The sequence below is a fragment of the Acidobacteriota bacterium genome (genome assembly GCA_033549365.1).
GTDB lineage: Bacteria > Acidobacteriota > Aminicenantia > Aminicenantales > Saccharicenantaceae > JAWSUF01.
On sequence record JAWSUF010000006.1, the window covers coordinates 57,672 to 173,014 of the forward strand.

Below are 115,343 nucleotides of genomic sequence, written 5' to 3' on the forward strand. Positions count from 1 at the left end.
GTCCGGAACCTTGACGGCCGTGAGGATATTCCCCGGTTTCTCCGACAGAAGTTCCAAGCCGAGGGCTTGAATCCCGGCCCGGGTGGCGTCTCCCAAAAGACGGTGATGGGCGAAGAGCTGGTCCAGCCCCATGCCCTTGATGATGTCCAGGGCGTGTTTCTGCTGGATGATCAGGGAAATGGCCGGAGTCCAGGGCGTGGTTTTCTTTTCCAGATTCTTGCGGTATTTCTTAATGTCGAAGTAGAACTTGGGGAGCTTCGAGGTTTCCACAAACTTCCAGGCTTTCTTGCTGAAGGCGATATAGGCCAGCCCGGGCGGAATCATGAAGGACTTCTGGGAGCCGGAAACCATGACATCGACCTTCCACTCGTCCATCGGACAGGGCGTGGCTCCGGTTCCGGAAATACCGTCGACGACAAGGACGGCATCCGTTCCGGACACGACCTCGCCATATCCCTGAATATCGAACACGGCTCCGGAGGAGGTTTCCGATAGAGAGCTGAAAACGGCCTTGACGCCGGGATGAGCTTTGAGTTCGGCGGCAAGCTGATCCTTGGTGAAATCGCTCCCCCATTCGAGGACGATCTCATGGACGTCGACGCCGAAGGCGCGGCAGATGTTGCCCCAGCGCTCGCCGAATTTTCCGCCGCTGATGGAGATGGCTTTGTCTCCGGGACTGAGGAGGTTGATGACCGCCGTTTCCATGGCCCCGGAACCGGAGGATGTCAGAACATAGACGTCCTCTTTCGTGCCGAAGACGTACTGGATGCCCTCGGTCACTTCCATAAAGAGAGCCGAGAATTCCGGCGTTCTGTGGTGGATGATGGGCTCGGCCGCGGCCGATAGGGCGCGGTCCGGAACAGGAGTGGGCCCGGGAGAGAGAAGGTAGTATTTTTTAATCATATGAAGCCTCCTTGGCGAATATTGAAGGACAAATCCATCATAATCGGAAACCCCGTCATTTTCAACAGCCTTCGGGGGAAAACCCCTAAAGTTTAAGAAATAGCTCGGTCAGCAGGGCGGTCCGCTCGACGAGCGAGGACAGAAGCAGGTGTTCGTGTTCGGCATGGATGCCGTCTCCGTCCGGTCCGAGACCGTCCAGAGTGGGAAGGCCGAGCTCGGCGGCGATCGAGGCATCCGAACCGCCTCCCGACTTGCCGGCCTTGAGCGTCAGGCCGATTTCGCCGGCGATCTTTCGTGCCCGCTTGAGAAGAGCGAGGGATCCGGGAGTTTTTTCCATGGGCGGGGTTGTGCTTTCGAAGGAAACCTTGGTTTTCGAACGACGGAGAACGGGGCGGAGGTTTTTCAGGGTCTCGACGATCCGCTCCTTGTCCCGGGTTTTCCAGAATCGGAAATCGAGCACGGCCCAAGCTTCTCCGGCCACGATGTTGGCTTTATCCCCACCACCGGCACAGCCGATGTTCATCGTTGTCCCCTGAGTCCGCAGTTTTCTGAGCCGGAAAAGTTGATGCATCAGCTCTTCGACGGCGTTGATGCCTTTTTCCGGAGATCCGGCGTGGGCGGTTCGCCCCTGGACATCGAGCCGGGCCACAAGACGGCCTTTCCGTTCCATTTTCAATGCGCCGCCGGGAACGGCAGGCTCAAGGCAAAGTACGGCCGAGGCCTTACGGGCCAGTTTTCGAATCACGGCATGGGCGTCGGGGTCCCCGGTTTCCTCGGCGGAGTTGATGAGAATCCAAATGGTTTGGGATGGACTCAGATTGAGATTGCGCAGAGCCCCGAGAGCGGAGACGGCCATGACCAACCCGGCTTTCATGTCCAGAACGCCGGGCCCGTGGATCTTGTCGCCGGAAATATAAAACGGCATGCGGGCGGATTTTCCGACGGGCCAGACCGTGTCGATATGTGTCAGGACGAGGAGAGGTTTCTTGTCCTTCCGGGCCGTCGCGCCCGCAAACTCGATCAGATGGAGGTCGCCGATGTGTTTCTGAGGATAAGAGACGCCGCGCCCGCCGCATCTTTTAAGTTCTTTCACAGCGAAGGCGGAACATGCGTCCACGGCCTTTTTATCGCCGGTGGGGGATTCCAGCGCCACCATTTTTTTCAGGATGTGAACCATGTCTCCCTGGCGGGACTTGAAGTAGAGATGGAAATCCATGAACCTCCTCCTCTCCGTTTTCGATTTCTACTCTAACACAGGACGTTCCGAAAATCATCCCGCCGCCCTGCCGGGTTGCAATCCGACGAACATTTTCTTAATATAAAATTCAATCCCCTCATAAGGGATGAGGAATCATGAAGAAGATCCCGGCGCTATGTGCCGTTGCGGCCGCAATCCTTCTGATCGTCAGGATCGGAGCGCCGGGCGAAGTCTTTTATCCCTGGCAAAGCGTTCGGATCGGAGCCCTGGATCCCGAGGCTTGGGCCGGCCTGGCCTTTGTCACGGACAATGATTCCGGTTTCGCTTTTGGAATCAAACTGGAGAAATCCGGCCGTTCGGTCGAAAAACGGGATCTGTTTTACCTCGTCTCCGAAGTCGGACCTCATTCTCCGGACGGTCAATACAGCCGTATCCGTTTGGACACGGGGCTTCCTTTCGATATGGGCCGGGACACCCCGATCCTTATCAAACCCTCATCTGCGGAAACAGCCCTGATCCTGGAATGGAGCCGGCGGGATGAGAACACCATTGTGGGTCGACTTCGCTGTCCGGCCGGCATCACGGTGTCTCTGGAACATTATTTCCCCTGGCATTTTTCCGGGGAATACGGGATTCTGCCCGACGGGCGGGTGAGAGGCCGAAGCGCCGGACCCACGGAACCGCGAATCTATCAGCTCTGGACCGACAGTTTGGGCCGGGCGGCGGTCGATAAGGACAAGTCGACCCTGTCCCTGTCTTTTCCCATTGAAAAACGGCAGGACATCTATTTCGTGGCGGGAGTCGGCGACAGCGACGACGCCGTATCCAACCGGTCCTATCGCTACAAGAACAGAAGAACGATCGACACGCTTCTGGCCGAAGAGGAGGGCGCTTATGCCCGAAAGCGCGTGACCGTCGAAGGGCTTCACCAGGGAGTCGCGGCCGCCGCGACTCATACGGTTTTCTGGTCCGTTCTCTACCAAACCGAACGGGGAGGCGGTCTTCATGCTCCTTGCGGCAGAGATGGGTTTTGGGACAGGGAACGACTGATGTCGGAAACGGACGGCCTGGCAAATCATGACGGGTTCCTCAACGCTCTGACTCTTTCCGTGGAAAGCTCCCGCCATGCGCTGGACACCGTCCGGAGTTTGCTTGATACCCAATATCCCAACGGTATGATCCCCAGCCGGCAGGACGCCGGCAGCGGCACGCCCGACCGATCTCAACCGCCCCTCGGATCCTTTGTCGTCCTCAAGCTCTTCCAGAAGCTGGGGGACCGGGAGTTTTTGGAATACGCCTATCCCCGGCTCGAAAAATGGCACGCTTTCTGGAAATCACCCCGTCCGGGAGCCCTGGGGCCGCGCCGGGACGGAAACCGGGACGGACTTCTCGAGTGGGGAGCGGATTTGGAAAATGTCCCGCGGACGGCTCCGGATATCGAGAAACAGCTGTCCGGAAAGCGCCGGGCGATGTTGGAATCCGGACAAGACAATCTGGCCAACTGGGATGAGGCGTCTTTCAACGAAAGCACCGGGACACTGACCATGAACAGCCTGGACCTTAATTGTCTCTATGCCCTGGACGCCTGGTGCCTGGCTCAGATCGCCAGTCAACTCGACAAACCCCGGGATTACGAACGTTACCTGGCCGAATATGAAGCCCTCAGGGAGTTGATCAACACGCATATGTGGAACGAAAAAGAGGGTTTTTACTTCGACCGTCATTGGGACGGGCGTTTCTCGGCCGCCCAGGCCGCCTCGAACTTCTATCCTCTCCTGGCCCGCATTCCCGACGAACGCCGGGCCCTGCGTCTTCTCCGTCATCTTCTGGATCCGAAAAAGTTTTGGGGGGATTACGCCCTGCCGACCCTGTCCCGGGACAACCCGGCATTCAAGCCCGACGATCAACAGCCCTGGCGGGGAGCGATTCAACCCATGACCAACTATCTTGTCTATCAAGGTCTCAAAGCTTACGGTTTCGACGCCGTCGCCTCGGAATTCGCCGCAAAAAGCTCGGCCCTCCTGCTCAGGGCCTGGGACAGTTTCCAAATCGCTCCGGAATATTTCGACTCCCTGACCGGAGAAGCGGGCGGCCGGCGTCACCGCAGCGGAGCAGCCCTTCTGGCTCTTATGGCCATCGAGGAATATCTCGACTTCACTCCGTGGGAAGGCTTCCGGTTCGGGATTCTGGAGCCCCAAAAAACCGGACGCCTGACCCGAATCGCGGTCCAGGGACGCCACTATCAGGTGGATGTGTCAAGATCCCGAACCCTTCTTCGTGAGGAGGGCCGGGAAATTCTGAACGCCAACGGCCCGGCGGTTTTTCGAAGATTTCTCTATGATGAGCGGGAAGTCTCTTTTTCCGTCAAATCCCTGAGCGACATCCGCATCCGCCTGTCTCTTCCCGGAAGGGGCAAATACCAGATCCTCGTCGACGGCAGTGAATTGGAGATTTTCCGGGGTCGATCGGTTCGATTCCGGGTTCCCCGCGGAGATCATGCCGTAGACATTCTGCTTCTCGAAAAAGACGAATAGGGTTGCCTTAAGCCATGAAAACGCGCTATATATTCCGGAAGGTGAAATCGCGATAGCCACGAAACGACAAGGAGGTTGATATGGCCCATTATTCCCGGAGGGATTTTTTTAGAACCGGAGCGAAGATCGGAGCCCTTGCGGCAATCGGCGGCCATCCGGTTTTCGGACGGACGTCCGATGCCTTGAGCGGCCCCCGGGTTGTGGCCAGCGGCAACGGCTTGCCTGCGACAGAAAAGGCCATGGAGTTATTGGGCGCCGGCCGAGATGTTCTGGATGCCGTCATCGCAGGTGTCAATATCGTTGAAAACGACCCGGAGGACACATCCGTGGGTTATGGCGGCCTGCCCAATGAAGACGGTGTCGTCGAACTCGATGCCTCGGTCCTGCACGGTCCGACCCACAACGCCGGAGCGGTGGCCGCCCTTCGCAACATCAAGAATCCGTCAATCGTCGCCCGATTGGTCATGGAACGAACCGACCATGCCCTTCTGGTGGGGGAGGGCGCTCTGCGTTTCGCCCGCGCCCACGGCCTTCCGGAGGAAAACCTTCTGACCGAAAGAGCCCGCAAAGCCTGGCTGAGATGGAAGGAAAACCTTTCCGACAGAGACAACTGGTTTCCGCCGAAATCCGAACGCCTGGAGGGAGCGCTGCGGGATTATGTCATGACCTATGGAACCATCAACTGCCTGGCCCTCGATGCCGGAGGCGATCTCGCGGGGGTCACGACAACCAGCGGGCTGTCCTATAAAATTCCGGGAAGAGTCGGGGATTCCCCCATTGTCGGGGCGGGACTCTATGTGGACAACACCATCGGGGCCGCAGGCTCGACGGGAAGAGGGGAAGCCAATATGCTCAACTGCGGAAGCTTCAGCGTCGTCCGGTATATGGGAGAAGGTTTGGCGCCGGAAGCCGCCTGTATGAAAGCCCTGGAGGACATCGTCCGGACGACACAACGGCAGCCTAACCTGTTGGACGAGAAAAAACGGCCGCGATTCGGTCTCAATTTCTACGCGCTGAACAAAAAAGGGGAATTCGGCGCCGCCACGATCTGGAGCGGCGCCCGCTTCGCCGTTCACGATGGAAAAGACAACCGGCTGCGGGAATCGGCCTATCTTTTCAAGCGGTCCTGATTCCGGCCGCACGCCGGCATGACGATGACGGGGTTACCATTCCTCGAGAACCAGGACTGTATAGCCTCCGTCGGCCAGCTTTTGAGACAGCCGGGCCGCATCATTCCTGTCGCGGGCCCGGATCCGAACGCGGTAATAGACCTGAAGGGGCGTTTCATAGCGGCTGATAACGACTCTGCGGTAGGATCGGGACAATTTTTTTCTAACCGCCTCGGCGTTTCTTCGGGATGTGAAAGAGCCGACCTGGACCGAAAACCGGGCGGCCGAGGGGCGCGGGGAAAGATGCCTCAAGACCTCAATCCTGACACGGGCGGTTCCCGGTCCCACCATATCGATGACCTTGGCGGCGGCATAAGACAGGTCGATGATGCGGTTTTTCACAAACGGACCGCGATCGTTGATGCGGACGACACAGGACAGGCCGTTGTCCAGATTTGCGACCATGACGTGGGTGTCGAAAGGAAGGGTCGGGTGGGCGGCGGTCATGTCGTTCATATCATAGATTTCCCGGCTCGAAGTCGGGCGCCCATGGAAATCGGGTCCGTACCAGGAAGCGATCCCCGTTTGAATGTTTCCTCCCGGATAAACTCCGGTCCGCATGCAGGAGACGCCCCAGACGGCCAGAAGGATCAGCAGCCCGAGCGTTGTCTTTCTCATCGAACGTTTTTTCATCTTGCCAGGAAACACCGGAAAATTCAAGGAACACACCCCGCCTCGCCGGAGATCGAGTCTTGAAAAAATTTCTGAAATCCGTTTTTCCGTTCCTGCCCGCCGCCCTGTACTATGGTCTCATTTTCTATGTCTCCTCGAGGAACGTGGAGTTTCCTCTCTCTTTGCCGGGTCGTCACGCCGACAAAGCCCTGCATATTTTGGAGTTTGCCGTACTCGGCTGGCTTCTGGCTTTCGGGTTCTCCCGAATTAAAAGCCTATCTCCCCGAAACCGGGCCGCCGCCGTTTTGTTAACCGGCGCCGTGCTGGGGATTCTCGACGAAGTTCATCAGAGCTTCGTTCCCGGGCGCCATCCCGATCTCTGGGACATCGCGGCCGACATCGTCGGGATCGCTTTTGGGTACTGGGTCTATCGAATCCCGGCCCGGTTTTCCCGGAAACCCTCCTGACCGAAATCAAGACGCACAGGCTTCCGGTTGTCACACGGCCGAGCTTTGTGATATCAATAGAAATCCGAAGGGAGGCCGACATGGACGATTGCGGCAAAATGCTATCCTCTTTCGAATATCCGGGCCGGCTGATCATGATCGGCTCTCCGGCTGAATCCGGAGGCATCACCGTCGTTTACGCGGTGACGGGCCGATCCCCGTCGAGCCGGGCCCGAAAGTTGATCCGGGACGGCGACAGCGTGCTTGTCCGTCCCCTGGATGACGAGATCTTGAAGACCGGCGATCCCGATCTTCTCATCTATCCCGCCGTTCGCGCCATGCCGGGTGCGCTGGCCGTATCCAACGGCAAACACACGGAAGACGCGGCCGACCGCATGCCGGGGAAGACCGATCCCGTCGGCGTTCTCAACACCGCCCTTGAATCTTGGGAATACGAGCCCGATAAACCGACCTTCACCCCCCGAATCGCCGGCTGTGTGCTGCGGGGCGGGAAGGCGGCCTTGAGCCTGATCCGCCGCGGACCGGAAGATCGGGCTCTCAAGATTCATACGGAAATACCGCTTATCAAGGGGACGTGCTGGATTCTTTCCACTTATTCCGGCCGGAATGTCGACCCTCTTCCGTCATTTCGGGGCGAACCGCTCGAGGCGGCGTTTCAGCCGGGAGGCGCCCAAAGCGCGGCGGACCATGTTTACGACGCTCTGGCGCCCCAAGGATCGGGAGCGGATTTCCGGGTGGCCGTCGCCGCGGCGCATTCCCCCGATTTCGGTCTCGATTCTTGGGACATCATGATCATCAATCGATGCGAAAGGACCTGACCCCATGACCGAAAAAAAAGAAAAAGAGAGGACGTCCCGAACCCAGTATCTGACAAAAATCCGGGAAGATTTTCCGGATTCGCTCATGTTTGGAGACACCCGCTTCACGAAAGCGATCGCCATGCGTTACGGCGAAAATCCCGGCACTCCCGCCGCTTTCTATCGGGAGGAGGGCGCCACCGGACCCAACATGGCCGGAATCGAGGTGATCCGGGAAGGCAGCAAAGGCCTGAGCTTCATCAATGTCGGGGATATGGATCTCGGCCAGAGGCTGGCCCGGAGATTGTCGGCCGTTTTTCCAGGAAAATCCGTTGGCGTCCTCATCAAGCACGAAATGCCCAGCGGAGTCGCCCTGGGGGACGATCCCGTCGAAACGTTTGAAAAGGCCTGGGGGTGCGATTCTCTTTCGAACTTCGGCAGTGTCGATGTTTTCAACTTCGCCGTAACCGTGCCGTTGGCCCGGATTCTGGTTGAAAGCCCCCGGAACATCGAAGTCGTCTATGCCCCGGGATTCGATCCGGACGCTCTGGACATCCTTTCGGGAAGAAAAAGCCTTCGCGTGGTCCGGATGGCCGGGGGCGTGGGCGATCCCGCCATGGACAACGGGTTGGAATTCAAGCGCGTCGCCGGAGGGCTGCTGGTGCAACAGCGTTTTGAATCCCGGATCCAATCCCCCCGGGATGTCGATGTCATCTCACGCCGTCAACCCGATCCTGAGGAAATCCAGGCCGCTCTTCTGGCCTGGACGGTCGCCTGTTTCACCCGTTCGAACGCCATTGTCATCGGAAAGGCCGACAAGATTCACGGGATCGGATCGGGGCAGAGAAGCCGCATCGATGCCGCCGAGGACGCCATCCGTCTCTCGCGCCGGGGATTCGGTCCCGAAGGCTCCACCATGGCTTCGGACGCCTTCATGCCTTTCCCTGATGTCGTCGAACTGGCCGCCGCCCACGGCATCCGGTCGATCATTTATCCCTTGGGTTCGCTGCGCGACGCCGACGTGATGGCCCGAGCCGATGAACTCGGCCTGGCCATGATGGCCACACGGCGGCCCGGTGAAGTCGACTGCGAAAGGTGCTTTCTCCATCGATGAGCCCTGCCCGGAAAAAATCGGCGGCCGAGGAAAGCCCGCGCTCATCCGTCGATCGGGGCCTCGACACCTATCGAAAGAAACGCGATTTCGAAAAAACGAATGAGCCGGCATCTTCCCGGGAGCAAGGCCCCGAGGGAAGGCGCGTTTACGCGATTCAGGAGCATCACGCCTCCCGGCTTCACTACGATCTGAGGCTCGAAGACGGCGGTGTTTTGAAGAGCTGGGCCGTACCCAAGACTCCACCCGAAAAAGATGGCGTCCGGCGTTTGGCCGTCCAAACAGAAGACCACCCTCTGGGATATGAAACGTTCGAAGGCGTCATCCCGGAAGGCGAATACGGCGCCGGCCGCGTCAAAATTTGGGATTCGGGAACTTACGAACTCCTCGAAAACGATCCCGGGAAAAAAGTCCTGAGAATCGACGGCCGAAGGCTCCGGGGTCGATTCGCCCTGATCAAGCTCAAGCCCAAGAACGGAGATGACGACAGCTGGCTGTTTTTTAAACTGAAAGACAAGGGTTGAACATGATGAGAAGGCAACGATATCCCGCCTTTATAAGACGGCTGTCCGCGGTCGTGATCCTGCTGCTGATCGCGGCCGGGGGAGCCGGAGCCGGCTCGGAACAGCCGGTCGAGCGTCCGTTTCTCGGAGAAATGGAACGGATCCGTTCCATCGGGTTGTCCGAAGAATACGCCTTCGACATTTTGAAACGGCTGACGGCCTTGGGACCGCGCTTGACCGCTTCGCCTCAGGCCGCCGCCGCCGTCGATCTCATGGCCCGGGAAATGGAAGATCTCGGATTTGAGAACGTGAGCCTTGAACCCGTCACGGTCGGCCGCTGGGTCCGGGGAGACAGGGAAGAGGCCCGGATTGTCCATTCATCCCAAATCGGCATGCAATCCCTGGCCGTCTGTGCATTGGGAGGCAGCGTGCCCACGCCCCCGGGAGGTTTGACGGCCCCCGTCATCGAAGTCCGTTCATTCGATGAGCTTCCGGCCTTGGGCGCCCGGCTTCAAGGAAAAATCGTCTTTTTCAACCGGCCGATGGATCGAACCGTCATGGAGAGTTTCTCCGCCTACGGCACGGCGGCCGAAAACAGGGTCCGCGGCGCCGCGGAGGCGGCCCGCTACGGCGCCGCCGCCGTCCTCGTCCGGTCCCTGACGTTCCGCCTGAACAATCACCCGCATACCGGTCTTCTTCGCTACGATGAGGACGGTCCCCGTATCCCGGCCGCCGCCGTCAGCACCCTCGGCGCGGAAATGCTCAGCGCCCTTCTCAAGAAAGGACCCGATGTCCGCGTTTTTCTTGAATTGACCTGCGAGACTCTTTCTCCTGTCGTGTCCCATAACGTGATCGGCGAAATCCGCGGATCCGAGTTTCCCGACGAAATCATCCTCGTCGGCGGACATCTCGACAGCTGGGATCTCGGAACAGGCGCCCATGACGACGGGGCGGGCTGTGTCCAGTCCATCGAGGCGTTGCGCCTGATCAAAAAAGCCGGCTTGGTCCCCCGAAGAACGATCCGGGCGGTTCTCTTCATGGACGAGGAATTCGGAGGGACGGGCGGGAGGGCTTATGCCGCGGCTCCCGGCCGGAAAGGAGAGCGGCACCTCGCAGCCATGGAATCCGACCGCGGGGGTTTTCTGCCCATCGGGATCGGCGCCGGCGCGGACCCGAGCCTGGTCGAAAAACTCCGAAAACGGGAACACCTCTGGAGTCCCCTCGGCATTCACTGGGTTCGAACAGGCGGCGGTGGAGTGGATATCGCCCCTCTCGGCGAACAGGGCACGCACCTCATGTCCGTCATGCCCGACGCTCATCGCTATTTCGATGTCCACCATTCGGCTCTGGACGTTCTAGAGGCCGTGCATCCCAGAGAACTTGAGCTCGGGGCCGTCGTCATGGCCGTTCTGGCCTTTATTCTGGCCCAGGAAGGAGTCTGATCATGCCGGAAAAGATCCTGACCATGGTTCTCTGCGGCGGCCGGGGAGAGCGGCTCTACCCTTTGACCAAAGACCGGGCCAAACCGGCCGTGCCGTTTCTCGGGAGTTATCGCATCATCGACTTCAGCCTTTCCAACGCCACGAACTCCGGTTTCCGAAGAATCGCTCTGCTCACGCAGTACAAATCCCTTTCGCTCGAACGGCATATTCTGAACGGATGGAACATCTTCAACACCGAAACCGGAGAATTCATCCTGTCGCTTCCCGCTCAGGGCCGGGTCGGAGAACGGTGGTACGAGGGCACGGCCGATGCCGTCTTCCAAAACATCTACACCATTCAGGAGGAAAACCCGTCCCGCGTGCTCGTGCTGTCCGGCGATCATATCTACAAGGCGGATTACCGGAAAGTCCTGAAATTCGCTCTCGACCGGAACGCCGAGACCGTCGTCATGGCCAAACTGGCTCCGGCCGCCCAGGCGTCCCGTTTCGGCATACTCGGCGTCGATGAAAGCGGCCGCATTCTCGATTTTCAAGAAAAGCCGCGGCATCCGGCTCCATCGCCCTGGCATCCGGACATGTCCCTCGTTTCCATGGGCGTATACCTGTTCGAAACCCGGTCTCTCATCAAGGCGCTGATCCGCGATGCCAAGAACAAGGCGAGTGCCCATGATTTCGGAAAAAACGTTCTTCCGGAGATGATCAGCCGGTCCACCGTTTACGCCTATGTTTTCGACGACTACTGGGAGGATATCGGAACCCTCGATGCCTATTGGGAAGCGCACCGGTTGTTTCTCTCGACCGAACCTCCCTTCCTGATGAACGATCCCGCCTGGCCTATTCGAACTTACAAACCCCAGTATCCGGCTTCCATGATCGCAGGGGGAAAGATCGCCGGATCCGTTGTCGCCTCGGGATGCCGGATTTACGGTGGGACCATTCAGGATTCCCTCATTTCGGAGGGGGTGACCATCAAAGACAACGCCGAAATCCGCGATTCCGTCATCCTGGAAGGCGCGACCGTCGGACGAAACGCGCGGATCCGCAAGACCGTGATCGACAAGGGAGCGATCATTCCCGAAGGATTCACCGTGGGATATGACGACGACGCCGACAGACGTTATTTTAAAATCAGCCGTGAAGGACTCCGCGTCATTCCGAAAAACTGGAATCTCGAATGATCCAGAGGCACGACTTTTTTTTCACGGATCTTCAGCGTGAGGCCTCCCGGGAACTGTCTCTCCTTTCCATCGTCGCCCAGAGTTTTTTTCAGCCGTTTTCCATTGTCGACAACCTCCTGGTCATCTTGACGGCCCTCACCTCGGGGGCCGGAATCGGCTTCAATCGGGCCATGCTCTTTTTGAAAAAGGACGACCGCCTGAAAGGGGAAATATGGCTGGGTCCGCGATCGGCGGAGGAGGCCGCAACCATCTGGGAGGTTTTATCCCACCCGGGCATCGGCTATATTGAGATTATCGAACACAATCGCAGCCTTGTCGCCCGAAACGCCGACACCCTGAGCCGCCGGATCCGCGATTTATCCTATTCCCTGGAGGCGGCCGTTCTTCCCGTGCCCGCCCTCCCCGTACGGGACAGGCACATCTACCATGTTCGGGAGGCCGGAAGCGATCCTCTCGTCGACGAGAAATTCCATGCGATCATCGGTCAGGAGGAATTCCTTTGCGTTCCCCTGGTCGCCGGAAACGACTCTTTCGGCGTCATCATTCTGGACAACGCCATCACGGGAAATCCGATCGGCCTCCGAGAGATCGAGCTGGCCGGACTCTGCGGCCTGATCGCCGGAAATTACGTCCATTCCGCCGAACTCCATCAGAAAATCATCGACATGGAACGGATGGCCGCGTTGGGGGAAATGGCCGCCTTTATCACGCACCAACTCCGCAATCCGTTGACCGTGATCGGGGGTTTCGCCGATCAGATCCTGAACGGGCGGGCTTCGGGTGAGAAGCGCGAACGCAACCTGGGGATCATCCGGGACGAAATCCGGCGGCTGGAGGATTTTGTCGAAAAAATCGCCCAGCATTTCAAAACCCGTTCGAAGGAACCCGAATATTTCGATCTCCGGCCCTTTGTGGAGGATGTTCTCCGGAATCCGGCGATCTCGGACAAGAGCGCCGCGATCCGCCTGGTTTTAAAAATGCCCAAAGAGCCCCCCCCGGTCCTCGGCATTCCCGCCGCCATGGCCGAAGTCGTCCGGAATATCATCGACAACGCCCTGGACGCCACGCCACCGGGCGGGGAAGTCGTCATCCGGGGCGCGCGCCGCAACACATCCGGGTTCGTCTTGTCCGTCAAGGATTCTGGGGCCGGAATTCCATCACGAGATCTCGACCGGATGTTCACACCGTTTTTCACGACGAAAGAGAAGGGGATGGGTCTCGGACTCCTGTTTGCCAAGCGCATGGTTGAAGCGAGCGGCGGACGAGTCGAAATCCAGAGCCGCCAGGGCAAGGGAACGCTGATCCGGCTGATTCTCAAATGCCGGGAAAAGGAAGAGACCGCATGAAACGCATCCTGCTCGTCGATGACGAAAAATCCCTGGGCCTGCTTTACGAGGAAGAGTTGACAAAGGAAGGCTATGCCGTCAAGGTCGTTCACGACGCCGAGTCGGCCTTGAAAATCCTTGACCGCCAGGCCTTCGATCTGATCATCACCGACATCCGGATGCCGGGGAAAGACGGCGTGGAGCTCATCACGGAGATCCTGGGCCGCAGGCGGGACATTCCCATCATCATCAACACCGCCTATCAGAGCTACAGGGATGACTTCATGACCTGGGCGGCCGATGCCTATGTCGTCAAGTCCTCGTCCCTCGACGAACTCCTGAAGACGATCCGCGACCTGATCGGCTGATCATGTCCGAGCTCCGCAAAGACCGGGTCAGCGGACGATGGGTCATTATTGCGTCCGAGCGAAGCCGGAGACCTAATGATTTCCGCCGGGACTCACCGGCGTCTTCGGCCGCGCACCCGAATGACTGTCCTTTTTGTGAACATCAGGAGTCGAAAACCCCGCCGGAAATCTTCGCCGTACGGAAAAGGAATTCCCGCCCCGACGGACCCGGATGGCGTGTCCGGGTCGTGCCGAACATGTTCCCGGCCATGGAGCGGAATGTCAAAAGCCCGGCGGGAAAAAAAGACGGCCTTTTCGTTCGCAGGGACGGACACGGCAGCCACGAAGTCGTCATCGAAACTCCGGCCCACAACCGGGAAATGGCCGATCTTCCCGTCGATCATATCGCGGATATCCTCAGGGCCTACCGCGAGCGCTTCCGGAGTCTGGAAGACGAATTCCCGCGCCATTCCATTCAGGTTTTCAAGAACAAGGGCCGTGAAGCCGGCGCATCCCTGGCCCACCCCCATTCCCAGATTCTGGCTGTTCCCGCAGCCCCCCTCAGAGTCATGGAAGAAGTTCAGGGCTCCCGACGCCTGTTCCGAAGCCGCGGGCACTGTGTCTTCTGCCTCATGATTCAGAAGGAAGGCGAAGCCGGGGAGAGAATCGTCACCGAGAACCCCCATTTCCGGGCGATCGCCCCCTTTGCGTCGCGATTTCCCTTCGAAACGGCCGTCTATCCCCTCCGGCATTCCGCTTTTTTCTCGCAGATCGAAGACGACGAGATTCCGGCTTTGGCCGGCGCCCTCAAGCATATTCTGAGAAAACTTCAATCCGCTCTCGGTGATCCGTCATACAACCTTGTGATCCACACAGCGCCCAATCCGATGCGGAAGCACGCCGCCGGCGGGGTTGTCGACCGGTCGTATCACTGGCATGTTGAAATCCTGCCTTTCGGATCGCGGGCGGCGGGTTTCGAGTGGGGGACGGGCCTGATCATCAATCCCGTATCGCCCGAGACGGCAGCCGAAGTCCTGAGAGCGGACTTATAGGCTTTCGTAGAGCTCAAGATAACGGCGGGCCGACTTTTCCCAGGAAAAGTCTTCCGCCATGGCGTTTTGAACCAGCCTCCGCCAGGCCTCTTTGTCTTCGAAGACGGCCGTCGCTCGGGCGACGCAGTCAAGAAGGGCCTCGGGCGAGGCGTCTGTGAATTTGAAACCGTTCCCGGCGCCGGTTTCGGGATCGAATTCTCCAACGGTGTCGTCGAGACCTCCCGTGGCCCGGACAACCGGCGGAGTCCCGTATTTCAAACTGTACATCTGGGTCAGGCCGCAGGGTTCATAGCGCGAGGGAATGAGAAACATGTCGGATCCGGCATAGATGATCCGGGCGGTTTTTTCGTCGAAGGCCAACCGGAGTCCGAACACATCGGGATGATTTTTTCGGGCCTGAGACAGCATATCCTGGATCGCGGCATCGCCGGTGCCGAGGATGACGACGGCCGCTCCCGCTTTCAAAACTTCGTCAAGAGCTTCATACACGATGTCCAAGCCTTTCTGTTCGGCCAGGCGCGTCACCATGCCGGCGATGGGAACCTCCGGAGGCAGCCGGAGAGCAAAGGATTCCAGAAGGGCGGTACGACAGACGGCCTTTCCGGAAAGATCCCGCCGGGAATAGGGCGCGGGAAGATGAGGATCGGTCTCCGGATTCCAATCCGCGTAATCGACGCCGTTCAAAATGCCGGTCAGGCTTTCCGCCCGGGATCGGAGCAAGCCGTCGAAACCGCATCCGAACTCCGGTGTCAGGATCTCCCGGCTGTAGCGCGGACTGACGGTGGTCAGGGCCCGGCTGTAGAGAAGTCCGGCCTTGAGAAAGCTGATCCGGCCGTGGAATTCGAGGTGGTTCATGTCGAACAGCCGGTCAGGCAGGCCGATCCGGCTGAGGACTCCGGGATCGAACAAGCCCTGGTAGGCCAGATTATGGATCGTGAAAAGCGTCTTGGTGTCTTGAAAGAAATCTCCTCCGAGCGGGGAGAACTTCAGGTAAGCCGGAACCAATCCGGTCTGCCAATCATGGAGATGAAGAATATCGGGGGAAAAATCCAGAGCTTTGAGGGCTTCCAGAGATGCGCGCGAAAAAAAACCGAAGCGTTCCCCATTGTCGGCATAATCTCCGGTCGGCGGTCCGTAAAGATGGTCGCGGTCGAAATACTCATCGCAAACGATCAGCCAGACCCTTTGCCGGCCGTCCCGGTGTTCGAGGATGTCGAAGATCCGGACCTTTCCGGCAAATTCCAGTTTCAAGCCGGAGGCGGCGGTTCGAAGAGGGAGACCCTTTGCTGCGGTTTCCCGGTAATACGGAGTCAGGACCCGCACATCGAGGCCCAGTCCGGACAACGCGTCGGGCAGGGATCCGGCCACATCGGCCAACCCTCCCGTTTTGGCGAACGGCGCAACTTCCGAAGACAGATGGACCACCTTCATCGTCTTTTTATTTTACCCGATCTCTTCACAAAAATGCTCCCGTTTTTTTTGGGTTCTTCGGATTCTTGCCAAGCCGTTGTCGAAGATGTAAGATGGCAAGGAATCCGGAAGGAGGTCCTGCATGAAACCCGACGAAGACGATCTCAAACGCCACCATAAGGCCACCGTATGGACCGGGGGATGCATCGCCGCCAGTCTTCTTGTCTATTTCGGCATCGTGGAGGTCATCCGGATGCGTCTCGCGCCATTCTACGGTTTCGCATCCATTAACGACACTCAAACCCTCCGCTTTCTTTTCGCCGGCGGGGCGGTCCTCTCGCTCATTCTTCTGAGAATTCTCCAGCCCGTTTTTCAAAAAAGCGTCCGCAACGCTCTGCCGGACGAAATCCCCGCGAAACTGGCCCGGACTTCCAAAAATTCGCTGTTTCTTGCGGAAATTCCGGCCCTTTTGGGTCTCATTCTCTTTCTGCTCACCGGCATGAACCGGGACTTTTATGCTTTTCTGGTGGTGTCTTTGATTCTGATATTCATGTATTTTCCCCGGCTGAGCTCCTGGCGGGATATCGCCGCCCGGGCCTGAGCGTGCCGCCGGGCCGATCGCGAGGTTGACCATGAGACTTCAATTCCTGGGCGCCGCCCGCCAGGTCACGGGATCCTGTTTTTTTCTTGAAGGCAACGGTCTGAAGATTCTCGTCGACTGCGGGCTTTACCAGGAACGGCCTTTTCTCGGAAGAAACTGGGACCCGTTTCCCGTCTCCCCGGAAACAATCGACGCCGTTGTCCTCACCCATGCCCATCTGGACCATTGCGGATTGCTTCCGCGTCTCGTCGCTCAGGGTTTTTCGGGGCAGGTCTTGGCCACACGGCCCACGGCCGATTTGATCAGCATTGTTCTAGCGGATTCGGCCCACATCCAGGAAGAAGATGCGGCTTATAAAAAGAAAAGGCATGAAAAAGAGGGCCGTCAGGGACCCCATCCCGTGGTTCCTCTCTATGCGGGGAAGGATGTCGCCGCCACTCTGCCCCTGGTCCGGGAAGGGGACTACGGCGAAGAGATGCCTCTCAACGGAACCGTGTCCGTCCGTTTCCATGATGCCGGGCACATCCTCGGTTCGGCCATGGTTGAAATCGCCGCCCAAGAGAACGGAAAAACAAGACGAGTCATCTTTTCCGGCGATATCGGCCAGTGGGACAAACCGCTTGTCCGCGACCCGTCGACTTTTTCGGAAGCGGACGATATTGTTATGGAGACAACCTACGGCGACAGCGGTCACGAGGATCCCCAGGGAGTCCGTGACAGGCTTCGAGATATCATTCTGACCACGTTTCAAAAAGGCGGCAACGTCGTGATTCCGACTTTCGCCCTGGAGAGGGCCCAGGAATTGATGTTTCACCTGAGCCATCTCGTCCGCGACAAATCGCTTCCCGCCGATATCCCCGTCTTCCTGGACAGCCCCATGGCCGTCGACGTCACGGAGGCATTTCTCCGCCATCCCGGGTATCTTGACGAGGAGGCCCTGAAAATGTTTCGGGAGGGGCGAAGCCCATTTCAATTCCCAGGAATGTCCTACACGAGAAAAACCGAGGAGTCCAAGGCCATCAACGACAGGCCCGGAACCTCGATCATCATGGCCGGATCCGGGATGTGTACAGGCGGCCGGGTCAAGCACCACCTTGTTCACAACATCTCACGGCCGGAATCGACCATCCTGTTTGTCGGCTACCAGGCCCGGGGGACATTGGGTCGCCACATCCTGGAGCGCCCGAAGGAAGTCCGCATCCATGGCCATCCGCGACCGGTCCGGGCCCGGCTGGAGCGCATCGACGGATTTTCGGCCCATGCCGATCGGGATGCCCTGGAAAAATGGTTGGGGGCCCTGAAGAAACCTCCGCGGCGGCTCTTCTGCGTCCATGGGGAAAAAGACGTCTCTTTCGGATTCGCCCGCAACATCCGTGAGAAAATGGACTGGAACGTCATCGTTCCCGACTACCTCGACGAATGGCCGCTGTCATGAGATATGGCGGGGGAGGCATGAGATGGACGAAAAAGAGGTCCCAACCCAGACGTTGACGGATTTCTCAACGCCTGCGGAGGTCATCGGGAATTACCGCACCCTCGAAAAGATCGGCGAAGGCGGCATGGGCGAGGTTTTCCGGGCCGAACAGATTGAACCCATCCGCCGGATCGTGGCTCTCAAGCTCGTCAAGCCCGGAATGGATTCCCGGCAGGTCGTCGCCCGCTTTGAATCCGAACGGCAGGTTCTGGCCCTGATGAATCATCCCCATATCGCCAAGGTGTACGATGCCGGAGTCTCGGAGCAGGGGCGGCCGTTTTTCGTCATGGAATACGTCACCGGCGTCCCCGTCACGGAATACTCCGATCGCCAACGCCTCAATACCCGTGAGCGCCTGCTCTTGTTCATCGATATCTGCCGGGGCATCCAGCACGCCCATCAAAAGGGAATTATCCATCGCGATATCAAGGCTTCCAACGTGCTGGTCACCGTTCAGGAGGACAAACCCGTCCCCAAGATCATTGATTTCGGCGTCGCCAAGGCCCTCTCCCGGCAACTCATGGATCAGGCGGTTTTCACCGAGATTGGACAGTTGATCGGAACACCCGAGTATATGAGCCCGGAACAAGCCGACGGAGCCGGTTTGGATATCGACACACGGGCCGATGTCTATTCGCTGGGCGTTCTTCTTTATGAAATGATCGTCGGGATTCTTCCTTGTGATCCGGCCGCTATTCGAAAATCCGGTTACGAAGAGATGCGCCGTCAGGTTCGGGAGAAAGATCCTCCGAAACCCAGCACGCGTTTCACGGCTCCGGGATTCGATCCGAATGCGGCGGCGGACAAACGGAAAACGGACGTCTCAACATTAACACGGGAACTCAAAGGGGATCTGGATTGGATCACGATGAAGGCCATGGCGAGAGATCGTTCGGATCGCTACGCCTCCGTCTCGGAGATGGCCGAGGATATTCAGCGACATCTGCGAAACGAACCCGTTTCGGCCGGTCCACCAAGTCCGGTCTACCGGTTGAAGAAATATATCCGCCGGCACCGAGTGGGTGTCACTGCGGCCGGACTCATCGTTTTGGCCTTGCTGGCCGGAATCATCGGAACCAGCCTCAATCTTCATCGGGCCCTTCAGGCGGAAAAAAACGCCGGCGAGGAAGCCGCGACCGCGCGTCGCGTCTCGGAGTTTCTCGAAAATCTTTTTCTCGTCTCGGACCCGGGCGAATCCCGGGGGAAATCCGTAACGGCCCTGGAAATCCTTGACAGGGGATTGGACACCATCGAAACCGACCTGGCCGGGCAGCCCAAGATCCAATCGCGTCTGATGGAGACCATGGGGCGGGTTTACAGAAACATGGGACTTTATGATAAATCCGATCCGATTTTTCAGAAAGCCCTGACCTTCGCTGAAGAGGCGCATGGCGAAGAGAGTCTTGAAGTCGCCGATATCCTCCACCAGATGGGCATCCTCTACGAAGCCTTGGGAAAATATGATGAAGCGGAATCCGCCGCCCGGAAAGCGATGGACATCCGAATCAAACTCTTTGGAGAACATGACTTGAGCGTGGCCCGGAGCCGGAACAGTCTGGCCATTCTGGCCTTCAATCGCGGCCGCTACACCGAGGGCGAAGACCTCCTGAAAACCTCTCTCCAAGTCAAGGAAAAGCATCTCGGCCCTCTTGATCCCGAAGTCGGGAATACGTTGACCAACCTCGGTATTCTCTATCAGACCCAAAACAGGTTGGCCGAGGCCGAACCCTATTTTGTCCGCGCCCTGGAGATTTCGGAAAAACAGCTCGGAGACGATCATCCCGACCTGGGCTCAAGTCTCAACAACCTCGGTTCGCTTTATGAGACCCTTGGACGATACGACGAGGCGGAGACCTGCTATACCCGAACCCGAACGATCTGGGAAAAAACTCTCGGCCTGGATCATCCCGATGTCGGCATTGTCCTCCACAATCTTGCCAATCTGGCCCGGTCGCGAAAGGACTATGTGGCCGCCGAGCCGCTTTACCTGCAATCATACGCGATCTGGACACAAAGCCTGGGAGAAAACCATGTCTATGTGGCCATCAGCTTGAGAGAGAGGGCGAATCTTTACCGGGAAATGGAAAAATTCAAGGAAGCCGAGGCTCTTTACAGGCAGGCTCTCGCCCTTTTTGAAAATATTTACGGTCCCGTCCATTTGAACATCGCCATCACCCTCGAAAACCAGGCCCAACTTCTTCTAAGGATCGGGCGCATCCCGGAAGCTGTCGAGATGCAAACCCGGGCTCGAACGATCCTCGAAAAAATGGAATAAACAACCCTTCCCTGATTACACTTTGGCCGGCACCCGAGGGACACTCGGGCATTCGATCCGGACCGTCGTCAGGATTCCTGCCGTATTCCAGCGCAAAAATTGATCCGGAAGGAATAAGACTTTCTGGGAACCATCATGAAGCCGTCCGTCAAGCCGACCCCGATGTCTCCGGCCGGGAGCCTGTCGAAAAGCGTTTTCTGACCGGAGACATCCCAGCCTTTATAGCCTGGAGCGTACCTTTTCCCGGGATGGAGACCGAGAGAGCGGCCCCATTCGCCGAGCCTGGCCTCGGCATTTCTGGAAACCGCGCTGACGGCCTCTGTTCCGAGAGCGTCAAGAACAAGCCCCCGGAGAAGGTCGTGTTCGGCCATGAATCGTGCGGCCCGTTGCTCGATGCCCGGTCCGATGGTGCAGATGCAGAGACCGGCGCTGAGGGCGCCGGCGAAAACGCCATGCGGTTCGAGCCCGCCGGACGGGACAACCGCAGCCGCCGCGGCGGGGGCCAGCAGCCGCGAAGCTTCGGCCGTTTCCTCGCGGACGAGATCGATGAGGGAGAGATCCCCTTGCTCCGGCCGCTTCCGCACGCCCAGACGGCGAAGAATCCGCGCCTCGTCGAATACGACGGGAAAATCCCGCCATACCCGCGCACCTGTTTTTTCCGACCCTGCCGGGCTCATTTCCGATCTCAGGCTTCGTCGGGAAGTTGATCGAGACCGCAGGCCCGGGCATAGGCGGTCATGATTTCGCGAACGGCAACGGCTTTCGGCTCCTCGGGCGGAGACGGCGCATACCCGGACAGCCTCCGCTCCACGTCCTCGCGCGCTCGATCGGCCATGGTTTTTCTTCCCGAAGCAACCCAGGCCTCATAGGTTTCCCTGTCGGCCAGACGGGGCATGGTATGTTCGCTCCGGTAAAGCCGCCGCGTGTGTTCGTGGGTGAGGAAAGACATGTCCGGCCCAAGGGTTTTGAAAATATCCAGGGCGAGAGGGGTGTCGCGGCGTGAAATCCCGTCGAGCAAGCGGTAGGCCATTCCGCAGATCTCGTCGTCCACCACAAGCTTTTCGAGACTTTGACAGCTTTCGAAATCCAGCATGCCCGGTCCCGAAACGATATTGACACCGGCCAGCGCGGCCAGCACGGCGCCCAGAGCGGACTCCAGTCCGGCTTGAGTGTCGAGCGTCTTGGCGTCGGAGAGCCCCATATAGGCATGAACCGGCATTCCGAGAGCTTTCCCGACCTGGGCGTATCCGGCGTCGATCATCATGGTCTCGATCGCGCCCATGGGTGTCGTGCCCCGGCGCATGTCGAAGCTCGAGGGCGATCCGCCGAAAATGACGGGCGCGCCGGGCCGGGCCGCCTGGCAAATGGCCATGCCGCAGAGATTTTCGGCCGTGTGCTGAACCAAGGTCCCGGCTATGGTGACGGGAGAGGTCGCCCCGGTCATGCCCATGGAGATGAGTTCGGACGGAATTCCGGCCCGGGCCGCATCGATCAGGCTTTGCGACGTCAAGCGGCTCCACTTCAGGGGAGGGGAGGGGCAGGCATCGAAGACGGCCAGCGGCTTTTCAGCGAGCGCCGCCGCGCTGCCCCGAATCGCCGTCAGCATCTCGCGCATGGGAGCGAAGCTTTCGACGCGGAACGTTCCGGTGATGAAAGGCTTTTTCGCTTCCCGTAGGCCGAGATAAAGTCTGTAGGCATCGGCCATGTCGTGGGGGACGTCGGCGCTGACCAGCGCCGTGCTCTGGAAATGGATATGGGTCAGGGTTTCGGCCAGCCGGAAAAACCGGACCAGGTCCCGGGTGACCGGTTTGCGTTCGGACTGCGTTTCGGGATCGAGGATGGAGACGGCCGCGGAGCCGGGATCGAAGTGGACGTTGTCGCCGCCGATGATGAACGATTTTTCACCCGTTCGGTCATAAAGCCGGATTTCGGAAGGCGTCGTCGCCAGGGCGTTTTCGACCAGACTGCGCCCCAGGCAGGCTTTCTGGGACTTGAGGTCGATTTGTGCTCCCGCGCCGCCGAGAAGCTTGAGGGCGTTTTCGTTTTCGACGAAGATGCCGTGGTTTTCAAGCAAAGAAAAGGCTTCGTCGATGATGGAGCCGACCAAGCCGTCGTCCAGGAGGGTCATACGGGGTCTGATTGCGGCGCTCATCGGATGTCTCTCCCAGCGTGTTCACGGCGTTTTTTCACATCGGTTGCAATGGTTTTTGCCGCGCGCACGGCGTCGGGGGCGTTGGCACCGAATCCGTCGGCACCGATCTGTTCGGCCCAGGCCCGGGTCACGGGCGCTCCGCCGACCAGTACGCCGTAACGGTCGCGGAGGCCTTTGTCCGCAAGAAGGCCGATCAGCCGCTTCTGGTTGAGCATGGTCGTCGTCAACAGGGCGGACAGACAGATGATGTCCGCTTTCTTCTCCTCGGCCTCGGCAATAAAGCGTTCCAGCTTGACATCGGCTCCGAGATCATGGACTTCGAAGCCATTGGCCTGGAGCATCGCGGCGACCAGATTTTTCCCGATATCGTGGATGTCGCCCTCGACGGTGCCGATGACCACGGCGCCCTCGGGCGACGCCGCCCGGCCGCCTTGAAGAAGAGCCGGCCTCAAAACCTCCATGGCCTCCTTCATGCAGGCGGCACTCGTGATGAGTTCGGGCAGGAAATACTCGCCCTCTTCCCAGAGATCGCCGACTTTCTGAATGCCGGGGATATAGCCTTTCTCCATGACCCTCGCGGGATCGATGCCGAGACCCAGGGCCTCCTCGGCCAGAGTCCGAGCCCGGATCTTGTCTCCGGACACGACGGCCTCCCGCATGGCGTCGAACAATTTTTCTTCAGTCATGACAACTCCTCCCTAGAATTTCCGCCATCCTCCGGATGGTGTCCGGATCCGTGCCGCAGCATCCGCCGATGATGTTCGCGCCGGCCGCGGCCATTCGGGGAACGTGGGCGACATAATCTTCGACACTCTGCGCATAGGTGACCCCGGCGTCTCCGATCTGCGGCTGTCCCGAATTCGCTTGGGCAATCAGAGGAAGCGGAGTGGCCGCCCGCATCTCGGCGACAAGAGCGGCCATATCCTTGCTGTCCAACGTGCAGTTGGCGCCGACGGCGGCCGCGCCCGCCTTTTCAAGAGCGGACAAACTCGCCGCGACGGCGTCGCCCATGATTGTGAAATAGCCCCGGGGAAAGCTGTTGAACGTCAAGGTCGTGAACACGGGACATCCGGTCTTCCGGGCCGCCCGGAGAGCGCAGAGAGCCTCCCGGAGATCGTACTGGGTTTCGATGAGCAGAAAATCCACGCCGCCTTCCGCGAGGGCTTGGGCCTGGAGGGCATACGTTTCTTCAAGCTGGGATTCCGTGCACTCGCCTTGAGGGGCCAGAAATCGGCCCGTCGGACCCAGGCTCCCACCGACGAATCGACCGCTGGGACGGACCGAGACGGCGATTTCCGCGGCGGCGCGGTTGAGCTCCTCGGCCCGGTCCTGCAGACCGTGAGAGGCCAGTTTGATCGGCGTGCCGCCGAAGCTGTTGGTCAGGACGGCATCCGCTCCGGCCTCGAAATAGGCGGCGTGAACGCTGCGGATTTCATCGGGACGTTCGGCGTTCCACAGTTCGGGCGGATCGCCGGGCGAAAGCCCTTTCTGAAAAAGCTGGGTGCCCATGGCGCCGTCAAGGAGGACAACTCTTCGGGCGGCAAGTTCGAGAATGGGTGAGGTCATAATTCATCTCCTGTGAAGGGTCGGAAAGCCAGGGATTCCACAAACACATCCTGGAACAGGCCGCCCGAACCCAGGGACAGATGGAGGATTTTTCCGACGGATGACGCGAGGCGCTTTCTTTCGGAGGCTTGGAGAAGGAGTTTTCTTGCCCCTGCAAGAGAGGCGTTTCCGAGAAACATCACCTTTTCAGGATCGATGGACGGCACAAGCCCCAGCGTCATGGCGTTTCGAATGTTCATTGACGCGCCGAAGGCGCCGGCGACGAGAATTCCGTCGAGGTCGTCCAGGACGACACGGGCGCTCCGAAGAAGCAGGCGGATTCCCGTCTTCAAGGCGGCGACGGCCAATTGAAGCTCTCTCACGTCCGTCTGGGTCAGGACCGGGCCCGAACCGAGAGGCAGGATTTTGTCGGCCCGGGCGATCCGGCCGTCCCGGCCGAGGAGTCCGTTTTCGAGGGCGACGGCCAGGGTGTCGATCAAGCCGGTGCCGCACACTCCCGCGGCGGGGCCGTTTCCCAATGTCTCGCAGAGGAAACGACCGTCTTTCCATTCGACCCTGTGGACGGCGCCGGGAACGGCCATCATCCCGCAGGAGATGCTCATGCCCTCGAAAGCGGGCCCGGCAGCGGTGGACGCGGCGAACATGCGGCGGCCTTTTTTCAGGACAATTTCGCCGTTGGTTCCCAGGTCGATAAAAAGCCATGTTCCCGGGCGCCGGTCGAACTCCGACGCGGACAGCCCGGCCGCGACATCGCCTCCGATGAAGCTTTTGATGTTGGGAACAATGAGAACACGGGCGGGAGGACACGAAGTCAATCCGACATCCCCGGCTTCGAGGGGAGGAAGCGATCGGAATACGGCATGGAAGGGTGAGAACCCGAGGGTATCCACCGGAACACCCAGAAGGAGATGGTTCATGGCCGTGTTTCCGGCGATGACGCAATCATAAATCGCCGGGTCGCCCGGAACGGCTCCGACAAGTTCCCGAATCAGCTCGTTCAGGATCTCCAATACGGATCTTCTCAGTCTTTCGCGGTCGGCCGGATCCTCGACGGCCCGCGTAATTCGTGAGAGAAGATCGGCTCCGTAGGCGGCCTGGGGGTTGAGCGCCATTTTCCGCCCAATGATTTTTCCCGTGTTGAGATCGACGAGTTCGACGGCGATGGTCGTCGTACCGACATCCACGGCGATTCCGTAAGTCGAGCCCGTCGTGTCTCCGGGTTCAAGGCCGATGACATCGTCCGGACCGTAGAAAACGGCCGTCAGCCCCTTCGCGTCTTTTAGGGATTTTCCCGGGAGATCACGCAGGGTTCGGAGGGCGATCCGCAGGTTTTTGCGCCCTATTGCCGCAGCCAGGATTTCCTGGAGCGAGAGGGGAGAGGAGAGCGAGGAATCCGGAGCCTCGATCCGGATCTTTGACACCGCGGGAGCGATATCCGAGACGGACCCTGTTTCGGTCACAGCGGCCCCCGCAGGCCGTTCCGTCCGGGATGTCTCGGGAACCTGGATCTCGACATCTCCCGCCGGCCGAAAGATGCAGGCCAGGCGGCGGCCGGGTTCGTCCCCATGACGGGCGAGAAGACGGGCCTCGCCTTCGCTCGGATGCCCGGGATCGCCCGAGATCACCCGAATCCGGCACTGCCCGCAGGTTCCTTTTCCTCCGCACTCGGACCGGAGATCGATCCCGGCGCTTTGGATGATGCCGGACATTCGATCGCCTTGCTTCGCCGCCCACCGAATCCTTTCCGGGCTGATGGTGACGGTGATCTTTTTGTCGCTCATGGGCCGGCCTTTTTCATAAGAAGGCATTTTATCGTATTTGGCTTCCGTTTGACAGGCCTCCGATTCATCCAAAGTCCGGGTTCCGACAAGAAAAATTTTGGGTTATAATGATCCGGTATGAATCGCACCGCCCGCCGTTTCCGTAATCCCGAAAAATCCCGGTGGGCGCCGCGTCGAACATTTCACGTCAGGGGAGGACCATGAGTTATCCACGATTTTTCACCGCGGACATCCCTCGCCGGAGGTTTCTCGAGCTCAGCCTCAAGGGCGGGGCGGTTTTGGCCGTGTCCCCCGCGATGCTGTCCTGCGTCAAGGCGGGCCGGCGTCCTGAGTCGCTCGAAGTCGACAAATCCGTTCTGGACCGGGTGATCCGGAAGGCTCTTGAAACGGGCGGCGATTTCGCCGACGTCTACGCCGAACATCGGGTTACACGCAAAATCCTGATGGAGGAATCGAAATTCAAGAGCGCCGTAACCGGCATCAGCCGCGGGGCCGGAGTCCGGGTCATCGCCGGAGACAAGACGGGATTCGCCTACACTGACGAAATCACCGAAGAGGTGCTTCTCCGCGCCGCGCAGACGGCCTCGGCCATCGCTCGAAGCGGCGCGGCAACCGCGGCGGTTCCCGTGAAGGAGGAGAAGCGGCCTTCCTATATTACGGTCAAGGTGCCCCTGGGAGAGGTGGCCGACGAAAAGCGGCTGGATATCATGAAGAGGGCCGATGACGCCGCCCTGGCCTTCGACTCCCGGATCCGGATGGCTTCCATCGATTATTACGACGAGATCCGCGGCCGCGTCGTCGCCAACAGCGAGGGGCTCTACCTCAGCGACGAACTGCCGCACATTTTCTTCATCGTTCAGACGCTCGGCCGGGACGGCGCGGCCTCGCACATGGGCCGGGAGCGCCTCAGCCGCCATTCGGGCATCGAGGTTTTCGACGAGGTCACCCCTGAGGAGGTGGCCCGGGCCTGCGCCCGCGAATCCATCGCCATGCTGGAGGCCCAGGATGCACCGGCCGGCCGCATGGACGTCGTGATGCAGAACGGCTGGGGAGGCGTGCTGGTTCACGAGGCCGTCGGCCATCCGCTCGAAGCCGACAACATCGCCCGGGAAACCGGAGTCTTTGTCGGCAGGATGGGACAAAAAGTCGCCTCCGACGTCTTCACCATGGTCGACGACGGCACTCTTCCCAACTTCCGCGGCACAAAGAATTTCGACGACGAGGGCACGCCCATGCAGAGGAACGTCCTCATCGAGAACGGCGTTCTGGTCAAGTACATGACCGACGTCCTTTCGGCCAAACAGCTCGGAATGGAACGGACGGGAAACGGCCGGCGGGAAAGTTTCCACTATATCCCGATTCCCCGGATGACCAACACCTTCATCGAAAAAGGGAAGGACACCCCGGCCGATATTCTGGCCTCGACGCCAAGCGGCCTTTACGTTCAGAGCCTGAGCGGAGGGAGCGTCAACCCGACGACGGGCGTTTTCAACTTCACCTGCCGGGAAGCCTACTTGATCGAGAACGGCAAAAAAACCGTTCCCGTCCGCGGCGCCACTCTGATCGGAAACTGTCTGGATGTCATCGCCGGCATCGACGCCGTGGGGGACGACCTGGACTTCGGACCGGGAATCTGCGGCAAAGGCCAGATGGCTGAAGTCACGGCCGGACAGCCCACCGTCCGGATCCGGGGCATCAATGTCGGCGGATCGCGGGCCCGGGCCTAGGGAAAGCGGAGAAAGGAGATTCCTATGAACATCAGGGAAACGGCTGAACGATATGTCGCGGAGTGTCTGAAAAAAGGCGCCGACGCGGCCGAGGTCTATGTCGAATCGGGACGGCGGTTGAGCGTCCGCATCCGGAACGGCGCCGTTGAAACCGTGCAGGAAGCGGCCGGCCGGGGCGCCGGATTCCGCGTCTTCGTCAAAAACGCCATGGCCTTCGCCCATTCGAACGATCTTTCCGAAAAAACCTGCGAAAAGGCCATCGAGCGTGCCATCTCCTTCGCCCGGATCACAACACCCGATCCGAACAACATTCTCCCCGACGATCCCGGTGTCGGCGATGCCGGCCCCCTCTACGATCCCGAGATCGAGACCATCCCCCTGGAAAGGAAAATCGATCTGGCCCTCAAGGCCGAGGAGACGGCCCTGAAAGACGCCCGCATCACGCTGAGCGGTGGAGCCAATTATGGGGAAGGGGAGGGAGAGATCGCCCTGGCCAACTCCCACGGCCTTCTTAAAAGTTATCGGGCAACGAGCTGTTCCTTCGGCGTGTCCGTTGTGGCCGCCAAGGACGACGAACGGTCCTCGGGAGGCGAATCCTGCGGCCGCCGGTTCTTTGCCGATCTCAAAACCGTACCGGAGGTGGCTGAGCGGGCGGCCTGGAAAGCCTGGCGGATGCTCGGCGCCAAGCCGGTCAAAACCCAGAGAGCGTCCGTTGTCTTTGATGCCGACGTCGCTTACGCCCTTCTCGGGGGGATTCTCGGCGCCGTCAACGGCGAACGCGTTCTCCAGGGGGCGAGTTTTCTGGCCGGAAAACTCGACCGGAAAATCGGCTCGGGACTGATGACCCTGATCGACGACGGCCTCCGCCCCAAAGGCCCTGCGAGCGCCCCCTTCGACGGCGAGGGAGTCCCCAAACGCACCCGGGTCATCGTCGAAAAGGGCGTTCTCCGCGGCTATCTGTACAACACCATCGTCGCCGCACGGGCCGGTGTTCAAAGCACGGGAAACGCCTCCCGGGGCGGTTTTTCCAGCCTGCCCGGCATCGGACCCCATAATTTTTATATGGAAGCCGGAATCCATAAGCCTGAAGACATCGTTCGGGCCACCCGGCGCGGCCTTCTGGTCACGGAAGTGACGGGCTACGGCATCAATCCCGTGAACGGCCATTTCAGCGGCGGCGTGGCCGGATTCTGGATCGAAAACGGCAAAATCGTCCACCCGGTCCGAGGATTGACCGCAGCCGGAAGCGCTGAGGAAATGCTCAACGGCATCGATATGGTCGGAAACGATCTCGATCTCAACCGGGGACTGACCGCCCCGACCTTCCGGATCCGGGAGCTCCAGATCGGCGGCGTCTAAAAAAAAGCCGGAGCCGGCCTTTCAAAATTTGAAATACAGGGTGAAGTTGGCCCACATGTGGGCGTCGGGGGCATCGCGGTTTTCCGGCTTGTCGAAGAAGGCGTACTTGATGTTGGGAATAATCCAGACGTTCTTCGCGGCCAGATAGCTGACGCCGGCGATGATGTAATTCGTCTTGACGTTGTTGGGGAAGGGGAAGTAGGCGCGGCCTCCGCTGAACCCTTGTTCCCAGCCGTCTCCGATACACTTGTCGTAGCGGCCGATGATCTCGACCCTCTCGCCGCCCTTGATGACCGCGAAGCCGGAGACCATGCCGTAGTCACGCTTGGCACCGGCAATGTCCTGGTTTTTATTGGCGTACAGAAAACCGAACCGGCCGAAATCACCCGAGTAGGAAATGAAGCCCTGATAGACGTAAAAGGTTCTGTCTTCCGTCTGCTTTTCGTAATCGCCGTAGAATTCAATAAACATGCCCTTGACGGGTTTGAAACTCAAGGCTCCGTAGAGCATCTTGCCTTTGTTGGTTTCCCCGCTGGCGTTGCCGATGCCGTACATCAGGGTGTAGCCGATGGTCTTCTTTTCATCCAGATTGCCGGCCACCGAAATGCCGAGGTCGCGGGATGAGCGAAGGCCGAAGTGATCCAGAGGGGTTTTTTCGAGCGGCCGGTGGCCCCAGACGCTTTCCACCTGTTCATACGTCGGCGGTCCCTGGAGTCCGACAGAAACGTTCTGGCCGGCGAGCTTGAACCGGAGATAGGCGTCCTTGACATAGGGCGTGAGAGCGGACGTTGAGGTGTAGTTTCCGGGCGAGTTCATTTCCAGGCGGAATCTCATTGAAATCCCGTCTGTGACGGCGTTGTTGTAGGTGAAATAGATCCGCCGGAACCACAGGCCGTGGCTTCCCTCCAGGTCTTTGTTGGAGCTTGTCAGGTACATGTAATATTCGGGAATCATGTAGCCGTCGAACTTGCCCTGGGCTTGAAGCGAGGCGGAGCCGAGGCCGAAAACGAGTACCGCCAGAAGCACGAAATTGGCCTTTTTCATGTGCTTATTCTCCTTGATATTTTTGCGCATCCCTCGATGCACGGGGGGATTATGCGGAGGACATGTTAACCGGCAATGTGCACAGAATTAATTTTCCGTTAACGATGGAAATATCGCACCTCCGGATCTTATTATACAAGACTGTTCGGCCGCATGAAAATTCTCCTGTCTTTGAACCTCAATAAGCGATAGCCGTATTAAAGTTTATCGGTGATTATCTGTGTTCTGAAGGAGGTTTGCATGTTTCATGCGAAAACATCAGGAAGATTTTCGCTCATCGGGGCTCTTCTCCCGATCGCTCTCTTGATTGTCGCCGCCGCGGAATTGAACGGACAGCGCGCCGAGGCCGTCGGCGCCGTTTTTGAAAAATTGTCCTGGCGGAATATCGGACCCGCCGTGATGGGCGGCCGAACCGTCGATATCCAGGCCGTCGAGGCGGAACCCTGGATCGTCTATGCCGCCATCGGCCCGAGCGGCATCTGGAAAACCGAAAACGGAGGGCATACCTGGAATCCGGTTTTCTTCAAGGAAAACACCGTCTCCGTCGGCGCCGTGGCCGTGTCCCAGTCCCATCCTGACATCGTCTGGGCGGGAACGGGGGAGGCGACCTGCCGGAACAGCGTGACGATCGGAGACGGCGTTTACAAGTCTGTTGACGCGGGAAAAACATGGACGCATAGGGGACTCACTGAAACGAGGCACATCAGCCGGATTCTTATCAACAGGGGAGACCCCAACATCGTCTATGTCGCCGCCATGGGCCATCTCTGGGGACCCAACGGCGAACGCGGCGTCTATAAAACCACGGACGGCGGAACGAGCTGGTCTCATGTCCTGTATCTTGATGATAATACAGGAATTGCGGAGTTGGCGATGGATCCCTTCGACTCCCGGATTCTCTACGCCGCCGCCTATGAATACCGGCGTCTTCCTTGGCATTTCTCGAGCGGAGGACCGGGAAGCGGTCTGTACAAGTCGACCGACGGAGGAGCGACTTGGGATCGCCTGACCCGGGATCTCCCTGAAGGCCTCCTCGGACGGATCGGGATCGGCGTTTCCAGAAGCCGCGAGGGCGTCGTCTACGCCCTGATCGAACATGCGGATGCCGGAATTTGGCGTTCCGAAGATAAAGGCGCAACGTGGGAAAGAATGTGCGACAACGCGACCTACCGCCGGGTCATGACGCGCCCCTTTTATTACAGCCGCATCCATGTCGATCCGACGAACGACGCCACGGTCTATGTCCTGTCCACGGGACTCCACGTCTCCAACGACGGGGCACGCCGTTTCCGGAGCATCGGGGCGGGTGTCCATCCCGATCACCACGCTCTATGGATCAACCCGGCCAATCCCCGGCATCTCATCAACGGCAACGACGGCGGAATCGACATCTCTCATGACGGCGGGACGACCTGGTCGGCCGTCCAGTCCATGGATCTGGCTCAAGTCTACCAAGTTGGCTTCGATATGCGCCATCCCTACCATGTCCATGTCGGTTTGCAGGACAACGGTTCCTGGGGCGGACCGAACACGTCCCTGGATCCAAGAGGTGTTCTCAACGAGGATTGGGTCATGATCAACGGGGGAGACGGGTTTTTCGTCAGGCCCGATCCCGAGGATCATGCCGTCGTCTACGCCAATTCCCAGATGAACGGCCTGGTGAGACACAATCTTCACATCGGCCGCAGCAAATCGATTCGTCCGACGGCGCCTTTGGACGCGCGGCCTTATCGATTCAACTGGAATTCCCCGGTTTTGATCTCCTCCCATGATTCCAAGACGGTCTATACGGGGGGAAATTTCCTCTTTCGCACCCGGGACGGCGGCCGATCCTGGGACATCATCAGCCCCGACCTGACGACGGACGATCCCGCAAAGCAGAAGGATTCAGGCGGACCGATATTTCTGGAAAACTCCGGCGCCGAAATGCATTGCACGATCACGACCATCGCCGAATCGCCCCTGGACCCCGATGTCATCTGGTGCGGGACGGATGACGGAAACCTCCAGCTTACCCGGGACGGCGGGAAAACCTGGACGAATGTCGCGGGCCGGATCCCGGGTTTGCCCAGGGGCACATGGTGTTCCCGGGTCGAGGCGTCGCATCATGAGGCCGGAACGGTCTATGCGGCCTTCGACGCTCACCGAACCGACGATTATGCCCCTTACCTCTTTAAAACCAGCGACTTCGGGCGCACATGGAAATCCCTGAGAGCCGATCTTCCCCCTTTGGGCTGGATTCACGTCGTCCGGGAAGACCCGAAAAACAGCCGATTGCTCTACGTCGGAACGGAATTCGGGGTCTTTGCATCCCTTGACGGCGGCCTGAGCTGGTTTTCCCTCAAGAACAACATGCCGACCGTGGCCGTCCATGACCTTGTGGTGCATCCCCGGGAAAACGATCTGATCGCCGGAACCCACGGCCGGGGCGTCTGGATTCTGGACGACATCTCATTCCTTCAGGACATGTCTCCGGAGATTCTGGCTTCGGATTTCCATGTTTTCAAGCCCAGGCCGGTGACCGATTTCCATCTTTCGACAAGAGGGGAGCCCTACAGCCGGCCGGTCTTCGCCGGAAGAAACGTGTCGCCGGGTGCGATTCTCACAATGTGGTTGAAGGATGAAAACAAGGACAAGATCAAAATCGCCGTCAGGGACGAATCGGGGGAGATGGCAGCGGAAATCAATCTGCCGCGAAATCCCGGTCTCCATAGGGAAATCTGGAATCTTCAAACGATTCCCTTCGCCTCCGATGGAAAAAAATATAACCCTTCCCTGACCGGCATGACCGGGCTCACAACCGTTGCTCCGGGCCTTTATCATTTGACTGTTGAATTCAAGGAGAGGAACGTGAGTGTCCCCCTGAAAATTCGCCCCGATCCGAGAGTGGTTTTTCCGAATGACGAGCGTCAGGAAGCCATGGCGGCTTTGGGCGATGTTCTGAAAACGTCTCAGAAAATGGGGATTGTCATCACAGCCTTGGCCAATATCCGAAGGCATCTAAACAGCCTGGAAAACGATATGGAAAAAATCCGGGAGACGATTCCGGATTTCACCCGGGACCGGGAAGATCTGAAATATTTTCTTGTTCCCCTCGAAAAAAACATCAGTCCGCCGCGCATGGGCGTCTTTCAGGCCGACTGGGAGACATCCCTTAGGGGAGGGCATCCGGCATTCCTTCTGATGATTCTCGGAAACTCCATTTCCGGTTATCCGTCCGCACCGACACGCGCTGAAATCAATTTGCTTGCCGACATCAATCAACTTTTGGATTCGGCAATAGAGACATATAACACATTGATAATAAATAAGATAGAAGATATAAACGGGAAGCTGGAGGAAAAAGGCTTCAAACCGTTTCCAGCGCTGAAAAAAATTGAAAATCCTTAAGAAGCCATGACAAACAAATTCGTTTGAATTCATATATTTATACTATTATCATTCACTTATACTGGTGTCGGCATGCCGACATTGGTCGAAAATATAGTTTGCTTTTTTCAGGGAAGTGGGTTATAAGATTTATGAACCAAAAAGCCTGATTCTATGTTAGTCGGGGAGGCCGCTCTTGATCATCGCTGTCACAAATCAAAAAGGCGGAGTTGGAAAAACCACAACAACAATCAATATCTGTTCAGCCCTGGCTTTTATGGGTAAAAAAGTTTTGCTTGTCGATTTGGATCCCCAAGCCCACAGCACAATATCCTGCGTCAATGATCCGAAAGTTTTGGAGAAATCTCTTTACGAAGTTCTTATGGATAAAAACGAAAAAATTGAGTCGGCAACGACTGCCTCCAATATCCCCGGACTCGAAGTGGCCATCTCTCGCATCGCCATGGCCAAAATCGAACCATCGCTTATTGGCGAATTTGATGGTCATTTTCGACTCAAGGACAAGTTGGAACCCATCCGGAAAAAATATGATTTCATTTTTATTGATACTCCACCGACCCTCGGATTAATTACACTGAACGCACTTGTCGCCGCCGAAAGCGTTTTGATTCCCATTCAATCTTCTTATCTGTGCATGGAGGGGACAGACGATCTTCTGGAGACAATCGATAAAGTTCGACGAATAGCCAATCCCAATCTCCACATTCTCGGTGTTTTAATCACACTTCATGATAAGAGAACGAACCTCGGCAAGGATGTCGTTGATCGGATAAAAAATGTTTTTCAAGACAAGCTCATCAAAGTCTTCATATCCAAAAGCGTTAAGCTCGAGGAAAGTCCGGCCTTCAAGGAATCCATTTTCACATTTGCTCCGGATTCCATCGGGGCCATCCAATATATGAAAGCCGCCGAGGAGATATTACGCCGTGCAGAAAAGTAAAAAATCCGGTTTGCCGGAACAATTCCGCATGAAACACGAGGGGCACTACGTCGATCTCATATCTTCGCGAACAGCGGCGCCCAGGATTCGCATGATATCCGTCGACAGGATCGACCCGAATCCGCATCAGGCGAGAAGCGAGCTAGGAAACATCCAGGAGCTTATGGATTCCATCAGGGCGAAAGGCGTCCTTGAACCCATTCTTGTCCGTCCAAAAGGCGACCGTTTTGATATTATTGCCGGAGAACGCAGATATGTCGCCTCCAAAAACGTCGGGTTAAACGAAGTTCCCTGTATCGAAATGAATGTGGATGAAAACGAGGCAGTGGAAATCGCCTTGATAGAGAATCTACAGAGAAAAGACCTCAATATTTTCGAGGAAGCAGATGGTTTGAACACCCTGGCCACACTTTATAGCTATAATCATCAGCAAATTTCTGATAAAATCGGAAAAGCCAGGTCTTCCATAACGGAAATTTTGTCCATCTCAAGAATTCCCAAGCACCTGCGCGAAAAAATTTCCGGATCCAAATTCATGAGCCGCAGTACCGTCATCGAAATCGCCAAGCAGAAAACAGAAGCCGATATGGAAGCCCTGGTCGATGAAATCATCAAGAGACGCTTAACTCGTGAGGACACCCGTGATTTGTCGAAAATGATCAAGGGGAAGAAATCCAGGAAGCTTAAATATTACGTTTATAATTACATTCCTGAAGATTCGGATAAATATAAACTCCGAATCGAATTCAAGCAGCAAACCGTAACACGAACCGAAATCATCCAGATCCTGGAAAATATTCTTAACAAACTCAGATCGCGCGGCTGATAATTCCCACAAAGAAACTTTGGGCGCCGCACAAAACCGTGCCGGGATTTGAGATCGCGCGAGGAAATTGATCTGAAGCTAAGTTCATTACCTTGGCAGGATCCAGAATTCTCAGCTTATGATGCATATTAGTTGACATAATATATCTTATGCGACGCTATTAATGACTAATTTTTATTTCTTTTATTTTCATTAAGATACGCAATCTTCACACATTGTGGATATCTTCGCGCACTTGTTTTATGCACCAGTGGATTTCGTCATGGTCCGACCTTGCATAAATGCCGATTTTGTGTGAATGGCGCAGGCGCCCTTTTACGGGACTATTTTCTCAAATGGCTTCGATCGTCGACGGTGGTTTCGAAGTGATGTTGTATGTGACGCTGACGACGCCTGGGACCTTCGATGTGATCTCCCGTGCCAACCGTTCGAGAATGTCGAAAGCCAAGGCGGTCGGGCGGGCTTCCCGGGCGTCCACGCTGTCCCAGCAGCGCACTTCGATTTGCTGCCCGAAGTCCCTCCGTCCGTCCCGAATTCCGGTGACACGGTCCTCATGGAGCACCGCCAGATATTGAAAGGCTTTTTGTCCGCCCAGGATATCTTCAACGATCGACGTCGCCTTCCGGATTGTTTCCACGCGTTCCGGCGTAACCTCTCCGATGATGCGCGCAGCCAATGCCGGTCCGGGAAACGGGATCCGTTGGAAGAGTTCGGGCGGCAACCCCAGAGCTTTCCCGACCTTGCGCACACCGTCCTTTCGCAGCTCCACGAGAGGCTCGATAATCTTGTATCCGAAGGCATCCTGTGGATCGATGCCGAGCTGCTCGAACACATTGTGCTGCCGCTTGATTCCGGCGACGGTTTCGTCGACGTCCGTTAAAATCGTTCCCTGAAGGAGGTAGCGGGCTCCGCCTTCCCTGACGATCCGGCCGAAAACATCCTTATAGAATGCCTGGGTGACGGCTTCCCTCTTTTCTTCAGGATCGACCAGGCCCTTGAGGGCTTCAAAAAATTCCCTTCGGGCCTTGATGACATTCACATGCACTCCGAGAGTTTGGAACAGGGCCGCAACCCTTTCCGGTTCGCCCTCACGCATGAGACCGTTATCAATGAATACTGTCTTCAAACGATCTCCCAATGCCCTGTGGCCGATCAGGGTGACGACGGACGAATCGACGCCACCTGACAGGGCATTGACGGCGGTTCCCTCATGACCCACGGTTCGGCGGATATGGGCCACCTGACGTTCGATGAATTCTTCGGGGTTCATGGCTCACATCTCCTTTTGTGTCAATGTTCCCTCCCCCGCCCCGCCGGGACAGGGGTCCGGCTGAATATACCAACCCCCCAGTCCCATGTCAACCAAATGCCTTATCTTATTTATATTCTTTTATTTACAAGATTATCAACGCTCAGGCTTTGAGGACCGTCATTCCTTCAAAGACGACACCTTCTGGAAGATGTGCAGGAAATTTCCGCCGAGGATTTTCCGGATGTCGTTTTCGGTGTAGCCACGGCGATGGAGTTCCGCGGTCACGGCGGCGATCCGGCCGATATGCTCGAGCCCTTGTGGCGTGCTGCTGATTCCGTCGAAATCCGAGCCCAGTCCGACATGGTCGGCGCTTCCCGTGACCTTGACGATATGATCGATGTGGTCGACAACTGTTCCGACATTGACCGCCGGAAGATTCTTCCGCAAGATTCCGCTTTCGCGATCGAATTCCTCCCGGAAGAAGGCGACCGTTCCGGGATCGGCAGCTTCGAGAATCCTCCGGTCTTCCGGCAAGCCGTATTTCCGGAGGAGATCCGTACGCAGCGTGTCCAGGCGGCGGGCGTTTTCGACGTTCAGGAAATCCGGCAGGAAATTGATGCCGATGACTCCCCCGTTTTCGGCCAGAGCCTTGAGCATGTCGTCGGACAGATTGCGATGGTGGTCGGATAAAGCGCGAGAGCAGGAATGGGAGGCGACGATCGGTGCCCGTGTCTCGCGGATGACATCCCAAAATGTTTCATCATGGGCATGCGAGACGTCGATGATCATCCCCAGGCGGTTCATTTCCCGGACGACCTCGCGGCCGAAGTCCGTCAAACCGCCGTGAACGGGCTCGGGGTCGCCCGAGGCGTCGGCCCACCCCGTCCCCAACCAGTGTGTCAGTGTCATCAGGCGGACTCCGGAACGGTGAAACGACCGAAGCAAGGCCAAATCTCCGGCGATGGCATAGCCTCCTTCGACGGCGATCAGAACGCCCGTTTTCCTCACGCCCCGAAGATGCCGGAGATCCTCGGGAGACAGGATCAGATGGAGGTCGTCCGTGTTCTGTTCGATAAGGCGGTGAACCGCATCGACCTGGGCGAATCCCCTGATGACGCCTTGCGCCTCGGCCGCATCACTGTCCGGGGGGGCGACAAAACAGGCAAAGACTTGAAGGTCAACGGCGCCCTCCCGGAGTTTGGGGATGTCGATATGTCCGGACGGGTTATCCCGGCCCAAATCTTCCCCGTCCAAAAAGCGGCCGATCGTGTCGCAGTGCATGTCGGCGACGAAACTTGTCTTATGGAGATATTCGATGCGATCTTCAGGACGAAAAAGATCGTCCCGGGTTTCGGCCAAATATTCCAGCATCTCGATGTGGTAAGCGGCGACGAAGGCCAGAAGGTCGGGATCGATCGTGGAAGCGACGTCCCCCGGACGATGGTATTCGGGATGCTCATCGTCCAACCCCCGTGTCAGGATAGCGCCGGTCCTCAAACTGAGGGCCTTCACGCCGGCATTCAGAAAGGATGTGTGGTCGGATCCCCGATAGTCGAAGCGGGGAACGAACTTGTCTCTGAAGCGTGTCGACATCCGGGATGTCACCCGATCGAACATTCCGGAAAACTCCCACATCCCGCCGACGACCAGGGCGTCGCTTCCTGTGCCGACCATGTCCAGATTGATGTAAACAGCTGTTTTATCCAGAGGATAGACCGGATTTTCGACATAAAAGCGGGATCCCCGCAGGCCCAGTTCCTCGGCCGCCCAGGCCGCAAAGACCAGGGTTCTCGCGGGCTCGAAACCCCGGGCCTGAAGAACCCGGACGATTTCCAGAATGACGCCCACCGAAGCGGCATTGTCGTCGGCTCCGTTGTAGATCGTTCCGTCATGATCGACGCCGAGATGGTCGAGATGGCCGCCGATCAGGATGATTTCGTCCTTCAGGACCGAATCCTTTCCCGGCAGAACCCCGAGGACGTTCGGCGCCGTTCTGTCTTCCCACTGGGGATAGGCCGCCATCTCGACAATCAATCCGTTCGCGTTCAGGGACCGGGGCTTCCGTTCGCGCAACGACCGGCTGAGATGCGTCCGCCAGCTCAGGCCCGTTTGATCGAACATCCGGTCGAGAACATGGGACTTTGCCGTCATGACGACGAATCCGTCCGGACAGAGGCCGAGCGGTGCGCCCTCAGGCGCCGAACCTCTCATGATGTCGTCGGTCCCCACAAAAATCACACCGGCGATTTTTTTTCCAGTCTGACCGGAAAGACAAAGGCTCAGAAGATCGGTTTTGGGTTGGATCAGGATCGGCGGGACTTGGGTCCGCCCGGGCGGATTTACAGGCCCTTGCTCATGGCATTCAGAAAGTCCTGGTTCGTCTTGGTTTTGCCCAGTTTTTCGGCCAGAAGTTCCATGGCTTCGACTTCATTGAGCTGACTCAGAACCTTGCGGAGAATCCAGATCCGGTTGAGATCGACGTCGTCGATGAGCAGTTCTTCCTTGCGGGTTCCGGACCGGGTGATGTCGATGGCCGGGAACAACCGCTTGTCGACCAGACGGCGGTCGAGGTTGATTTCCATGTTGCCGGTTCCCTTGAATTCCTCGAAAATGACCTCGTCCATCCGGCTTCCGGTGTCGACCAGGGCCGTCGCCATGATGGTGAGGCTGCCGCCCTCTTCGATCTTGCGGGCGGAACCGAAGAATTTCTTGGGTTTGTTCAAGGCGTTGGCATCGATACCGCCCGAGAGGACCTTCCCCGAAGGCGGAACGATGGCGTTATGAGCCCGGGCCAGTCGTGTGATGGAGTCGAGGAGAATGACCACGTCCCTCTTGATTTCAACAAGTCTTTTGGCCTTTTCGAGGACAATGTTGGTCACCTGGGCGTTCCGCGTCGGAGGCTCATCGAAGGTGGAAGCGACAACTTCGCCGGAGACGCTTCTTCTGAAATCCGTGACTTCCTCCGGCCTTTCGGCGATGAGAAGAACGATGAGGTACATCTCGGGATGGTTTTTCTCGATGGAATTGGCGATGGTTTTGAGCAGGGTCGTTTTTCCGGCCCGGGGCGGCGAGACAATCAGGCCCCTCTGTCCCTTGCCGATGGGGGTCAGCAGCTCCATGATCCGGGCGCACATGTTTTTGGGGTTGCCGTCCTGGAGCTTGATGAGTTCGTAAGGATACAGGGGGGTCAGGCCTTCGAACTTGACGTTCCGCCGCATTTCGATGATGACGTCGGGATGGAGGAAGTTGACGGCTTCGATTTTAATGAGAGCGAAATATTTCTCGCCGTTTTTAGGAGCGCGGACGACGCCCGAGATCGTGTCGCCCGTGCGGAGCTGGAATTTGCGGATCTGAGAGGGAGAGACATAGATGTCGTCCTGGCTGGGCAGGTAGCTGAACTCCGGAGCCCGCAGGAACCCGAACCCGTCTTCCAGACACTCCAGGACGCCCTCGGAAAACAACAATCCCTGTTTCTTGGCCTGGGCTTCGAAAATCTTGAAAATCACATGGTGCTTGCTGACATTTTCGATCTCGTCCTCGGGAATGTCCATGGAGGCCGCGATCTTCTTGATCTGGGCGATGTCCTTTTCTTCCAGGTCGACGAGATTGTACTCTTTCATAACTTTACCTCGTTGTTTGGATTTGTTGTTGGCCGTGTCTTCCATGTGGGTCTTTCCTCCGTTGTCCTTTTCGCCCCGGACATCAGTTCGTCAGCTGGGGCTCCTTCACGTTTTCCTTGCAGGATATGTCCGCCTTGTCCGCGGGCTGAGGCGGCAGGGGCCGGGTCAGAACGAGTTTCAGCACCTCGTCCATGTTTTCGACAAGATGGATGGTCATGTTCTGCTTGAGATTTTTCGGCAGATCCTTGAGGTCGGCCTTGTTGTCGAAAGGCAGGATCGCCTCGCGCATGCCTTCCCGGTAAGCGGCCAGGAGTTTTTCCTTGATGCCGCCGACGGGAAGGACCTTGCCTTTCAGCGTGATCTCTCCGCTCATGACGATCCTTTTGTTCACAGGAATGTCGGTGAGCAGCGAGATGATGGAGACGGCGATGGTGATTCCGGCCGAGGGCCCTTCCTTGGGGGTGGCGCCTTCGGGAACGTGAACATGGATATCGAAATTTTTATGGAGTTCGCGGCCGATGTCCAGTTCACAGATCTTGCCCCGGACATAGCTGAAGGCCGCTTGGGCGGATTCCTGCATGATTTCCCCGAGATGTCCGGTCAGAGTGAAGCTGCCTTTGCCGTGGGTTTTCATGGCTTCGAAGGTCAGCAGTTCGCCTCCGAACTCCGTCCAGGCCATGCCGATGGAAACGCCCACCTCGTCCGCCTTGTCGATTTCCATGCGGCGGAATTTCGGAATTCCGAGAAAGGTCTCGATATTCCGAGGCGTGACCGTCACCTTATGGCCCTTCCCCTTGGAAACAACCTGTTTGGCCACTTTGCGGCAGACCGTCGTGATTTCACGCTCCAGGTTCCGGACACCGGCTTCCCGGGTGTAGCTGTCGATGATTTTCAGAAGGGCCCGGTCGCTGAACCGCAGGTTGTCCGCCGTCAGGCCGTGCGCTTCCATCTGCTTGGGCAGGAGGAACTTCTTGCCGATCTGGAGTTTTTCCTCCTCCATATATCCGGGAATCCGGATGATTTCCATGCGATCAATGAGGGGCTTGGGGATGGGTTCCAGCATGTTGGCCGTGACGACGAACATGACTTGGGACAGGTCGAAATCGGTATCGATATAGTGGTCCAGGAAGGTGTTGTTCTGTTCGGGATCCAAAACTTCCATCAGGGCGGAAGCCGGATCGCCGCGGAAGTCCATGCTCATCTTGTCGACTTCGTCCAGGAGAAAGACGGGGTTCTTGGTCCCCGAGCGCTTGATCATTTGAATGATACGGCCCGGGTAGGCCCCGATATAGGTCCGGCGATGGCCCCGGATTTCGGCCTCGTCGCGGACCCCGCCCAGGGACAGTCGGACGAATTTTCGTCCCGTCGCCCGGGCGATGGACTTGCCCAGCGAACTCTTTCCGACGCCCGGCGGCCCGAGAAACGCCAGGATGACGCCGCGCGGATTTTTAACAAGCTGGCGGATCGAAAGGTATTCCAGGATTCTTTCCTTGACCTTATCCAATCCGTAGTGATCTTCGTTGAGAATGCGTTCGGCTTCCTTGAGATCACGTTTCTCGCGGGATTTCTTGTTCCAGGGCATGGCGATGAGCCAATCCAGGTAGTTCCGGCTGACCGTCGCTTCGGCCGACATGGGGGGCATGGCCTCAAGCCGCTCGATCTCCTTGAGGGCCTTTTCCTCGGCATCGGCCGGCATGCGGGCCTGGGAGACCTTACGCCTCAATTCCTCGATCTCGTTCGGCTGGTCTTCCTTCCTCTGGCCGGGGGTGCTCATCATGCCCTTGATCCCGGCCTCTTTGTAGCCGCGCCGTTTGCCGCTTTTTTCCCCTTCGCGCGGCATGGCGGAATGAATCTTGAGAATCTCGTTTTCCAGGATGAAATGCAGGCGTCTCAATCGTTCGTGACTGTGAATCGTTTCGAGGATATTCTGCTTTTCTTCAAGCGGGAGATGGATATGAGAGGCGATGATGTCCGCAATGCGGTCGGGCGTGTTTTCCCTCAATGCGGGGATGATCGAATCCATGTTGGCGTGCTGGTTGATTTTGAGATACTCCTCGAAAAGGACCAGGACTCTCTTCAGGAGGTCCTTTGAGGCCGCCGGAGAGGCGCCTTCGGCTTCATGGACGACCTTGGCCAGAATCTGATAGTACGGATAAGTGCTGAGGTATTCGATGATCCGGGCCCGGGCCTTTCCCTCGACAATGACCTTCATGTTCTTGTCGTCGGTCTTGACGGTCCGGATGATCCGGGCGGTCACGCCCACGGAGTAAATGTCGCGCGGCGACGGATTGTCGACGGACGCATCCATCTGGGCCGCCAGAAAGATCATCTTGTCCTTTTCCGCGGCTTTTTCCAGAGCCTGGATGGACGACGGCCGCCCGACGATAAACGGGACCAGTGTGGAAGGAAAAACCACGAGATCCCGAAGAGGAATCAAGGGGATATTGCGGATGATTTCGTTTTTTTCCGGGGAATCAGCCATGAATCATACTCCTACGGCCCGCATGAGCCTTTCGAAACTCAACTCTTCGTCTTCCACCATGTCCCGGGTGATTTCGATGGACATCCCCAGGCTCTCCGACGGCAGGTGGTACATGATATCCAGCATGAGATTTTCCATGATGGCCCGCAAGCCGCGGGCTCCCAGTTTCCGCTCCATTGTCTTTCGGGCGATGGCGGCCAGGGCCTCGTCCGTAAAGCGCAGATCGACGCCCTCCAGACCACAGATTTTCCGGTACTGCCGGATGAGGGAATTTCTGGGCTTGGCGAGAACTTCCACCAGGTCTTTTTCGGACAGCTCGGAAAATGCGGCGATGACGGGAATGCGCCCGACGAGTTCCGGAATGAGCCCGTATTTGATGAGATCCTGCGGAGTCAGGCGATTCAGGAGATCATTCACAGACTGCGCATTCCGGATTTGTGCGGGCGGTCCGGTTCGGAAACCCATCTGGGACCGGCCCAGACGTTCCGCGATGATATCGTCCAAGCCGACAAAGGCGCCGCCGCAAATGAAGAGGATGTGAGTGGTGTCGATGGGGATGAATTCCTGGTGGGGATGCTTTCTTCCACCCTGAGGCGGGACGTTGGCCACCGTGCCTTCGATGATTTTGAGCAGGGCCTGCTGGACGCCCTCTCCGGACACATCCCGGGTAATGGACGGATTCTCGCTTTTGCGACCGATCTTGTCGATTTCATCGATATAGATGATGCCTTTCTGGGCCTTCTCCGGGCTGTTCCCGGCGGCATGCAAAAGCTTAAGAAGCGTGTTCTCGACATCTTCGCCGACATAACCCGCCTCTGTCAGGGTCGTGGCGTCGGCGATGGCGAAGGGAACCGAGAGCATGCGGGCCAGGGTCTGGGCCATGAGGGTTTTCCCGGTGCCCGTGGGCCCGATCAGAAGGATGTTGCTCTTGGCCAACTCAACGTCCCGGTCCTCCTCCTGGGAGAGTTGAATCCTTTTGTAATGATTGTAAACGGCGACGGCCACTTTCTTTTTCGCCGTATCCTGGCCGATGATATAGGCGTCCAGTTCGTTCTTGATTTCCCGCGGCGTCGGGCACTCTCCCGGAATCGGCGCCTGATTTTCAGAAACCGGCGTATTCTTCTCGCTGAAAATCGACGAAGCGGTTCGGACACAATGATCACAGATGGTGACACCTCCCCGGCCGGCGATCATTTTCACGGCCTGGTCCTGGCCTCGGCCGCAGAAACTGCATCGGATCGGCTCAGGAGCTCGGCCTTGAGGTTTATCTGTCATCGTTCTCTCTCGCGTTGTTTGCATTCACGGCCCGGACAGTCCGGCGGTGACATCCGGGGAAAAATCACCGGCCGCTTTTTTCCGATCCGGATGCGATGATATGGTCCACCAGACCGTATTCGAGGGCCTGTTCGGGCGTCATGATGAAGTCCCTCTCAATATCCGCCTGAATCTTATCCTGAGGTTGACGGGAATGCCGGGTGAGAATCCCGTTGAGAATTTCCCTCATTCTCAGGATTTCCTTGGCCTGAATGGCGACATCCGTGGCCTGACCCTGGAATCCGCCGAAAGGCTGGTGCAGAATGATCCGGGAATGGGGAAGCGCATATCTCTTGCCGGGTGTTCCCCCGGACAACAGGACGGCGGCCATGCTGGCGGCCTGGCCGACGCAGATCGTGGCAATGTCGGATTTGATATACTGCATGGTGTCGTAAACGGCAAGGCCCGCGGTGATGCTTCCCCCGGGCGAATTGATGTAAATCGAGATGTCCCTGTCCGTGCCCCGCGTCTCCAGAAAAAGGAGCTGGGCGATCACGGCGTTGGCGGTGTTGTCGTCGATCGCGGACCCGAGAAAAATGATTCCGTCTTTCAGAAGGCGGGAATAGATGTCGTAAGCCCGCTCACTGCGGCCATCCTGTTCGACAACAAAGGGGATCAACGTCATGGGAAGTCTTTATTTAATTATAGCGTTTCCAACCAGAAAGTCAACCGTCTTGCGAATCAGGAGATTTTCCCTGACGGCCTCCAGGCGCCCCCTTTCCTGGAGATTCTCATAAAGGGCATCAGGTTGAACGCCCTCGGCCCCGGCCAGGGCGGCGATTTCTTCACGGATGTCCTCAGGCGTGACATGGAACCCCTCTCTTTTGGCGATCTCATGAAGCACAATCCTGTTTTTGATGTTGCGACGGGCCTGATTCCTGGCGTCGGTTTTCAGGATGTCCGCCGTCTCGGCCGTCAACGGTCCTCCTCGGGGAAGCGATGCCGCCAGATGTCTCAGGACAACCGCCATTTCGTGTTCAACCAGGGATTCCGGGGGCTCGAGCGTCACGCTCTCCGTAAAGGTTTTGACGACTTCCGCCGCCGTCTCTTTCTTCGCCGAATCCTTGCGGGCGGCCCGCAGCCGGTCCCGGATATCGGTCTTGAGGGCATCCAGATTCTCGTAGGCGCCCAGCCTCTTGGCAAACTCGTCGTCAAGTTCGGGAAGTTTCTTTTCCTTGATTTCACTCACACGGAGGCGGTATTCCACATCCCGTCCGGCCAATTTGCGGTTGGCGTGGTTTTCGTCGTAAGTCGTTGTCAAGATCCGTTCTCCGCCGGGCGGAATTCCGGGCAGATGCTCGTTCAGGAAAGGTTCGTTCCCGGAATGGCCGGCAAGAACAACGGCTTTGTCGACGGGCAGGAGTTTTCGGGATTTGAGATCCTTGCCTTGCATTTCGATAACGACATAATCGCCGTCCTGAACTCCGCGCGCCTCGACGGGAACATATTCCGCCGCCTGATTTCGAAGGTCCTCGACGGCCTTGAGAACATCCTCGTCCCGAACCTCCTCCTCCCCCTTCCCCTCGATTTGGATCGCCCGGTAATCCGGAAGATCGAAATCGGGAATGACCTCAAAAGAGACCCGGGCGCGCAGCATTCCGCCTTCCGGGAAATCCAGCTCCTCGATGAGAGGCGTCCCGACCGGCTCCATGCCTCGCGTTTTCAGCTCCTGTTCGAGAAATCTGGGAATCAGGGATTCCACGGCCGAATGCCGGATGTCTTCGGCATAAAGACGGCGAACATGTTCGACCGGAGCCTTTCCGGCCCGGAAACCGGGAATACGAACCCGCGAGGCGTAAGTTTTCGCGGCGATGTCCAGTTCCTTTTGAACATCTTCCTCCGGAACGACGAGATCGATTTCTCTTCGGCTCGGTCCGAGTGTTTTCAGATCGTTTTTCTGATTCTCATGGTCCATGATTTCACCTGTCGGGCTCGAAGGCCCACGCCGTGTTTCCCGGGTGGGAGAATGGGCAGAGCGGGACTCGAACCCGCACTCCTTCATCAGGAACTAGGTCCTAAGCCTAGCGCGTCTGCCGATTCCGCCACCTGCCCTTCTCATTGCGTCCATCGTGTGAAACGGCATATTTTTGCGGGATCCGCGTTTCCTGGGATGCTTCATGCGTCGGTTTGCGGGATGCCGGATTCGGAAAACCATTATTAACATACGCCCCGCCTGTTGTCAAGAATTCCGAATGCCGTCCGGCCCGCTGAAAACCCGGCGACCTCAGCGCAGAAGGGCCCTGAGTTTGTCGGCCAGGCCGGCATCGAGGCCTTGGAGTATGCCCAGGATGTCTCTGGCCCGGGTCTGATCTCCAAGCTGAATGTAAGCAATCGCCAAATTGTACTGAAATGTCGGATTGTTCGGCACCAACTCCACACACTTTCTGAGGGGTTCCAGGGCTTCCTCGTATCTCTTCATCTGCAGGTATCCGTAGCCGACGGCATTGCATCCCTGGGGATCGTCCGGGACCAACTCGGTGTATTGGCTGAAAGCCTCAACGGCTTCCGGCCACCTCTTGAGTTGAGCGTGGCAGGTTCCGATATTGAACCAGGCCGCAGCGTATTTCGGGTTGATCTCCAGGCTCTGCTGAAAGGCGGAGAGGGCCTCGTCTAATCGGCCCTGTTTTTGATGGATGACGCCCAGGTTGTATACGGAAAGTTCATTCTTGGGATTGAGATCGATGATTTTCCGGGCCGCCGCCACGGCTTTTTCGCCCTCCCCCCCTTCGTCATACATTTTCAAAATCTGGGCGTAATAGCCCCTGGCATTGTCCGGAATATTGCGGGCCAGAATTTCATAGGCTTCTTCCGCCTTGTCCAGCCGGCCTCCTTTTTTGTAGGCATCCGCAGCCTGCAGAAGTACGGCGGGATCTTCCGGGGCAAGATTTCCGGCCCGAACCCAGGCATCGCCGGCCTGGATCTGATCTCCCAGCGCCGCCCAGATTTCACCCAGCTTGCGGGCGCCGCTGTAAGCGTTTTCAGGTTCAAGCTTCAGGAAGGCTTCCAGAGCGGCCGCCGCACGGCGCATATCTTTTTTTTGCTCAAAGGCCAGAGCCAAATCATACTGGATCTCGGCATTGAGGGGCGCCAGCGACACGGCTTTTTCCAGGGCCTTGACGGCCTCATCGTAGCTTGCCATTCTCATATAAACCGTGCCCATCCCCTTGTAGGCCTCGGCCCGTTTCGGATCGATGTCGGCGATTTTTTGAAAAGCCGTCAGCGCCGAGGCGTAGTCTTTCTGGTCACGGTAGATTCCGGCCAGCATGTTATGGATATCCAGCATGCTGTCGTCGATACGAACGGCGGATTCCAACTGAATCCGGGCGGTCATGAGCTCGTTTTGAGCCAGCGCCGCCTGGCCCAGCAACAGATGGCCTTCCAGGGTGCCGAAATAATCCTCGGGGAACATCGATTCGAGTTCGAGAGGATTGCCCGATCGGGACATGCCAAGAATGTTTTCCGACTTGATCCCCGCAAAGATCCTTTTTTCCATAATTAGAATCATGGCCACGACCCGGCCGTTCTGATCCATGGCGGCGGCCCCATTGAATGTTTCGGGAATGCGCACCAGCTCGATCTCCAGAAATTCCCGGGATCCGGACAGCCGGTGTTCTTTGCGGGCCACGCCGTTGAAGGGAACAATGATTCCCGCGTCGTTAGCCCCAACCAGAATCAAGGGGGTGTCCGGGCGCAACGGGCCTGAAGCCTCGATCATCAACGGCTGAAGTCTGCCCCGGACCCGAACCAGCGCCGTATTCATTTCCTTGTAGATGGAAATCACGCCTTCGACTCTGAATCGCCGTCCCTTGACGTTCACGACCTCGGCCGAAGACGCCCGGCTGATCAGATTGTAAGGTATGGCGACAAGATCTTCCGCGACGGCAAAACCGCTTCCCCGGCCGATTTCCTGCTGATTCGTTCCATAGGCCATAACGGCAACAACGCCCTGAGACGCCTGTTCAAATATCCGCTCGCTGTCCAACTGGGCGAAAAGACTTGATATGACAAGGCCGGCAAACGCGAATGAACAACAAAGAACGAGTCCCTTTTTCATACCGACACCTCCTATCTTGACCTTAATTTACATGCGCACCCAAGCTCATGTCAACAACACCCCACATCTTTTTCCCTCATGTTGACAAGACCCGGGTCCTTGGATAGCCTAGGAATCCATGAATCTCCCGGCAAGATGGGTCCGGCGCGCGGTCTTGTCCGCAGGTTGTCTTTTGCTGGCCGCAATCGTCCTGGCTCCTCTGGCCGCCGCCGCCGGGCTTCGGGGCTCGGCTCTTCTTTATGCGATCTTCTCCCCTCATTGCCATCAGATCGCCGACCGCTGTTTTCATGTCTCCGGTTATCCCCTTGCCGTCTGTGGGCGTTGCCTCGGCGTGTATCTCGGCTTTTTTCTCGGCGCCCTCCTCTATCCGCTGACACAGTGGAGCCGTCGCAAGGCCACCCCCTCCCTGACCACGCTGGCCGTTTTTTCTCTTCCGATGGCGGTCGATGTCGCCGGAAATCTGTTTCAATTCTGGGCCAGCCCCCTGGGTCTTCGTTTGGCCGCCGGGGGAATTTGGGGAATCGTGCTGCCGTGGTATTTCATTCCCGGAGCGGCCGAAGCCGTTGTGTACAAATCAAAAAACTTGCATCTTCCCTGGAAAAAAACCTAGAATAAGACACATCCGGAATGAAAGGAGATCCGATGAGCCCACAGCGTCCCGGGATTCTCGTTCCTGTTCTCATCGGAGGCGCTGCGGCCGGATTCCTTTCGGGTCTTCCCGTATTCGGATGCCTGTGCTGCCTGTGGCCAATCGGCGGGGCCATGCTGTCCGTTTTTCTTCTGGCCAAAGAGACTCCGCACAGCCTGACCGCGGGAGACGGCGCCATCGTCGGCGCTTTCGCCGGAATCGCCGCGGCGGTCGTTTCCGCCCTGGTGGAAATCCCCCTTAAAACCATGAACGAGGAGTTTCTCCGAACGGTGTTAGGCCGGCTGGCCGAGTTCACGGAGGATCTGCCGGCGGGTTGGGAGACATGGCTGGATCAATCGACCCAGCCGTCCCTCCCCCTGTTTCTGATCGGACTTTTCGTCTCCGCACTCATTTTCGCCGGCCTTGGCGCCCTGGGAGGTATCCTGGGCGTCTCCTTATTCGGCAAAAAGCCATCCCAGCCTGCGGCGGTTCCCGATGCCTCCCAAGACCCAGGTTATCGTCAACCCTGAATCCAACCGCGGCCGCACCCGAAAAAGGTGGTCGGAAATCCGCGAGGCTCTTCGGTCCTTTTTCAAGGAATTCAGGTATGATTTCACGGAAAAACCGTTTCAGGCCATCGACATGGCCCGTGACGCCATCAAGGGAGGGTCCGAGCTTGTCATCGGTGTCGGCGGCGATGGAACGATGAACGAAATCGCCAACGGCTTTTTTGAAAACGGGCGGATCATCAATCCTTCGACATCCCTCGGAATCCTTCCGTCCGGGACGGGCTGTGATCTCATGAAAAGCCTGCGCATCCCCCGGGGGCTCCGCGGCGCCCTCCGAGTCATCTCCGAGACGCATGGAACGCCCATCGACGTCGGCCGGGCCACGTACACAACGCCCGAAGGGAAAACCGAAGGACGGTTTTTTCTCAATATCTCCGACTTCGGAATCGGCGGGGAAGTCGTCCGCAGAGTCAACGAACGCCGCCTGCAACGGAAAGCGTCCTCTTATATCCGGTGTCTGATCGATGCCATGCGGGAGTACAAGGGCAGCGGCATCCGGCTGACGATCGACGGGCGGACTTGGGATGAAGAAAACTGCCTGATCGGGGCCGTGGCCAACGGCCGCATTTTCGGCAAGGGCATGAAAATCGCCCCTCTGGCCAGGATCGATGACGGCTGGTTCGACGTCATTCTGGTCAAGGGCATGAAATTTCTCGAATTCTGTCGCCATGGCTGGAAACTGTTCACGGGAGGACACCTCTCCCACCCGAAAATATCCTGTTTGCGGACCCGGACCGTGGAGGCGTCATCGGCGACCGGTCGGGACATTCTGCTGGAACTCGACGGCGAGCAGCTCGGAAAACTGCCGGCCCGGTTCGAAATCATCCCCCGCCCGCTCCTGGTCAAGGGATGGAGCTCCGAAACCGTCAGTCGGTCCGACCTGCGGTGTTGAGCCGAAAATACCGGGGATCGTTGGTCAGCGTCACACGCCCTTCGGAGTCGACGATCTTGTAAATGCGCGATTTCTGATGGATCGTCGTCTTGGTATAGGACGCCGTGATCCGTTTGACATAATCCCGGGTTTCCCGATAGGGCGGAATCCCGCCATGCCGGATCACCGCCTGTTGACCGGCGTTGTAGGCGGCCAGCACAAGTTTGGTGTCGGCATCGAACATTTGGATCAGATCTTTCAGATAGCGGGCGCCGCCTTCGATGTTTTGCTCGGGATCGAAAACATTCTTGACCCCGTAATGGCGGGCCGTATCAGGCATGAGCTGCATCAACCCGCTGGCCCCCTTGGGAGAAACGGCATATCGATTGTAATTGGATTCGGCGACGATGATGGCATGGATCAGTTCGGAAGGAAGGTTGTGGCGGCCGGCGACCCGTTCGATGATCTGTTGATAGGCGAAACGCCCAGCCGTCCGTCCGGACGCATGAAGAGAAGACAACGCCAGACAACAACCCAAAACCGCAACGATCGCCGCTTTTCCCTTCATGATGGCCTGTTCATCTTGCCAAATCCGGCCGTTTTCGACAATCCCCTTTTGGGGTGATTTTTTTCATGCCGTCAAACCATCTGTTCCAGGATCCTCGGGAGGTCGTCTTCCAAAACGGCGCCCAGCTTTTCCGGGTGAGTCCCGCCCGCCTGGGCGAAATCCGCGCGCCCTCCCCCGCCGCCGCCCAAAACGGCGGAAAGCGCTTTCACCAGAGAGTCGGCCCGGATCCGCTCCGTCAGATCGGCGGTGACGGAAACCACAAGGTGTGTTTTGTTTCCGTCCGCCGCACCAAGAACGACCACACCGCGGCCCATTTTTTGCTTGAGGGAATCGGCCAGGTCGCGCATGTCCCCGGGAGGGATGTTTTCGACTTTGCGGGCCAGCAGGGGAACGCCCTTGACGGTCCGGACTTGAGCGGCGGACTCCGGTGAAGAGCCGGACAGGAGCTTTCTGCGAAGCATCCGGATCTCTTTTTCCTTTTCATCCAGGGCATCCTTGATTTTTTCCAGACGCGACGGCAGATCCCGGCGTCCGACGGCCAGGATCCTCTCGAGCCGGCCGATCATATCCTCAAGATCCCGGATGTGACCGAGAGCCTCCTCGCCCGTAACAGCTTCGATCCGCCTCATACCGGCGGCAATGCCGGATTCGGAAAGGATTTTGAACAGACCGATGTGTCCCGAGGCCGGAACATGCACACCGCCGCAGAGTTCTCGGCTGAAATCCCCCACCCCGACGAGCCGGACTTCGTCTCCGTATTTCTCTTCGAAGATGGCCATCGCCCCTTCGCGGAGGCCTTCCTCCATGGTCGTCGTTCTCGTCCCCACGGCCATGTTTTCACGAATCACGGCGTTGACCCGGGATTCGACCTCACGGATTTCCTCGGGCGTCAGGGCGGCATAGTGGGTGAAGTCGAAACGGAGCCTGTCCGGCCCGACGCGGGAGCCCGATTGCTTGACATGTTGGCCGAGAACCTGGCGGAGCGCGGCGTGAAGAAGGTGGGTCGCGGTGTGGTTCCGGGACACCGCGGCCCGCCGTCCGGCGTCGATGGCGGCTTCGACCGCATCCCCTTTTGTCAGGGATCCCGACAAGACCCGGACGCGATGGGCGATGATGTCCGGAGTCAGATACCGGGTATCGTCGACGGATGCGGAAAAATGCAATCCTTTCAACAGCCCGGTATCGCCGACCTGCCCCCCGGCCTCGGCGTAAAAGGGCGTCTCTTCGAGAATGACATCGCCGGTCTCTCCTTCCTTGAGCTGCCGGACGGAACGTCCATCATGAAGAACGGCCGCAATGGACGTCTCGAGGACTTCGCGGGCCTCGTGAACGACGGACCGGACCCTGATCCCTTCGATTCCGCCGGGAAGCGCCTTCCGCTTCTGTTTTTCGCCTCCCTTCCAGGCCTCGCGGGCCCGGGACCGTTGGGTTTCAAGTTCCCGTTGAAATCCCTCTTCGTCGACGCTCCAGCCTTTTTCGGCGGCCAATTCCCGGGTTAAATCCAGAGGAAACCCGAAAGTGTCATACAACTTGAAGACTTTAGTCCCGGGAAGCACCCGATTGTCCGGGTCTTTCGCATTTTCGAAATAGTCTCCGAACTGCCGCAGGCCCGATGTCAGGGTCGCCGCAAACCGTTCCTCCTCCGACAGGCAGACACGGGAAATCAGGGGCAGGGATGCCGTCAATTCGGGATAGGCGGACTTCATGATATCCCCGACGCGTCCGACGATTTCATAGAGAAACGGCTTGTCAAGACCGATGAGGTTTCCATGCCGATAGGCCCGGCGGATGAGCCGCCTCAGAACATAACCCCGGCCTTCGTTGGCCGGGACCGCACCGTCCCCGATCAGAAAAGCCGCGGCCCGGACATGGTCGGCAATGATCCGGACCGAAACATCGCCCGCGTCATCCGCGGGGTATTCCCGTCCGGCCGAACGGCAGACATCTTCAATCAATGGAAAAAAGAGATCGGAGTCGTAATTGCTTTGTCGGCCCTGAAGAACAGCGGCCATTCTTTCCAACCCCATGCCCGTATCGATGGATGGCGAGGGCAGGGGCTGAAGCCCCCCGGCTTCATCCTGAAAAAACTCCATGAAAACGAGATTCCAGAGCTCGGAGAATCGGTCCGAACCCGTTTCGATCAGCGAATAAGGGTCTCCGGGTTCGAGTGCGGCGCCGAAATCGTAATGAATCTCCGAACAGGGACCGCAGGGTCCGGTATCGCCCATGGCCCAGAAATTGTCTTTTTTTCCGTACCGGAAGATCCGGTCCTCCGGAATGCCGATGTCCTCGGACCAGATCCGATAAGCGTCATCGTCATCGGTGTAGATCGTGATGTAGAGGCGATCCTCCGGAAGGGAGAAAACCCGGGTCATCAGCTCCCAGGCGAAGGCCACGGCTTCGGCCTTAAAATAATCCCCGAAGGAAAAATTCCCCAGCATCTCGAAAAAGGTGTGATGTTTCGGCGTGCGGCCGACGGTCTCGAGGTCATTATGCTTGCCGCTGACACGCATGCACTTCTGCACGGAGACGGCCCGGGTATAGCTCCGTGTCTCGCGGCCGAGAAAAACATCCTTGAACTGGTTCATCCCGGCATTTGTGAACAGAAGGGTCGGATCGTCTCTGGGGATTAACGGGGAGCTCGGAACGATCTTATGGCCCCGGGCGGCGAAAAACTCCAGAAACGCGCCGCGGATGTCCTGCGATCTCATCGTGGTTTTTTACGGGGGGGTTCTTTCCCGCCCTCCATTCTCTCAACCTGGCTCATCTGGCTTTCCATTTCCTCAAGGGCGATGTCGAGCGTCGACTGAATGCCCATGACTCTCAGTTTGAAATTGTCCGGGGTGGAGGAATACTTGATACCCTGTTCAAAGGAGATGTATCCGTCCCGATACAGCTGGTAAATGGACTGGTCGAAGGTCTGCATCCCATACTGGGAGACGCCGGAGGAGATGGCGTCTTTGATCAAATGGGTCCTTTCACGGTCGTGAATGCATTCCCGGATATAGGGAGTCGCGATCATGACTTCGACGGCGGGGACTCTCCCCTCGCCGTCCATCCTGGGGATCAAGCGCATCGAAAGAATGGCCCTCAGGATGCTGGCCAACTGGAGCCGAACCTGTCGCTGGTGATGGGGGGGAAAAACGGAAATGATCCGATTGATGCTTTCGGGAGCATCCAAGGTATGAAGGGTGCTCAAAACGAGATGGCCGGTTTCCGCAGCCAAAAGCGCCGTTTCGATGGTATCGGCGTCCCGCATCTCGCCGACGAGAATGACATCGGGATCTTCCCGGAGACAGGCCCGCAAACCCCGGGAGAAACTCTGGACATCCATCCCCACTTCTCTCTGATGGATCGTGCTTTTTTTGTCGAGATGAAGATATTCGATGGGGTCTTCGACGGTGATGATGTTTTCCCGGCGCTCGGCGTTGATATGGTCGATCATGGAGGCCAGGGTCGTTGTTTTGCCGCTTCCCGTCGTCCCCGTCACCAGAACCAGACCTCGCGGCGACAGGGCGATTTTTTCCAGAACTTCGGGAAGAAGAAGCTGGCGGATGTTTTTCACCTCGAGCGGAATGATGCGCAGGGCGATCGAGAGCGAACCGCGCTGGCGAAAGATATTGCCGCGGAAACGGCCGAAACCGGGGAGGCTGTAGGCGAAATCGATATCCATGTCGCTCTGAAGCTGGTCTTTCTGGTAGTCGGTCAGGATTTGTCCGCTCAGTTGGGTGGTGTCCTCCACCGTCAGCCGGGGATACATCGTCAACGGCGTCAATGTGCCGTGGACACGGATTGTGGGGTAGTTTCCGGCCTTCATGTGCAAATCCGACGCATCCCTCTCAATGGCGGTCTTTAAAAATTCATCAATGTTCATGGGTCGCTCCCCTTAGCCGCCGGCTTCCCTCCAGGTCCGCCGGCGCGGAATTGCCGGATATCCGGGCTTCCCTTCAAGGACACATCATGGTAGCCCAACCTCTTCCATCAAGTCAAACCCATTCACGAGTCGAAACGGCTGCAGATGCAAACAGGTCAGGTCAGACGGTTTCTCCGCAGTAGGGACATTCCCGTGTTTTATGGGGAAGCGGTCTGCGGCAATTCCAGCAGAGACACGGACCCTTGCGTTCACGGGCCCGGATCCGGGACAGCATGTCATCGACGTCCGATGTCAGCGGCTCCCGGCCCTTGTACAGACAGAGCGCCCGAATGATTTCGGAGGCACTCTGGTAACGTTCATCGATTTTGGCGGAAAGCGCCTTCATGATCATGGCGTCGATCTCCCGGGGGATGCGGCCGTTTTTCAACCGCGGCGGCGTGATCGACCCCGACTGGGCTTTCTCCAGGATTTTGAAGGGATCCGGATCAAATATGGGGGGCTGCCCGATGATCATCTCGTAGAAAATGCACCCCACGGAGTAGATGTCGGAAACGTAGGAGGCCTTGCCGAGAAATTGCTCCGGCGCCATGTAGGGGGGCGAACCGATCCGGGTTGAGGCGTAGGGAACGGAATTCAGCCAGGCCGACGTGCCGAAGTCCGTGATTTTGGCCGTTCCGTCCTCGGACACAAGGATATTGGAAGGGCGGAGATCGCGATGAACGATTTTATTCTTATGGGCATGGTCGATGCCGTAGGCGATCTGGCGGATGAAGGCCAGGGCCCGATCCATAGGAAGGACTTTGTCCCTTTCCAGGATTTTTTCCAGAGTCTTTCCACGGATATATTCCATCACCATGAAAAAGGTGTTTTTTTCCTTTTCCGCGGCCAGCATCCGGACGATATTGGGATGATTGAGCGCGGCCTGAAGCCGGGATTCCTTCAGAAGTTTGAAAAGATCCAGAGATTGTTTGTGCGGAACCTTGATGGCGACTTTGATATCCAGCCACGTGTCCCGGGCCAGGTAAACGGAACCGAAACCGCCGCTGCCCAGAGACCGAAGAATTTCGTATTTGCCGACTTTTTGTCCCTGAAGAAACATCAGTTCCCGACCCGGAAATGCATGACGCAGACAACGGCCGCGACGGCCGCCGTTTCAGCGCGCAGAATAAACGGCCCCAGGCTCACCGTTTCAAAACCGTGGGTGATGATATCGTCCTCCTCCTGTTTTGTCCAGCCCCCCTCGGGACCGATGAGCAGGGAGATGGAAGAGGTGTCGACATCATGGGAAGCCGGGACTCCCGGCTTCAGGGCGTCTCGAAGGAGTGTCGCGGGTTTCTCGGTGAAGGCCAGTTTCTTCCCCTTATTTTCCTGCTCCAAAAACCGCTTCAAGGATATCGTCCCATGGATCTCCGGTATCCGAAAGCCCTTGCTTTGCTTGACCGCCTCCCGGGCGATTCTCTTCCAGCGATCCATGCGGCCGGCCATCCGGTCTTCAACCGCTTGAAGTGACCGATCCGACAGGACCGGGATATATTCGGCCACACCGAACTCCGTGGCCTTCTGAAGAATCGTCTCCATCACCTTGTTGGGGAGCATGGCTTGTGCCAGTGTCACTCGGACGACGGGCGGATCCGGATCTGTTTTTTCCAGAACCTCGAGCAGCGTCTCCCGAACGTCGGTCCGGACCACCCGGGTCCGGACCCGTCTTCCCTGGGAATCGACCAGCCAGACGACATCTCCGGCTTTTCGTCGGGCGACCCGAAAAAGATGATGGTGTTCGCGGCCCTGAAGGTGCAGCCTTGAGACGCCGTCTTCGATGTGTTCGATAAAAAACTGGTTGGAAGTCAAGAGTCGTCCATCAATTCAGTGCACGGTCTTTTTGAACTTTTCGGCGACGCGTCTGTCGACATCATCAAGATCTTCACCCTGAATTTCGGCCAGCCGGACGAGAAGCTTTTTTTCTTCCCGGGACAATTTCCTGGGCGTCAGGACATCCACCTTGACAAAGACATCCCCCCGGCCCCGGCCTCCGAGGATGGGAATGCCCTTGCCTTTGATTTTCAAAACTTCCCCGGCCTGGATTCCCGCCGGAACCTTCAGGACTTCCGAGCCGTCCAATGTCGGAATCTCCACTTTGGCCCCCAGGGCGGCCTGAGAAAACGACAGGGCAAGGCGGCAATACAGATTTTCGTTTTCCCGTTCGAAAAAGGGATGTTTCGCGACACGGATGACGGCATAGAGATCCCCCGGACCTCCGCCGCGCCGCCCCGCCTCTCCCTCTCCGGACAGGCGCAGCCGGGATCCGTCGTCCACACCGGCCGGAATCTTGATGGACATGGTTTTCGTTTGCCGTGTGTTACCCGAACCCCGGCATTCCGGACAGGGATCGGTGATAATCCGCCCTTCTCCCCGGCAATGCGAGCAAGTCCGAACCATGGAAAAAAAGCCCTGTTGCATACGAACCTGCCCTCGGCCGCCGCAAGTGGGACAGGCGGAGGCCGTCGTGCCGGCCCGGGCCCCCATACCATCACATGAGACACAGGATTCGGCCCGGTTGAGAGAGATGTCCTTATCCACACCGAAGGCGGCCTCTTCCAGGCTCAATTCGATTTCCAGAGCCAGGTCGCGGCCGCGCTCGGAGCGGGATCCGGACCGCCCCCCGCGGCGGCCGAAAATATCTCCCATGGAAAATCCGAAAAAGTTGCCCAGAATATCCTCGAAATCCTCGAAAACCGTGGAATCAAAACCGGAAAACCCTCCCCACCCTCCATTTTGTAATCCGCCGTGTCCGTAACGGTCATAGATGCTTCGCTTCTCGGGATCGGCCAGAACACTGTAGGCTTCGGCCGCCTCCTTGAAATTGGCCTCAGCCTCGGCGTTTCCGGGATTCCGGTCGGGATGGTGACGAAGGGCCATTCTCCGATAGGCCCTCTTCACATCGTCAGGAGAGGCCTCCCTCCCGATTTCAAGAATTTCATAATAATCGCGTTTGTTCATATCGTGATTCCCGAAGACCGCCGGCTCTTTTCCTTGGCCACAATCCCCTTTAACTCCTCGGGAAGAAGTCCGGCGGACGGCTTGATTTCAATGCTCTGATTCCGGCCCGACTCCACATCCCGTGCGGAAACATGGACGATGCCGTCGGCGTCGATATCGAACGTCACATCGATTTGCGGCACACCGGCCGGAGCCTGATCGATCCCGACCAGATCGAAGCGGGCCAGCGATCTGTTTTCCGAGGCCTTTTCACTTTCGCCCTGAAGAACGTGGACTCGGACGCGGCGCTGGTCGTTTTCGACCGTTGTGAACGGCACGGTTTTCCTGGTCGGGATGGTCGTGTTGCGATCGATGATTTTTTCAAAGGTATCGTTCTCGGTTTCGATGCCCAACGAGTGGGGCGTGACATCCAGAAGGAGAAGGATATCCCGGCGATCCCGAAGGAAGGCCGCCGATTGAACGGCCGCGCCCATGGCCACGATCTCTTCGGGATTGATATGGTCCGCCGGTCCCCTGTCGAAATAATCGGCGATCGTTTTCTTGATGAGGGGCATCCGGGTTTGGCCGCCGACCAGGAGGATATCCTGAATTTGCGTCGGCCTGAGGCCCGCGTCGGCCAAGGCCCGGTCGATGATGGGAAGGGTCTTTTCCACGAGGTCGCGTGTCATGTCCTCAAGCCGGCTTTTCGTCAGGGATTTCCGGATATGAAGTGAGACCTCCCCCCGTGACGAGATGAAGGGGAGATGGATCTCCGTTTCCTGGGTGAACGACAGTTCCCTTTTCGCCTTTTCCGCAGCCTCCCGGATTCTCTGGAGCGAAAAGGGATCCGAAGCCAGATCGATCCCGTAGTCCTCGAAAAATTCGCGGATCAGCCAATCCATGATTCTTCGATCGAAATCATCGCCGCCGAGAAAGGAATCTCCGTTTGTCGAAAGCACATGGCAGACGCCTTCGCTGATCTCGAGAACGGTGATGTCGAACGTGCCTCCGCCCATATCGAAAACCGCGGCCAGAGACTCCCGGTTTTTGTCCAATCCATAAGCCAGGCTGGCGGCCGTCGGTTCATTGACCACCCGGAGAACGTTCAATCCGGCGATCAGTCCGGCATCTTTGGTCGCCTGGCGCTGGTGATCGTCGAAGTGGGCGGGAACGGTGATGACGGCTCCGTCCACGGGTTCGCCGAGAAAGGATTCGGCGCAGGTTTTCAGATATCCGAGGATCATGGACGAGATTTCCTGAGGCGTCAGGATTTGATCCTCGACGATGATGAGGATATCCCCGTTGGACGCCTCTTTCATCTGAACGGGGAGGCGTTTGCGCAATGCCTCGACTTCGGGCGAATGGAACTTTCGTCCCATCAACCGCTTGACCGAGATGACCGTGTTTTTCGGATTCGTCGACGCCTGCCGGAGAGCCAACGTCCCGATCAATCGCTCCCCTTTGGACGTGAAGGAAACGACCGAGGCGGTGAGAGAGGATCCTTCCAAATTGGGGATGACGACGGGTTGGGATCCTTCCAGGACGGCGACGCAGGAATATGACGTTCCAAGGTCGATGCCGACGACGCGCCCCATGGGATTCAGCCCTTCCTGGGAACCAGAACCTTGACCAGAGCGGGACGAAGAAGCCTGTCGTGCAGAAGATAGCCTTTTTGAAGCTCCTCCCCGACGACGGGCTCCTCCACCTGATCGGATTCCTCCATACTCATCGCATGATGGAATTCAGGGTCGAACCGGCCGTCGGAAATGACAACGGGACGGACCCCCTTTTTGGCCAGGATTTGATGAGTCATCCGGTAGATCATCTCCACTCCCTCCCTGAAGCTCGATCCGTCGTCTTCCGACTTCGCGGTTTCCAGGGCGCGTTCAAAATTGTCCAGAACGCCGAGAAGTTCGAAAACGAAATCGCTGAGGGCGAACCGGGTGTATTCGACTCTTTCCTTGTCGTGGCGTTTCCGGAGGTTTTCGATTTCCGCCAAACGGCGCAGATGCCGATCATTCAAATCCTTCAACTCGTCCGTCAAGCGCTCAATCTCTTCCTCGGCCCGGGCCAGTTTTTCCTTCAAGGCGCGAGACGATCCGGAGCCGCCGCGCCGATCTTTTTTTTCCGACGTTGCCTCCTCGTCCGCCGTTTTTGCAGCGGAGGCTTCATCCCGATCCGGAGGCTCAAGACATGCGTCATTTTTTTCCGTCATAACACCACATCTCCCGAAGTTGAAGCGAGGGCCCGACTCAGGCCTTTGGCCATGGAATCCACAAGAGGAATGATCCGTTCATAGGGAATTCGTTTCGGTCCGATGATGCCCAGGGAACCGAGAACCTGGTCGTCATAGCCGTAGTGGGAAAGCACCAGAGAACAATCCGGCACATTGGGAAAATTGATTTCCGATCCGATCAGAACCTTGACCCGGTCCAAACTGATGAAATCGGAGAGAAGTTTGGTCAGGCAGGCTTTCTCTTCGATACTCTGAAAGATGGATTGCAGCTTGTCCATTTCGAAGATGTCGGCCTTGGCGAGAAGCCGGGATGCCCCCTGGATATGGATGCGGTGTTCCTCATCCTGAGTCAGGGTGCAGGCCCGGATGAGAGCAATCAGCTTGTCGAGAACGTTCTCGTATTTCGCCTTGGTTCGGGGCAGTTCCCGGAGAAGCACCTCCCGAACATGATGAAGGCTGCGGCCGGAATAATTCCGATTGATGTGGAGAGAGGCCCGGTCCAGTTCCGTCTGGGTGAAGGGATGGCGGGCTTCAACGGTTTCCGTCAGCACCATATGGGACGGCGTGACGAGAACGGCCATGACCTTGTTTTCGGCGAGTTTGATGAAGCGCAGATGGCGGAAGACGACCCGGGCGATATGGGGAGAAATCACAAAGCCGACATTGTCGGAGTGTTCGGCCAGGATCCGGGACACATCATCAAGAAGGGATCCCAGATGGCCGTTGGATTCGGAGGCTTTGTTTCTGAGAAACACCGCATCGTCGGACGGCGGCTGAATTCCGGCCAGCAGATTGTCGACATAGAATTTCAATCCCTTATCCGTCGGGATGCGGCCGGATGAGGCGTGGGGTTGATGAAGAAAACCGTCTTTTTCCAGACGGACCATGATATTGCGGATTGTGGCCGGACTCCCTTTCAAGCGGTTTTTCCGAAAAATCCGTCCGGAACTGACCGGTTTTCCGTTCTCGATATAGTCCTCGACAATGAGGCTGAGAACGGACCTGTCCTTATCTTTGAACTGCATTTGAGCCATGGTTCTTCCAGGACAATTTATAGCACGTCCGGCGAAACCCTGTCAACTTAACTTATTCATAAAAATGGCTTTATTTTATTCTTATTCCGGCATATCCGACGACTTCGGACTCGTCGCCGGATTGATCGGCCGAGGTGGTGTATCGGATCAATTCGCCGGAGGTTGCGCCGGCTTTGCGGGCCGCAAAAACGGCCGACGCAGCCGGCGGAGCCCCGCACATGGTGATGGCCTCCCGTCGAACCGTCTCCAAAAGATCCCGGGCATCAAGCCGCAGAATGCAGGCGATGGCCTTTCGGTCCAGGATCTCGGCCTCGGATTTCGGAACGTAATGGCTCATGTCGGTACTGGCCACAATGAGCGCCTCTTCTCCGCATTCCTCGACGGCCCGGATGACCGCATGGCCGATTTCCTCGATATCTTCAAGGGTCGCCGTGTGGGACAGACATATCGGAACGATGGAGACTTCCGGATTCAGATATTGAAGAAAAGGGAGCTGGACCTCCAGCGAATGTTCCCGGGCATGAGCGGAGGGATCACTCCGGGCGCAGGAAGCCAGTCGGAGGATCCGGCCGGCCAAACGGGCCTCGATCGGGCAATCGCCGAAGGGCGTCGTCCATGTTCCCTCATCATAAAGGGCGGCTCCTGAAGCGATGCGGTTGTGGGCCGGGCCCAGAAGCACCACGGTGTCCGGTATTTCCACCGAAGAATATACGGCGCCGGCGACGCCTCCCGAATAGATGTATCCCGCGTGGGGAACCACCGCGGCAACGGCTCTTTCCCGCGCCACCCGGCGATCGATCAGGCTCTTAACGGTGGCCCGGAGACGGACGGCCTCCCCCGGGTAAAAGGCCCCCGCAACATAGGGGCGGCGTCTCGTCATCGATATCATCCTTTCGAAACCCCGGATGTTTCTTCCCGCTTTTCCCGGAAGGTGATTCCGAATCGTTGCAGTTCCCGGAGGACGGGCTCATAGATTTCGGGTTCCGTGGGAATCCGGACGCCGGCCATTTTCAAGGATCCGTCGCAAATCAGAGCGGCGGCAACGCCCACAGGAAGACCGACGGTGCGGGACATGGCCGAGTCGCCGCCGGGAATCCCATAATCCAGGAGAGTCGAAGTGATCCTCTCGAATTTCCCCTTCGGACACTCCACAAGAAATTCGTGCTGCAGAAGAGTCATATCCCTCTCCTGGTCCTCATACCGCAACCGCTCAATCATACATTCCGCAAGAACGTCGAGAACGGAGCGGGAACCGGCGGAAAGAGGCTTGTCGTCCATAAGCCCGAGCCATTCGATCCTCTCGAGAACCTCTCGATCCGGTCCCAGAGCCTCCTGCAGGGCCCGGCGGGGATCCGCGGCGCCTTTCAAACCGGCGGATTCCAGGAAAAAGCTTCTCAGATTTCCGCCCGGCCAGGATTTTTCCTTCTGGTCCAGAAAACCCAACCGATTGAAGGCGCGCATCACGGCGCACCAGCCGGGATATCGCAATGTGCCTCTCAACATCGTTTCGGTCTCAGGGATGCCATAAGTGTCGATATAAGGCATGGCGTCCCTGTTGGGATAGCCTTCAAAAAGTCCGAGTCCCGGGATTTCGATCCGGGCAGGATGATCGAACAGTTGCTCGGCCGGAACTTCAACGATGCGCCCGTCACAAAGATACCGCGCGGCGTTTTTGGAAGCCAGAAGAACGCCCAGCGGACTCCAGGAAAACTTGTATCCGAAGGGATTGGTATTGGCTTCAGGCGCGGGCAGACCGCCGCAATAGGACACAAATCCGCGAACCCGGCCCCCGGCGCTCTTGACGCCGCGGATGACTCTCAACGCTTCCATATGATCGATTCCCGGATCCAGCCCAAGTTCATTCAGGATCAGGACTCCCCGGCTCCGGGCCTCGGCATCCAGATCTTTCATGGAGGGCCCCACATAGGACGCCGTCACCATGTTCTTCCCCCGGGCGATGCACCGCCGGGCGACAAGAGGATGGTATACGTAGGGAACCATGCTGATGATGAGATCGGCTCCTTCGACCAGACGATCGAGGAGAGCTTCATCGCGGATATTGAGTTCCCGGGACGATCCTCGGGGGTGGCCGGCCACGAGACAGGCGGCTTTGTCGGGTTCCACATCGGCCACTTCGACCTTGAGATCCGGACGATCGAGGAGGTAACGGACCAGAGGTCCCGTGACCAATCCCGCTCCAAGAACAACAACGGTCTTCATCATATCCTCACTTTTCATCTTGTCTCTTCGACTTCAAATCAGAGCCTTGGACGGCGCACTCGGATCGATCAGATCAGATGATTTTTGAGATAGACAAAATCCGGCGTCAGTTTTCCCCGGTAAAGGATCACGCCTTTTTTGACATCTTCCGGAAGACCGCAGGAGTCCAAGTCCGCGGTCATGTCGGCCCGGGCCATGGCCGGAACAAAGGCCTTGAGGCCCCGGCTGAAAAAAATCGAGGATTCCAGCGGCAGTTCCGCGGGAAGATTATAGACGGCCAGGACAACGGGGCCTTCTCCGGCCACCCCATCCCGCGTTACGCCGGTTTCCGGTTCAAAAACATAGATGGGGTTATCGGGACCCGTCGAGCGCACCGTGCAGGCCATGGCGCCGTCGACATCGCAAGTGATGTCGGCGATGACCCTGAGACGGGGACGACGGCCGCCGCGCCACGCTTCTTGAAGGGCTTCCCGGGTGATAAATCTTGGGAAACGGGACGTCCAATAAATCCCGTTGACGACAACGGTCAGGTGGGGAAGAAACGATTCAAAGACAGGCCGATACAAATCGGGCTCGTCATAGTACTCCTGGAGATCGAAATCCCTTTCGCCGTCACGGCGGCGGACCATGTCCTCTTCCCGAAAAACCGTCTTGGCCACCCGGAATCGGTTGCAGGGTTTTTTGGCGGCCATGGCCTCCAAATCGCCGGGAGACACCTCGTTGAACGGCAGGAGATCGAACGCCTCCTGGGCGCCCGAGGAGACATTCCCGTAACCGAGAAAACCGAAAACCATCGGGCAGAGTCTTTCGTCGAGGCCTTCCATTCTGATGCGCTCGCCGGCCGCCGCCACGGCTTCCCGGGCCTCCGTCAGTCCGGCATAATCCGATGCCTGCCGGATGTCGGAGAAAGGCGTCTCCAGACCCTCCCAGGCCAACCGGCGGCCCAGACTCCAAAGGGCATCGATCATGCCCGCGTGTCCCGCGTGGCGGCCGAAGTAAAGAAGCCGGCGACCCTGATCGTCCACGATTTTTTCATAATCGATCAGCGTGCAGCCGCGTTCCATCATCCGCCGGAGCATCGGCATGTTTCCGGCCTGGCCTTTGATGGTATGGGAAAAAAAGACATAGGTCTTGCCGGGATCGAAAACATCCGGAGGGATTTCCTTCAGGCCGAAAATGACCCGGCAGGGCGAGAGGTCCTCCATCACTTCGGCTCCCTCCCGCGCATAATCGGCATCCTCAAAAATGCGGATGCCGGACGGCTGAACCCGAAAATTCAGCCCGTGGTTCCGGATCATTTCTCCGACATGGGAGGGAATCAGGGGGGTTCGCCTCTCCTGACGATTGATGTCTTCGCGGCGGATACCAATGATGGTTTGCATATGACGGCTGCCTGTGACGGATCACCCGATAGCGGCATGGGGATTATGGCATAATCTCCGGCGGGAATCAATCCGGGAAACCGTCTGATATTCCGATTGACGTCGAGGCGGATCTCTTCCATAATAATTTTCATGATTCGGTTCGCCAATACCTTGAGCGGCCAGACGGAGGCCTTCGTCTCCCTCGAACCCGGCGTCGTCCGCCTCTACACCTGCGGCCCCACGGTCTATGACGTTCCGCATATCGGCAACTGGCGTGCCTATGTCTTCGAAGATCTCCTCAAGCGGTTTCTGATCGCCGAGGGTTTGCGGACGGTGCATGTCATGAACATCACAGACGTCGACGACAAGACCATCGCGGGCGCCCGCGGCCGGGGCCTGACGCTGGACGCGTTCACCGCCCCTTACATCGAAGCCTTCCACAGAGGCCGGGCCGCCTTGAATATTCTTCCGGCCGACCATTATCCCCGGGCCACGGAACACATCCCCGAGATGGTCGCCATCATCGAAGGTCTTCTGGAAAAGGGCTTCGCCTATCGCAAGGACGGATCCATCTATTTCAGCATCGCCCGATTCCCGGACTACGGGAAGCTGTCCAAGATTCGAATCGACGATCTGCGGCCGGGCGCGAGGATCGAGTCGGACGAATACGAGAAGGAGAACGTCCACGATTTCGCCCTCTGGAAAGCGGCCAAGGACGACGAGCCGTCCTGGGAAACCCGGATCGGAACCGGCCGCCCCGGCTGGCATATCGAGTGTTCGGCCATGAGTTCGAAGTATCTCGGACCTTCGTTCGACATCCATTGCGGCGGGGTGGACAACATCTTTCCCCATCATGAAAATGAAATCGCCCAGTCCGAAGCCCTGACCGGACGGCCTTTCGTCAAATACTGGATGCACTGCCATCACCTCGTCGTCGACGGGGAAAAGATGTCCAAGTCCAAGGGGAATTTCTACACGCTCAACGACCTGGCCGAGCGTGGCGCCGACCCGCTCGACGTCCGCTGGCTCCTCCTGTCGACCCATTATCGCAAAATGCTCAACTTCACTTTCGAGGCCCTGGATCAGGCCCGGACGGTGCGCCTCCGTCTTTTGGATTATATCCGGAATCTCGATCGCGCCTCCGGCCGATCCCATCTCCCGGTCCCGGAATGTCTCCCGATCGTCGAAACCGGATTGCGGAAATTCCGGGAGGGGCTTCGCGACGACCTCAACATTTCCCATGCCCTTGCGGGCTTGTTCGATATGATGCGCGGAGTGAACGGGATCGACGCGTCCGGCCGCCTGGGCGCAGAGGACGCTGCGGCCGCCCGGCGTTCTCTTTTGGAAATGGATGCCGTGCTGGGCGTTCTGCCCCCGGCCGTGGACACGGATCTCCCCCGGGACCTTTCAGACCTGATCGAGGCCCGTGAACGGGCCCGCCGGGAAAAACGTTGGGGGGATGCCGACGCCATCCGCCGGAATCTTCTCGAAAAAGGAATCCTTCTCGAGGACACGAAGGACGGCGTCCGATGGAAACGCATCCCTCCGGAGAAAACCCCCTCGTGAACAAGGACGGGCTCTCCCGGCTTGAACTCGGCCGGGCCGGCGAAGACGCCGCCGTCCGCCACCTCGAACAATCCGGCTATCAAATCCTGACCCGCGGTTTCCGAATGTTTCGCGGGGAAATCGATATCATCGCCCGTGACGGAGAGACCCTTGTTTTCGTCGAGGTCAAAACACGGACTTCGGAGGATTTCGGCCGGCCCGAGGATGCGGTCACCCGTTCCAAGCAGGCCCAGATCCGGAAAATCGCCCAAGGTTATCTGATCCGGGTCAACCCGGGCGACGTTCCCTGCCGGTTCGATGTTCTGGCCGTCGAAAGATCTCCGGACGGCGATTGGATATTCCGCCACTATCAAAACGCTTTTTAATGGGAGGTATCATGTTTTTCAAGAGATTCCACACAGCCCTCATCACCCTTGTTCTCTGCATTTTGCTGATCGCACCGCAGGCCGCGGCGCAGATCGTGCCCAAACCCGAGGAGATTCTCGGCTTCAAGGTCGGAGCGGATTACCATCTCGCCACCTACGACCAGGCCGTCGACTACCTGAAAAAAGCGGCCGCCGTCTCCGACAGGATCCGGCTTTTCGACATGGGACAAACATCCATGGGACTGACCATGACTTATGCGGTCATTTCCTCGACCTCCAATATCGCCGAACTCGACCGTTACAAGGAGATTTCGCGCCGTCTGTCGCTGGGACGCGGACTCTCCGACGAGGAGGCCTTGACATTGTCCCGTGAGGGACGGGCCGTCGTCTATATCGACGGCGGGCTTCACGCGACGGAATGCGCGCCGGCCCAGCACAACATCCAGCTGGCCTACAATCTCATGACGGCCGCGGACGAAAGAACCCTGGCCATCCTCGACGACGTCATTCTCATTCTCGTCTTCGCCAACCCCGACGGCATGAATCTCCTGGCCGAATGGTATCACCCGAATGTCGGCACGCCCTACGAAGTTTCTCCGATGCCCGGTCTCTATCATATCTATGCCGGACACGACAACAACCGTGACGGGTACATCGGAAATCTGGTGGAAACCCGGAATATTTCCCGTCTCGTCAACCTGGAATGGCACCCGGTCATTCTCTACAACCACCACCAGACCGCGCCGTTTCCGGCCCGCATCTGGACACCGCCGAATTCGGAGCCGACGAATCCCAATGTCCACCCCCTCATCGTCCGCTGGCAAAACATGATCGGATCGGCCATGGGCGCGGCTTTCGACGCCCAGGGCAAGGAGGGGGCCATCTCCCGGATCGTGTTCGACACCTGGTATCCGGGATATATGACCCAGGTCTTCGATTCGCACAATATCATCTCCATCCTCACGGAAATCGCCCTCTACCGTTATGCCACGCCGGGGTTTTACACCGTACGGGATTTCCCGAAGGAATACCAGGACCTGACCATGTCGGCCTTCTATCCTTCCCCGTGGAAAGGAGGCTGGTGGAGGCTTCTCGACGCCGTCGATTATTCCCTGACGGCATCCATGGCCGTTCTGGACACAGCCTCGCGCTTTCGAAGCGATCTTCTCTATAACAAGTACAAAATGGGCCGTGACGTCAGCGAACGGTTCCGTCGCGAACCGCCTTATGCCTGGATCATTCCCCGGAATCAGTCCGATCCCGGGACGGCCGCCCTGCTTCTCGACAGGATGATTCTTCAGGGCATCGACATCTATGAAAGCGAGGAGGATTTCGTCTGCGACGGCATCCGCCACCCGAAGGGGACCTGGATCATTCCCATGGACCAACCCTTCGCCCTGTTCATCAAGAACATTTTCGAGGAACAGCGCTACCCGGATCTCAGAAAATATCCGGATCTCTGGCAGGGACTCGTCCGTTCGCGGAAATTCGAAGGCGCGCCCTTCGAAGCCTATGACATGATGGGCTGGACCTTGCCCCACCAGTTTGGAACCCGGGTTCTGGCGGCGAACTCCCCTGTGGATGTCCGTATGACACGGCAAAAGGAAATTCTGCCTTCCGAAGGCCGAGTTCAAGGCCGGGGAAGCGCGGGATGGATTCTCGATCCGGCTCAAAACGCCACGGCCGTTGCCCTCAATCGACTGCTCAAGGCGGGAGCCAGGGTTCAATGGGCCAAGACGGCCTTCACGCGTGAGGGGCGCAGCCATGCGCCGGGAACGGTCTTTGTCTCTTCGCGCGGCCTGTCCCCGTCCATCATGGAACAGACGGCCCGCGACCTGCGCATTCAGCCGACAGCGGTTTCCTCAGCCCCGTTTGAAGACGCGATCACACTGAAGACTCCGCGTTTGGCGGTCTACCAATCCTGGATCCCCGTCGCCGACGAAGGCTGGACACGCCTCATCCTCGAGGAACACGAATTCGACTTCAAGGTCATTCATGACGCCGATATCCGGGCGGGAAACCTGCGGGACGCCTTCGACGCCATCATCATGCCCAGCCATTCGAGCGCGGACAGGGTTGTCAACGGCCATGCTCCGGGCACCATGCCGCCGCCTTATGTCGGGGGCCTGACGGAAAACGGCCTTATCAACCTGAAGACGTTCATGGAGGAAGGCGGCACGATGATTTTTCTCAACGCCGCCTGCAATCTGGCCATCGAGAAATTCGGCCTGCCTCTCCGAAACATCCTCAGGAACGTCAAGTCCGAGGAGTTCCATTGCTCCGGCGCCATCCTTCGCCTGGAATTCGACACATCCCATCCCCTGGCCTACGGCATGACGCGCGAGACGCCGGCCGTCTTCGCCGGAAGTTGCGCCTTTGACCTCCACCCTTCCTACCAGCCCGGTCAGGCGCCCCGGGGAGCGGCCAAATATTCCGGACAGAATCTGCTGATGAGCGGTTATGTTCACGGCGGTTCACGGCTGCACCAAAAGACGGCCGCCGTGGAGGTCCCTCTGGGGAAAGGCAAGGCCATCCTGCTGGGTTTTCCGGTCCAATACCGGGCTCAGCCGAGAGGAACGTTCAAACTGCTGTTCAACGCCGTCTTTTACGGCGCCGCCTCATCCTAACCTGATTGATTCCGGTTAAAAGGAAAAGGACAGGCCGACGCCCAGGGCGCGACCGGGTTCGAACACGGCTTCGGCATCGGGACGGGCGAGATAGGTTTTGTCGAAGAGATTGGAGAGAAGCGCGTGGAAGCGGACGCTCTCCGACGGCGCCCAGCCGAATCTGAGGTTGACGGTTTCATAGGCCGGGATGGCGATTTCAGCCGGACCCGGGTTTTTCTTGGCGGACTGGACGTGGACACTGATTTCGGCCGACAGGCGTCTCCACCAGGCCCGGGTTCCCGCATGAAGCCGGAAAGAGGGGACATCGTTCAACGACGCCTCCGCCTTAAGGCTTCGGCCGGTCATGGCCATGATGTTGCCGAAAACCTTCCAGCCGGAGACGGGAAAGATCTCCCATTCGCATTCGACCCCCTGGAGCCGGCCGCGGTCGACGTTTCCATAGGTATAGACTCGCGGCGAAACCAGGAAGCGTTCGATCATATCGTCGATGGTGTTGACGAAACCGTAGACGGCGGCATAGGCCCTGCGCCCGATATATTTGATTCCGCCGTCGAAATTCAGGCTGGCCTCCGGCCTGAGATCGGGCGCCGCGACGATCATGCCCCGGCCGGTGATCCCGGTATAGAATTTCTCTCCGAGTCCGGGAACACGGTAGGCGCGTGAGATGTTCGTGAAAACGACCACGTCTTCCGTCAGATGGTAGGATGCGGCCAGAAATCCCGTAGCCGTGCTTTTCTTCGAAGACAGAGGATTCCCCGATCCCCCGGGGTCGGCCTGCATGGCCAGAAGATCGAAACGAACGCCTCCCGCAAGATCGAGGCCCGGAATCCCGGTGTAGTCCAGCGAAACAAACGCTCCGATATCCTCGCGGCGGCCGCCGTCATAAGGGATTTCCCGGAAAACGGAAACGGTGTTCCCGTCTGCATCGAAAGAGGTTTCCGTATTTTCGGCGCGAACGCCGGTTCGGCCGAAATAATCGAGGCCCGATTGGAGCCGAAGTCTTGCGGCCACCTTCTTTCCATACGACAGTTGAAATCCGAAGTCCGTGCTTTCCGTCCGGCTGAAGGATTCCCCCGTTTTGTAAGCCGCAAGCGTATCCCGGCGTGTTTCGAGAAAATTGGGATTGGCATAGGCCTGGAAGGTCAGCCGTCCTTCCGCAACATGTTTTTCCACCCAGCGGAACAACATCAGATTGTTGTCTTCCCGGGGATACCAGGTCGGCCGTGTCCGGCTGTTGTCGGCGGGCTTGCCGATCTTCCGTCCCCGGGATCCAAGAAAAGTCAGGGAGATTTCGCGACGATCTCCGGAACGGACGATTTTTCCGAAAACTCCGGATTGGGAATACTGGGACTGAAGAATCTCACCGGCCGGCGACCGGTAGTTTTCTGCATCGACGCCGCGAAACGACAGATATCCGCCCCAGCCGTTTTTGGCCGCCTGAATGGACAGCCCGGCCGATTTTTCGTCATTGCCCCCCCCGTAACGCGCCTGGACGCCTCCCCGGATCCCCTCTTCGATCTCGGGAGAGCGCGTCTGGGCATGGATGACACCGCCGATGGCGTCCGACCCGAAATGCACCGAGGACGAGCTTCGGACGATCTCGATTCTCTCGATATCGTCGGGACTGAGAAAGGAGGCGTTGGGGCCAGTCCGGCGGTCACTGGTCACCCGGGCGAAATCGACGAGATACAGAACTTTGCGGCGGGCCATGCCTCGGATTGTCGGGACGAGGGTGAAACCGCCGGAACCCAGCGCCGCCACGCCCGGAAGCTCCTGAAGTCCGAGTGCGACGTTGGGAGCCATCGTTTCGACCAATGTCTCCGAAGCGATGACGGACCCCGCGGCGGCGACTGTGGCCGCGGATTCGGCATGCCGCCGGGCCGTGACGACGATTTCCTCACTCTGACGGACGAGGGGTGAAAGCACGATCTCCACAGGATCGCTCAACTTTCCCGAGATGACGAATTCACGTTCATAGAAATCGGGATGGATGAGCTCCAGGCGGATTCTGTCCCGATGGGGAACCGCCATCGCGAAGGCGCCCAGAATATCAGTGGCCGTGTTCGTTCCGGTGGGACGATGCAAAACCAGAGCTCCTTCAATGGGAATCCCGCCGGGTGTCACGACCACACCCCGGATTTCAACGGTTTCGGCAAAACCCGGCGGAGCGGCCGCAAATCCGAAAACCAGAATCGTGAAACCGGCGAAGAGTCTTTTCATTTTGCATCTCCTGCTTTGCGCACCACCGCCCTGTCCGGTGAAAACCTCATGAGCGTTCGGATTTTCTTGCGGGTCAACGGATGGACCGCATGGGGGGCGATCTCGGCCAACGGCACGAGAACGAAATTCCGACGGTCCATCCGGGGATGGGGAATGACAAGTCCGGGGGTCTTGATGATCGTTTGTCCCGCAAGAAGAATGTCGATATCAATAATCCGGGGGCCGCGATCTTTACGAGGGACCCGTTTCATGGCTTTTTCAACGGCCTGAATCCGATTCAGAAATTCCAGGGGTGCGAACGGGGCGTCAACCTCGAGAACCTGATTGAAAAACCAGGGTTGATCCCGAAAGTCGACCGGTTCGGTTCTATAAATCGAGGAGGCCCGGAGGATCTTGATGCCGTGTTCCGACAACATTCGAGAGGCTGCCGTCAGGTTTTGCCTCTTCCGGCCGAGGTTGCTGCCCATTGATATGTAGTATTTCATCTTATCAGAAAGCACATTTTAGCATATTTTTTTTTATTTGCTTTGCCGGCCGGGATTCATTAAGATGAGTCCTCTGGCTCGGCCATGATCATGCGTAACCCATGGAGGCGGAGATGAACACGAGCGACCTCATTTTTCTGGACAACGGCGCCACATCCTATCCGAAACCGGACGATGTCTACGTTTTCATGGACGGATTCTTCAGAAAATACGGCGTCAATCCGGGCCGATCCGGCTATGATCTCTGCATGGAAACCGGGGAACTCGTCGAAGCCACGCGGCGTCTCCTTTCGGATTTTTTCAAGGGGACGGATCCGAATCGGCTCTGTTTTTCCTACAATTCGACCGATGCTCTGAACCTCATCTTTTTCGGACTTCTCGGCTCGGGCGATCATGCCGTGACAACGACCCTCGAACACAACTCCGTTCTCCGTCCCCTGCATCATCTGTCTCTGGCTGGCGTCCAGGTGGACCATGTTCCGTTCGACAGCCGGGGTTTCGTGGATCCCGACGATATCGCCCGCCGGTTCAGGCCCAATACCCGGGTCGTCGCCGTCAACCATGCCTCCAACGTTATCGGCACCGTCCAGCCTCTTGCGGAAATCGGCCGCCGCTGCCGCGAGCGCGGCATCGTATTTGTCGTCGACGCCTCCCAGTCGGCCGGTAAAATCCCCGTCGATATGGAGGCGCAGTGTCTCGACGTCGTGGCCTTCACCGGCCATAAATCCCTCCTGGGGCCGACCGGCATCGGCGGCCTCTGCGTCCGTGAGGGGATCGACATCCGCCACACGCGGGCCGGCGGCACGGGTGTCCGTTCGGCCCAAAAAACTCATCTTGACGAATATCCCTATCGTCTGGAATACGGCACCCCCAACGTCCTCGGCATCGCCGGACTGAACGCCGGCATCAAATGGATCCTGGCCCGCGGCATGGAAAACCTTCATCACCGCGAAATGGAACTGATGACACGGCTGCGTGACGGGCTTCGGGACATTGAGGGGGTGACGCTCTATTGCCAGGACGATCTGGACGATCATATCAGCGTCATGGTTTTCAACATCGAGGACATGCTCGCCTCCGACGTCGGAACAATGCTGGACGTCGATTACAATATCGCCTGCCGTACCGGGCTCCATTGCGCGCCTCTCGTCCACGAAGGCATCGGAACGGCCGAAATCCACGGCGCCGTCCGATTCGGCATCGGGCCCTTCAACACCGACGATCACATCCGAACGGCGATCGAAGCCGTCCGCGACATCGCCGACCTGGCCGCCAAAAAAAGAAAAAAATAGATCATCAGAACCCGGTTATTCACAGGTTGAGTCGGCTGCAGATGCAAGGCGCGTAGGGTGAAGCTGTACTCTGTTAAACGCAGCCGTCGGGCTTGGGCAACCCCGCCACCTTGCAGGCCCCTTTGGCGGGTCCCGACGGAAAGAGCTCATAAATGCGGCGAAGCGGAAATCCCGTGGCCTGGCAGACTTTGCGAACCATGGGCGCCAACCCTTTTTCCAAATAGTATGTCCGAATGAAGTGCACGACGGCCCAGTGCTCTTCGGTCATGGCCTCGAGCCCCTCTTCCGCTTTGGCCAGGAGGCGGGCGGCGTCTTCGTTCCAGTTTTCGGGATCGGCCATGAATCCCTCGGCATTGATCTCAATCCGAATGGGTCCGTCTTCAATGAATGGCATCAGGTTCTCCTTGGGAAAGATCGCCGGAATTTTACCATGTCACTTGTGTCTTGGCAAAACCGTGCCGGGCACGATCGCCTTCAAGACCTCGGCGATGCGCCGACGGGCAAAGTCACGCGGACGGTCGTCCCCCGCCCTTCCTCGCTTCGAATATCGATGGTGCCGTCGTGGGCCAGGACGATGTGTTTGACGATGGAAAGGCCCAGGCCCGTTCCACCGAGCTTTTTCGATCGCGATGTGTCGACGACGTAGAACCGCTCAAAAACACGGTCCCTCTGGCCGGCGGGAATCCCGATCCCCGTGTCGGCGACCTCGACGATGACGGAGCCTTCAACGACGTCCAGGCTGATGTTGACACTCCCCTTCTCCGTATATTTGACGGCATTGTCGACGATGTTGACGAACATCTGTTCAAGTTGAAAGACATCCCCCCTGATAAGGGGCAATCCCGAAGAAGATCGCAGTTCGATCGCCAGCCCTTTATCCCGAGCCTTGGGCTCGAAGATTTTCAGAACATGTTCCGCGACGGCGGAAACATCAATCTCTCCGATGTCTTTCGGCAGGCCTTTTTCCTCCAGTTCGGAAAGGTTCAGAAGATCTTCGACGATGCGGATCAGCCGGTCGGTGTTTCTCTGGACGATCGCGATATATTTTCGATCTTCCTCCGAGGCCCGGACCTCCAGCGTCTCGACAAAACCCTTGATCGTGGTGAGAGGCGTTCTCAACTCATGAGAGACATTGACCACAAATTCCCGTTTGATTCTCTCGACTTTCCGGGCTTGTGTCATATCATGGAATGTCGCCACAACTTTTTCCCGGGCGTCCAGCCACGACGCATTGCAGAGATACCACCCTCCTCCGATATCGATCTCCTCGGAGAGCGCTCTCCGAGCCTCCCGAACTCTGCGGATCAGATCGACGAAGGCTGTGTTGCGGACGACTTCCCAGAAAAACCGGCCGCCGGGGGGCGGAATTCCGGGCATGCGGCGGAAAGCCGGGTTGGACAGCCCGATCCGGTCGGACTTGTCGATGACGATGAGACCCTCTCGGATGGAGGTGAGAACGCTGTCCAGTTCCTGCTTCTGAAATTCCAACTGGGAAAACATGTCCTTGAGATCGTTTGTCATGGCGTTGAAGCTCTCGGCGAAGGCCCGGAACTCCCCTTTCCGGCGGATGGACAGCTTGACATCGAAATCCCCGCCGGCCACCCGTTCCGAAGCGGTCAGGAATTCGCCGATCGGCCGGGTCACACCGCGACTGAAAAGGAGGGCGGCCAGGAGAACGACCCCGGCCACGATGCCGACGGCCCGCAGCATATTGCCCTGGAGATGGGAGATGATGTCTTGGAGTTCCCGGACGAAAACCGAAAGCCTCAAAACGCCGGCCGCGCGCCCGTCGGCGTGAACGAGAGGAAAACCCATATAGAGCATCCGTTCGCCGACGGTTGAGCTGAAACGCAGATTCCAGTCTTTTTGCCCCTGAAGGGCCGCCAGGACTTCGGGCCGGTAGGCGTGGTTTTCCATGGTTTGCGGATCTCTTTCGGAATCGGCCAGAACCCGTCCTTCGGGATCGATGACCGTAATCCGTGCATCCGCCGACCGCCCCGCGGTCTTGGCGAAACGATCGATGCCTCCCAGTTCTTCACCGTCCAGCATCTTCAGGACACGCTCTTCGAGGAGGCCGGCCAGACTTTCCAGATGTCGCACCTGATCCTGAATATAAATATTCCGGATCCTGGGAAAGGAGACGGCCAGAACGGCCGCCGCGAAGACGGCGACGATGGCCAGGTAACCGCCGAAGATTTTCCAGAACAGCGTTTTTTTCATTCATCGACCTTATAGCCTACGCCGCGGATATTCCGGATGAGCGCGGCGACCGGTCCGAGTTTTTCACGGAGATTCCGGATGTGGACGTCCACCGTCCGGTCAACAACCGCCTTTTCGTCACCCCACAGGAAATCCAGAATTTGCTCCCGGGTGAAAACACGTCCCTTCCGTGAAGCCAGAAGTTGAAGGATTTTGAATTCCGTCGATGTCAGGTCGACCGGACGGCCTTCCACCTTGACCTCGTATTTTTCCAGGTCCATGGACAGAATCCGGCCCACGGAGATCGTCCGCGTTTCCTCGGCCAGAGTCGCCCGCCTGAGGACGGCATGGATGCGGGCCGTGAACTCTTTGATGGAAAAAGGTTTGGTGACATAGTCGTCGGCGCCGAGTTCCAGACCGAGCACCTTGTCGATCTCTTCCCCTCGGGCCGTGAGCATGACGATCGGGATGCGGGCGGTCTCCGCGTTTCTTTTCAGGATTTTGCAGATTTCCATGCCGTCGGCGTCCGGGAGCATGAGATCCAGAACCACAAGGTCCGGACGGCGTGTTTCCAGAAAAGCGAAAAATCCTGAGGCGTCGGCAAATTTCTCAACATCGAATCCGGCCCGGCCGAGATGAAGGGACAGAAGTTCCCGGAGATCCTCTTCATCGTCGACGACGGCGATCAGTTTTTTCATCTCCTGGGTTTGTCCTCGCCGGGCAGCCCGTGTTTCTCGATGTGATGCTTGATCGTCTCTCCTCTCACCATATAGATGACGTCTTCGGCGATATTGGTGGCGTGGTCGGCGATGCGTTCGAGATGGCGCCCGATCAAAATGAGCCCCACGGCCCGGGTGATGGTGGAGGAATCGGCCATCATGTAGGTCAGGAGTTCGCGGAATATCTGGTCGTTGAGCTGATCGACCTCGTCGTCGCGCTCGCAGACCGCACGGGCCAGGGCCTCATCCCTGTGGATAAAGGCGTTGATGGAATTTCGGACCATGTCCTGGGCGACAAGCGACATCCGGGGGATGTCGATCAGAGGCTTGAGCTGGGGATATTTCAAAAGATCGAGGGTGCACTCGACAATGTTGACCGCCAGATCGCCGATGCGTTCAAGATCCGTGATGATCTTCATGCCCGAGGTGACGAAACGCAGATCCGCGGCCATCGGCTGGCGGATGGCCAGAAGCCTCATGCATTCCTCGTCGATCAGGATTTCCAGGCGGTTGATGGCCTCTTCTTTCGGAAAAACCCGGCGAAGTTTGTCCTCGTCTCTTTCTTTCAAACCGGTGATGGCCAGAGCAATGGCCTCCTCAGCGTGGGCGGCCATTTCCAGAAGGGATTCCTTGAGCGATTTGAGTTCGTCGTCGAACGGTCTCTGCATTGTCGTCTCCTCTCGAATCACGTTCCGGCGACCCGAAAGGTGCGCCGGTTTCGTCAGGTCCGGATCAACCGAAGCGGCCGGTGATGTAATCCTCGGTCATCTTGTTGGACGGATTGGTGAAAACCTTGTCCGTCCTGTCGAACTCGACGAGCTCCCCGAGCATCATGAACGCCGTGAAATCGGATACGCGCGCCGCTTGCTGCATGTTGTGCGTGACGATGACGACAGTGTAGCTTTTCTTGAGCTCGTGAATCAAGTCCTCGATCTTGGCCGTGGCGATGGGGTCGATGGCCGAGCACGGCTCGTCGAAAAGAATGACCTCGGGCTCGACGGCCAGCGACCGGGCGATGCACAGCCGCTGCTGCTGACCTCCGGAAAGGCAGAAGGCGCTTTCGGACAGACGATCCTTGACTTCTTCCCACAGGGCGGCATGGTGAAGGCTTCGGACAACGATTTCCTCGAGCTTTTTCTTATCCCGAAAACCGTTGATGCGGAGTCCGTAAGCGATGTTGTCATAAATGGACTTGGGAAAAGGGTTCGGCTTCTGAAAGACCATACCCACCCGCCGGCGAAGTTCGACGACATCGGTTTTCGGTGACCGGATGTCCTCACCGTCGAGAAGGATGCGCCCCTCGACCCGTGTTGCGGCGATGACGTCGTTCATACGGTTCAAGGTGCGGATGAATGTCGATTTTCCGCATCCCGAGGGACCGATGATGGCCGTGACCCGGTTTTCGGGGCAGACGACACTGACGCTCTTCAGCGCCCGGTTCGATCCGTAATAGAAATTGAGATCCTGGGTTTCGATCTTGGCGGATGTGTCCATCAACGTCTCCATTTTCTTCTCAACCTGTAGCGGATAATGATCGCCGTCATGTTCAGACCCCACACAAGAGCGATCAGAACGAGTGCCGTTCCATAGGCAATGGGCCGGACCTGTTGGATGGCATGATGCTGGGTGGACATGATATAGAGGTGGTACGGCAGGGCCATAAATTGGTCGCTCAGGGAACGCGGCAGGATGGGAAGGAAAAAGGCCGCGCCCGTAAACAGGATCGGGGCCGTCTCCCCCGCCGCCCGGGCCAACCCGAGCACGGTTCCCGTCAACATGCCGGGGACGGCATAGGGCAGCACATTGGTCCGAATGGCCTGCCACTTCGTCGCACCCAGGGCCAGCGCGCCCTCCCGGTAGGAATTCGGAATCGTTTTCAGAGCTTCCTCGCTGGCCGTGATCGTCCACGGCAGGGTCATGAGTCCCAATGTCAATCCGGCCGAAAGAATCGAGGTTCCGAACCGGAGCATGTTGACGAACAGGATCACGCCGAAGAGACCGTAGACAATCGACGGAACGCCCGAAAGATTTCGGATGGACAGCCGGATGAGCCGCGTCAAACGCGTCTGGCTGGCGTATTCGTTCAGATATATGGCGGCAAACATGCCGAGAGGAATGGCCAGAACAGCTGTCATGACGGTCACGAAAAACGTCCCCATGATGGCCGGGAAAATTCCGCCTTCCGTCATGCCGCGGCGGGGCGCCTGGGACAGGAACTCCCAGCTGATGACGCTTCCGCCTTTGCTGACGATGTCGTAGAGAAAGACAAACAAGATGGCCAGAACCATATAAAGGCAGATCCGAAGGAGCATGAACCCGGCGAATTGGGCAATCTTACGGAAGATCGTCATTGCTCGCGCTCCTGATACTTGTTGAGAATGACGTCGGCCGCAAGATTGACGGCAAAGGTCATGATAAACAGAACCAGTCCGACGGCAAAAAGAGAATAATAATGCGTGGTGAAATAGGGAACCTCGCCGAGTTCAATGGCGATATTGGCCGTCATGGTTCGGACGGACTGGAGAAGGCCCGTCGGAAACGCCCGGGCGTTTCCTGTGGCCATGAGAACGGTCATGGTCTCGCCGATGGCCCGCCCCATGCCCAGCATACAGGCGGCCATAATCCCCGAAAGGGCGGCCGGGATTTTGACCCGCAGAAGCGTCTGCCACCGCGTCGCCCCCAGGGCCAGGGAGGCTTCACTGTAAGCGGCGGGGACGGCGTTCAGCGAATCTTCCGAGATGCTGATGATGGTCGGCAAGGCCATGATGGCCAGAAGCACGCTGCCGTTCAGGGCGTTCAAGCCGTGGCTTGTCCCGAAAAGCGACGCGAGAACCGGGCTGAACAATACGATGCCGAGAAATCCAACGACGACGGACGGGATCCCGGCCAGGATTTCGACAATGGGTTTGATGATTTCCCGGACGCGCCAATGGGCCACGTCGGAGAGGTAGGCGGCCACGCCGACCCCGATGGGAACGGCCAGGAGCAGGGCGCCGAAGGTGACAAGGAGCGTGCTGACGATCTGGGAAAGGATGCCGTATTCCACCTTCTCGGGAGAAGTCGGATCCCAGTTTTTCTTGAACAGAAACTCGTCGATCGGAATCTCGCGGAATGCCGGCACGGCCGTGTAGAGGAGGATGCCGAAGATACCCAGAAGGGCGATGACGGCCAGAACGCCGTTTGCGAAAAAGAAAGCCCTGATCGCCGATTCCCGGAGATTTCTGAGGATTCTCGGATTCAATGGATCTTACTTGAGGTTCTTGTCGTTCTGGGCTTTATGGCCCGATCCGATCGTGAAGAAGCCTTCCTTCTCGACGATCTTCTGGCCTTCGGGGCCGGTCACGAACTGGAGGAACTTGGCCACATCGGGCGAGGGTTTTCCGGCGGTCGACTGATAGAGGGGGCGGGCGATCGGGTAATCGCCGCTGTCGACGGCCTTCTTGTCCAGGGGCGAGAAGGCGGGCGCGCCCTTTTCCTTGTTGATTTCGACGATTTTCAGGTCGCTTCGGACTTTGCCGGAGGCGTCGAAGAGATAGCCGACGCCGACATAACCGATTCCGGCCTCATCCTTGATGACGCCTTCGATGATCTGGGCGTTGCCGTTCATCTCCTTCATTTCCGAGGAGTAGTTCTTGTTGCCGAGAACGAATTCCTGCATGAAGACATAGGTCCCGGAGTTGGACTGGCGGCCGTAGAGGGAGATGGCTTTATCCGGTCCGCCGACATCTTTCCAGTTCTTGATGTCGCCGCGATAGATGGCGCCGACGTCGGCCATGGTCAGGGTCTTCACGGGATTTTTCGAGTTGACGATGACGCTCAGGCCGTCAACCGCGATGATGAATTCGCGGGGTGTGATATTCTGCGCCGCCATCTGTTCATATTCGCTCTTTTTGATTTCGCGGGAATGGTTGGCCACATCGCAGGTCTTATTGATCAGGCCGACGATCCCCGTGCCCGAACCTCCGCCGAGAACGGCGATCGGGATGTTGGGGTTCTTGGCCATGAATTCCTCGGCCATGATCTGGACCAGGTTGACCATGGTGTCCGAACCTTTGATCTGGATCATCTTGGATCTCTGGGCAGCCGTGACGGACGTGACGGCGGCGCCGGCGATAAGGGCCACAATGACAAGTCCGACACCCAATACTTTTCCGATACGCATGTTTCTGTCTCCTTTTGTTATTTCATCGCCCGCCCTCAGGCGGCGCCTTGTTCCCGAGCGTATTCTTCGGGGGAGGCGGCGATGGTTCGTGCCAAGAATATGCGGCCCGGGTTAAGAATTGATTAAGAGGCGATCAATATTTTTTAACCTGTCTGTTTTTCCACTTGACGAAGATCCCGCAAGATGCGTAAATACTCCCGGAGGCGCCTATGACGACCAAAATCGCCGCGGCTTTGTTGCTCACGACTCTTATTCTCGCTCCGGCCGTTCACGCGGATGACCGGACTCCCTATTCCCTCGGCATCCGCCTGGGATTTTTCGGGCCGAGTTCGACGACTCTCAATCAGGAATGGATGAAGGCGCGAAACGCGGACATGACGATTCTGGGACGGACGTTCACAGCCCTGAACTACGCCGTTTCTCAAGACAACCTGTTGCCGATCACCGACAACACGACCTTCGGGGGCGAATTCGAATATCGATTCGGCAACCGGATGTCGCTCGTCATCGGAGCGGAATATGTCCGATTCAAGCGCACGGGTTCCGTCAAGGCCTACAGCATCGTGGACGGAACTCCGGTCAGTGCCGAATTTCTCATCGCCTCCCGAGTTTCCGCCCTGCCTCTGACGGCCGGCGTCAAGAAAACTTTCACGGTAATCGGAGTCGACGCCTACATCGGCGCCGGCGCAGGCTATTATCTCAGCCGTTTGTCGGTCGAGAGCGACCTGAAATTCGAGGGTGCGATTATCGGCATCCCCTATCGCGAACTCACCAAGGGCGCCGGTGGCGCTTTCGCGCCGCATATCACCCTGGGCATCGATTTTCCGGTGGCGGATACGGCAATCCTGTCGGCGGAAGTCCGCATCCCTTTCGGCACCGTCAATTCCTACAAAATCAGGGAACGGGAGGCCGTCACCTTCGCCGAAGGCACGGGTGATACGATGACTTTCATCGACCGGCAGGGTCAGTCCAGGCCTTTCAAATGGGAACTGACCGGCATCCATGCCGGTCTCGTTCTCAAGTGGATGTTCTGAAGCGGAAAGCCTTCAGAATTTCCAAAACCTTGCCGATCGGAAGCGCCTCGGCCCGGTTCCCGTCGCGGCCGGTCATGGTTTCGGCCATGAACAGCGAATTGTAAATCGCCTCTTCGACGGCCTCCTCCGCGGCCCGGAACAGGACGGTCATCATGTCGTTGGCGACAAGATCCGGCGTTTTGATAAACGGCGAATCCGGGCGATGCGGGATGATGCGGGACGTGCTGAAGGCGACGGCATAGTCCCCCGATCCGTTGCTCATCACGGTTGTCGTTCGCCCCATTCCGATAAAGGCACGCCGGGCCAGTCTCTCCAGATTACGTTCCGAAAGGGGGGCGTCCGTGGCGATGACGATCATGCAGGATCCGCCGCGACCGGCTTCGCCGTCGTCTTCATTGGGGCTCAAACCCGGAACGGGAGCCGGATGACCGCCGCCGTCCCTGAGGATGCGGCCCACGGGCACGCCCTGCATGACGAGTTCGCTCCCGAAATTGCTCTGCACGAGAACGCCGACGGTATAGCGGCGGCCCGACCATTCTTCGGTCAGACGCGAGGATGTGCCGATTCCGCCCTTGAAACCCAGGGCCCGGGTTCCGGTTCCCGCTCCAACGGCGCCCTCGGCAACCGGCCCTTCCCGGGCCGTCTCGATCGCCGCCTGCACATCGGAGGGACGGACATGAAGCCCCCGGATATCGTTCAGGGAACCGTCGTTCGTCTCTCCGACTACGATGTTGACCGAACGGACATCTTCGTTCCCCGATTGTTCCAGGGCGTGGCGCACGGCGCCCTCCATGGCCGCCCCGACACTCAGGGTATTGGTCAAAATGACGGGGCTTTCGATGTTCCCGAGTTCCCGCACCTGGGTGAAACCGGCCAACTTGCCGAAACCGTTGAAGACCTCGATGGCCGCGGCCACCTTGTCCTGAAAGAGATTTCCTCCATGGGGCAATACCGCCGTGACGCCCGTGCGGACATCATCGCCGCGCATTATTGTGACATGGCCGACACGGACACCCGACACATCGGTGATGGCATTAAGCGGCCCGGGGGTCATAACCCCGGTCGGAAAGCCCAGATCCCGAGGCCGCCGGCGGACCTCCTCTTTTCCGAAACAAACAAGGGCCGCCACGAAAAACAGGAGTCCGGCGACTGCAACAACACCGGTCCCGTCTGCAAAATGCCATGTTTTATCCGGCATGATTCTCTCCTTCATGATCTTTTCGGGCGAAAATCATATCCATTTTGCGAAATCAATTCGGTCAGCGCGGAAGCACGGCGGCGATCAACATGCGGAGGACGGCGTCATATTCGCGGAAACTGACGGATCGCGGCCTTTTCCCGTCGCCCGACGGCGAAGGCTCTCCGGGATCGGTCTTGTGAACGACGACCATGTCGAATTTCGGAAGCACCGTGATGTACTGGCCGTAAGCGCCCATTCCCGTGTAGGCCCCCTCGAAAGGGCCGTCGGAGTTGGGGGCATCCCAAATCCACCACATGTATCCATAAGCCCAGCGGTTGCCCCCGCCGAGAGATCGTCTCATCGGCGGATTCATTTCGTGAAGAGGCGTGACCAGGCTCGTGATCCGCGCGACCCATTCTCTGGATACAACCTGCCGGCCGTCCCACTCGCCGCGGCGGAGCATCAAGAGACCCAAACGGGCCATGTCCCGTGTCGAAAGCCGGATGTGGTAGGCCTGGTGTTTCGAACGCTTCACGTCTCCGGATTTGCTCTGCCGGGCCGGATCGTAATCCTGCATCCCGATCGGTTCGGCCAGATCTTCGGCCAGGGCGGCATAAATATCCTTCCCGGTCAACATTTCGAAAACCGCCCCGGCGGCGTTGAAATCCCAGTTGTTGTAGAGGTAGTAACCTCCCGGTCTCTGTGATCCTCTTGGAGGGGCGGCATAGGTATCGTCTCCCGGATTCGAAGCGGGATGATAGACCCCCGACCGGGCCGTGATGAGGTGCCCGATCGTGGCTTCAAGCTCCGACGCGAACAGCCCTTCGACATCGTTGAACCCGATATCCTTGAGCGTGCGGTTCAGGGGAATAACGCCGGTTTCGACATAATTCCCGTAAAGGACGGCCAGGACGCTTTTTCGCACAGAGGCCAAATAGCTGAGACGGGACAGGTCTCCGTATTCGAAAATCAGGCGTCCGCCGACGATCACGGCCATGGCCGATGTGTCCATGGCCTGAAGCCAGCCTCGAAGGGCGGCCAGTTTGACCCCGGAAAAGCCCGCGGATTCCGGATCCTCGACGCGCGACCATTCGGCTCCGGGAAAGACCAAGCTCTCACGTTCAAAACGTGAAACGTCCTGGATCGACGGGGCCCCGGCAGCCGGTAAGGCCAGGGCAACGGCCAGAAATAAAACCGGCAGGGAGAAATTTTTCCTGGAAATCATCATGATCCGACTCCTTCCCGGGAACCATAAATGACGGGAGAATAGTTGTCAAGACGCCGGCGGCTCGGGTGTTTTATGCCCCCGCGACGGTTTCCTGGACGCAAATCCGATTCAGACCCGATTCCCGGGCTTTCTGAAGACGGCTTTCGGCCATCTTCAGGGTGTCTTCAAGAGAGGTTGCGTCCTGGGGGCATGTGGCGATTCCCATGCAGATGCTGATATCGTCGATCAGCAGGGCGATGCCGGGCGAATAGGTGTGTTTTCGAAGCGTTTGGAAAATCCTCTTGGCTACATGAACGGCGCCCAGCCTGTCGGCATAGGGAAGCACAATGAGGAACTCGTCGTTGTTCATGCGCGCGGCCACATCGATTTCCCGAATGCTGATCCGGATGATCTCGGCGATTTCACGAAGAACCAAGTCGCCCATCCAGGGCCCGAATTTGGCGTTGACGGCCTTGAATCTGTCCACATCGATCTTCATCAGGCTGATGGAATAGCCGTGCCGGGAGGCCCGTTTCATTTCGAGATCCATGGTTTTCTTTATGTATCCGCTGTTGAAAAGACCCGTCAAGGCGTCGAAAATCGAGGCGTTCACTTCGGCCGCCGTTTGAAAAACACGAGCGGGGGGCGGAGGCTCATGATATCCATTGGGCTTGATGAATTTCTTGACCTCTTCCAGGAACGACCGGGAGAGAATCGGCTTGGAGATGATGCCGTTGATTCCGGATTTTAAAACCCGTTCGGAGTCCGGCAAGTCCGCTTTGGCCGCATAGGCCAGGATCGGGATCTTTTCGAACGCCGGCTCTTTCCGGATCGTCTGAACCGCGGCGCAAATATCCATCGTCTTGAGATCCCGATCGATCAGCACGATATCCGGTTTATGGAGACGGAGAATCTTGAGTCCGCTTTCGAAATCCCGGGCTTCCAGAAGCTGAATTTTTTCGAATTGAAAAACCGTTTTGATGCACATCAGGTTCAGCTCATTGTCGATGATGGCCAGGGCCACTTTGTACTTGGGCACCATCATCGGGCCCTCCGGAGCATATCGACACTCCAAAGACGAATGCGCCTACCGTGATATGACATGGTTCCCTATGGTTCCCGTTTGCCATTTTTACAAAACCGGATAAATCCGTCAATCACCATATGCGATGAACATCGGGGTGATCTCCCTGGTGCTCCCCCCCCCCTGAATCGGTTAATCGTTTATTGACCAGGCTTTTATGCTAAGTTAACCCGGCATTTTTCCTGAAAATATTCTCGAGCGGAAAGAAATAAATGAACAGGGCCGCGTAGAGGACGCAGGCATGAAGGCCGCCGATACTCATGAAGGCGATGATGAAGATCATGAGATGCATCCGGATGACGTTCTTGTAGGGAATGAACATCACGTTGTCGCCGGCTCTTTTCGCCGCGGCAGGAATATTTCCGGTCTGGGACAGCGCTGTGGACAGAATGACAGGCCAATACGCCGCCGCCGAAATGCGGACGAAACGGCCGAAATTGACGAAGATTTCTTCGAAATCCCGGCCGAACCCCGCATCCTCGACCAGAGGGAAAAAACCGTTGAGGAAAAGGCTGTGGACGAAATGGAATCCGCCGAAGTGAACGGTGAAAAAAGCAAGCATGAAGAATCCGGACGGGAGATTGACGAGCACATTGCGCAGGATTCGGACAGGGCCGGCTCCGTCTTTGTGGTCACCCGGAGCAAGAAGCGCCGCTGCAGCGGCGATGGCCGTGACCAGAGCATAGACAAGCGTGATGAGAGAAAGACCGAAAAAAGCCAGGACCGGAATCAGGAAAAACAGGGCCATGACGACGGGGGCGAATCGTTCCGTCGGTCCGGGCCGGTCGGCTTTCATCCAAAAGACACGTCCGGAGACCAACCCGCCGACGATCACAAAAAGGATCGTCAGATAACCGACCGTCAGGCTGGATATCCAGAGCGCCCACAGGAGATCCTTGGCCGTCCAGCCGAAATACACGGCGGCGCCGACCGTCGCTCCGAAGGACAGAAGGCTGCGGAGGACGGCTGCGCCTGTTTGACCGTCCCGAGCCGCGCGGGCCGTTTCACTTCTCTGGAGGATAGGGTTCTCCATCATCGTTTTCCGACGCTCAGAGTCACGTCTTTTTCAACATCGTTTGATCGGCCGCCGTTATGCGGCCGGGACGAATAAGCATTTCCCGGGCCTTTCGGATCACACCCCGAAACAGGCTACGAAAAACTCATAGGCGTAGAAGTCGGAAGACGTCCGGTGCATCTCGGGCTCTTGTGCAAGCCGGTCAAGAACGCCAAGGGCTTCGTCGTCGCCGGCATATTTGACGCGCAGTTCTTCGATGCGGATTTCCATCGGTGTGTAGAAATCGTCCCACCAGGCCTCGTCCGGCAGGGTGAAGCGTCCGAGAAGCGAAAACCCGTTCCTTCCGATGGCCGCCTCAATATCCTCCGCCCGGCCCATCGCCGGATAATCCAAATCGAAGCCCGCCTTGACCTCGGCCGGAGGATTCTCCTTCCGCCAGACGGCATCGGTGAAGGCAAGATATCCGCCGGGGCGCAGAAGGCCGCGACAGAGCCGCAAGGCGTTTTCGATGCCGATGTTGTAAAGCGCCCCTTCGGACCAAACGAGATCAAAACTTTCCGGCGGAAGCCCGGATTCGGCCATGTCGCCGACCACGGGCCGAATCCTTCCGGCAAGTCCCCGCGCTCTGACCGTCTCGCGGAGTCGCTCGATGCTCGGAGCATGGTTGTCAACGGCGACAATGGATCCTGAAGTGAGCTCGGCAAGATGCAGCGTCTGCGCGCCGACTCCGCAGCCCAGGTCGAGGATGTCCGGCGATTCCGGAAGATCCCGGCAAAGGCCGAGAGCCCTCTCGGCGCCGGCGCGGTTGCCCGGCCCCTGCCGCGGCAGGGCCTCGAAGACCTCAAAAAAGATGTCCCAGAAACGCGGACTTGGCTCTGTCATGGTCATGACTTCCCGTATGCAAATCTCTTCATAGCCGTTTCCCCTTATTCGTTTTCACGATCCTCCCAAGCAGTCTTTCGTTTCACCCGATCCATGAGAAACCGCACACCTAGGTTGTCCGACGGGTTCAGCCAGAGCATCTTCTCAAATATGTGCGCCGCCGCGTCAAAGCGTCCAAGACGCCAGAGACACAATCCATAGCCGTGCATGCAGCGCAGAAATGGACGGTTGTCGATAAGGCCCCACGCCAGCACGCCGGAAAAACCGTCACCCAAAGACAGCTCGCCGATACGCAAACCGACTTCGTAATGGTGGACGGCATCCTGGGGATGGTGGTCAAAGACGAAATTGCCCAGATGCGAATGGGCATCGAGGCAGCGCAGGTCCGCCTGGCACAGCTGCATCAAGATCTTTTCCGCCTCATCCCGCTCGCCGGCATCTTTGAGATCATTGGACCTTGTGATGGGGTCATTGAAAGGATCATCAGGGTCCTCGCCGGGCAGTACCTGCTCCATCTCGAACATGGGGCGGGGGCCGTGGGCGATGATCGGCTTGGCCCATTCCTCGATGGGTTCGCCTTCTTCTCCCCAGTACTCTTCCTTGGGGTCCCACATGCCCATCTCTTCGAGCTCCAGTGGTACGAGATCGAGGGCCTTCACGTCGATTCGAGTCGACTGAACCTCGCCGGCGAGATACGGATGACCGCCGTAACGCCACTGTTTTCCTGGCTTGACCGTGACGATGGCGCCAGGCACCACCTCCCAAAGGCGGCTTGCGCGCAGGGTAATGATCCGGTCGCTTTTCAACAAACGGCACCGGGCGGCTCGCCCCGTGACAGATAGGGCGACCAAATCAACGGGTTTGCTCAGGTCGATGTCATCATCTGCCGCCTTGTGCTGCCGCCCGCGTCGGGAAGTTTTCTTGTTTTCGACAGGGTAAGGATCGAGGTTGAGCCACCTGCGGTAGGCGGCGATGTAACCCGCCATTGCCGATGCCTGCGGCAACACGACCTCGGAGAGCGAAATTACATATTCCGACCCGTCCTCCCGGCGGCAATTGGCCGTCAGACCGCGCCGTTCTTTACCGTCGTAGTCCACCGCGATCACCGAAACCGGTTCCCCGATGACGAAACCGTCGGCCGGTAGCGCAACGTCATCCTCAAAGGCCTGCCGAAAAGCCCAGAGCTGTTCATCATTGCCGTATGCGTCGACGGTGATTTCCTCAATAAGTCTGTCCAAGGCTTCGAGCCTCTTACCCTCTTTGGGGTTTCGCGTGCCCATCTTTTATTGATCCTTCCAGATACCGGCCTTCACCAGCCGTTGAATCAGCGACTTACGCCGCAGGTGGCCGCCCATGAACTTTGTAAATTCTTGTTGAAATTGCTTTTTGGTCGCGAACAGTTCATGGGCTTCGGCGATGTCAACGAGTATGCGGCAGGCTTCGTCGTACCCCTGCCCCGATCCGCGCTCGATGGGTTCTCGAACCGACGCCCAGGCTTTGGGAAAATCGTTGGACAGGTTGTCCAGATACGCCCTTCGTTTCTCGCGGTGCTTGATCTCCTGTTTCTCGCGGTCCCGTTTTTGTTTCTCCAATCTGATCTGGCAGGCTTTTTCAGCGTTCTGCCGCAATTCCCCCACCGTGCGCCGGGATGCGTCGGTATCGCCCGTCTGAAGGCTGTGCCGCCATGCCTCAAAACGATTCCTGAGGGATCGTTCGGCCTGCAACCCTTGGCCCTTCAGCAATTGCTTCAGGATCGGATTGACTTCATCCCGGGGCAGGGATTTTATCCACCTCTCCATTTCCGCTTGCGAAATTACCACCTCTTGTGCAACCTGACTGCCCATGCCGGCGCCCGCTAGCAGGTCCGGGTCCACTTCGAGGAATTCGGCCAGTGCCCGTTGGGCTGCCGTGAGGTTTCCCAATCCGCTCACGGATACTGGCTCGGTCTCTACGTCATCCATCATCTCCCCGGCCACGGCCATCAACCATCCGACATACAGACTGCGCAAGTCCCCGCGCAGCAGTTCCTCCCGCACCGGGGCCAGACGCGCCATCCAGCCCCGGCCGTCCTCCATGCCGAAGCGGTCGTAGTTTTCCGACTCCTCCAGGCTCCAGGTAATCATCCAATGGGTCTTGGTGGCCTTGATATCCAACAGGTAAGGCACGGCCGCAGCTTTGGCGGTCTCTCGGGTCAATGCCTCGATGGGCAGCCGCACCATGAAAATGGCCGTCATCCAGTTGGCCACATAGACATGGGCGTCGAAATAGCGCTGCATCAACTTGTGGGGGTCGCCTTTGAAATCTCCCCAATTGTATTCGTTGGTGAAGCTGACCGGCGTGATCGTGGCCCGCATGGAAAGCGCCCGCAGCTCTTCCATTTCATCCGCTGTCAGAGGCCGGTCAATGGCCAGAAACTCGTAGTATTGGTATTCGCTCATGGCTCTATTAGTGTGTTTTTCTCATTCGATCACTTCCCAGTAACCACCTTTGGCTGGACCGATGCGTCGAAGTAGGCCCTGGTCCTGCAATTTGCGGATATTTCTTTCGATGGAACGCTCGGTCACGCCAATTAAACGCGCCAGTTCCGGTATGGTTAAATTTTCCTCTTGCTTTAATATATCCAGAATTTTCCCCGACGTTTTCCCCGACGTTTTCCCCGACGTTTTCGGTGGTTTCGCGACCAGTGTAAGTTCTCCAACCGGTTTTCGATGCACCGTAGCGGTGAAACGGCAGCCGTCACGATCATCAGTAAAATCGATCTTCGGCCAGGCATCCAGTGCCCGTTGTATGCCCGAACCCAAACCATGATAAGGCAGCAGTCCCTTGGCCACATACGAAACCAGAATTGGATTGCGGATGTTCGAATTTCCGGCCAGTATCTTTTCCACCGTCAGATTGTCCGGCAGATGGCCGGGACTGACGATCTCGATGCGGTTGTCGAAAATAAACAGGCGAACCGATGCACTTACCAAATAGTCACGGTGTACCAAGGCGTTCACTAAAAGTTCCTCAAAAACGCTTTCCGGAATTTCGGGCAATCCGGGGGCGTTCACACCTCGGCCGGCCTGAATCTTGTGGAGATTTCGCATGACGAACGCAAGGGCATCGTCGAAAATTTTCTTGAGTGGGCCGACAAAATCTTCGGTATCCACATAGTCGGTGACATGAATCTTGTTGCCCGGATATCGGATGGCCTTGACCACGAACTGGGGTTTTATCCATTCCGGGCGTTCGGCGAACATCAGCACCCCGGCCAGGTTCAGCATGCCCTCATCAGTTGCAAGATTCATGTTCTGCAGCAACCGTAACAACTCCGAAGGCTCCTCCGGGAATTTGCGCTTGTAGACATCGCGCAGAAAGTCTTGAAACCTAAGCTTGTCCAGAGCCTCCACCCCGGCCTTGGTGGGCAGTTCGTCGGCATGGAACTGGCCGGAGACCTGAAAAAGCCTGCGCAGTTCTTCTTTGGAATTCACCCGCCGTTTGTCCGCGCCCACCTTCAGCCAAATCACACCGTTTTTATCGAAATAGGGCTTGTCGATCCCCTTGGGCATAGTGACCACAATCACCACTTTTCCGCGGCCCACAGAGACGTTTTCAGTTTGCGGAGAAATGGGGCTGCGCACATGTTGGCTGGCCGCGTTGCTGATCAACTGGTTTATCCGGCTGACCTCGGACCGGGAAATTCCTTCCAACTCGCCATTATCCCCAATACCGATCAGAATACGACCGCCCTCACAGTTGGCAAACGCCGCCATCTCCGCTGCAAGCGCATCCACATTGCGCACATCCGCCTTGAATTGGAGGCGGCTGTCTTCGCCATGTGCGACAAGTTTTCGGAGGTTGGAGGTATTCATTAAATCGGCGCTCCAGCACCTCGCAGGATCGCGATGATTTCAGACTTTACTTTATTCGGGATCTCAGCAGCCTGAGAAATAAGCACATATTTAAATGTCGTGAGGTCAAACGGCACCGCTTCATTCCGTTTTTGCGGTTCAAAAAGAAAGATGAGCCGGTTTTTTTCGTGATGCTTGAGGGCGAAACCAGCCTCGACAAAAACATTGGGACGTTGACCGGTCAGGTCGCAAATGATGATATCGGACGATGCGATGGCTTCGTACATGCGGTGATGGATCGGAAACGCGCCGCCTTCTTCGGTGCCCATGTCGATCAACTCAAGATTGATTTTATGATCCCTTTCTATGGCCGACAGTGTTCCCTTGAGTTGCTGGAGGCGCAAGTTTGCCTTGTTAAAGGCGTTATGCTTTGCCTCTTGGGATGGATACCAGCGCGCGAGAAATACCCGTTTGGGTACCCGCTGTTGAGCGGCCTTGAAGGTTTCCAGAAGTTGTTTGGCTGGAGAAAGCGGATCAAGCAGGCTGGTAATTCCCTCTGCGCCAAGCCATAGGCCGATGCGATCCAACAAACCCACGGCGGCATTCACTCGTTCGTCGTGGGTATTCCCGGTGCTCTCACGCCAGACGCGGGCGGCCAATTCCAGAAAAGCGTAAGTCTGGCAGAGTGAGGGGTGCTGGAATGTTAACCGGGTCAATATGTCGGCCAGGGCCGCAAAAAGCTCATCGGCAAAGGTGGTCAGAGCTGCGCGGTTTTCTGTCATGGTCGGGTCCATTTGAACCAGATTTCGTGCCGCTTCCCATAGCGAAGTCAATGGACGAAAACCAAACCTTTGCCGGACCTGTTCAGGCAAGTTGTTCAAATGCCTGCAAAGCAGGCGGGTCAGGTGCAAGTCGGGGCTGTACGCGAACTCATTGTCCGGTGTCATGGCATGGGCCGGGTCCTGCCCCAGCAAAAGCCGCAATCCGTGTTCCGATTCAAGCGTTAGAGCGGTGCTGTTGATGGTGTGGAAGATCAACGATTCGGCGTAATCGTCAGCATCATTATCAGAGGGCCCCAACAAGATAAGACAAAAGGGGGCTAAATACTTGGTGGGAACGATTTGATCTTCCTCAAGGGTTTCGGCCATTGCCAGCCGGTGATTGCCGTCGATACGGCGAACCATTTTTTGTTCCTTGACGGCCTCCAGATCGCTACGCTGAATCCTGATCTGTTGAACCCGTTGATGCTTGCCGGCAAATCGGCGACTGACGGCAATCAGCGCCCTCTCCCCGGTTCCAACACCGATAACTCTTTCTTGCTCGGTCACATTATTAAAAACACCACGAACGGACAGAATGATTTCCGGGATGAGCCGGTTGTCGCTTTGTTCAAGGTATTTCTTGATGTCCAGGGCATGCCTTTCGTTCAATTGGCGCTGGTGGCCGACTACCCGCCCCGCCTCGGCTCCTTCATTTAGCTCATAGGGAACCGAAATCGCCGCCAAATCCCGTAAATCGGCAAAACCTCGAATGATTTTGAATATACCCAATACCCCTTCAGCGAAGTAACCCTCGAATTCGATGGTTTGGCTGACTGTGGGCATTTAAATATCCTCCACGGGCCGTGTACCAAGGAGCATTTGCTCGACCCCGCTCGTTGCTTTTCCCAATAGTTCTTTTGATGCAGCTCTTAGCGACGCTGCTTTCAGGCGTTCTTGCATTGTTTTTTTTATCAGTTTTTGCTGAACATTGAGATTTGGAAGTGGTAACTTAAGTGACTGGATTTCTGTGCTATTTATGTTCGCCTGACCAATGATCTGCCTACTAAGGGCATTAATCTGCAGGCGACCGATTGGACCGTTAATTGCAAAAGCAACAAAATGTGGATCAGCTTTTTCGGGATCTACTCGCAATCGAATAAGATACGAGGCGAAAATGTAGGTCTCTTTCTTGTCAAAAACAGCACATTTACCCACAAGCTCCTTGCTATTTGTCCTGTTGATAAGAATATCCCCGCTGATAAGCTTAAGACTTTCTTCGATAACTTTTGATACTTTCAGATGTTTCAAATTTGATATATCCAAATCACCGTCAACAATGTTATTCATACGGATAACACAAACCCCTTCCCCATTTGAATTTGTTTTTTCGCTTGTCCCATATTGAACGAGATCAAGAATTGCCCCTAATTCGACAATGGGGAATTTACCTTTTGTGAGGTCCATAATTGTGCTTGCGGCTTGATTGTAGCTTACACTCCATCGATCAAAATCCTTCCATTGCCCAATAATTAATTTATCAGATTTCTGGTTTTTAGGCATAGAAAGGCCAAGTTCTTGAATGAAAATTCGCATGGATTCGTCTATGGTGGCTTTAGACTTATCTTCCAATTGGATAGCTTCTGCGACAGCCGATTCCCAATATGTCACTATCTTTTTCTGAACTGAAAGTGGTGGGATCGGTATCTTTAAGGTTTCAAGAAGCGGATAAGTCAAATTCATCCTTACAGAGCCAGCAGTTGCGGCGCGCAAGGTTTGATTAAAAAATGCAGACTTTAATATAAACCAAAAAACTTCGGGAAGAACGACGGCCTTATCAACCGAAAAAACGACGTAAGCCGGACTTATGAATGCGCCATCATGTTCCTGTGGTACCCGACCTATTGATCCGACGTTTATACGGTATGGGTTGTAGGCAAAGTCACCCGCACTGACCTTTTTGTAGGGTTGTTTGATGTCTTTTCCCTGTGCGTCATAAGCATGGAAAATTCCATTAGTGTTGTTCACCCCAAGTATCTTAAAGGATTCTCGTGGTGAATCATAAGGACGTATTTTTTCGTTATGTTCAGTGACGAATTCGGCAAGAGACACCAAAGGGAACTTTGATTTTATCTTCGTTAAAAAATATTTTACGTCCCAACGTTCTAAGTCAGTAAAGCTTATTATGCGGGGTGTGGCCATTCCCATCACTCAGATCCTCCAGCCCCGGCAAAAGCTTTGGGATCGAGCAAAAACTCCCGGAACCATTCCAGGCAGGTCTTTTCGATCCTTTTCGGTTGATTTGCATTTGGATAGAGCTCGTTCTGCCCTTCCTCACCGGTGGCGGATATACCGACCTTATCTGCCTCATACATAAAAATGGGATAATCAAAACGCTCTTTTAATAGCTGTCGAGATTCGGCGGCTTTCTTCCCCTCCATCTGCTTGAGGAAATCCTTAAGCTCCTTTTGTAGCAATTTACGGCTTTCGGCATCTTTTTTTTCCTTAGCGTTTGCAATGGCGCCCTCAAGTCGCTGGGTTTCCGCAGCGATCTCGTCAGCATATTTGGCTTCAATTTCCGCTATCGCAGCGACATAGGTCTTATCAAATCGCTCTTTTTGCTGATCTGAATATTTCTGCAAGAACAGCAGAGATGCCTTTACACTGGCTCCGGAAGAGATGAACGTCTCTTGCGGCAGACTGACCACGGCCTTAAGATAGGCTCGGTCTTCGACAAATTGCCGTACATAGGCCAGCGAAGGATTGTTATAGACCCCTTCGGGGAGAACGATGCCCATGCGTCCCCCGGGTTTGAGCAAGTCCAGGCATCGTTCTACAAAAAGGATTTCGGTTTTTATCTTGGATTCATTACTCTTTGGCAGGTCGAACAGACTGGCAATGGGTTTATTGATGGCGGACTTTACCCGCGCCTGGGCTTCTTTATAAGGCTCGCCGAACTCACGCACATAGCGGCGCTCATCTGAATCCTTCACTGCAATGTCGGATTCAAGCACCTTGTCCGAGGGCTCCACGTTTGCGCCAAAAGGGGGATTGGTGAGGACAATATCGAAGCGGGTTTCAAAGATGCCGTTGACGTTTAGAAAGCCGTCATGATGATGGACCCCGCCATGACCATCACCGTGCATGATCATGTTCATTTTGCTGGTACGGGCCATGCGGTCGTTGGCATCCGTGCCGAAAATGCAGCGGTTGGCCAGATTCCAGAGGCGCGAGCCTTCGTTGGATTGATCTATGGTTTGCTGGATCTCATCAAATTTTTCCTGAAGCAATTTGGCCCGCTTGGTGTCTGTAAGGGACTTGTCCTTTTCAACCTTTGCCCGAAAATCGTTATACTGTCGGTCGGCATCGGCCAGGATTTTTTCACGCACGATCTCAAATACCCGAATCAGAAATCCGCCGGACCCGCTGGCCGGATCGCAGACCACCTCGCCCTCCTGGGGATCGATCATGTGCACCATGAACTCCACGATGGTTCGAGGAGTAAAAAACTGACCGATTTCTCCGCGAAAGGTACGCCCCAGAAAGCGTTCAAAAGCCACACCTTTGATATCCTCGCTGGTATCGGAAAGGTTGTATTTTTCAAGTTTGCGAACAATCTCTTCGCCCGTGGCCGGTTTCAGGTTGATCCGTTCATCATCGTCGAAGATTTTATCCGCGGAATAGGATTTCTTGGTTTCCTGGAATAACGTGTCCAACGGGTTTTCGGCAATCTGCCGATTGAGCACATCAACGGTAAAGAGGTTTTCCTTACTGCGGCGGGTAAGTAGTTTACGTTCCACATATACTTTTACGAAAAGGATCTTGGCGATTTCATCAAAGGCGGCGGCCGGGTCTTTTTTTTCCCGGTTGCGGATCACGTTGTGGCATTGGTGCAGCAAGTCGGCAAACTCTTTCTCTTTGAACACGCGCAATTTCGAGAACAACTCCTCGATTTCCTTGTCCGTGGCATCGACATGGGGGATGTTCTCGATTTCTTCTATGTAGCCGGGCATCCGGTCTTTCTTGACACGCCAGTATTTGGTTTCCCGGGAATTGTGGGTGACGAAAAAAGGCGCATCGGTCATACGGGCATAGTGTTCTCCCTGAGAATAGTCCTGGGCCTTAATGGTCACATTGTCCGATTTGCACTCTATAATGATAAACGGGGCTTTTTGAGCGGTTTTGTCCTGGGGGCTGCGCCATATCACAAAATCCGCCCGTGCCTGGGCGCTGCCGCGACCGGAGACATCCATCTCCTCTGAGATCTGGTCCAGGATGTAACCATATTCCTCGGTCAAAACGAGCAAGTATTCCTGACGAACGCGTTCTTCAGGGGTGAGCGGCAGCCATTTTCGTCGCACCGGGCTGAAGATCTGGCTGCCTTTGACTTGGATTTCATCCGCTTTTACATAATTTTTTTTGGCCACGCATCGCTCCCCATATCGATCATAATTTGTCATTTTCGGCATAACTGAAATAGCTGGTTCCGCCGCCGATGATAATGTGATCCTGGAACACCAAATCCAAAAGCCCGGCGGCTTGCTTCAATTCCTGGGTCGTCTTGTCATCGGCGGGGGAAGGGCTCGGATGCCCAGAAGGATGGTTGTGCGCCACGACGAAGGCGCTGGCTGACACACGCAAGGCTTCTTCCATCACACGCCTTACATAGACAGTGGCTTGCGTTGGGATGCCCTCCGTAATGAGCCTTTCAGCAAGCATGCAATTCTGGCCATCCAGGAGGATGGATAGAAAGCATTCCTGGCGCTGACCTTCAAATCGTGGGCGAATGTAATCAACCACCGCCGCAGCATTGGTGAAATCCTTGGGTCGGGTTGATTGTCTTCGGACTCTTTTGCCAATTTCAATGGCGGCTTTCATTTGCGCCACCTTGGCGATACCCATTCCCGGGATGGCGAGAAGCTCCTCTATGTGAGCGCGGTCGATACCGCTTATACCGTTAAACATAGACATCAACCGGCGGGCCAGATCTTCTGCCGATTGTCCCGCTTTACCAATGCGAAGCAAAATCGCTAGAAGTTCCCCATCTGAGAGGCCTTCAGCACCTGAATGGAGGAGTTTCTCTCGTGGGCGTTCGGTCACAGGCCAATCCTTGATAGCTTGGCGTTTAGATTTATGTACCCCGTTTGATGTAGTTTGGCCCTTAACCATTTTCGCTCCCCGAAAGATCCAACGCTCCGTCCGTCTTCATTCTTTCACAGAACGCATCCAACTGCGCCTGGGCCAGTTTAGACGGCTTGGCCTGACCATTTTCCCAGCGATTAACCGTGGCATAGCTCACACCCAACTCGCGAGCCAAATCCTCCTGGCTAATGGCAAGCTGTCGGCGAACCTCCTTAACTAATGCCGGGTAATCCGGATGGATTGGTTTCATCACATCATCCTTTAGAGCGATATCCAACGGTAATAATGAACTTGATTACAGATGTTATATCATCCGGTAAAATATTCGCAACCTCTTTTTGTTTGTAAAGATAAATTCGGGCACCCAGATGCAACCGGGCTGTTAAACAAGACGACTCGAAAAACGGAGAACAGGAGAATTCAGCGTTCGTTTCAGGGTCCAAAAGCCGTCTTCGAACTCAAAAGGCCTCGACGTACATGAAAAACCAGGCTTTCAGGAGAATGGAGAAGATGGCAGGGAATATCTACGAAGCTGCAACCCTTTGAAAATACAGATCATAGAACAACGAAGCCCCACATCATGGATACAGGGCTTTATTCGTTAAGCAACCGGTTAGGAAATGGGTTGCATTCGTGGTTGGCTCCCCGGGCAGGACTCGAACCTGCAACCTATTGGTTACAAGGGCCCCGGAGTTTCCTCCGGGCTTGGACTATCTCTTCACCCGTCCCGCGTCGCCGCGGGCGAGGGTGTCGGGCGCTTCCCCCGGGTCGAAACCCGGAGTACGAGCCGAAGCTCTAGTCTCTGCACCTTCCCCGTCCCGAAGGGACGAGGCTTGGCTCAGGGTTGCCGTTCTCCGCACCCGGCGGAGGGCAGGGTTCCCTGAATTCACCCGATTTTCCATCCGCGGTTTCCCGCGGACGCTGCCTTTTGACAGCCAACCGCTCTACCGATTGAGCTACCGGGGAGCAAGGGACAGGAAATATAACATGAGTCGAGGCGATTTTCAACAACGAAATGCGATGCGGTGAAGAAGTTCTCGGAGGCGGAAATTGCGAGGCGGTCATCGAAAAGTCAGCAGACAAAAAAACAGCAAGGCGTTTTCGACGTCGGCGGGAATGCCCTAAAAACGGTATCCGGCCTGCTTGACCGTCTTGCGGTAGTCGTCGCCGTCCATCGCGACGACTTTGCACATCTCATAAATCCGCGACCGGAGACGGACGCCGATCCGGTCGACGAGAGAGTCTCCGCCTTTCTTGTACATGGTGTCCCGGGGGTCTTCCTCGGATTCGGTGTCGGGGTAATTGGTCGTGAAGAGAGTCATTTTCTTGTTGTTATAACGGTGGTTGATGATATAGAAAACGGTCTCTTCGACCCAGGCCGTCGTCCGTTTGGCACCCAGCTCGTCCAGGACCAGGACCTCGCACTGGAAAACGGGGGCCAGAACGTCGGACTCCGAGATGACGGAATCCGGGGAAAACGTGGATTGGATCTCGCGGATAAGATCCCGGAAATCCGTGAATACGCAGAAGACGTTTTTCTTGAGGACGAGTTCCTGAAGAACGGCGGCGGCGAGGTGGGTCTTCCCCACTCCGCAGGGTCCGATGAACAGCAGGCCGACGTCGGGCGCCGGGAAGTCCTTGACGAATTTGCGGGCAATCTTAAGGGCGTGGCGGAGCGAGTCGTTGAGGGCATCGAAATTGGCCAGCGTGCAGTTTCGGTAGCGGCGCGGGATTCGGGCCCGGTCGAGAAGGTTCTGTCTGCGGAGATCGAGAAGGCAGTGGCAGCGCCGGGCCACCCGGCCGCCGGAGGCATCATCCAGAATCCAGCCCGTCCCCTGGCATGCCGAGCAGCCGCCGCCCGCCGGTTCCGGTGTCGCCGTCAATTCAGGTATCCTCTCAACTGCTGAAGACGATGGGAACGCCCCAATTTTCTCATCGCTCTCTGCTCGATCTGGCGGATCCTCTCCCGGGTCAGTCCCAAGGTCTCTCCGATGTCCTGAAGCGTTCTGGGTTGATCGTCATCCATCCCAAAACGCCATTTTATCACAAGGGCTTCCTTGTCATCCAGCTCGTCAAGGACTTCGCGGATCTGCCCCTCGATGGACGACTTGATGATCTGGTATTCGACGGAGGGAGACATCTCGTCGCCGATTTTGTCGCCGACTTCGAGATCCTCATTCCGGAGCTTGTCGCTCAGCGAGACTCCCCGGTTGTCGAGAGTCTCCAGATCCTCGATGTCCTCGACACCGAGTCCCATGCGTTCGGCGATCTCGTCCCGGGTCGGCTCCCGCCCTTTTTCCGCCTTGAGCGCCGCAGCGTGTTTTTTCATCTGGGAAATCTGGTCGCTCATTTTCTGAGGTACGTGGTAGGCCCGGACCGACCGGGACAGCGCGTGCAGGATGGACTGGCGGATCCACCAAACGGCATAGGAGATGAAGCGCACGTTGCGGTCGGGATCGAACCGCCGGGCCGCCTCGATGAGCCCGATGTTGCCCTCGTTGATCATGTCGAGCAGCGACATCCCCATGCCGCGGTATTTCTTGACGTAGGACACCACGAATTTGAGGTTGGATTCGATGAGCCGCTGCTGGGCTTCGCGGTCCCCTTTTCGGGCCCGTTCTCCAAGCCTCTTTTCCTCTTCGTCCGTCAGCGTCGGGAATTGCCCGATCTGTTCAAGGTAAAGCTTGAGATTCTTCGAATCCAGAAAATCCCGGAAAGTCATGCGCTCTCGTCTTCGTCCTTGATCTTGACAAGACCGGCCTTGCGGACGAGAACCAGGGCCTTCTTCCCGGCCTCGAACTCATCCTCGCGATCCTTGGCAAACTCCTCTCGGACATAGTCGAGGAAGCTGTTGATCTCGCTTTCGATCTGCTCCATCCGCTCCCTCATGTTCAGGATGACTTCGACACCGGCCAGATTCACGCCGAGGTCGCGGACGAGGTTGAGAATGATTTCAAGACGCTTCAAATCCTCCGGCGCATAGAGACGGGTGTTGCCTTCGCTTCGGGACGGCTTGAGCAGGCCCTCCCTCTCATAAATGCGAAGCGTCTGGGGATGGATGTTGTACATCCGGGCGACACTGCTGATGTGGTGGTACTTGCGGGGTTCCTCCCGTTTGTTGTCCCGCGCCGTCATGTCACATCTTCCCCATGGCGTCCCGTGGATTCGGACCGGATATTTTCTCCAGTTCCTTCATGAGCTCGCGGACACGCTGGTCTTCGAACGGCGGCGGAACGATGACGACCTCGACGAAAGCGTCGCCGCGCACCTTTTTTCCGGGAAGCGAGACCCCCTTGTTCCGAAGCCGAAATTTCTGCCCGGACCGGGTTCCCGGCGGAATTCGGATGGTTTCGGGTCCGTGGATGGTCGGCACCTCGATTTTGGACCCCAGTGTGGCTTCGGGGACCGTGATCGGAACCCGGGCATGGATATGAGGGCCTTCGCGCCGAAAATAGGCATGGGGTGCGACCTCGATGGAAATATAGAGATCGCCCGCCGTTCCGCCCGAACCCGGTGCGGCATTCCCCTTTCCGGCGATTCGGACCCTTGATCCGGTATCGACGCCGGCCGGAATGCGGACGGTGATATTTTCGGTTTTCTGATAAAGGGCGCGTCCGCCGCAGGAGGAACAAACCTCGCCCGCATCTCCGCCGCTCCCCCCACACTCCCGGCAGGGCGAGGAGAATTTCATGAAGCCTTTCTGATGAACCGTGCGTCCCGATCCGCCGCAGGAGGAACAGGACGAATGCCGGCCTTTTCCCGCGACGCGTCCGGCACCGCCGCAGTCGGCACAGGCGGCCAGACGGGTGATCCGGATCCGGGTCTGGAGTCCGTGAATGGCATCTTCGAAGCCGACCTTCATCGCATACTGGAGATCTTCGCCCCGGACCGGACCGGGTGCGGTGCGTCCGAATCCCGCTCCACCTCCTGCGCCGCCGAAAAGGTTTTCGAAGATATCCCGCATGGAGGAGGACCCGTAATTCGAAAATTCGAAACCGTCAAAACCCGGAGCGCCTCCTCCCGAGGAGGCCCACTCCCCGGCTCCGGGCGGCGAGTCTCCGACCGTCCCGAACTGGTCGTACTGGGCCCTCTTTTTCTCGTCGCTCAAGACGGCGTAGGCTTCCTGGATGTCTTTGAATCGGGCCTCGGCGGCTTTATCCCCCGGATTGAGGTCGGGGTGATGTTTGCGGGCCAGCTTCCTGTAAGCCTTCTTGATCTCGGCCGCGGAGGCGCCGCGTTCGATGCCGAGGGTTTCGTAATAATCTTTCTTCATGGCCCGACCCGCATTCCGGATTTCGACCGGAAATGAGTCCGGGACGGCGGCGTCCCGGACTCATTCCAGGATATCAGTTCTTCGACTCGTCGTCGACCACTTCGGCGTCGATGACATCGTCGTCGCCTCCCCCGGGCGGCGGGGTGTCGCCTCCGGGCCGGGCACCGGGTCCGCCCGCCTGAGGGCCGGCCTGTTGCTGGGCGGAGGCCTGCTGGTACATCATCTCGGTCAGTTTGTGCGAAGCCTTCTGCAGCGATTCCGTGGCGGCCTTGATCTTGTCCAGGTCTTCGGATTCGACGGCCTTTTTGGTTTTTTCAATTTCAGCCTCAAGATTGCGGGCCTCTTCCTCGGGAATCTTGTCGCGGTTTTCGCGGAGCAGTTTTTCGAGACCGTAGACAAGCTGGTCGGCCTGATTGCGGGCGTCGATGACCTCGCGGCGTTTCTTGTCCTCGACGGCATGGGACTCGGCGTCCTTGACCATCCGGTCGATTTCGCCTTCTTCGAGACCGCTGTGTCCGGTGATGGTGATGGCCTGCTGTTTGCCCGTGCCCTGGTCCTTGGCCGAGACGTGGAGAATGCCGTTGGCGTCGATATCGAACGTGACCTCGATTTTGGGAACGCCCCGCGGCGCAGGCGGAATGCCGTCGAGGTGGAATCGGCCAAGGGTCCGGTTGTAGGAGGCCATTTCGCGCTCGCCCTGCAAAACGTGAATTTCGACGCTGGGCTGGCTGTCCGAGGCCGTGGAGTAGATCTCGGTTTTCTTGGTCGGGATGGTCGTGTTGCGCGGAATCATTTTTGTAAACACGCCGCCCAAGGTTTCAATCCCCAGGGTGAGCGGGGTGACATCGAGAAGCAGGACATCCTTGACGTCGCCCGAAAGGACGGCGCCCTGGATGGCCGCGCCGACGGCCACGACCTCGTCGGGATTGACACCCTTGTGAGGTTCCCGGCCGAAGATCTCCTTGACGATCTGCTGTATGCGGGGCGCCCGGGTTTGACCGCCGACGAGGATGACCTCATGAATGTCTTCGGCCTTGAGGCCGGCATCGGCCAGAGCCTGACGGCAGGGAGCCACGGATTTCTGAACGATGGGCTCCATGAGATCCTCGAGTTTGGCCCGGGTCAGTTTCATCAACAGGTGCTTGGGACCGGAGGCATCGGCCGTGATGAAAGGCAGGTTGACCTCGGTCTCCATAAGGGATGAGAGTTCGGTCTTGGCCTTCTCGGCCGCCTCTTTGAGTCTCTGCAGGGCCATTTTGTCTTTGGTCAGGTCGATGCCCGATTCCTTGCGGAACTCGTTGACCAGCCAGTCCTGAACGACCTGGTCGATATCGTCGCCGCCGAGGTGAGTATCGCCGTTCGTCGATTTGACTTCGACCACACCTTCCCCGACTTCCAGGATGGAAATGTCGAAAGTGCCGCCGCCGAAATCATAGACGGCGATGATCTGATCCTTCTTCTTGTCCATGCCGTAGGCCAGAGCCGCGGCCGTGGGTTCGTTGATGATCCGAACGACATCGAGGCCGGCGATCTTCCCGGCGTCTTTCGTGGCCTTGCGCTGACTGTCGTTGAAATAGGCCGGAACGGTAATGACGGCTTTTTCGATTTTTTCTCCGAGATACTCCTCAGCCGCCTTTTTCAGCTTCTGCAAAATGTAAGCGGAAATCTCCGGCGGGGCGTATTTCTTGCCGAGGGCCTCGACACGGACATCGTCGTTTTCGGCCGCGCCGACCTTAAACGGAACCTGGCTCTTTTCCTTGGATACTTCTTCATAGCGCCGCCCCATGAACCTCTTGATGGAATAAATGGTGTTTTCGGGGTTGGTGACCCGTTGTCTTTTGGCCACCTGTCCGACAAGGATTTCTCCTTTTTGGGTGAAGGCCACGACGGACGGCGTCGTCCGCCCGCCCTCTTCGTTCGGAATAACCGTGCCCTTGTCTCCTTCCATGATGGATACGACGGAGTTTGTCGTTCCCAAATCGATACCAATTATCTTTGTCATGATGCCTCCTAATTTAGTCAAATGATAATATATAACCTGAGCACGCCTTTGTCAAGTTTCTGCTATTTTTTTATTTTGTTTATTATCTTATTTTTACGAGTTTTATTCGTTTCTCTTTCTTTATTTGAGGATCTTAAACGTCTTTTGCGACACCCACTCGCCCTTATACACTTCGAAAAATTGTGGGGCCAATTGACCATGTCATAATTTGACTTTTCCTATTATTTCTATTATTTCTACAGATAAGGATGTCATCATGATCAATTCGATCATCAGGTTTTTTCTCGAAAACAAGTTGGTCGCAGCCTTGTTGTTTATTATTTTAGCGGCCTGGGGCCTTGCCGTCGCTCCCTTCGACTGGAACATCCCCCTTCTTTCCCGCAATCCCGTCCCTGTCGACGCCATTCCGGATATCGGAGAAAACCAACAGATCGTCTTCACGGAATGGATGGGGCGCAGTCCCCAGGATATCGAAGATCAGATCACTTATCCGCTGACGGCGTCTCTTTTAGGTCTTCCCGGCGTGACCAGCATCCGCAGCACATCCATGTTCGGCTTCTCCAGCGTAACGATCATTTTTCACGAGCGCATCGAGTATTACTGGAGCCGCTCGCGTGTTCTTGAAAAGCTCAACACACTTCCCCGCGATCTTTTGCCCCCGGGTGTCAACCCCGTTCTCGGGCCCGACGCCACGGCTCTCGGCCAAATTTTCTGGTACACACTTGAAGGCCGGGACGGCGACGGACTTCCGGCGGGAGGATGGGATCTTCACGAACTGCGCGCCATTCAGGATTTCCACGTTCGTCCGGCCCTCTCCTCGGCGGAAGGCGTCTCCGAAGTGGCCTCGGTCGGCGGCTTCGTGAAGGAATACCAGGTCGATCTCGACCCGGAGGCCATGCAGGCTCACGGCGTCGGCCTGATGGAGATCACCGAGGCTTTGCGCATGAGCAACCGGGATGTCGGCGCCCAAACCATCGAATTCAACCTTGTCGAGTATTATGTCCGCGGCCTCGGCACGATCAAAAGCCCTGACGACATCGAACAGGCTGTTGTCCGCGTCTCCGGGAACATTCCCTTGCGGATCCGGGATATCGCCCGCGTAACGATCGGGCCTGCACCTCGCGGCCACGGCGGGATTCTCGACAAGGGAGGAAGCGAAGCCGTCGGCGGCGTCGTCGTGGCCCGTTTCGGTGAAAATCCCCTTGAAGTCATTCGCAACGTCAAGACCTTGATCGGGCAAACCGCGCCGGGACTTCCGTCAAGGACACTCGAAGACGGCAGAGTCTCCCGTGTCACCATTGTTCCTTTTTACGACCGGACTCAGCTCATCTATGAAACACTGGGCACGCTTCGCGATGCCATCAGCCTGCAGATCCTCATCACCATGATCGTTATCGTCGTGATGGTCTTTCATCTTCGGGCCTCTCTCATGATCTCGGCGCTTCTTCCTCTCGCCGTCCTCATGTGTTTCGTCATGATGAAGCAGTTTCGTGTCGATGCCAACATCGTGGCTCTTTCCGGTATCGCCATCGCCATCGGAACCATGGTCGATCTTGGGATCATTCTGAGTGAAAACATCCTCCGTCATCAAAAGGAGGCGCCTCCGGGCCGTCCCCTCATCGAAACGGTTTTCAATGCATCCGCGGAGGTGTCCTCGGCCATCCTGACGGCCGTTTCCACAACAATTGTCAGTTTCCTCCCCGTATTCACGCTTCAAGCCGCTGAAGGAAAACTTTTCAGGCCTCTGGCTTTCACCAAGACCTTCGCTCTCATCGCGGCTCTGGTCATCACGCTCCTGATGATCCCGGCACTGGCTCACGGCCTGCTTTCCCTGAAGACGAAAGGCAAGACACGGCGGCTTTTCTGGAACGGAATCCTTTTCGCGGCCGGACTTGCCTCCCTGTTCTTTCTCCCCTGGGCCGGGCTGATTCTGGTCGCTCTCGGCGCCAACAATCTTTTGGCTCTTTCGGGCCGCGTTCCGGAACGGCTTCAATGGATTTCCCGGAATTCCCAAACCGTCAACATCCTCATCGTCACCCTGGGCATCGGAGGCCTTCTGGCATCCGCATGGCGTCCCCTGGGCGTCCACAACAGCCTGGGCGTTAATCTTCTATTCGTTCTTCTCGTCATCGGGCTCGTCCTCGGAACCTTCAAAATCTTCATCCGCCTCTATCCCCGCATTCTCAAGGGGTGCCTGTCTCATAAGACCGCTTTTCTGTTGATTCCGGCTCTTATCATCCTGGCCGGAATCTTCATCTGGCGCGGAATGGGCCGGGAATTCATGCCCTCCCTGGACGAAGGCGCTTTTCTTTTGATGCCGACATCCATGCCCCACTCCGGCATGGAAGCCAACATCCGCACCCTTTCCGAGCTTGACAGGCGCGTCGAAGCCATTCCGGAAGTGGAAACCGTCGTCGGCAAAGCCGGACGGGCGGAAAGCTCTCTGGATCCCGCTCCCATGTCCATGTTCGAAAATGTCATCCTCTACAAAAGCGAGTACAAGACGGGTCCCGACGGCCGCCCGATCCGATTTCAAGTCGATGCCGAGGGTGTTTTTGTCAGGAACGGCGACGGCCGTCTTGTTCCCGACCGCCGGGGACGGTATTTCCGCCAGTGGCGCGACCACATCCGCTCTCCCGACGACATCTGGAGCGAAATCGTCCGGGTCACCCGATCCCTCCCCGGAGTCACTTCGGCACCCAAGCTCCAACCCATTGAAACACGGCTGGTGATGCTCCAGACAGGCCTGCGGGCGCCCATGGGTCTTAAGGTTTTCGGCCCCGATCTGGAGACGATCGAGACCTTCAGCCTGACTTTGGAACACCTTCTCAAGGACGTGCCCTCCGTCAAGCCGGAATCCGTTTTCGCCGACCGGAGCCTGGGGAAACCTTACCTGGAAATCGAGCTCAACCGGCGAGCCATGGGCCGCTACGGCTTGAACGTGGAGGACGTCCAGCACGTGATCGAAACAGCCGTCGGCGGCATGACCCTGACAATGACCGTCGAGGGCCGCGAGCGGTTCGCCGTGCGGGCCCGCTTCGCCCGCGAGTGGCGCGACGATCCCGAGATGCTGAAACGGGTTCCCGTTTCGACACCCGCCGGCCCTTTCGTTCATCTCGGCGAAATCGCCGAAATCGTCTATCGTCCGGGACCGATGATGATCCGCGGTGAAAACGCCTTTCTCGTGGGTTATGTTCTTTTCGACAGAAAAAGCGGCGTTGCGGAAGTCACGGCCGTCGAGGACGCCCGACGAATTCTTGACGACAAGATCGCCGACGGCGAACTGTCCGTTCCCGCCGGCGTCCGCTTTCAGTTCTCCGGAAATTACGAAAACCAGGTGAGAGCGTCGCAACGCCTGGCCGTCGTCATCCCCCTGGTCCTGGCCGTCATTTTCCTCATTCTTTACTTCCAGTTCCGGTCCGCAGCGGTCTCCCTGATGATCTTTTCCGCCGTGGCCCTGGCCTTCGCGGGCGGTTTCATCATGCTCTGGCTCTACGGTCAGGACTGGTTCCTGAACGTCTCGCTTTTCGGAGTGTCTCTCAGGGAACTCTTCAACATGACGAACGTGAATCTCAGCGTGGCGGTTTGGGTGGGTTTCATCGCCCTGTTCGGGATCGCCACCGACGACGGCGTGGTCATGGCCACTTACCTGAAACAAAGCTTCCGGAAACACCGGCCGGCGGATCGGACGGCCATCCGGCAGGCCGTGCTTGAGGCGGGACTCCGAAGAGTCCGGCCTTGTTTAATGACCACGGCAACCACCCTTCTGGCCCTGCTTCCCGTTTTGACCTCGAGCGGGCGGGGGGCCGACATCATGATTCCGATGGCCATCCCCGCTTTCGGCGGGATGACGGTTGCGTTGATCACGCTTTTCGTCGTTCCGGTTCTTTACGCAGCCCGGGAGGAATTCCTAATCCGGGGAAAACCGGAGAGATTCCAGAAAGACGAGTGAAACCCATGACCCTAAAAACACGCTTCATCGGACCGGTCCTTGCGCTCGCCGTCGTCTTCTTCAGCTTCTCGCCGGCGTCGGGCGCGGGTCAAACTCTGGAAGATATCCTGCGCATGGTTGAGTCGGAAAATCCCGAACTGAAGGCCCTGACCAGCGAATACCTGGCCTCTGTCGAGAAAATCGCCCAGGCCCGGGGACTCCCGGACCCGCAACTTTCGGCCGGAATCTTTCTTCGGCCGATGGAACGCTATATGGGCGACCAGACCGCCGGTTTTCAGGCCATGCAGATGTTCCCCTGGCCCGGAACGCTCGGCGATGCCGGCCGGGAAGCGGCCGCCATGGCCCAAGCCCGCTTCGAAGCCTGGCGGGAAGCCCGAAGCCGTCTGCTCTTCGATGCCAAAGCGGCCTGGTACGCATTCTACATCCTCGACAGAGAACTCTCCATAACCCGGGAAACTCTGATTCTCCTTCACAGCCTGGAAGATATCGCCCGGACGAAATTCTCCGTCGGTGAATCAGGAACAATGCCGGGCAAGCCGTCGAAACCTGGAATCCCCGGAAAAATCATGTCCGGGGCGGGATCGGGCGGCGGCATGGAGCGCATGGCCGGTATGCCAGGAAGCGATGCGCCCAAGTCCGCCGGCACGGCATCATCCGCCATGCGGGGAGCCATGCCGATGATGGCCGGGTCCGGCGCCGGCCTGGCGGATCTTCTGCTGATCCGCATGGAAATCCTGGAAATTGAAAACCGGCTTGAGTTTCTCGACGACGACCGGGCCGTCGCTGCCGCGCGGCTCAACGGTTTCATGGACCGCAATCCACGGGAACCCGTCGAACTTCCGGAAGCGCTGCCAACCGCGGAAATGCCCTTATCTCCGGAGAATGCGAACGAAAAGATCGGCCGCAACAACCCGATGCTGAAAATGCTGGAATCCGAGGGCCTGGCCCTCAGCGCCAAAGAGTCCATGAATCGCAAAATGGGCCGGCCGATGTTCGGACTGGGGTTGCAATACGAAACATTCAGGCCGAGGCGGGATCAGGAAGGCCATGACCGGAAAATGAGCATGCTGATGCCGATGGTGACGGTCAGCATCCCTCTGTGGAGAAAGAAATATGCGGCCGCGATCGGAGAAACCCGGCTGCAATTGAAGGCCCTCGAGGACAAGGAGCGGGACGCACGCAACTGGTTGACCGTCGGATATCAAGAGGCCCTGGCCCGATTCAGGGACGCCGAAAGACGGATCGCTCTATCCGGTGAACTCGCCGGGCTGGCCCGGCAGGCGCTGGATATCATGACGGCCGGATATTCCACGGGCGGGAGCGATTTCGAGGAGATTCTCCGGTTGCAGCGCCGGCTGCTGGACCTGCGGCTGAAACTCATCGAGGCCGAAGCCGACCGGAACATCGCCGTGGCCCTGGTCGAAAGATTGATGGGAGAGTGATGCTTTGAAAAAGAGCTTAATCAGAAATACGTGGCTGATCCCCGCCGCCCTGGTCGTCGGATTGGCCTTGGGGCTTCTCGTGCCGGGAAAGTCCGGAGATGCCGCCGATCAAGGGCCGGCCGCCGATCCATCACCACCACAAATTTGGACTTGCTCCATGCATCCCCAGGTCCGGTTGCCGGAACCGGGAGATTGCCCGATCTGCGGCATGGACCTCATCCCGGTCCCCCTAGGCGATGAATCCGAGGGTCTCGGTGAATATCACGATCCGCATGTCCACACGCTGTCGGCCGAGGCGGCGGCCCTGGCCGAAATCCGGACCGTTCCGGTCGTATCGGCCGAGACGGGGTACGAACTTCGCCTGACCGGAAAAATCGCCGTCGACGAACGGCGCATCGCCGCCGTCACGGCGGATGTCACCGGCCGGATTGAGAGACTCTTTGTGAATTTCACGGGACAAGCGGTCCGGAAAGGTCAGAAACTGGCCGAAGTGTACTCTCCGGAACTCGTGACCGCGCAACAGGAACTTCTGGAAGCCGCAAAGCTGAAATCCGTCTATCCGGCGCTTCATGAGGCGGCTCGTGAAAAAATGCGCCTCTGGAACATCTCTCAAGATCAGATCGAGGCCGTCGAGAGCCGCGGCCATGTCCTCGCCGTTTTCGACATCGCCGCGCCGGCGGACGGCGTCGTCCTGGCCCGAAACATCGCCCGGGGCGATTATGCATCACGCGGCGACGTTCTCTTCGAGATCGCCGACCTCCGGACCGTCTGGGTCCTGTTCGATGCTTATGAAAGCGACTTGGCCTGGATTCGCCCGGAGCAAACCGCCGTCTTCACCGTTGAAGCCCTGCCGGGCCGGGAATTCCTCTCAACCGTGCGGTTCATCGACCCGCAGATCGACATGCGGACGCGGACGGCCGCCGTCCGGGCCGAAGTTTCGAATGCCGATGGAGCGCTGAAGCCCGGAATGTTCGTCCGGGCCAAAATCGCCGCCTCGATCGCAGGCGCGGAGGCAACGCTTCTTGTTCCCCGGACGGCCGTGTTGTGGACAGGTCCCCGTTCCGTGGTCTGGATTCGCCGTCCGGGAGAACACACGGTTTTCGAAATGCGGGAAATCACTCTGGGACCTCGCGCCGGCGATTATGACACCATCGTCTCGGGACTGGCCGAAGGCGAAGAGGTCGTCATTCACGGGGTTTTCGCGCTCGACGCGGCGGCCCAGTTGAGCGGCCGGTACAGCATGATGAACCGGCCGGAGAGCGTTCCTGGGGAGATTCCCCCGCTGTTTCTCAAACAATTCGACGGCGTAACCGGAGGATATCTCGCTCTGCAACAAGCCCTGGCCTTCTCCCAATTGGAAAAAGGCCGGGAATCCGTCAAGGCCATGCTTTCGTCCCTGGCCGGCGTCGACATGTCTCTCCTGCGCGAACCCTATCATGGAAAATGGATGAAGCTCAGGGCCGGTCTGAGTGACGCGCTTGAAGTGGCCCGCAAAGCCTCCGATCTTGAAGCACTGAGAGCGGCTTTCCTTCCGCTCAGTCTACTTCTCATTGAAATCAGCGAAACGTTCGGGCCTTCACGTGAACCGCTCTACATCGCCCATTGCCCCATGGCCTTCGATAATTCGGGAGGAGACTGGATCACGGCCGAACCCAAAATCGAAAACCCCTATTTCGGCGACCGGATGTTCTCCTGCGGAGACATCAAGGGCCGGATCACCCGGTCGAAGCAGGATGATAAGAAACGGCCGCCGCTGCCCGCCTCCACGCATATTCATTGAGACGGATTCGCGGAAGGCCATCGCATCCAATCGTCTTAAAAAAAAGGGGGAGCTCGCGCTCCCCCCTGGGAATTCCTGTGGGCTGCGGTCTTAGCCGCGTCCTGTTTACTTGTCCGGATCGATGATGAAGCCTTCCTTCATCAGAAGCTGAACGTGCTCACGGGCTTCCTTGATGGTTCTTTCGGCCATCTTGTAGCGTTCCTCGGCCGGGAGGTTGATCCGGGCCACGCCCTGCTCGATGGCCTTGCTGCCGACGGCCACGGCCTCGCGGGGAAAGACTTCCCATTCATCCATGGTGGGGATAATGTAATCTTCCCGGAGACCCTTGTCCTCGGCCACCTTGGCCAGCTCGGTCGCTGCGGCGATGCACATTTCGTCGGTAATCGTCTTGGCCCGAACGTCGAGAGCCCCGCGGAAGATGCCGGGAAAGCCGAGAGAATTGTTGACCTGGTTTTCGAAGTCGGAGCGGCCCGTGGCCACGATGCGGGCGCCCGCTTCCTTGGCTTCCCAAGGCCAGATCTCGGGGATGGGGTTGGCCGCCGCAATAACGACGGCATTCGGAGCCATCGTCTTGATCCATTCCTTCTTGATGGTTCCCGGTCCGGGCGTGGAAACGGAGACCAGGACATCCGCGTTCTTGATGGCGTCGGGAATGTCGCCTTTGATCATCTTTTCATTGGTTTTGAGGCAGATGTCCCATTTTTCCTTGAACTTCGTCTGGAGGATGTCCTTGTCGCTGCGGTCTTTATGCAGGATGCCCTTGGAGTCGACGGACAGCATGTTGCCAGGAGTGACTCCGGCCGTCATCATCAGACGGGCGATGGCGACGCCGGAGGCGCCGGCGCCGACGATGGTCACATGGACGTCGGACATTTTCTTGCCGACGATTTTGAGGGCGTTGATGATGCCGGCTACGGTCACGCAGGCCGTTCCCTGCTGGTCGTCATGCCAGACGGGGATTTCGCATTCGGCACGCAGAGTGTCCAGGATGTGGAAGCACTTGGGATGGGAGATATCCTCGAGGTTGAAACCGCCGAAGGTGGGCTGAAGGGCCTTGCAGATATCGATGATCTTGTCCGGATCCTTTTCTTTGAGGCAGATCGGGAAAGCGTCCACGCCGCCCAGGTACTTGTAGAGGAGCCCCTTGCCTTCCATGACCGGCAGGCCGGCTTCGGGCCCGATATCACCGAGTCCGAGGACGCGCGATCCGTCGGAAATGACGGCCACGAAATTTCCCTTGTTGGTGTGATCGTAAACCTTTTCCGGATTCTGCTGGATGTCCTTGCAGGGCGCGGCCACCCCCGGCGTATACCAGATCGCGAAATCGTCCATATCGCGGACTCGGCATTTCAAGGTGACCTGGATTTTGCCGCGGTAGTACGGGTGAAGACGCATGGCGTCTTTTGAAGGCTGGTGGGCTTTCGCCAACAGTTCTTCAACGGTTTTTGTGCTCATGAATCAGTCCTCCTGATATGTGAAAATGAGAAGCTTTATTTTATTCCGATTCCTTCACCAAAGTCAATCAAAACCGGACGGAAAGCTTCCGGCTCCGGCGGTCCGTCAGCAGACGGCGGATCCCCCCAGAGGAAGTTCCCGGGCCGGGTCGGACGTTCCTTGAATTTTTGCGGCAAACTCGTTCTTTCCTGAAGCCAGGTCCTCGTCATTGAGGATGTGAACATCGAGCAGGCCTTCGGAGCGAAACCCGGTCCTGTAGGCGTTGGCTTCGGCCAGGGACTGGCTCCAACCCTGAAGCCACGACTCCAGCGCCTGTCTCCGGCGGGCATCGCCCTGAAATCGAACAATGAGGTTGATATCGCTGTTGGGACCGGCCGTGCCGTTGCACGTGCTTCCAAAAACATATAACGCCTTGATCCCCATGGCTTCAGCGTCCGCCCGCCGGGCCATCTCCTCGGCCATGTGCATCCGCCATCGGGAATGCTCCTTTCTTTCCTCGATGACGGACGTTCCCGCCCCGGCCAGCATCCGCCGCGGGCAGGTCGGGTCGACAAACATGCCGACAGCCTGCTCCCGTTCGGCGTTCATCAGCACCCGAAGCACCCGGCCCTCCTCGGAAGCCGGAACATCAATGACCCGGAGGGTATCGGACAGCGCCGCGAATTCCGGCAGAATCTCCTCGAGGATATTGGCCGACCCCAGAAGGAAGGTTTCATTGAAACGCACGCCGTCGTCATCGGGGTAGAGCGGGAGATAGCGGATTCCCGATTCGACGAGGTCCTGGAAGAAATGCGTTCCGAAAGAGACATCGGGGACGTAGTTGCCTTTTTTTCGCGCCACCTCGACCAGCAGGGCCGTGTTGCTGATATCGGAATAGGTCACCCGTACGCCCAGCTTGACATCGCCGCGGCTGCCCCACCGTCCCGGCCCCATCAGGATGAACTTCTTCCGCGGGAGAAGCTTGTTGAGCTTGCCGACGGCCTGTCCGACAGCCAGCAGGTCGGAAAAGGCGCCGATGTCGCCGTATTTTCCGGGATCGACATAGACGATGTGGGTGATGTCGGGGACGCTTCCGTTGGAGACGAATTTTCCGGCCGTGAAAAGAACGCTTTCGTCGGGAATATGGGCCGGAATGTCCATGGCCGCATCGTCGGACGAAAAGCTCTGGGGCCGGCATTGCAGCAGGTAAAAATTGTCCCCGTCGGAGGCGAATTCAATATCCACGGGGACTCCCAGAGCCGCCTCCAGAGTTTTAAGGATGGCGTCGACCTTGGAGACAAAGGGCGTTCCCGCAATCAACCCGTCGAACGTGGCCACGGCGTCTCCGGCCCCGAGATTCGTGGCCAGACCCATGGGCTTCTGAAGAATGCCGTCACGATGGATCGAAAAGACACGCGAGGCTGCCGGAAAGGCGTGGCCCACTTCCTTGAGCAGGGTTTTGATGTCGAGCGTGACAAAGGCGTTATTTTCCAAATCGATGACGTCGATCCGCCGGGGCGAATAACGGAGGACGTCCTCGATCGAAACATTGACTTTCAGGTTGGGCTTGCTCGGCGCGATCAACACCGGGTAATCGTCGCTCACCCGGTCCACCGCCCGCGTGCCCAGGCCCGGAACGATGCGCAACAGCCCGTCCTCCCGGCCGATGCGCGGCGACCAGCGGAACTCGTTGCGGCTGAAAGCCACGCCGGCGAAGGCCGGGAAAAAATACCGGCCCACGCGACGGCCGACGACCTCCTGGATCATGATGCCCATCTCTTCGTAGAAATCGAGAAGGCCGCGCTCGGCCCGATAGGCGATCGGATCGGGATTGAAAATCGAGGCATAGACCTCGGCAACGGCGTCGAGAAGCGCCTCGAGGCGCTTCTCCTTGTCACCCTGATTGGCCAGGAAGAGGCTTTTGTACTTTCCGGCGAAAGCCGTCCCCAGACGGTCCTCGAGCAGGCTCGAGCTCCGGACGATGAGCGGGACATCTCCGAAATCGTCGAGAGCGACGGACAGGCCCTTGACGATTTCCTGGGGGAAGGTCGAGTTTTTGAACAATTGGACGATATGGGGGTATTCCTGGCGGATGATATCGATGTCCTTGTACTTCTGTTCGGAGACTTCCTCGAGGTTGTTGTAGTGCTGGAAATAAATGATCCCGTCTGATGTGATGTACCAGGTTTTGGGCGTCTTGATCTCTCCGACGGCCTTGACCCGGCGCGCGGACTGGCGAAGAATCCTTGAAGCCAGAAACAGTCCGGCGCTTTTCCCGCCGAGTTTGCCGTGGCTTCCCGGCGGATAGATCAGGCGTTCGGTGAGCCCGAAGAAATCCTCGATCGACAGGTATTTCTTGGCGATGTTGATGTACTCGAGCTGCTCGTTGAAAAACCGGCGGATCAGGGAAACACGGACGCTGTTGGTCTTCGATCTCGGCAGAACCACCCCCCGGGGCATCAAACGCTGGCAATGCTGCATGGACTCGATGACTTCGCTCAGGGTCGCGTAGACGTTCTCCATGGACTTAACGGCGCTGTAGGAGCGTTCTTCGCCGATCCACTTCTGGATGCGGTCGAAGATTTCCTCCTCCGTCAGGTTGGCTGCGGCGATGCGGAACGTCTCCTCGCTCAACTCGAAAAACCGGCCGAGCGAATCCCGCCTCTGCGGCAGGTTGGATTCGCTGAAAACGCCGGTGCTCTCGCGGTCTTCGCCGAAACGCTGGAGAAGATTTTTGGCTGCGGGGACGCCCCGCCAGGCCAGGTAGTTCATCATCTTGCGCGAAACGCGGATGAAAAGCTTCGGATCTGTATTGCGCAGGAGATCGAGAGCCAGATTCCAGCCGGGTTTCTCCTCCCCCGGCTCCTGCCGCTCCTCGAACATGTGTCTGAGCCTCTGATGGAGGATGAAATGGCCGATGCGTTCGGCGATCGTATGAAGAAGCTTCGTTTCTCCCTTGAGAAACGGACCGTCATCGGCCTCGGGGACAGGCTCCCGGTAGGAAACGCAGAGCCGCCCGACAGGGGCATCCTGGACGCGGATCTCCGCGCACTGCGAATAGAGCGTTTCCACATAATCTTGAGACTCGAAGACTTCCGTTCCGTGAATGATCTGGGCCTGGACGTATTCCGGATACTGCCAGCCCGTCGGGACGGCCGCGATGACGTAGCGGAACACTTCCTCAAGGGGCAGGTCGTAATGACTGAGAATCTCCTCGATCCGATAGAGGCAGCTCAGCTCCTTGGCCCTCTCGTGGAGAGTGGAAAAGAGCGTTTGGGCCTTTCCGCCGCCGTCCTGTTCTTTCATGGCGTTCGATCCTTTCCCCAAATGAGGCGCCGGTCGTCCGGTTCAACCGGCGTCTTTCATCCGTCCCGTCGAACGCCGCAGGGCTGGAACCGCCCGATCCTCCGAAAGGAGGCGGCGGATCAGATCCAGCCCCGGTCCTTGCAGGCGTTGGCCACCCGGCTGACCGAAATGACGTAAGCGGCGTCGCGCATGAAAATCTTCCGCGTGCGGGCCAGCTCGGAAACGCCGTGGAAGGCCTCGGTCATCTTCTGGTCGAGCTTGGCCAAAACTTCGTCCTTGGGCCAGAAATAATTCTGGTTGCACTGGACCTGCTCAAAATAGCTGCAGGTCACACCGCCGGCATTGGCCAGGAAGTCCGGAATGACAAAGATGCCGCGTTGTTTCAGAACGGCGTCGGCTTCCGGCGTTGTCGGACCGTTGGCGCCTTCGGCGATGACCTTGACCTTGGAGTGGATTTTCTTCACGGTCTGGGCGTTGATCTGGTTTTCCAGGGCGGCGGGAATCAGAATGTCCGCTTCCTGTTCGATCCAGGCTTCGCCCGGAAGACGCTCATAACCGAGCGATTCGGCTTTGGCTTTGTCGATCCCGCCGAAGCGGTCGGTGACGGTCAGCAGTTCCTCGAGCTGGATGCCGGATTTCCGGCGATAGGTGTAGGCCGCCTGGTCTTCCTGATCCCAGCAGGACACACAAATGACCTTGCTCCCGAGCTTGTTCAGCAATTGGATGGCGTATTGGGCCACATTGCCGAAACCCTGGACGGCGGTCAAGGTATCCTCAACGGCAATGCCCAATTCCCGCAGGGCTTCCCGGATCGTGTAGACGACACCGTATCCCGTGGCCTCCGTCCGGCCCAGGGAGCCGCCCATTCCGACCGGCTTGCCGGTGATGAATCCGGGATATTTGGCGCCGGCAATGGCTTCGTATTCGTCAAGCATCCAGAGCATGTGTTGGGGGTTGGTCATCACGTCGGGCGCCGGAACATCGGTCAAGGGCCCGACATTCTTGGCGACCTGGCGGACCCAGCCGCGGCAGAGCAGTTCCTGCTCTCTCTGGCTGAGATCGTGGGGGTCGCAGACGACACCGCCCTTGCCGCCGCCGAGAGGAATGTCCACAACCGCGCATTTCCAGGTCATCCACAT

Annotated in this window: 91 protein-coding genes and 1 tRNA gene (2 of these 92 cut by a window edge); 30 read left to right on the forward strand and 62 right to left on the reverse strand. The window is 57.6% G+C overall.

Going from position 1 to position 115,343, the window contains the following annotated elements:
- A protein-coding gene (locus SCM96_09960; protein ID MDW7760946.1) for an alanine--glyoxylate aminotransferase family protein crosses the window boundary here: on the reverse strand, positions 1–903 show its 5' portion. Its footprint begins 243 nt before the window's first position; only the first 903 of its 1,146 coding nucleotides appear in the window; it begins with the start codon at positions 901–903; the stop codon falls past the left edge of the window.
- Between the two features lie 85 nt (positions 904–988).
- Positions 989–2,119, reverse strand: a complete 1,131-nt coding sequence (locus SCM96_09965; GenBank protein MDW7760947.1) for a M20 family metallopeptidase — start codon at positions 2,117–2,119, stop codon at positions 989–991.
- 137 nt (positions 2,120–2,256) lie between these two features.
- Here SCM96_09965 and SCM96_09970 point away from each other — a divergent pair, with 137 nt between their 5' ends.
- Both SCM96_09970 and SCM96_09975 read left to right on the forward strand, forming a co-directional pair.
- Complete coding sequence (locus SCM96_09970) at positions 2,257–4,635, forward strand: trehalase family glycosidase (GenBank protein MDW7760948.1); 2,379 nt, start codon at positions 2,257–2,259, stop codon at positions 4,633–4,635.
- Between the two features lie 80 nt (positions 4,636–4,715).
- On the forward strand, positions 4,716–5,765 hold the full coding sequence (locus tag SCM96_09975) for a N(4)-(beta-N-acetylglucosaminyl)-L-asparaginase (protein MDW7760949.1): 1,050 nt from the start codon (positions 4,716–4,718) through the stop codon (positions 5,763–5,765).
- A gap of 33 nt (positions 5,766–5,798) precedes the next feature.
- On the opposite strand, the gene SCM96_09980 is transcribed toward SCM96_09975, so the two are convergent.
- Positions 5,799–6,422, reverse strand: a complete 624-nt coding sequence (locus tag SCM96_09980) for a septal ring lytic transglycosylase RlpA family protein (protein ID MDW7760950.1) — start codon at positions 6,420–6,422, stop codon at positions 5,799–5,801.
- Positions 6,423–6,496: 74 nt separating this feature from the next.
- Between SCM96_09980 and SCM96_09985 the strand changes: the two genes are divergently transcribed.
- From SCM96_09985 to galT, 9 genes are all read left to right on the forward strand, one after another.
- Positions 6,497–6,883 (forward strand): VanZ family protein, encoded by a 387-nt coding sequence (locus SCM96_09985; protein ID MDW7760951.1) that lies wholly within the window; start codon positions 6,497–6,499, stop codon positions 6,881–6,883.
- Positions 6,884–6,963: 80 nt separating this feature from the next.
- Positions 6,964–7,701 carry an IMP cyclohydrolase gene (locus tag SCM96_09990; GenBank protein ID MDW7760952.1) on the forward strand — a complete coding sequence of 246 codons (738 nt, stop codon included), beginning with the start codon at positions 6,964–6,966 and terminating at the stop codon, positions 7,699–7,701.
- 4 nt (positions 7,702–7,705) lie between these two features.
- Positions 7,706–8,794, forward strand: coding sequence for a hypothetical protein (locus tag SCM96_09995; GenBank protein MDW7760953.1), 1,089 nt, complete (start codon positions 7,706–7,708; stop codon positions 8,792–8,794).
- The gene (locus SCM96_10000; GenBank protein MDW7760954.1) at positions 8,791–9,315 is read left to right on the forward strand and encodes a DNA polymerase ligase N-terminal domain-containing protein; all 525 of its coding nucleotides are present in this window, start codon (positions 8,791–8,793) and stop codon (positions 9,313–9,315) included. The genes SCM96_09995 and SCM96_10000 overlap by 4 nt, the downstream gene beginning before the upstream one ends.
- Before the next feature lie 2 nt (positions 9,316–9,317).
- Positions 9,318–10,736, forward strand: a complete 1,419-nt coding sequence (locus SCM96_10005) for a M20/M25/M40 family metallo-hydrolase (protein MDW7760955.1) — start codon at positions 9,318–9,320, stop codon at positions 10,734–10,736.
- Between the two features lie 2 nt (positions 10,737–10,738).
- A complete protein-coding gene (gene glgC, locus SCM96_10010) occupies positions 10,739–11,914 on the forward strand; it encodes a glucose-1-phosphate adenylyltransferase (protein ID MDW7760956.1) in 1,176 nt (391 codons plus the stop codon).
- Entirely contained in the window at positions 11,911–13,260 is a 1,350-nt protein-coding gene (locus SCM96_10015) for an ATP-binding protein (protein ID MDW7760957.1), read from the forward strand. Before glgC ends, SCM96_10015 begins: the two co-directional genes overlap by 4 nt.
- Positions 13,257–13,607, forward strand: a complete 351-nt coding sequence (locus tag SCM96_10020) for a response regulator (GenBank protein MDW7760958.1) — start codon at positions 13,257–13,259, stop codon at positions 13,605–13,607. The genes SCM96_10015 and SCM96_10020 overlap by 4 nt, the downstream gene beginning before the upstream one ends.
- A gap of 2 nt (positions 13,608–13,609) precedes the next feature.
- The gene (galT, locus tag SCM96_10025; protein MDW7760959.1) at positions 13,610–14,638 is read left to right on the forward strand and encodes a galactose-1-phosphate uridylyltransferase; all 1,029 of its coding nucleotides are present in this window, start codon (positions 13,610–13,612) and stop codon (positions 14,636–14,638) included.
- On the opposite strand, the gene glgA is transcribed toward galT, so the two are convergent.
- Entirely contained in the window at positions 14,633–16,069 is a 1,437-nt protein-coding gene (gene glgA / locus SCM96_10030) for a glycogen synthase GlgA (protein MDW7760960.1), read from the reverse strand. The two genes, galT and glgA, sit on opposite strands and share 6 nt — an antisense overlap.
- A gap of 121 nt (positions 16,070–16,190) precedes the next feature.
- Here glgA and SCM96_10035 point away from each other — a divergent pair, with 121 nt between their 5' ends.
- From SCM96_10035 to SCM96_10045, 3 genes are read left to right on the forward strand one after another with little or no spacing between them, the layout of a single operon-like run.
- Positions 16,191–16,649 carry a hypothetical protein gene (locus tag SCM96_10035; GenBank protein MDW7760961.1) on the forward strand — a complete coding sequence of 153 codons (459 nt, stop codon included), beginning with the start codon at positions 16,191–16,193 and terminating at the stop codon, positions 16,647–16,649.
- Positions 16,650–16,680: 31 nt separating this feature from the next.
- Positions 16,681–18,084, forward strand: a complete 1,404-nt coding sequence (locus SCM96_10040; protein MDW7760962.1) for an MBL fold metallo-hydrolase — start codon at positions 16,681–16,683, stop codon at positions 18,082–18,084.
- Between the two features lie 22 nt (positions 18,085–18,106).
- Positions 18,107–20,398 carry a serine/threonine-protein kinase gene (locus SCM96_10045; protein MDW7760963.1) on the forward strand — a complete coding sequence of 764 codons (2,292 nt, stop codon included), beginning with the start codon at positions 18,107–18,109 and terminating at the stop codon, positions 20,396–20,398.
- A 68-nt stretch (positions 20,399–20,466) separates the two neighbouring features.
- On the opposite strand, the gene SCM96_10050 is transcribed toward SCM96_10045, so the two are convergent.
- The 5 genes from SCM96_10050 to SCM96_10070 are packed head-to-tail and all read right to left on the reverse strand — an operon-like array spanning position 20,467 to position 25,897.
- Entirely contained in the window at positions 20,467–21,075 is a 609-nt protein-coding gene (locus SCM96_10050) for a vitamin B12 dependent-methionine synthase activation domain-containing protein (GenBank protein MDW7760964.1), read from the reverse strand.
- 8 nt (positions 21,076–21,083) lie between these two features.
- Positions 21,084–22,550, reverse strand: coding sequence for a trimethylamine methyltransferase family protein (locus tag SCM96_10055; protein MDW7760965.1), 1,467 nt, complete (start codon positions 22,548–22,550; stop codon positions 21,084–21,086).
- Complete coding sequence (locus SCM96_10060; protein ID MDW7760966.1) at positions 22,547–23,236, reverse strand: corrinoid protein; 690 nt, start codon at positions 23,234–23,236, stop codon at positions 22,547–22,549. Before SCM96_10060 ends, SCM96_10055 begins: the two co-directional genes overlap by 4 nt.
- Positions 23,229–24,116, reverse strand: a complete 888-nt coding sequence (locus SCM96_10065) for a homocysteine S-methyltransferase family protein (protein MDW7760967.1) — start codon at positions 24,114–24,116, stop codon at positions 23,229–23,231. The genes SCM96_10060 and SCM96_10065 overlap by 8 nt, the downstream gene beginning before the upstream one ends.
- Positions 24,113–25,897: an ASKHA domain-containing protein gene (locus SCM96_10070; protein ID MDW7760968.1), complete on the reverse strand. Its 1,785-nt coding sequence runs from the start codon at positions 25,895–25,897 to the stop codon at positions 24,113–24,115. Before SCM96_10070 ends, SCM96_10065 begins: the two co-directional genes overlap by 4 nt.
- Positions 25,898–26,097: 200 nt before the next feature.
- On the opposite strand from SCM96_10070, the gene SCM96_10075 reads away from it, so the two are divergent.
- Positions 26,098–27,624, forward strand: a complete 1,527-nt coding sequence (locus SCM96_10075) for a TldD/PmbA family protein (protein ID MDW7760969.1) — start codon at positions 26,098–26,100, stop codon at positions 27,622–27,624.
- 24 nt (positions 27,625–27,648) lie between these two features.
- Positions 27,649–28,983, forward strand: coding sequence for a TldD/PmbA family protein (locus tag SCM96_10080; protein ID MDW7760970.1), 1,335 nt, complete (start codon positions 27,649–27,651; stop codon positions 28,981–28,983).
- Between the two features lie 21 nt (positions 28,984–29,004).
- Here the strand turns inward: SCM96_10080 and SCM96_10085 are convergent, their stop codons facing one another.
- Entirely contained in the window at positions 29,005–30,027 is a 1,023-nt protein-coding gene (locus SCM96_10085) for a hypothetical protein (GenBank protein ID MDW7760971.1), read from the reverse strand.
- Positions 30,028–30,267: 240 nt separating this feature from the next.
- On the opposite strand from SCM96_10085, the gene SCM96_10090 reads away from it, so the two are divergent.
- The 3 genes from SCM96_10090 to SCM96_10100 all read left to right on the forward strand — a co-directional run bounded on the left by SCM96_10090 (position 30,268) and on the right by SCM96_10100 (position 35,183).
- A complete protein-coding gene (locus SCM96_10090) occupies positions 30,268–33,417 on the forward strand; it encodes a hypothetical protein (GenBank protein MDW7760972.1) in 3,150 nt (1,049 codons plus the stop codon).
- Between the two features lie 175 nt (positions 33,418–33,592).
- Positions 33,593–34,357, forward strand: coding sequence for a ParA family protein (locus SCM96_10095; protein MDW7760973.1), 765 nt, complete (start codon positions 33,593–33,595; stop codon positions 34,355–34,357).
- Positions 34,344–35,183, forward strand: coding sequence for a ParB/RepB/Spo0J family partition protein (locus SCM96_10100; protein ID MDW7760974.1), 840 nt, complete (start codon positions 34,344–34,346; stop codon positions 35,181–35,183). Before SCM96_10095 ends, SCM96_10100 begins: the two co-directional genes overlap by 14 nt.
- Before the next feature lie 331 nt (positions 35,184–35,514).
- On the opposite strand, the gene SCM96_10105 is transcribed toward SCM96_10100, so the two are convergent.
- The 9 genes from SCM96_10105 to SCM96_10145 form a co-directional block, all read right to left on the reverse strand.
- On the reverse strand, positions 35,515–36,453 hold the full coding sequence (locus SCM96_10105; protein ID MDW7760975.1) for an ExsB family transcriptional regulator: 939 nt from the start codon (positions 36,451–36,453) through the stop codon (positions 35,515–35,517).
- 159 nt (positions 36,454–36,612) lie between these two features.
- A complete protein-coding gene (locus SCM96_10110; protein MDW7760976.1) occupies positions 36,613–38,664 on the reverse strand; it encodes a M20/M25/M40 family metallo-hydrolase in 2,052 nt (683 codons plus the stop codon).
- 110 nt (positions 38,665–38,774) lie between these two features.
- Positions 38,775–40,055, reverse strand: a complete 1,281-nt coding sequence (gene rho, locus SCM96_10115; GenBank protein ID MDW7760977.1) for a transcription termination factor Rho — start codon at positions 40,053–40,055, stop codon at positions 38,775–38,777.
- An 82-nt stretch (positions 40,056–40,137) separates the two neighbouring features.
- Positions 40,138–42,537, reverse strand: coding sequence for an endopeptidase La (gene lon, locus SCM96_10120; GenBank protein MDW7760978.1), 2,400 nt, complete (start codon positions 42,535–42,537; stop codon positions 40,138–40,140).
- 3 nt (positions 42,538–42,540) lie between these two features.
- Positions 42,541–43,812 carry an ATP-dependent Clp protease ATP-binding subunit ClpX gene (gene clpX / locus SCM96_10125; GenBank protein MDW7760979.1) on the reverse strand — a complete coding sequence of 424 codons (1,272 nt, stop codon included), beginning with the start codon at positions 43,810–43,812 and terminating at the stop codon, positions 42,541–42,543.
- Positions 43,813–43,876: 64 nt separating this feature from the next.
- Positions 43,877–44,476 (reverse strand): ATP-dependent Clp protease proteolytic subunit, encoded by a 600-nt coding sequence (locus SCM96_10130; GenBank protein MDW7760980.1) that lies wholly within the window; start codon positions 44,474–44,476, stop codon positions 43,877–43,879.
- A 9-nt stretch (positions 44,477–44,485) separates the two neighbouring features.
- On the reverse strand, positions 44,486–45,766 hold the full coding sequence (tig, locus tag SCM96_10135) for a trigger factor (GenBank protein MDW7760981.1): 1,281 nt from the start codon (positions 45,764–45,766) through the stop codon (positions 44,486–44,488).
- Between the two features lie 52 nt (positions 45,767–45,818).
- A tRNA-Leu gene (locus tag SCM96_10140) sits at positions 45,819–45,903 on the reverse strand.
- Positions 45,904–46,075: 172 nt separating this feature from the next.
- Positions 46,076–47,905: a tetratricopeptide repeat protein gene (locus SCM96_10145; protein ID MDW7760982.1), complete on the reverse strand. Its 1,830-nt coding sequence runs from the start codon at positions 47,903–47,905 to the stop codon at positions 46,076–46,078.
- A gap of 118 nt (positions 47,906–48,023) precedes the next feature.
- Between SCM96_10145 and SCM96_10150 the strand changes: the two genes are divergently transcribed.
- The 3 genes from SCM96_10150 to SCM96_10160 are packed head-to-tail and all read left to right on the forward strand — an operon-like array spanning position 48,024 to position 49,994.
- Entirely contained in the window at positions 48,024–48,515 is a 492-nt protein-coding gene (locus tag SCM96_10150; protein ID MDW7760983.1) for a DUF2085 domain-containing protein, read from the forward strand.
- A 32-nt stretch (positions 48,516–48,547) separates the two neighbouring features.
- Positions 48,548–49,063 carry a hypothetical protein gene (locus SCM96_10155; GenBank protein MDW7760984.1) on the forward strand — a complete coding sequence of 172 codons (516 nt, stop codon included), beginning with the start codon at positions 48,548–48,550 and terminating at the stop codon, positions 49,061–49,063.
- Positions 49,029–49,994: a diacylglycerol kinase family lipid kinase gene (locus SCM96_10160; GenBank protein ID MDW7760985.1), complete on the forward strand. Its 966-nt coding sequence runs from the start codon at positions 49,029–49,031 to the stop codon at positions 49,992–49,994. The genes SCM96_10155 and SCM96_10160 overlap by 35 nt, the downstream gene beginning before the upstream one ends.
- Here the strand turns inward: SCM96_10160 and SCM96_10165 are convergent.
- The 12 genes from SCM96_10165 to SCM96_10220 form a co-directional block, all read right to left on the reverse strand.
- Positions 49,969–50,541, reverse strand: coding sequence for a lytic transglycosylase domain-containing protein (locus tag SCM96_10165; GenBank protein MDW7760986.1), 573 nt, complete (start codon positions 50,539–50,541; stop codon positions 49,969–49,971). The genes SCM96_10160 and SCM96_10165 overlap by 26 nt on opposite strands.
- A 71-nt stretch (positions 50,542–50,612) precedes the next feature.
- The gene (gene alaS, locus SCM96_10170; GenBank protein ID MDW7760987.1) at positions 50,613–53,252 is read right to left on the reverse strand and encodes an alanine--tRNA ligase; all 2,640 of its coding nucleotides are present in this window, start codon (positions 53,250–53,252) and stop codon (positions 50,613–50,615) included.
- Entirely contained in the window at positions 53,249–54,415 is a 1,167-nt protein-coding gene (locus SCM96_10175) for a PilT/PilU family type 4a pilus ATPase (protein MDW7760988.1), read from the reverse strand. Before SCM96_10175 ends, alaS begins: the two co-directional genes overlap by 4 nt.
- A gap of 160 nt (positions 54,416–54,575) precedes the next feature.
- Positions 54,576–55,514 carry a serine/threonine-protein kinase gene (locus tag SCM96_10180; GenBank protein ID MDW7760989.1) on the reverse strand — a complete coding sequence of 313 codons (939 nt, stop codon included), beginning with the start codon at positions 55,512–55,514 and terminating at the stop codon, positions 54,576–54,578.
- The gene (locus SCM96_10185; protein ID MDW7760990.1) at positions 55,514–56,263 is read right to left on the reverse strand and encodes an RsmE family RNA methyltransferase; all 750 of its coding nucleotides are present in this window, start codon (positions 56,261–56,263) and stop codon (positions 55,514–55,516) included. The genes SCM96_10180 and SCM96_10185 overlap by 1 nt, the downstream gene beginning before the upstream one ends.
- A 15-nt stretch (positions 56,264–56,278) precedes the next feature.
- On the reverse strand, positions 56,279–57,412 hold the full coding sequence (dnaJ, locus tag SCM96_10190; GenBank protein MDW7760991.1) for a molecular chaperone DnaJ: 1,134 nt from the start codon (positions 57,410–57,412) through the stop codon (positions 56,279–56,281).
- On the reverse strand, positions 57,409–58,986 hold the full coding sequence (dnaK, locus tag SCM96_10195) for a molecular chaperone DnaK (protein ID MDW7760992.1): 1,578 nt from the start codon (positions 58,984–58,986) through the stop codon (positions 57,409–57,411). Before dnaK (SCM96_10195) ends, dnaJ (SCM96_10190) begins: the two co-directional genes overlap by 4 nt.
- A 5-nt stretch (positions 58,987–58,991) precedes the next feature.
- Entirely contained in the window at positions 58,992–59,606 is a 615-nt protein-coding gene (grpE, locus tag SCM96_10200; GenBank protein MDW7760993.1) for a nucleotide exchange factor GrpE, read from the reverse strand.
- A complete protein-coding gene (gene hrcA / locus SCM96_10205) occupies positions 59,603–60,652 on the reverse strand; it encodes a heat-inducible transcriptional repressor HrcA (GenBank protein ID MDW7760994.1) in 1,050 nt (349 codons plus the stop codon). The genes grpE and hrcA overlap by 4 nt, the downstream gene beginning before the upstream one ends.
- Positions 60,653–60,731: 79 nt before the next feature.
- The gene (gene amrB / locus SCM96_10210; GenBank protein MDW7760995.1) at positions 60,732–61,541 is read right to left on the reverse strand and encodes an AmmeMemoRadiSam system protein B; all 810 of its coding nucleotides are present in this window, start codon (positions 61,539–61,541) and stop codon (positions 60,732–60,734) included.
- Positions 61,542–61,546: 5 nt separating this feature from the next.
- A complete protein-coding gene (locus SCM96_10215; GenBank protein ID MDW7760996.1) occupies positions 61,547–62,899 on the reverse strand; it encodes a saccharopine dehydrogenase C-terminal domain-containing protein in 1,353 nt (450 codons plus the stop codon).
- Between the two features lie 50 nt (positions 62,900–62,949).
- On the reverse strand, positions 62,950–64,263 hold the full coding sequence (locus tag SCM96_10220; protein ID MDW7760997.1) for a bifunctional lysine ketoglutarate reductase /saccharopine dehydrogenase family protein: 1,314 nt from the start codon (positions 64,261–64,263) through the stop codon (positions 62,950–62,952).
- 132 nt (positions 64,264–64,395) lie between these two features.
- On the opposite strand from SCM96_10220, the gene cysS reads away from it, so the two are divergent.
- The 3 genes from cysS to SCM96_10235 are packed head-to-tail and all read left to right on the forward strand — an operon-like array spanning position 64,396 to position 68,803.
- Complete coding sequence (gene cysS / locus SCM96_10225; protein MDW7760998.1) at positions 64,396–65,811, forward strand: cysteine--tRNA ligase; 1,416 nt, start codon at positions 64,396–64,398, stop codon at positions 65,809–65,811.
- Complete coding sequence (locus SCM96_10230) at positions 65,775–66,176, forward strand: YraN family protein (GenBank protein MDW7760999.1); 402 nt, start codon at positions 65,775–65,777, stop codon at positions 66,174–66,176. Before cysS ends, SCM96_10230 begins: the two co-directional genes overlap by 37 nt.
- 11 nt (positions 66,177–66,187) lie before the next feature.
- On the forward strand, positions 66,188–68,803 hold the full coding sequence (locus SCM96_10235) for a M14 family metallopeptidase (GenBank protein ID MDW7761000.1): 2,616 nt from the start codon (positions 66,188–66,190) through the stop codon (positions 68,801–68,803).
- A 15-nt stretch (positions 68,804–68,818) separates the two neighbouring features.
- On the opposite strand, the gene SCM96_10240 is transcribed toward SCM96_10235, so the two are convergent.
- Entirely contained in the window at positions 68,819–71,023 is a 2,205-nt protein-coding gene (locus SCM96_10240; protein MDW7761001.1) for a TonB-dependent receptor, read from the reverse strand.
- Positions 71,020–71,508, reverse strand: coding sequence for a 2-amino-4-hydroxy-6-hydroxymethyldihydropteridine diphosphokinase (gene folK / locus SCM96_10245; GenBank protein MDW7761002.1), 489 nt, complete (start codon positions 71,506–71,508; stop codon positions 71,020–71,022). Before folK ends, SCM96_10240 begins: the two co-directional genes overlap by 4 nt.
- 113 nt (positions 71,509–71,621) lie before the next feature.
- On the opposite strand from folK, the gene SCM96_10250 reads away from it, so the two are divergent.
- The gene (locus SCM96_10250; protein MDW7761003.1) at positions 71,622–72,800 is read left to right on the forward strand and encodes an aminotransferase class V-fold PLP-dependent enzyme; all 1,179 of its coding nucleotides are present in this window, start codon (positions 71,622–71,624) and stop codon (positions 72,798–72,800) included.
- 73 nt (positions 72,801–72,873) lie between these two features.
- On the opposite strand, the gene SCM96_10255 is transcribed toward SCM96_10250, so the two are convergent.
- The 8 genes from SCM96_10255 to SCM96_10290 form a co-directional block, all read right to left on the reverse strand.
- On the reverse strand, positions 72,874–73,194 hold the full coding sequence (locus SCM96_10255; GenBank protein ID MDW7761004.1) for a TusE/DsrC/DsvC family sulfur relay protein: 321 nt from the start codon (positions 73,192–73,194) through the stop codon (positions 72,874–72,876).
- An 80-nt stretch (positions 73,195–73,274) separates the two neighbouring features.
- Positions 73,275–75,020, reverse strand: coding sequence for an ATP-binding protein (locus SCM96_10260; GenBank protein ID MDW7761005.1), 1,746 nt, complete (start codon positions 75,018–75,020; stop codon positions 73,275–73,277).
- Positions 75,017–75,697, reverse strand: a complete 681-nt coding sequence (locus SCM96_10265) for a response regulator (protein ID MDW7761006.1) — start codon at positions 75,695–75,697, stop codon at positions 75,017–75,019. Before SCM96_10265 ends, SCM96_10260 begins: the two co-directional genes overlap by 4 nt.
- A complete protein-coding gene (gene phoU / locus SCM96_10270; GenBank protein ID MDW7761007.1) occupies positions 75,694–76,386 on the reverse strand; it encodes a phosphate signaling complex protein PhoU in 693 nt (230 codons plus the stop codon). Before phoU ends, SCM96_10265 begins: the two co-directional genes overlap by 4 nt.
- A 64-nt stretch (positions 76,387–76,450) precedes the next feature.
- A complete protein-coding gene (gene pstB / locus SCM96_10275) occupies positions 76,451–77,212 on the reverse strand; it encodes a phosphate ABC transporter ATP-binding protein PstB (GenBank protein MDW7761008.1) in 762 nt (253 codons plus the stop codon).
- Entirely contained in the window at positions 77,212–78,069 is an 858-nt protein-coding gene (pstA, locus tag SCM96_10280) for a phosphate ABC transporter permease PstA (protein ID MDW7761009.1), read from the reverse strand. Before pstA ends, pstB begins: the two co-directional genes overlap by 1 nt.
- Positions 78,066–78,959: a phosphate ABC transporter permease subunit PstC gene (gene pstC, locus SCM96_10285; protein ID MDW7761010.1), complete on the reverse strand. Its 894-nt coding sequence runs from the start codon at positions 78,957–78,959 to the stop codon at positions 78,066–78,068. Before pstC ends, pstA begins: the two co-directional genes overlap by 4 nt.
- Positions 78,960–78,965: 6 nt before the next feature.
- Positions 78,966–79,880 (reverse strand): PstS family phosphate ABC transporter substrate-binding protein, encoded by a 915-nt coding sequence (locus SCM96_10290; GenBank protein MDW7761011.1) that lies wholly within the window; start codon positions 79,878–79,880, stop codon positions 78,966–78,968.
- Positions 79,881–80,089: 209 nt separating this feature from the next.
- Here SCM96_10290 and SCM96_10295 point away from each other — a divergent pair, with 209 nt between their 5' ends.
- Positions 80,090–80,914: a hypothetical protein gene (locus tag SCM96_10295; GenBank protein ID MDW7761012.1), complete on the forward strand. Its 825-nt coding sequence runs from the start codon at positions 80,090–80,092 to the stop codon at positions 80,912–80,914.
- Here the strand turns inward: SCM96_10295 and SCM96_10300 are convergent.
- The 18 genes from SCM96_10300 to dnaK (SCM96_10385) form a co-directional block, all read right to left on the reverse strand.
- A complete protein-coding gene (locus SCM96_10300) occupies positions 80,898–82,112 on the reverse strand; it encodes a P1 family peptidase (protein ID MDW7761013.1) in 1,215 nt (404 codons plus the stop codon). The genes SCM96_10295 and SCM96_10300 overlap by 17 nt on opposite strands.
- A gap of 61 nt (positions 82,113–82,173) precedes the next feature.
- Positions 82,174–83,322: a serine hydrolase gene (locus tag SCM96_10305; protein MDW7761014.1), complete on the reverse strand. Its 1,149-nt coding sequence runs from the start codon at positions 83,320–83,322 to the stop codon at positions 82,174–82,176.
- Positions 83,323–83,392: 70 nt separating this feature from the next.
- A complete protein-coding gene (locus SCM96_10310; GenBank protein ID MDW7761015.1) occupies positions 83,393–84,346 on the reverse strand; it encodes a diguanylate cyclase in 954 nt (317 codons plus the stop codon).
- Positions 84,347–84,545: 199 nt separating this feature from the next.
- The gene (locus SCM96_10315; protein MDW7761016.1) at positions 84,546–85,421 is read right to left on the reverse strand and encodes a DUF6498-containing protein; all 876 of its coding nucleotides are present in this window, start codon (positions 85,419–85,421) and stop codon (positions 84,546–84,548) included.
- A 96-nt stretch (positions 85,422–85,517) separates the two neighbouring features.
- On the reverse strand, positions 85,518–86,282 hold the full coding sequence (locus tag SCM96_10320) for a class I SAM-dependent methyltransferase (GenBank protein MDW7761017.1): 765 nt from the start codon (positions 86,280–86,282) through the stop codon (positions 85,518–85,520).
- A gap of 44 nt (positions 86,283–86,326) precedes the next feature.
- Entirely contained in the window at positions 86,327–87,562 is a 1,236-nt protein-coding gene (locus SCM96_10325) for a cytoplasmic protein (protein ID MDW7761018.1), read from the reverse strand.
- A 3-nt stretch (positions 87,563–87,565) separates the two neighbouring features.
- Complete coding sequence (locus tag SCM96_10330) at positions 87,566–88,720, reverse strand: hypothetical protein (protein MDW7761019.1); 1,155 nt, start codon at positions 88,718–88,720, stop codon at positions 87,566–87,568.
- Between the two features lie 21 nt (positions 88,721–88,741).
- Complete coding sequence (locus SCM96_10335) at positions 88,742–90,136, reverse strand: putative DNA binding domain-containing protein (protein ID MDW7761020.1); 1,395 nt, start codon at positions 90,134–90,136, stop codon at positions 88,742–88,744.
- Positions 90,136–91,719, reverse strand: a complete 1,584-nt coding sequence (locus SCM96_10340; GenBank protein ID MDW7761021.1) for a hypothetical protein — start codon at positions 91,717–91,719, stop codon at positions 90,136–90,138. The genes SCM96_10335 and SCM96_10340 overlap by 1 nt, the downstream gene beginning before the upstream one ends.
- Positions 91,720–93,081 (reverse strand): restriction endonuclease subunit S, encoded by a 1,362-nt coding sequence (locus SCM96_10345; protein ID MDW7761022.1) that lies wholly within the window; start codon positions 93,079–93,081, stop codon positions 91,720–91,722. It lies immediately after the preceding gene.
- Complete coding sequence (locus tag SCM96_10350) at positions 93,081–95,300, reverse strand: N-6 DNA methylase (GenBank protein ID MDW7761023.1); 2,220 nt, start codon at positions 95,298–95,300, stop codon at positions 93,081–93,083. The genes SCM96_10345 and SCM96_10350 overlap by 1 nt, the downstream gene beginning before the upstream one ends.
- Positions 95,301–95,319: 19 nt before the next feature.
- Positions 95,320–96,042 (reverse strand): DNA repair protein RadC, encoded by a 723-nt coding sequence (gene radC, locus SCM96_10355; GenBank protein MDW7761024.1) that lies wholly within the window; start codon positions 96,040–96,042, stop codon positions 95,320–95,322.
- Positions 96,035–96,265: a helix-turn-helix transcriptional regulator gene (locus SCM96_10360; protein MDW7761025.1), complete on the reverse strand. Its 231-nt coding sequence runs from the start codon at positions 96,263–96,265 to the stop codon at positions 96,035–96,037. The genes radC and SCM96_10360 overlap by 8 nt, the downstream gene beginning before the upstream one ends.
- A gap of 871 nt (positions 96,266–97,136) precedes the next feature.
- Positions 97,137–97,898, reverse strand: coding sequence for an ATP-binding protein (locus tag SCM96_10365; GenBank protein MDW7761026.1), 762 nt, complete (start codon positions 97,896–97,898; stop codon positions 97,137–97,139).
- A complete protein-coding gene (locus SCM96_10370; GenBank protein ID MDW7761027.1) occupies positions 97,895–98,737 on the reverse strand; it encodes an RNA polymerase sigma factor RpoD/SigA in 843 nt (280 codons plus the stop codon). Before SCM96_10370 ends, SCM96_10365 begins: the two co-directional genes overlap by 4 nt.
- Entirely contained in the window at positions 98,734–99,150 is a 417-nt protein-coding gene (locus SCM96_10375) for a MerR family transcriptional regulator (GenBank protein MDW7761028.1), read from the reverse strand. The genes SCM96_10370 and SCM96_10375 overlap by 4 nt, the downstream gene beginning before the upstream one ends.
- Before the next feature lies 1 nt (position 99,151).
- Positions 99,152–100,288: a molecular chaperone DnaJ gene (dnaJ, locus tag SCM96_10380; GenBank protein MDW7761029.1), complete on the reverse strand. Its 1,137-nt coding sequence runs from the start codon at positions 100,286–100,288 to the stop codon at positions 99,152–99,154.
- A 73-nt stretch (positions 100,289–100,361) separates the two neighbouring features.
- Positions 100,362–102,290, reverse strand: coding sequence for a molecular chaperone DnaK (gene dnaK / locus SCM96_10385; GenBank protein ID MDW7761030.1), 1,929 nt, complete (start codon positions 102,288–102,290; stop codon positions 100,362–100,364).
- Between the two features lie 256 nt (positions 102,291–102,546).
- Between dnaK (SCM96_10385) and SCM96_10390 the strand changes: the two genes are divergently transcribed.
- Genes SCM96_10390 through SCM96_10400 form a run of 3 tightly spaced genes read left to right on the forward strand, consistent with a single transcriptional unit; the run spans position 102,547 to position 109,464 of the window.
- Positions 102,547–106,242, forward strand: a complete 3,696-nt coding sequence (locus SCM96_10390; GenBank protein MDW7761031.1) for an efflux RND transporter permease subunit — start codon at positions 102,547–102,549, stop codon at positions 106,240–106,242.
- Positions 106,243–106,247: 5 nt separating this feature from the next.
- A complete protein-coding gene (locus SCM96_10395) occupies positions 106,248–107,684 on the forward strand; it encodes a TolC family protein (protein MDW7761032.1) in 1,437 nt (478 codons plus the stop codon).
- 4 nt (positions 107,685–107,688) lie between these two features.
- Entirely contained in the window at positions 107,689–109,464 is a 1,776-nt protein-coding gene (locus SCM96_10400) for an efflux RND transporter periplasmic adaptor subunit (protein ID MDW7761033.1), read from the forward strand.
- A gap of 105 nt (positions 109,465–109,569) precedes the next feature.
- Here the strand turns inward: SCM96_10400 and SCM96_10405 are convergent, their stop codons facing one another.
- From SCM96_10405 to SCM96_10415, 3 genes are all read right to left on the reverse strand, one after another.
- Positions 109,570–110,919, reverse strand: coding sequence for an NADP-dependent malic enzyme (locus SCM96_10405; GenBank protein ID MDW7761034.1), 1,350 nt, complete (start codon positions 110,917–110,919; stop codon positions 109,570–109,572).
- A 105-nt stretch (positions 110,920–111,024) separates the two neighbouring features.
- A complete protein-coding gene (locus SCM96_10410; protein MDW7761035.1) occupies positions 111,025–114,204 on the reverse strand; it encodes a PEP/pyruvate-binding domain-containing protein in 3,180 nt (1,059 codons plus the stop codon).
- A gap of 119 nt (positions 114,205–114,323) precedes the next feature.
- Positions 114,324–115,343: the 3' portion of a Glu/Leu/Phe/Val dehydrogenase gene (locus SCM96_10415; protein ID MDW7761036.1), read on the reverse strand. It continues 267 nt past the right edge of the window; only the last 1,020 of its 1,287 coding nucleotides appear in the window; the start codon falls outside the window, past its right edge — the gene reads right to left on this strand; it ends in the stop codon at positions 114,324–114,326.

Bases quoted from the DNA above. Each gene is read 5' to 3' on its own strand.
- SCM96_09965 (MDW7760947.1), bottom strand. From the start codon at position 2,119: ATGGATTTCCATCTCTACTTCAAGTCCCGCCAGGGAGACATGGTTCAC.
- SCM96_09970 (MDW7760948.1), top strand. From the start codon at position 2,257: ATGAAGAAGATCCCGGCGCTATGTGCCGTTGCGGCCGCAATCCTTCTG.
- SCM96_09975 (MDW7760949.1), top strand. From the start codon at position 4,716: ATGGCCCATTATTCCCGGAGGGATTTTTTTAGAACCGGAGCGAAGATC.
- SCM96_09980 (MDW7760950.1), bottom strand. From the start codon at position 6,422: ATGAGAAAGACAACGCTCGGGCTGCTGATCCTTCTGGCCGTCTGGGGC.
- SCM96_09990 (MDW7760952.1), top strand. From the start codon at position 6,964: ATGGACGATTGCGGCAAAATGCTATCCTCTTTCGAATATCCGGGCCGG.
- SCM96_09995 (MDW7760953.1), top strand. From the start codon at position 7,706: ATGACCGAAAAAAAAGAAAAAGAGAGGACGTCCCGAACCCAGTATCTG.
- SCM96_10000 (MDW7760954.1), top strand. From the start codon at position 8,791: ATGAGCCCTGCCCGGAAAAAATCGGCGGCCGAGGAAAGCCCGCGCTCA.
- SCM96_10005 (MDW7760955.1), top strand. From the start codon at position 9,318: ATGATGAGAAGGCAACGATATCCCGCCTTTATAAGACGGCTGTCCGCG.
- glgC (MDW7760956.1), top strand. From the start codon at position 10,739: ATGCCGGAAAAGATCCTGACCATGGTTCTCTGCGGCGGCCGGGGAGAG.
- SCM96_10015 (MDW7760957.1), top strand. From the start codon at position 11,911: ATGATCCAGAGGCACGACTTTTTTTTCACGGATCTTCAGCGTGAGGCC.
- SCM96_10020 (MDW7760958.1), top strand. From the start codon at position 13,257: ATGAAACGCATCCTGCTCGTCGATGACGAAAAATCCCTGGGCCTGCTT.
- galT (MDW7760959.1), top strand. From the start codon at position 13,610: ATGTCCGAGCTCCGCAAAGACCGGGTCAGCGGACGATGGGTCATTATT.
- glgA (MDW7760960.1), bottom strand. From the start codon at position 16,069: ATGAAGGTGGTCCATCTGTCTTCGGAAGTTGCGCCGTTCGCCAAAACG.
- SCM96_10035 (MDW7760961.1), top strand. From the start codon at position 16,191: ATGAAACCCGACGAAGACGATCTCAAACGCCACCATAAGGCCACCGTA.
- SCM96_10040 (MDW7760962.1), top strand. From the start codon at position 16,681: ATGAGACTTCAATTCCTGGGCGCCGCCCGCCAGGTCACGGGATCCTGT.
- SCM96_10045 (MDW7760963.1), top strand. From the start codon at position 18,107: ATGGACGAAAAAGAGGTCCCAACCCAGACGTTGACGGATTTCTCAACG.
- SCM96_10050 (MDW7760964.1), bottom strand. From the start codon at position 21,075: ATGAGCCCGGCAGGGTCGGAAAAAACAGGTGCGCGGGTATGGCGGGAT.
- SCM96_10055 (MDW7760965.1), bottom strand. From the start codon at position 22,550: ATGAGCGCCGCAATCAGACCCCGTATGACCCTCCTGGACGACGGCTTG.
- SCM96_10060 (MDW7760966.1), bottom strand. From the start codon at position 23,236: ATGACTGAAGAAAAATTGTTCGACGCCATGCGGGAGGCCGTCGTGTCC.
- SCM96_10065 (MDW7760967.1), bottom strand. From the start codon at position 24,116: ATGACCTCACCCATTCTCGAACTTGCCGCCCGAAGAGTTGTCCTCCTT.
- SCM96_10070 (MDW7760968.1), bottom strand. From the start codon at position 25,897: ATGAGCGACAAAAAGATCACCGTCACCATCAGCCCGGAAAGGATTCGG.
- SCM96_10075 (MDW7760969.1), top strand. From the start codon at position 26,098: ATGAGTTATCCACGATTTTTCACCGCGGACATCCCTCGCCGGAGGTTT.
- SCM96_10080 (MDW7760970.1), top strand. From the start codon at position 27,649: ATGAACATCAGGGAAACGGCTGAACGATATGTCGCGGAGTGTCTGAAA.
- SCM96_10085 (MDW7760971.1), bottom strand. From the start codon at position 30,027: ATGAAAAAGGCCAATTTCGTGCTTCTGGCGGTACTCGTTTTCGGCCTC.
- SCM96_10090 (MDW7760972.1), top strand. From the start codon at position 30,268: ATGTTTCATGCGAAAACATCAGGAAGATTTTCGCTCATCGGGGCTCTT.
- SCM96_10105 (MDW7760975.1), bottom strand. From the start codon at position 36,453: ATGAACCCCGAAGAATTCATCGAACGTCAGGTGGCCCATATCCGCCGA.
- rho (MDW7760977.1), bottom strand. From the start codon at position 40,055: ATGAAAGAGTACAATCTCGTCGACCTGGAAGAAAAGGACATCGCCCAG.
- lon (MDW7760978.1), bottom strand. From the start codon at position 42,537: ATGGCTGATTCCCCGGAAAAAAACGAAATCATCCGCAATATCCCCTTG.
- clpX (MDW7760979.1), bottom strand. From the start codon at position 43,812: ATGACAGATAAACCTCAAGGCCGAGCTCCTGAGCCGATCCGATGCAGT.
- SCM96_10130 (MDW7760980.1), bottom strand. From the start codon at position 44,476: ATGACGTTGATCCCCTTTGTTGTCGAACAGGATGGCCGCAGTGAGCGG.
- tig (MDW7760981.1), bottom strand. From the start codon at position 45,766: ATGGACCATGAGAATCAGAAAAACGATCTGAAAACACTCGGACCGAGC.
- SCM96_10145 (MDW7760982.1), bottom strand. From the start codon at position 47,905: ATGAAAAAGGGACTCGTTCTTTGTTGTTCATTCGCGTTTGCCGGCCTT.
- SCM96_10150 (MDW7760983.1), top strand. From the start codon at position 48,024: ATGAATCTCCCGGCAAGATGGGTCCGGCGCGCGGTCTTGTCCGCAGGT.
- SCM96_10155 (MDW7760984.1), top strand. From the start codon at position 48,548: ATGAGCCCACAGCGTCCCGGGATTCTCGTTCCTGTTCTCATCGGAGGC.
- SCM96_10160 (MDW7760985.1), top strand. From the start codon at position 49,029: ATGCCTCCCAAGACCCAGGTTATCGTCAACCCTGAATCCAACCGCGGC.
- SCM96_10165 (MDW7760986.1), bottom strand. From the start codon at position 50,541: ATGAAGGGAAAAGCGGCGATCGTTGCGGTTTTGGGTTGTTGTCTGGCG.
- alaS (MDW7760987.1), bottom strand. From the start codon at position 53,252: ATGAGATCGCAGGACATCCGCGGCGCGTTTCTGGAGTTTTTCGCCGCC.
- SCM96_10175 (MDW7760988.1), bottom strand. From the start codon at position 54,415: ATGAACATTGATGAATTTTTAAAGACCGCCATTGAGAGGGATGCGTCG.
- SCM96_10180 (MDW7760989.1), bottom strand. From the start codon at position 55,514: ATGTTTCTTCAGGGACAAAAAGTCGGCAAATACGAAATTCTTCGGTCT.
- dnaJ (MDW7760991.1), bottom strand. From the start codon at position 57,412: ATGAACAAACGCGATTATTATGAAATTCTTGAAATCGGGAGGGAGGCC.
- dnaK (MDW7760992.1), bottom strand. From the start codon at position 58,986: ATGGGGCGCGTCGTCGGCATCGACCTTGGAACGTCATATTCCTGCGTC.
- grpE (MDW7760993.1), bottom strand. From the start codon at position 59,606: ATGACGGAAAAAAATGACGCATGTCTTGAGCCTCCGGATCGGGATGAA.
- hrcA (MDW7760994.1), bottom strand. From the start codon at position 60,652: ATGCAGTTCAAAGATAAGGACAGGTCCGTTCTCAGCCTCATTGTCGAG.
- amrB (MDW7760995.1), bottom strand. From the start codon at position 61,541: ATGACGAGACGCCGCCCCTATGTTGCGGGGGCCTTTTACCCGGGGGAG.
- SCM96_10215 (MDW7760996.1), bottom strand. From the start codon at position 62,899: ATGAAAAGTGAGGATATGATGAAGACCGTTGTTGTTCTTGGAGCGGGA.
- SCM96_10220 (MDW7760997.1), bottom strand. From the start codon at position 64,263: ATGCAAACCATCATTGGTATCCGCCGCGAAGACATCAATCGTCAGGAG.
- cysS (MDW7760998.1), top strand. From the start codon at position 64,396: ATGATTCGGTTCGCCAATACCTTGAGCGGCCAGACGGAGGCCTTCGTC.
- SCM96_10230 (MDW7760999.1), top strand. From the start codon at position 65,775: ATGGAAACGCATCCCTCCGGAGAAAACCCCCTCGTGAACAAGGACGGG.
- SCM96_10235 (MDW7761000.1), top strand. From the start codon at position 66,188: ATGTTTTTCAAGAGATTCCACACAGCCCTCATCACCCTTGTTCTCTGC.
- SCM96_10240 (MDW7761001.1), bottom strand. From the start codon at position 71,023: ATGAAAAGACTCTTCGCCGGTTTCACGATTCTGGTTTTCGGATTTGCG.
- folK (MDW7761002.1), bottom strand. From the start codon at position 71,508: ATGAAATACTACATATCAATGGGCAGCAACCTCGGCCGGAAGAGGCAA.
- SCM96_10250 (MDW7761003.1), top strand. From the start codon at position 71,622: ATGAACACGAGCGACCTCATTTTTCTGGACAACGGCGCCACATCCTAT.
- SCM96_10255 (MDW7761004.1), bottom strand. From the start codon at position 73,194: ATGCCATTCATTGAAGACGGACCCATTCGGATTGAGATCAATGCCGAG.
- SCM96_10260 (MDW7761005.1), bottom strand. From the start codon at position 75,020: ATGAAAAAAACGCTGTTCTGGAAAATCTTCGGCGGTTACCTGGCCATC.
- SCM96_10265 (MDW7761006.1), bottom strand. From the start codon at position 75,697: ATGAAAAAACTGATCGCCGTCGTCGACGATGAAGAGGATCTCCGGGAA.
- phoU (MDW7761007.1), bottom strand. From the start codon at position 76,386: ATGCAGAGACCGTTCGACGACGAACTCAAATCGCTCAAGGAATCCCTT.
- pstB (MDW7761008.1), bottom strand. From the start codon at position 77,212: ATGGACACATCCGCCAAGATCGAAACCCAGGATCTCAATTTCTATTAC.
- pstA (MDW7761009.1), bottom strand. From the start codon at position 78,069: ATGACGATCTTCCGTAAGATTGCCCAATTCGCCGGGTTCATGCTCCTT.
- SCM96_10290 (MDW7761011.1), bottom strand. From the start codon at position 79,880: ATGCGTATCGGAAAAGTATTGGGTGTCGGACTTGTCATTGTGGCCCTT.
- SCM96_10295 (MDW7761012.1), top strand. From the start codon at position 80,090: ATGACGACCAAAATCGCCGCGGCTTTGTTGCTCACGACTCTTATTCTC.
- SCM96_10300 (MDW7761013.1), bottom strand. From the start codon at position 82,112: ATGCCGGATAAAACATGGCATTTTGCAGACGGGACCGGTGTTGTTGCA.
- SCM96_10305 (MDW7761014.1), bottom strand. From the start codon at position 83,322: ATGATGATTTCCAGGAAAAATTTCTCCCTGCCGGTTTTATTTCTGGCC.
- SCM96_10310 (MDW7761015.1), bottom strand. From the start codon at position 84,346: ATGATGGTGCCCAAGTACAAAGTGGCCCTGGCCATCATCGACAATGAG.
- SCM96_10315 (MDW7761016.1), bottom strand. From the start codon at position 85,421: ATGATGGAGAACCCTATCCTCCAGAGAAGTGAAACGGCCCGCGCGGCT.
- SCM96_10320 (MDW7761017.1), bottom strand. From the start codon at position 86,282: ATGACAGAGCCAAGTCCGCGTTTCTGGGACATCTTTTTTGAGGTCTTC.
- SCM96_10325 (MDW7761018.1), bottom strand. From the start codon at position 87,562: ATGGGCACGCGAAACCCCAAAGAGGGTAAGAGGCTCGAAGCCTTGGAC.
- SCM96_10330 (MDW7761019.1), bottom strand. From the start codon at position 88,720: ATGAGCGAATACCAATACTACGAGTTTCTGGCCATTGACCGGCCTCTG.
- SCM96_10335 (MDW7761020.1), bottom strand. From the start codon at position 90,136: ATGAATACCTCCAACCTCCGAAAACTTGTCGCACATGGCGAAGACAGC.
- SCM96_10340 (MDW7761021.1), bottom strand. From the start codon at position 91,719: ATGCCCACAGTCAGCCAAACCATCGAATTCGAGGGTTACTTCGCTGAA.
- SCM96_10345 (MDW7761022.1), bottom strand. From the start codon at position 93,081: ATGGGAATGGCCACACCCCGCATAATAAGCTTTACTGACTTAGAACGT.
- radC (MDW7761024.1), bottom strand. From the start codon at position 96,042: ATGGTTAAGGGCCAAACTACATCAAACGGGGTACATAAATCTAAACGC.
- SCM96_10360 (MDW7761025.1), bottom strand. From the start codon at position 96,265: ATGAAACCAATCCATCCGGATTACCCGGCATTAGTTAAGGAGGTTCGC.
- SCM96_10370 (MDW7761027.1), bottom strand. From the start codon at position 98,737: ATGACTTTCCGGGATTTTCTGGATTCGAAGAATCTCAAGCTTTACCTT.
- SCM96_10375 (MDW7761028.1), bottom strand. From the start codon at position 99,150: ATGACGGCGCGGGACAACAAACGGGAGGAACCCCGCAAGTACCACCAC.
- dnaJ (MDW7761029.1), bottom strand. From the start codon at position 100,288: ATGAAGAAAGATTATTACGAAACCCTCGGCATCGAACGCGGCGCCTCC.
- dnaK (MDW7761030.1), bottom strand. From the start codon at position 102,290: ATGACAAAGATAATTGGTATCGATTTGGGAACGACAAACTCCGTCGTA.
- SCM96_10390 (MDW7761031.1), top strand. From the start codon at position 102,547: ATGATCAATTCGATCATCAGGTTTTTTCTCGAAAACAAGTTGGTCGCA.
- SCM96_10395 (MDW7761032.1), top strand. From the start codon at position 106,248: ATGACCCTAAAAACACGCTTCATCGGACCGGTCCTTGCGCTCGCCGTC.
- SCM96_10405 (MDW7761034.1), bottom strand. From the start codon at position 110,919: ATGAGCACAAAAACCGTTGAAGAACTGTTGGCGAAAGCCCACCAGCCT.
- SCM96_10410 (MDW7761035.1), bottom strand. From the start codon at position 114,204: ATGAAAGAACAGGACGGCGGCGGAAAGGCCCAAACGCTCTTTTCCACT.